Annotated in this window: 94 protein-coding genes and 1 tRNA gene (2 of these 95 only partly in view); 48 read left to right on the plus strand and 47 right to left on the minus strand. The window is 69.5% G+C overall.

Annotation, left to right across the window (positions count from 1 at the left end; genetic code table 11):
* Together ACVCMB_RS12910 and ACVCMB_RS12915 are read left to right on the plus strand one after the other, a co-directional pair.
* A protein-coding gene (locus ACVCMB_RS12910) for a beta-N-acetylhexosaminidase (protein WP_447105306.1) crosses the window boundary here: on the plus strand, positions 1–2,231 show its 3' portion. Its footprint begins 82 nt before the window's first position; only the last 2,231 of its 2,313 coding nucleotides appear in the window; the start codon falls outside the window, past its left edge; the stop codon is at positions 2,229–2,231.
* Between the two features lie 31 nt (positions 2,232–2,262).
* Positions 2,263–3,333: an acyltransferase family protein gene (locus ACVCMB_RS12915; RefSeq protein WP_447105307.1), complete on the plus strand. Its 1,071-nt coding sequence runs from the start codon at positions 2,263–2,265 to the stop codon at positions 3,331–3,333.
* A gap of 70 nt (positions 3,334–3,403) precedes the next feature.
* Here the strand turns inward: ACVCMB_RS12915 and ACVCMB_RS12920 are convergent, their stop codons facing one another.
* Both ACVCMB_RS12920 and ACVCMB_RS12925 read right to left on the minus strand, forming a co-directional pair.
* Positions 3,404–3,562 carry a hypothetical protein gene (locus tag ACVCMB_RS12920; RefSeq protein WP_447105308.1) on the minus strand — a complete coding sequence of 53 codons (159 nt, stop codon included), beginning with the start codon at positions 3,560–3,562 and terminating at the stop codon, positions 3,404–3,406.
* Positions 3,562–7,986, minus strand: coding sequence for a DEAD/DEAH box helicase (locus tag ACVCMB_RS12925; protein ID WP_447105309.1), 4,425 nt, complete (start codon positions 7,984–7,986; stop codon positions 3,562–3,564). The genes ACVCMB_RS12920 and ACVCMB_RS12925 overlap by 1 nt, the downstream gene beginning before the upstream one ends.
* A 238-nt stretch (positions 7,987–8,224) precedes the next feature.
* Between ACVCMB_RS12925 and ACVCMB_RS12930 the strand changes: the two genes are divergently transcribed.
* The 13 genes from ACVCMB_RS12930 to ACVCMB_RS12990 all read left to right on the plus strand — a co-directional run bounded on the left by ACVCMB_RS12930 (position 8,225) and on the right by ACVCMB_RS12990 (position 26,091).
* Positions 8,225–9,034, plus strand: coding sequence for an alpha/beta hydrolase (locus ACVCMB_RS12930; protein WP_395121310.1), 810 nt, complete (start codon positions 8,225–8,227; stop codon positions 9,032–9,034).
* 82 nt (positions 9,035–9,116) lie between these two features.
* Positions 9,117–14,102 (plus strand): alpha-2-macroglobulin family protein, encoded by a 4,986-nt coding sequence (locus ACVCMB_RS12935; protein WP_447105310.1) that lies wholly within the window; start codon positions 9,117–9,119, stop codon positions 14,100–14,102.
* 125 nt (positions 14,103–14,227) lie between these two features.
* Positions 14,228–16,588: a penicillin-binding protein 1C gene (pbpC, locus tag ACVCMB_RS12940; RefSeq protein ID WP_447105311.1), complete on the plus strand. Its 2,361-nt coding sequence runs from the start codon at positions 14,228–14,230 to the stop codon at positions 16,586–16,588.
* Positions 16,589–16,710: 122 nt separating this feature from the next.
* Positions 16,711–17,397, plus strand: coding sequence for a response regulator (locus ACVCMB_RS12945; protein WP_395120916.1), 687 nt, complete (start codon positions 16,711–16,713; stop codon positions 17,395–17,397).
* Complete coding sequence (locus ACVCMB_RS12950) at positions 17,394–18,800, plus strand: sensor histidine kinase N-terminal domain-containing protein (protein ID WP_447105312.1); 1,407 nt, start codon at positions 17,394–17,396, stop codon at positions 18,798–18,800. The genes ACVCMB_RS12945 and ACVCMB_RS12950 overlap by 4 nt, the downstream gene beginning before the upstream one ends.
* A gap of 119 nt (positions 18,801–18,919) precedes the next feature.
* Entirely contained in the window at positions 18,920–20,377 is a 1,458-nt protein-coding gene (locus ACVCMB_RS12955) for a TolC family protein (RefSeq protein WP_447105313.1), read from the plus strand.
* A complete protein-coding gene (locus tag ACVCMB_RS12960; RefSeq protein WP_136257706.1) occupies positions 20,377–21,507 on the plus strand; it encodes an ABC transporter permease in 1,131 nt (376 codons plus the stop codon). The genes ACVCMB_RS12955 and ACVCMB_RS12960 overlap by 1 nt, the downstream gene beginning before the upstream one ends.
* 5 nt (positions 21,508–21,512) lie before the next feature.
* Entirely contained in the window at positions 21,513–22,259 is a 747-nt protein-coding gene (locus tag ACVCMB_RS12965) for an ABC transporter ATP-binding protein (RefSeq protein WP_136257705.1), read from the plus strand.
* Positions 22,256–23,200, plus strand: coding sequence for an efflux RND transporter periplasmic adaptor subunit (locus ACVCMB_RS12970; RefSeq protein ID WP_447105314.1), 945 nt, complete (start codon positions 22,256–22,258; stop codon positions 23,198–23,200). Before ACVCMB_RS12965 ends, ACVCMB_RS12970 begins: the two co-directional genes overlap by 4 nt.
* Positions 23,201–23,265: 65 nt before the next feature.
* Complete coding sequence (locus tag ACVCMB_RS12975; RefSeq protein ID WP_136257703.1) at positions 23,266–24,090, plus strand: alpha/beta hydrolase; 825 nt, start codon at positions 23,266–23,268, stop codon at positions 24,088–24,090.
* A 2-nt stretch (positions 24,091–24,092) separates the two neighbouring features.
* Positions 24,093–24,470 (plus strand): EamA family transporter, encoded by a 378-nt coding sequence (locus tag ACVCMB_RS12980; RefSeq protein ID WP_136257702.1) that lies wholly within the window; start codon positions 24,093–24,095, stop codon positions 24,468–24,470.
* On the plus strand, positions 24,467–24,862 hold the full coding sequence (locus ACVCMB_RS12985) for a DMT family transporter (RefSeq protein WP_447105315.1): 396 nt from the start codon (positions 24,467–24,469) through the stop codon (positions 24,860–24,862). The genes ACVCMB_RS12980 and ACVCMB_RS12985 overlap by 4 nt, the downstream gene beginning before the upstream one ends.
* A gap of 20 nt (positions 24,863–24,882) precedes the next feature.
* The gene (locus ACVCMB_RS12990) at positions 24,883–26,091 is read left to right on the plus strand and encodes a DegT/DnrJ/EryC1/StrS family aminotransferase (RefSeq protein WP_447105316.1); all 1,209 of its coding nucleotides are present in this window, start codon (positions 24,883–24,885) and stop codon (positions 26,089–26,091) included.
* 25 nt (positions 26,092–26,116) lie between these two features.
* Here ACVCMB_RS12990 and ACVCMB_RS12995 read toward each other — a convergent pair whose 3' ends face one another.
* Complete coding sequence (locus ACVCMB_RS12995) at positions 26,117–27,022, minus strand: hypothetical protein (RefSeq protein WP_447105317.1); 906 nt, start codon at positions 27,020–27,022, stop codon at positions 26,117–26,119.
* Positions 27,015–28,079, minus strand: coding sequence for a GNAT family N-acetyltransferase (locus ACVCMB_RS13000; protein ID WP_447105318.1), 1,065 nt, complete (start codon positions 28,077–28,079; stop codon positions 27,015–27,017). The genes ACVCMB_RS12995 and ACVCMB_RS13000 overlap by 8 nt, the downstream gene beginning before the upstream one ends.
* Positions 28,080–28,170: 91 nt before the next feature.
* Here ACVCMB_RS13000 and ACVCMB_RS13005 point away from each other — a divergent pair, with 91 nt between their 5' ends.
* From ACVCMB_RS13005 to ACVCMB_RS13020, 4 genes are all read left to right on the plus strand, one after another.
* The gene (locus tag ACVCMB_RS13005; protein WP_136257697.1) at positions 28,171–28,443 is read left to right on the plus strand and encodes an acyl carrier protein; all 273 of its coding nucleotides are present in this window, start codon (positions 28,171–28,173) and stop codon (positions 28,441–28,443) included.
* Complete coding sequence (locus ACVCMB_RS13010; RefSeq protein ID WP_447105319.1) at positions 28,443–29,675, plus strand: beta-ketoacyl-[acyl-carrier-protein] synthase family protein; 1,233 nt, start codon at positions 28,443–28,445, stop codon at positions 29,673–29,675. The genes ACVCMB_RS13005 and ACVCMB_RS13010 overlap by 1 nt, the downstream gene beginning before the upstream one ends.
* Before the next feature lie 187 nt (positions 29,676–29,862).
* Positions 29,863–31,104: an AAA family ATPase gene (locus ACVCMB_RS13015; protein ID WP_447105320.1), complete on the plus strand. Its 1,242-nt coding sequence runs from the start codon at positions 29,863–29,865 to the stop codon at positions 31,102–31,104.
* Entirely contained in the window at positions 31,101–31,637 is a 537-nt protein-coding gene (locus ACVCMB_RS13020; protein WP_447105321.1) for an RloB domain-containing protein, read from the plus strand. The genes ACVCMB_RS13015 and ACVCMB_RS13020 overlap by 4 nt, the downstream gene beginning before the upstream one ends.
* A 195-nt stretch (positions 31,638–31,832) precedes the next feature.
* Here ACVCMB_RS13020 and vapC read toward each other — a convergent pair whose 3' ends face one another.
* From vapC to ACVCMB_RS13040, 4 genes are all read right to left on the minus strand, one after another.
* The gene (vapC, locus tag ACVCMB_RS13025; protein WP_447105322.1) at positions 31,833–32,225 is read right to left on the minus strand and encodes a type II toxin-antitoxin system VapC family toxin; all 393 of its coding nucleotides are present in this window, start codon (positions 32,223–32,225) and stop codon (positions 31,833–31,835) included.
* On the minus strand, positions 32,222–32,416 hold the full coding sequence (locus ACVCMB_RS13030; protein ID WP_447105323.1) for a type II toxin-antitoxin system VapB family antitoxin: 195 nt from the start codon (positions 32,414–32,416) through the stop codon (positions 32,222–32,224). The genes vapC and ACVCMB_RS13030 overlap by 4 nt, the downstream gene beginning before the upstream one ends.
* Positions 32,417–32,669: 253 nt before the next feature.
* A complete protein-coding gene (locus tag ACVCMB_RS13035; protein WP_447105324.1) occupies positions 32,670–34,073 on the minus strand; it encodes an aspartate aminotransferase family protein in 1,404 nt (467 codons plus the stop codon).
* 46 nt (positions 34,074–34,119) lie between these two features.
* Positions 34,120–34,821, minus strand: coding sequence for an MtnX-like HAD-IB family phosphatase (locus ACVCMB_RS13040; protein WP_447105325.1), 702 nt, complete (start codon positions 34,819–34,821; stop codon positions 34,120–34,122).
* A gap of 180 nt (positions 34,822–35,001) precedes the next feature.
* On the opposite strand from ACVCMB_RS13040, the gene ACVCMB_RS13045 reads away from it, so the two are divergent.
* The 5 genes from ACVCMB_RS13045 to ACVCMB_RS13065 are packed head-to-tail and all read left to right on the plus strand — an operon-like array spanning position 35,002 to position 42,255.
* Positions 35,002–35,625 (plus strand): phosphatase PAP2 family protein, encoded by a 624-nt coding sequence (locus ACVCMB_RS13045; RefSeq protein WP_447105326.1) that lies wholly within the window; start codon positions 35,002–35,004, stop codon positions 35,623–35,625.
* Positions 35,626–35,677: 52 nt separating this feature from the next.
* On the plus strand, positions 35,678–37,066 hold the full coding sequence (locus ACVCMB_RS13050; protein WP_447105327.1) for a TolC family protein: 1,389 nt from the start codon (positions 35,678–35,680) through the stop codon (positions 37,064–37,066).
* Positions 37,063–38,130: an efflux RND transporter periplasmic adaptor subunit gene (locus ACVCMB_RS13055; protein WP_447105328.1), complete on the plus strand. Its 1,068-nt coding sequence runs from the start codon at positions 37,063–37,065 to the stop codon at positions 38,128–38,130. The genes ACVCMB_RS13050 and ACVCMB_RS13055 overlap by 4 nt, the downstream gene beginning before the upstream one ends.
* A complete protein-coding gene (locus ACVCMB_RS13060; RefSeq protein WP_447105329.1) occupies positions 38,127–41,186 on the plus strand; it encodes an efflux RND transporter permease subunit in 3,060 nt (1,019 codons plus the stop codon). The genes ACVCMB_RS13055 and ACVCMB_RS13060 overlap by 4 nt, the downstream gene beginning before the upstream one ends.
* A 37-nt stretch (positions 41,187–41,223) precedes the next feature.
* Positions 41,224–42,255 (plus strand): YncE family protein, encoded by a 1,032-nt coding sequence (locus tag ACVCMB_RS13065; RefSeq protein WP_447107173.1) that lies wholly within the window; start codon positions 41,224–41,226, stop codon positions 42,253–42,255.
* Positions 42,256–42,331: 76 nt separating this feature from the next.
* Here the strand turns inward: ACVCMB_RS13065 and ACVCMB_RS13070 are convergent, their stop codons facing one another.
* The 6 genes from ACVCMB_RS13070 to ACVCMB_RS13095 all read right to left on the minus strand — a co-directional run bounded on the left by ACVCMB_RS13070 (position 42,332) and on the right by ACVCMB_RS13095 (position 49,046).
* Positions 42,332–43,471: a glycosyltransferase family 4 protein gene (locus tag ACVCMB_RS13070; protein ID WP_447105330.1), complete on the minus strand. Its 1,140-nt coding sequence runs from the start codon at positions 43,469–43,471 to the stop codon at positions 42,332–42,334.
* Positions 43,468–44,214 carry a polysaccharide deacetylase family protein gene (locus ACVCMB_RS13075; RefSeq protein ID WP_447105331.1) on the minus strand — a complete coding sequence of 249 codons (747 nt, stop codon included), beginning with the start codon at positions 44,212–44,214 and terminating at the stop codon, positions 43,468–43,470. The genes ACVCMB_RS13070 and ACVCMB_RS13075 overlap by 4 nt, the downstream gene beginning before the upstream one ends.
* A 140-nt stretch (positions 44,215–44,354) precedes the next feature.
* Positions 44,355–45,749, minus strand: coding sequence for an ATP-binding protein (locus ACVCMB_RS13080; protein WP_447105332.1), 1,395 nt, complete (start codon positions 45,747–45,749; stop codon positions 44,355–44,357).
* Positions 45,746–46,411, minus strand: a complete 666-nt coding sequence (locus ACVCMB_RS13085) for a response regulator (protein ID WP_447101189.1) — start codon at positions 46,409–46,411, stop codon at positions 45,746–45,748. The genes ACVCMB_RS13080 and ACVCMB_RS13085 overlap by 4 nt, the downstream gene beginning before the upstream one ends.
* Positions 46,412–46,548: 137 nt before the next feature.
* Positions 46,549–48,102 (minus strand): EAL domain-containing protein, encoded by a 1,554-nt coding sequence (locus ACVCMB_RS13090; protein ID WP_447105333.1) that lies wholly within the window; start codon positions 48,100–48,102, stop codon positions 46,549–46,551.
* Positions 48,103–48,203: 101 nt separating this feature from the next.
* A complete protein-coding gene (locus ACVCMB_RS13095; protein ID WP_447105334.1) occupies positions 48,204–49,046 on the minus strand; it encodes a hypothetical protein in 843 nt (280 codons plus the stop codon).
* A 332-nt stretch (positions 49,047–49,378) separates the two neighbouring features.
* Between ACVCMB_RS13095 and ACVCMB_RS13100 the strand changes: the two genes are divergently transcribed.
* From ACVCMB_RS13100 to mnhG, 6 genes are read left to right on the plus strand one after another with little or no spacing between them, the layout of a single operon-like run.
* Entirely contained in the window at positions 49,379–52,279 is a 2,901-nt protein-coding gene (locus ACVCMB_RS13100) for a monovalent cation/H+ antiporter subunit A (RefSeq protein ID WP_447105335.1), read from the plus strand.
* A complete protein-coding gene (locus ACVCMB_RS13105; RefSeq protein ID WP_395120953.1) occupies positions 52,279–52,620 on the plus strand; it encodes a Na+/H+ antiporter subunit C in 342 nt (113 codons plus the stop codon). The genes ACVCMB_RS13100 and ACVCMB_RS13105 overlap by 1 nt, the downstream gene beginning before the upstream one ends.
* On the plus strand, positions 52,617–54,212 hold the full coding sequence (locus ACVCMB_RS13110; RefSeq protein WP_447105336.1) for a monovalent cation/H+ antiporter subunit D: 1,596 nt from the start codon (positions 52,617–52,619) through the stop codon (positions 54,210–54,212). Before ACVCMB_RS13105 ends, ACVCMB_RS13110 begins: the two co-directional genes overlap by 4 nt.
* Positions 54,209–54,697, plus strand: coding sequence for a Na+/H+ antiporter subunit E (locus ACVCMB_RS13115; protein ID WP_447105337.1), 489 nt, complete (start codon positions 54,209–54,211; stop codon positions 54,695–54,697). Before ACVCMB_RS13110 ends, ACVCMB_RS13115 begins: the two co-directional genes overlap by 4 nt.
* Positions 54,694–54,975, plus strand: coding sequence for a K+/H+ antiporter subunit F (locus tag ACVCMB_RS13120; RefSeq protein WP_395120956.1), 282 nt, complete (start codon positions 54,694–54,696; stop codon positions 54,973–54,975). Before ACVCMB_RS13115 ends, ACVCMB_RS13120 begins: the two co-directional genes overlap by 4 nt.
* Entirely contained in the window at positions 54,972–55,325 is a 354-nt protein-coding gene (mnhG, locus tag ACVCMB_RS13125; protein WP_447105338.1) for a monovalent cation/H(+) antiporter subunit G, read from the plus strand. Before ACVCMB_RS13120 ends, mnhG begins: the two co-directional genes overlap by 4 nt.
* 48 nt (positions 55,326–55,373) lie before the next feature.
* Here mnhG and ACVCMB_RS13130 read toward each other — a convergent pair whose 3' ends face one another.
* The 10 genes from ACVCMB_RS13130 to ACVCMB_RS13175 all read right to left on the minus strand — a co-directional run bounded on the left by ACVCMB_RS13130 (position 55,374) and on the right by ACVCMB_RS13175 (position 63,323).
* The gene (locus tag ACVCMB_RS13130; protein ID WP_068094291.1) at positions 55,374–55,571 is read right to left on the minus strand and encodes a CsbD family protein; all 198 of its coding nucleotides are present in this window, start codon (positions 55,569–55,571) and stop codon (positions 55,374–55,376) included.
* Positions 55,572–55,754: 183 nt separating this feature from the next.
* Positions 55,755–55,830, minus strand: a tRNA-Ile gene (locus ACVCMB_RS13135).
* Between the two features lie 113 nt (positions 55,831–55,943).
* Complete coding sequence (locus ACVCMB_RS13140; RefSeq protein ID WP_395120968.1) at positions 55,944–56,480, minus strand: lipocalin family protein; 537 nt, start codon at positions 56,478–56,480, stop codon at positions 55,944–55,946.
* Positions 56,477–57,592: an SAM-dependent methyltransferase gene (locus ACVCMB_RS13145; RefSeq protein ID WP_447105339.1), complete on the minus strand. Its 1,116-nt coding sequence runs from the start codon at positions 57,590–57,592 to the stop codon at positions 56,477–56,479. The genes ACVCMB_RS13140 and ACVCMB_RS13145 overlap by 4 nt, the downstream gene beginning before the upstream one ends.
* Positions 57,589–58,371 (minus strand): DUF1295 domain-containing protein, encoded by a 783-nt coding sequence (locus ACVCMB_RS13150; protein WP_447105340.1) that lies wholly within the window; start codon positions 58,369–58,371, stop codon positions 57,589–57,591. The genes ACVCMB_RS13145 and ACVCMB_RS13150 overlap by 4 nt, the downstream gene beginning before the upstream one ends.
* The gene (locus ACVCMB_RS13155; protein WP_447105341.1) at positions 58,368–58,919 is read right to left on the minus strand and encodes a DUF2878 domain-containing protein; all 552 of its coding nucleotides are present in this window, start codon (positions 58,917–58,919) and stop codon (positions 58,368–58,370) included. The genes ACVCMB_RS13150 and ACVCMB_RS13155 overlap by 4 nt, the downstream gene beginning before the upstream one ends.
* Positions 58,916–60,193 carry a class I SAM-dependent methyltransferase gene (locus ACVCMB_RS13160; protein WP_447105342.1) on the minus strand — a complete coding sequence of 426 codons (1,278 nt, stop codon included), beginning with the start codon at positions 60,191–60,193 and terminating at the stop codon, positions 58,916–58,918. Before ACVCMB_RS13160 ends, ACVCMB_RS13155 begins: the two co-directional genes overlap by 4 nt.
* 23 nt (positions 60,194–60,216) lie before the next feature.
* The gene (locus ACVCMB_RS13165) at positions 60,217–61,017 is read right to left on the minus strand and encodes a DUF1365 domain-containing protein (protein WP_447101169.1); all 801 of its coding nucleotides are present in this window, start codon (positions 61,015–61,017) and stop codon (positions 60,217–60,219) included.
* Complete coding sequence (locus tag ACVCMB_RS13170) at positions 61,014–62,312, minus strand: NAD(P)/FAD-dependent oxidoreductase (RefSeq protein WP_447105343.1); 1,299 nt, start codon at positions 62,310–62,312, stop codon at positions 61,014–61,016. The genes ACVCMB_RS13165 and ACVCMB_RS13170 overlap by 4 nt, the downstream gene beginning before the upstream one ends.
* A gap of 3 nt (positions 62,313–62,315) precedes the next feature.
* Positions 62,316–63,323, minus strand: a complete 1,008-nt coding sequence (locus ACVCMB_RS13175) for an acyl-CoA desaturase (protein WP_447105344.1) — start codon at positions 63,321–63,323, stop codon at positions 62,316–62,318.
* Positions 63,324–63,489: 166 nt separating this feature from the next.
* On the opposite strand from ACVCMB_RS13175, the gene ACVCMB_RS13180 reads away from it, so the two are divergent.
* The 3 genes from ACVCMB_RS13180 to ACVCMB_RS13190 all read left to right on the plus strand — a co-directional run bounded on the left by ACVCMB_RS13180 (position 63,490) and on the right by ACVCMB_RS13190 (position 67,089).
* A complete protein-coding gene (locus tag ACVCMB_RS13180) occupies positions 63,490–63,978 on the plus strand; it encodes a TspO/MBR family protein (RefSeq protein WP_447105345.1) in 489 nt (162 codons plus the stop codon).
* 140 nt (positions 63,979–64,118) lie between these two features.
* Entirely contained in the window at positions 64,119–64,640 is a 522-nt protein-coding gene (locus tag ACVCMB_RS13185; RefSeq protein ID WP_447105346.1) for an N-acetyltransferase family protein, read from the plus strand.
* Between the two features lie 211 nt (positions 64,641–64,851).
* Positions 64,852–67,089, plus strand: coding sequence for a KAP family P-loop NTPase fold protein (locus ACVCMB_RS13190; protein ID WP_447105347.1), 2,238 nt, complete (start codon positions 64,852–64,854; stop codon positions 67,087–67,089).
* A gap of 1,069 nt (positions 67,090–68,158) precedes the next feature.
* Here the strand turns inward: ACVCMB_RS13190 and ACVCMB_RS13195 are convergent.
* The 5 genes from ACVCMB_RS13195 to dtd form a co-directional block, all read right to left on the minus strand.
* The gene (locus tag ACVCMB_RS13195) at positions 68,159–69,568 is read right to left on the minus strand and encodes a cryptochrome/photolyase family protein (RefSeq protein ID WP_447107174.1); all 1,410 of its coding nucleotides are present in this window, start codon (positions 69,566–69,568) and stop codon (positions 68,159–68,161) included.
* A gap of 22 nt (positions 69,569–69,590) precedes the next feature.
* Entirely contained in the window at positions 69,591–70,253 is a 663-nt protein-coding gene (locus ACVCMB_RS13200; RefSeq protein ID WP_447105348.1) for a ChrR family anti-sigma-E factor, read from the minus strand.
* The gene (locus ACVCMB_RS13205) at positions 70,250–70,804 is read right to left on the minus strand and encodes a sigma-70 family RNA polymerase sigma factor (RefSeq protein WP_395120978.1); all 555 of its coding nucleotides are present in this window, start codon (positions 70,802–70,804) and stop codon (positions 70,250–70,252) included. The genes ACVCMB_RS13200 and ACVCMB_RS13205 overlap by 4 nt, the downstream gene beginning before the upstream one ends.
* Before the next feature lie 260 nt (positions 70,805–71,064).
* Positions 71,065–72,951, minus strand: coding sequence for an RNA polymerase sigma factor RpoD (gene rpoD, locus ACVCMB_RS13210; RefSeq protein ID WP_447101165.1), 1,887 nt, complete (start codon positions 72,949–72,951; stop codon positions 71,065–71,067).
* A gap of 171 nt (positions 72,952–73,122) precedes the next feature.
* Positions 73,123–73,563, minus strand: coding sequence for a D-aminoacyl-tRNA deacylase (dtd, locus tag ACVCMB_RS13215; protein WP_447105349.1), 441 nt, complete (start codon positions 73,561–73,563; stop codon positions 73,123–73,125).
* A 144-nt stretch (positions 73,564–73,707) separates the two neighbouring features.
* Here dtd and ACVCMB_RS13220 point away from each other — a divergent pair, with 144 nt between their 5' ends.
* The gene (locus ACVCMB_RS13220; RefSeq protein ID WP_447105350.1) at positions 73,708–74,607 is read left to right on the plus strand and encodes an LpxL/LpxP family acyltransferase; all 900 of its coding nucleotides are present in this window, start codon (positions 73,708–73,710) and stop codon (positions 74,605–74,607) included.
* Here ACVCMB_RS13220 and ACVCMB_RS13225 read toward each other — a convergent pair.
* Genes ACVCMB_RS13225 through ACVCMB_RS13240 form a run of 4 tightly spaced genes read right to left on the minus strand, consistent with a single transcriptional unit; the run spans position 74,598 to position 78,567 of the window.
* Complete coding sequence (locus ACVCMB_RS13225; protein WP_395120982.1) at positions 74,598–74,942, minus strand: tetratricopeptide repeat protein; 345 nt, start codon at positions 74,940–74,942, stop codon at positions 74,598–74,600. The two genes, ACVCMB_RS13220 and ACVCMB_RS13225, sit on opposite strands and share 10 nt — an antisense overlap.
* Positions 74,939–76,663 (minus strand): ArnT family glycosyltransferase, encoded by a 1,725-nt coding sequence (locus tag ACVCMB_RS13230; protein ID WP_447105351.1) that lies wholly within the window; start codon positions 76,661–76,663, stop codon positions 74,939–74,941. The genes ACVCMB_RS13225 and ACVCMB_RS13230 overlap by 4 nt, the downstream gene beginning before the upstream one ends.
* A 57-nt stretch (positions 76,664–76,720) precedes the next feature.
* Positions 76,721–77,752, minus strand: a complete 1,032-nt coding sequence (locus ACVCMB_RS13235; RefSeq protein WP_447097538.1) for a CDP-glycerol glycerophosphotransferase family protein — start codon at positions 77,750–77,752, stop codon at positions 76,721–76,723.
* Entirely contained in the window at positions 77,749–78,567 is an 819-nt protein-coding gene (locus ACVCMB_RS13240) for a glycosyltransferase family 2 protein (protein ID WP_447097537.1), read from the minus strand. Before ACVCMB_RS13240 ends, ACVCMB_RS13235 begins: the two co-directional genes overlap by 4 nt.
* Before the next feature lie 297 nt (positions 78,568–78,864).
* Here ACVCMB_RS13240 and ACVCMB_RS13245 point away from each other — a divergent pair, with 297 nt between their 5' ends.
* On the plus strand, positions 78,865–79,761 hold the full coding sequence (locus ACVCMB_RS13245) for a glycosyltransferase family 2 protein (RefSeq protein ID WP_447105352.1): 897 nt from the start codon (positions 78,865–78,867) through the stop codon (positions 79,759–79,761).
* Between the two features lie 18 nt (positions 79,762–79,779).
* Here the strand turns inward: ACVCMB_RS13245 and ACVCMB_RS13250 are convergent, their stop codons facing one another.
* The 5 genes from ACVCMB_RS13250 to def form a co-directional block, all read right to left on the minus strand.
* Positions 79,780–81,057 (minus strand): O-antigen ligase family protein, encoded by a 1,278-nt coding sequence (locus ACVCMB_RS13250; protein WP_447105353.1) that lies wholly within the window; start codon positions 81,055–81,057, stop codon positions 79,780–79,782.
* 67 nt (positions 81,058–81,124) lie between these two features.
* On the minus strand, positions 81,125–82,834 hold the full coding sequence (locus tag ACVCMB_RS13255; protein ID WP_447105354.1) for an ArnT family glycosyltransferase: 1,710 nt from the start codon (positions 82,832–82,834) through the stop codon (positions 81,125–81,127).
* Positions 82,835–82,932: 98 nt separating this feature from the next.
* Positions 82,933–84,234 (minus strand): 16S rRNA (cytosine(967)-C(5))-methyltransferase RsmB, encoded by a 1,302-nt coding sequence (gene rsmB, locus ACVCMB_RS13260; RefSeq protein WP_447105355.1) that lies wholly within the window; start codon positions 84,232–84,234, stop codon positions 82,933–82,935.
* Positions 84,231–85,157: a methionyl-tRNA formyltransferase gene (fmt, locus tag ACVCMB_RS13265; RefSeq protein ID WP_447107175.1), complete on the minus strand. Its 927-nt coding sequence runs from the start codon at positions 85,155–85,157 to the stop codon at positions 84,231–84,233. Before fmt ends, rsmB begins: the two co-directional genes overlap by 4 nt.
* Before the next feature lie 11 nt (positions 85,158–85,168).
* The gene (gene def / locus ACVCMB_RS13270; RefSeq protein WP_447105356.1) at positions 85,169–85,678 is read right to left on the minus strand and encodes a peptide deformylase; all 510 of its coding nucleotides are present in this window, start codon (positions 85,676–85,678) and stop codon (positions 85,169–85,171) included.
* A 188-nt stretch (positions 85,679–85,866) separates the two neighbouring features.
* Between def and ACVCMB_RS13275 the strand changes: the two genes are divergently transcribed.
* From ACVCMB_RS13275 to ACVCMB_RS13305, 7 genes are all read left to right on the plus strand, one after another.
* Positions 85,867–86,988, plus strand: a complete 1,122-nt coding sequence (locus ACVCMB_RS13275; protein WP_447105357.1) for a LysM peptidoglycan-binding domain-containing protein — start codon at positions 85,867–85,869, stop codon at positions 86,986–86,988.
* Between the two features lie 86 nt (positions 86,989–87,074).
* The gene (dprA, locus tag ACVCMB_RS13280; RefSeq protein ID WP_447105358.1) at positions 87,075–88,220 is read left to right on the plus strand and encodes a DNA-processing protein DprA; all 1,146 of its coding nucleotides are present in this window, start codon (positions 87,075–87,077) and stop codon (positions 88,218–88,220) included.
* A gap of 82 nt (positions 88,221–88,302) precedes the next feature.
* A complete protein-coding gene (locus ACVCMB_RS13285) occupies positions 88,303–90,801 on the plus strand; it encodes a DNA topoisomerase I (RefSeq protein WP_447097529.1) in 2,499 nt (832 codons plus the stop codon).
* Positions 90,801–91,373: an L-threonylcarbamoyladenylate synthase gene (locus ACVCMB_RS13290; protein WP_447105359.1), complete on the plus strand. Its 573-nt coding sequence runs from the start codon at positions 90,801–90,803 to the stop codon at positions 91,371–91,373. Before ACVCMB_RS13285 ends, ACVCMB_RS13290 begins: the two co-directional genes overlap by 1 nt.
* Positions 91,374–91,470: 97 nt before the next feature.
* On the plus strand, positions 91,471–92,844 hold the full coding sequence (locus ACVCMB_RS13295) for an AMP-binding protein (protein WP_447105360.1): 1,374 nt from the start codon (positions 91,471–91,473) through the stop codon (positions 92,842–92,844).
* A gap of 67 nt (positions 92,845–92,911) precedes the next feature.
* Positions 92,912–94,195, plus strand: a complete 1,284-nt coding sequence (gene purD / locus ACVCMB_RS13300; protein ID WP_447097526.1) for a phosphoribosylamine--glycine ligase — start codon at positions 92,912–92,914, stop codon at positions 94,193–94,195.
* 172 nt (positions 94,196–94,367) lie between these two features.
* A complete protein-coding gene (locus ACVCMB_RS13305; protein WP_447097525.1) occupies positions 94,368–95,240 on the plus strand; it encodes a YbaY family lipoprotein in 873 nt (290 codons plus the stop codon).
* Between the two features lie 121 nt (positions 95,241–95,361).
* Here the strand turns inward: ACVCMB_RS13305 and ACVCMB_RS13310 are convergent, their stop codons facing one another.
* From ACVCMB_RS13310 to mnmG, 4 genes are all read right to left on the minus strand, one after another.
* On the minus strand, positions 95,362–97,209 hold the full coding sequence (locus ACVCMB_RS13310) for an autotransporter domain-containing protein (RefSeq protein WP_447105361.1): 1,848 nt from the start codon (positions 97,207–97,209) through the stop codon (positions 95,362–95,364).
* A 113-nt stretch (positions 97,210–97,322) separates the two neighbouring features.
* On the minus strand, positions 97,323–99,650 hold the full coding sequence (locus ACVCMB_RS13315) for a Tex family protein (protein WP_447105362.1): 2,328 nt from the start codon (positions 99,648–99,650) through the stop codon (positions 97,323–97,325).
* A gap of 144 nt (positions 99,651–99,794) precedes the next feature.
* The gene (locus ACVCMB_RS13320; RefSeq protein WP_447105363.1) at positions 99,795–100,577 is read right to left on the minus strand and encodes an RDD family protein; all 783 of its coding nucleotides are present in this window, start codon (positions 100,575–100,577) and stop codon (positions 99,795–99,797) included.
* An 83-nt stretch (positions 100,578–100,660) separates the two neighbouring features.
* Entirely contained in the window at positions 100,661–102,538 is a 1,878-nt protein-coding gene (gene mnmG, locus ACVCMB_RS13325; RefSeq protein ID WP_447105364.1) for a tRNA uridine-5-carboxymethylaminomethyl(34) synthesis enzyme MnmG, read from the minus strand.
* A gap of 592 nt (positions 102,539–103,130) precedes the next feature.
* Here mnmG and ACVCMB_RS13330 point away from each other — a divergent pair.
* Entirely contained in the window at positions 103,131–103,316 is a 186-nt protein-coding gene (locus tag ACVCMB_RS13330; protein WP_395121002.1) for a hypothetical protein, read from the plus strand.
* Positions 103,317–103,403: 87 nt separating this feature from the next.
* Here ACVCMB_RS13330 and pepN read toward each other — a convergent pair whose 3' ends face one another.
* Entirely contained in the window at positions 103,404–106,055 is a 2,652-nt protein-coding gene (gene pepN / locus ACVCMB_RS13335) for an aminopeptidase N (protein WP_447097520.1), read from the minus strand.
* Positions 106,056–106,122: 67 nt separating this feature from the next.
* Between pepN and ACVCMB_RS13340 the strand changes: the two genes are divergently transcribed.
* Together ACVCMB_RS13340 and ACVCMB_RS13345 are read left to right on the plus strand one after the other, a co-directional pair.
* Positions 106,123–107,139, plus strand: a complete 1,017-nt coding sequence (locus tag ACVCMB_RS13340; protein WP_447105365.1) for an aldose epimerase family protein — start codon at positions 106,123–106,125, stop codon at positions 107,137–107,139.
* Positions 107,136–108,104: a pyridoxal-phosphate dependent enzyme gene (locus ACVCMB_RS13345; protein WP_447105366.1), complete on the plus strand. Its 969-nt coding sequence runs from the start codon at positions 107,136–107,138 to the stop codon at positions 108,102–108,104. Before ACVCMB_RS13340 ends, ACVCMB_RS13345 begins: the two co-directional genes overlap by 4 nt.
* A gap of 78 nt (positions 108,105–108,182) precedes the next feature.
* Here the strand turns inward: ACVCMB_RS13345 and ACVCMB_RS13350 are convergent, their stop codons facing one another.
* Complete coding sequence (locus tag ACVCMB_RS13350; RefSeq protein WP_447105367.1) at positions 108,183–109,028, minus strand: DMT family transporter; 846 nt, start codon at positions 109,026–109,028, stop codon at positions 108,183–108,185.
* Between the two features lie 121 nt (positions 109,029–109,149).
* On the opposite strand from ACVCMB_RS13350, the gene ACVCMB_RS13355 reads away from it, so the two are divergent.
* Positions 109,150–109,731 carry a DNA-3-methyladenine glycosylase I gene (locus ACVCMB_RS13355; protein WP_447105368.1) on the plus strand — a complete coding sequence of 194 codons (582 nt, stop codon included), beginning with the start codon at positions 109,150–109,152 and terminating at the stop codon, positions 109,729–109,731.
* A 98-nt stretch (positions 109,732–109,829) separates the two neighbouring features.
* Here ACVCMB_RS13355 and ACVCMB_RS13360 read toward each other — a convergent pair whose 3' ends face one another.
* On the minus strand, positions 109,830–109,973 hold the full coding sequence (locus ACVCMB_RS13360) for a hypothetical protein (protein WP_395121008.1): 144 nt from the start codon (positions 109,971–109,973) through the stop codon (positions 109,830–109,832).
* A gap of 54 nt (positions 109,974–110,027) precedes the next feature.
* Here ACVCMB_RS13360 and ACVCMB_RS13365 point away from each other — a divergent pair, with 54 nt between their 5' ends.
* Positions 110,028–110,810, plus strand: a complete 783-nt coding sequence (locus ACVCMB_RS13365; RefSeq protein WP_447097516.1) for a hypothetical protein — start codon at positions 110,028–110,030, stop codon at positions 110,808–110,810.
* A gap of 85 nt (positions 110,811–110,895) precedes the next feature.
* Positions 110,896–111,744 (plus strand): transporter, encoded by an 849-nt coding sequence (locus ACVCMB_RS13370; RefSeq protein ID WP_447097515.1) that lies wholly within the window; start codon positions 110,896–110,898, stop codon positions 111,742–111,744.
* A gap of 48 nt (positions 111,745–111,792) precedes the next feature.
* Here ACVCMB_RS13370 and ACVCMB_RS13375 read toward each other — a convergent pair whose 3' ends face one another.
* Positions 111,793–112,806, minus strand: coding sequence for a hypothetical protein (locus tag ACVCMB_RS13375; RefSeq protein WP_447105369.1), 1,014 nt, complete (start codon positions 112,804–112,806; stop codon positions 111,793–111,795).
* Positions 112,807–112,937: 131 nt separating this feature from the next.
* Positions 112,938–113,792, minus strand: partial view of a malonyl-ACP O-methyltransferase BioC gene (gene bioC / locus ACVCMB_RS13380; RefSeq protein ID WP_447097513.1) — the 3' portion only. It continues 36 nt past the right edge of the window; 855 of the gene's 891 nt are visible here — the last part of the coding sequence; its start codon lies beyond the right edge, outside the window — the gene reads right to left on this strand; it ends in the stop codon at positions 112,938–112,940.

Raw genomic sequence — 113,792 nt, forward strand, 5'->3', positions numbered from 1 at the left:
CGGCCGCGGCGCCCTCGCTGATCCCGCTGCCTGCGCAACTCGTGCCGGGCGACGGCAGCTTCCGCGTCGACGCCGCCACCGCCATCGTGGTGGCCGACCATGACCCGGCCACCATGCAGGCCGCGCACTACCTGATCGACCTGCTCTCGCGCACGCGCGGCCTGACGCTGCAGCCTGGCGGCGGCGCGAAACGCGCCATCGTGCTGCGGCGCGACCCGCAGGCGCCGGTGGCGCAGGCCGGCGGCTATGCGCTCGATGTCGACACCCACGGCATCCGCGTCAGCGCGCGCGACGACGCCGGCCTGTTCCACGGCGTGGTCACGCTGTACCAGTTGCTCACGCCCGATGCCGCGCGCGGCGCGGTGGTCGTGCCGGCGCTGTCCATCCGCGATTGGCCGCGCTTCGCCTGGCGCGGCGTGATGCTCGATTCGGTGCGGCATTTCCAGAGCGTGGCCGAAGTAAAAACCCTGCTCGACCAGATGGCCCAGCACAAACTCGACGTGCTGCACTGGCATCTCACCGACGACCAGGGCTGGCGCATCCAGATCAGGCGCTATCCCGAGCTGACCAGGATCGGCGCGTGGCGCACGCCGCCGGACGCCGGCAGGGATGGCGAGCCGCAGCGCTACGGCGGTTTCTACACCCAGGACGAGATCCGCGACGTGGTGGCCTACGCCGCTGCCCGCCACATCACCATCGTGCCGGAGCTGGACATGCCCGGCCACGCGCAGGCCGCGGTGGCCTCGTATCCGCAGCTCGGCGTCACCGGCAAGCGTCCCGCGGTGTCCGTCGACTGGGGCGTGAACCCGTATCTGTACAACGTGGACGATGCCACCTTCGCCTTCATCGACAACGTGCTCGACGAGGTGATGGCGCTGTTCCCGTCGACCTACATCCACGTCGGCGGCGACGAGGCGATCAAGGACCAGTGGCAGGCGTCGCCCGCGGTGCAGGCGAAGATGCGCGCGCTCGGCATCCGCGACGAGAACACCCTGCAGGGCTGGTTCATCGGCCGCATCGGCCAGTACCTGCAGCAGCACGGTCGCAAGCTGATCGGCTGGGACGAGATCCTCGAAGGCGACAAGCTGCCGGCCGACGCCACCGTGATGTCCTGGCGCGGCATCGACGGCGCGATCAAGGCCGCGCTGCTGGGCCACGACGTGGTGATGTCGCCCGCGCCGGACCTCTATTTCGACCACGTGCAGAGCGCGCTGGCCGACGAGTACGCCGGCCGCCTCGGCGTGGAATCGCTGCAGGACGTGTACGGTTTCCAGGCCATTCCCGGCGTGCTCGACGCGCACCAGGCGAAACACGTGCTGGGCGTCCAGGCCAATTTCTGGACCGAGCACATGCCCGGTTTCGCCCACGTCGAGCACGCGGCGTTCCCGCGGCTGGATGCGCTGGCCGAAGTCGCCTGGTCGCCGGACGCCCGCCGCGACTGGAGCGACTTCCTGTCGCGCCTGCCCGGCCAGCTCGCGCGTTACCGCGCCCAGCAGATTTCCTACGCCGACGGCGCCTTCGCGGTGGAGATCGCCACCGATCGCAACGTGGCGCTGGCCACCGGCCGTGCCACGGTCACGCTGGCCAGCCAGACCGGGTTCGGGGCGATCCGCTACACGCTCGACGGCAGCGCGCCCACCCCGGTCTCGCCGCGCTACGAGGCGCCGTTCAACGTGACCCTGCCGGTGACCGTGCGCGCCGCCAGCTTCGCCGCCGACGGCAGCGCGCTGGCTGCGCCGCGCGAACGGGTGCTCAGCCGCGCGGGGTTGCTGAGCCTTGCGGGCAACACCTTGCCCAACTGCCCCGGCAGCGACTTCCGCCTGCGCGTGCAGCCGTCGCCCGATGCGCCCAGCACCCAGCCGGTCTATGCGGTGAACGTGTTCGACAGCTGCCAGCTGTTCCCCGCCACGCGCATGGATGGCGTCGCGGCGATCCACGTCGACGCCGTGCGCCTGCCGCGCAACTTCGCGCTGGCGCACGAGCAGAAGCTGGTGGTGTCGCGCCCGCACGCCACGCCGTTCGGCGAACTGGTGGTGCATGCCGATCACTGCGACGGACCGGTGCTGGCGTCGATGCCGTTGCCCGATCCCGCGCACAGCCCGCGGCGTTTCAGGCTCGACGCGAAGCTGCCTGCGCAAAGCGGCGAACACGGCCTGTGCCTGATCTACACCGCGCCGATCGACGGGGCGCTGTACGCGCTGGAGAAGGTGTCGCTGCAGGCCACGCCATGAGCGCGTCGCATGCACGGTGCGGCGGCGTGGCATGAGCGCGCGGTCCACACGCCTCGCCTCGCTCGACGCGCTGCGCGGCTGCACGGTGGCCGCGATGCTGCTGGTCAACGACCCGGGCGACTGGGGCCACGTGTACTGGCCGCTGGAGCATGCGCAGTGGAACGGCTGCACGCCGACCGACCTGGTCTTTCCGTTCTTCCTGTTCGTGGTCGGCGTGTCGGTGGCGCTGGCGATCCTGTCGCGGCTGGAGCGGGGTGCGTCCGCCGCCGAGCTGACCCGCGCGGCGATGTGGCGGGCCGCGCGCATCGTGCTGCTCGGCCTGGCCATCAACCTGCTGGCGACGTGGCTGCTGCCGGATCGCGGCATGCGCATCCCCGGCGTGCTGCAACGGATCGGCGTGTGCTTTGCCGCGGTGGCGCTGTTCGCCATCCACACGCGGCCGCGCACGCAATGGTGCGCGATCGCCCTGCTGCTGCTCGGCTACTGGGGGCTGCTCGAACTCGGCGGCACGCTGGCGCCGTGGGCCAATCTCGCCAGCCGCACCGACAGCGCGGTGTTCGGCCACTACGTCTGGTCGATCGATCCGCTCAGCGGTCGCGGGCACGATCCGGAAGGCCTGCTCAGCACCTTGCCGGCGCTGGCCACCACCTTGCTCGGCCTGCGCGCGGGCTGCTGGTTGCGGCGCGGGCGGCTCAAGGCGCTGGGGCTGGGCGGTCTGCTGTCGCTGGCTCTCGGTGCGGGGTGGTCGCTGGTGCTGCCGTTCAACAAGAACCTGTGGACGCCCTCGTTCGTGCTGTGGACGGCCGGCTGGGCCGCGCTGGCGCTGCTGGCCTTCCACTGGCTGGTCGAGCGCCGTGGCTGGCCGCCGCTGGGGCGGCGCTTCGGTGTCAACGCCATCGCCGCCTATGCCGGCTCGGAGGTCATGCAGATCGTGCTGCCCGCCCTGGGCCAGGCCGCGTGGTACCGCACGGTGTTTGCGGACTCGATGACGCCGCGCTTCGGGCCGTATGTGCCGTCGCTGGCATTCGCCGTGGTTTTCCTGGCGTTCTGGTGGCTGGTGGTGTGGGCGATGGATCGGCGGGGCATCTATCTCAAGCTGTGATTCGGCGAACGACGCAGGGCGGGCACCGCCCGCCGGCTTCTCCACCCAAAAGCGACGGGCGGTGTCGTGTCTACCGGCGTTGGTGCATGGCCCGGATCAGCAGACCCATCAACAGCAGGCCCAGCACCACGCCGAGGCCGGCGCCCCACAGCGCACCGACGTCGCCACCGACCAGGTAGCCCACGCCCGCGCCCAGCGGAAACAGCAGCAGCACCGGCAGGCAGCCCATCAGGATGCCTGCCGTACCGTGGCATCCGGTGCCGACGGGTGGCGCAGCAATACCGCACGCGCGCGTTGCCATTCGGCGGCGGACAGCTCGATCAGCGCCACCGGCTTGCCGCCGACCAGCGCGGCGATCGGCATGCCGTCGCGGTACAGCACGCGCGAGCCGGCCAGTGCCGGCACCTTGTCGCCGACCAGCACGGTGCCGACCAGGTTCAGCGGATCGCTGCCGCTGACGCTGACCAGCTCGCCGTCGTCCGCACGCTGGCGCACTGCGCGCAGCGGCGCGATCGCCTCGGGCAGGGCGAACTGTTCGCCCACCAGGCCCTCGACGAAACGGCCGCCGCGGATTTCGCCGCGAGCTTCAAGCCGGTGGTACACGCGCAGCAGCTCGCGCCACGACGGCAGCCACGGCGCCTCGCGTTCCAGCAGTTTCCAGAACACCACGCCGTAGCGGCGCAGCAGGGTACGCGCAATATGTTCAATCGCCTCGGGCCCGGCCTTGGCGTCCGTGGCCGGGCCGCGCGCCAGTGCCCAGCGCCCCGCATCCTCGATCCCGCCAAATGCGTGCCGGCGCATGCGCCGGTGCCGTGTGCCGTCGCGTTTCGCCGCCGGCAGCAGCAGGGCGCGCAGACCGGCGAAGCTGTCCGCGCTGATCCGGCCGGCGGCCACCAGCTCGCCCAGCGCGTCTTCCAGCTCCGGCCGCAACAGCCGGGTGTCCACCAGCAACTCGTCGAAGAACAGCGCACCATGCTCGCGCAACGCCTCGGCCACGGCCTGGGCGCGCGACGACAGCAGGATGTCCTGCGGCTCGCCCGCGGCGACGGCCGTCCAGACGGCCATCTCCCGGCGGGGCAGCAGCACGATCGGCGTACTGCGCACCGGCCCGCCACCACCGCCGCCGCCGCTGCGCAGCCGGCTCCAGGCGATGCGGCCGGAACGGCACAGCTCGTCCAGCCAGCTGATCGAGTAATCGCCCACGCGCGCTGGCAGGATCTCCGCTTCCCACGCGCCGGCCGCGGCCTCGTAACCTTCCAGCTGTGCCAGCGTGGCGACCAGCGCATCGGGGCCGTTCAAGCGGGTGCCCGCCGACACGTGCTGCCAGTCGAACAGGAAGCGCATCAGCGCGCGCCGGCTGACCGGCTCGATCTCGCGGCGCAGCCGGCCGATGGTGTAGCGGTGGATGCGCGCCAGCAGATGCCGCTCGCACCATTCGGTGTCGCTCGCATCGGCGGTGAAGCGGCCCTGCATCACGTAGCCTTCGGACTGCAGGCGCAGCAGCGCCTGCTCGACTTCGCCGGTCTCGACGTGGAGGGATTGCGCCAAGCCGTTCACGGTGACCGGGCCGAGTCCGCCGAGGCGGTGGCGCACGAGTTCCAGCAGCGCGTCCTCGCGCGTCCAGGGCTGCGCGGCGTATTCGGCGGGTGCGGCGATCGGCGGCTGCATCGGGGCGGCCGGATGCAGTACCTGCCACAGCGGCAGCTGCTCGGCAGACGTCCATGCGTCGCCGAGCCGGGTGGCGCGCTTCGCCTTCGCCAGCGCCTGCAGTCGCTCGTTCCAGTCGGGGTTGGCGGCGACTTCATCGGCGGTGACGAAACCCAGCAAGGTCAGCGCCTCGTGCATCTCGTCGGCGTCGCGCACCTGCGGCCAGGCTTCCTCGCGTACGGCGGCGATAGCGTCGGGATCGAGCCGGCCCAGGTCGTCGGCGCTGTCGGCGTTCCAGCGACGGTTCTGCACGGCCTGGGTGCGGCGCTCTTCCAGCGGCGCGTCGTCGAGGAACGCATACGGCGCGGCGTTCAATACTTCGGCGGCAAGCGGGCTTGGTGCGGTGAGATCGCGCGCCACGATGGCGATCTCGCCGGCTTCGAGCTGGCGCAGGATCGCCAGCAGGCCGTCCACGTCCATCGCCTCGCGCAGGCAGTCGTGCAGGGTCTGGTTGACCAGCGGGTGATCCGGCACCTCGCGCTCGCCCACGATGTTTTCCAGGCAGGCGACCTGATCGGGGAAGACCGCGGCGAGCAGGTCCTCGCTCTTCATCCGCTGCAGCGGCGGCGGCGTTTTCTTGCCACCGGTGAAGCGCGGCAGCGCCAGCGCGGTCACCGCATTCCAGCGCCAGCGCGCGGGGAACAGCGGCGCGTCGAGCAGGGCCTGCACCAGCACGTGCTCGGCGGTAGCCGAGTGCAGATAGTGCGCCACTTCCTCCAGCGGAAAGCTGTGGCTGGTCGACAGCGACAGCACGATTGCGTCCTCGGTCGCCGCCGCCTGCAGCTCGAAGTTGAACTGGCGGCAGAAGCGCTTGCGCAGCGCCAGCCCCCAGGCGCGGTTGATGCGGCTGCCCCACGGCGTGTGGATCACCAGCTGGGTGCCGCCGGATTCGTCGAAGAAGCGCTCCAGCACCAGCGTGTGCTGGCTGGGGAGGACGCCGAGCGCGGCCTTCGCGCGGGCGAGGTAGTCGACGAGTTGCTGCGCGGCGGCGTCGGGGAGGCCCAATTCCGCACGGAGCCATTCGAGCGCTCGGGTATTGCTCCCCTCTCCCGTCGGGAGAGGGGTTGGGGGAGAGGGTTCGGGCGAGCCGGAATGTTCGGCGACAACCGTACCCTCACCCCTGCCCCTCTCCCAAGGGGAGAGGGGTTCAAGCCGCGCGGAGATTTCCTCGCGCAGCCGCGACACGCCGAACGACAGTTCGTCGCTGCGCCCCGGTGCCTCGCCCAGCCAGAACGGAATGCTCGGCGGCGCGCCGTGCGCGTCCTCCACGCGCAGCCGGTCGCGCTCGACGCGCTGGATGCGGTAGCTGGCGTTGCCGAGCTGGAAGATGTCGCCGGCCATGCTCTCGACCGCGAAATCCTCGTTCACCGTGCCGACGATGATCGCCTGCGGTTCCAACACCACCTTGTAGTCGGCGGTGTCGGGAATGGTGCCGCCGGAGGTCAGCGCGGTCAGCCGCGCGCTGCGCCGCGGCCGCAACTGGCGGTTCACCGCGTCGCGATGGATGTACGCCGCGCGCGGGCCCTGGCGGGTGGTGAAGCCTTCGGCCAGCATGCGCACCACCGCGTCGAAATCGGCGCGGGCGAGATCGCGGTACGGGTACGCGCGACGCACCAGTGCGTACAGCGCGTCCTCGTCCCACTCGGCGCAGGCGACCTCGGCGACGATCTGCTGGGCCAGCACGTCCAGCGGCTGCGGCGGCATCACCAGCGCGTCGAGTTCGCCGCGGCGCACGCAGTCGAGCAGGGCGGTGCATTCGATCAGGTCGTCGCGGGTCGCCGGGAACAGCCGCGCCTTCGGCGTGCCGTCGATGCTGTGGCCGGAACGGCCGGCGCGCTGCAGGAACGCGGCGATCGAGCGCGGCGAGCCGAGCTGGCAGACCAGGTCGACTTCGCCGATGTCGATGCCCAGCTCCAGCGACGCGGTGGCCACCAGCACCTTCAGCTCGCCGCGCTTGAGCCGCTGCTCCGCATCCAGCCGCAGCTCCTTGGCCAGGCTGCCGTGATGCGCGGCGACGTGCTCCTTGCCGAGCCGTTCGGACAGGTGCCGCGCGGCGCGCTCGGCCATGCGCCGCGTGTTGACGAAGACCAGGGTGGTGCGGTGCGCCTGCACCAGCTGGGCGAGGCGGTCGTAGACCAGCTCCCAGCTGTCGTTCGACATCACCGCTTCCAGCGGCACCGGCGGGACTTCGATGGCGAGGTCGCGCGGGCGGGTGTGGCCCGTGTTGATGATGGTGCACGGATCTTCCTTCTCCCCCTCGGGGAGAAGGGAGTGTTGAGCGCCGACCAGAAAGTCGGCGACTTTTTCTATGGGCTTCTGCGTCGCCGACAAGCCGATCCGCAGCAGGCGCCGCTGGCACAGCGACTCCAGCCGCTCCAGCGACAAGGCCAGATGCGAACCGCGCTTGCTGCCGGCGATGGCGTGGATCTCGTCGACGATCACCGTGTGCACGCCCGCCAGCATGGAACGGCCCGAGGCCGAGCCGAGCAGCACGTACAGCGACTCCGGCGTGGTCACCAGGATGTGCGGCGGCTGCTTGCGCAGCAGGTTGCGTTCGACCTGCGGGGTGTCGCCGGTGCGCACGGCGGTGCGGATCGCCACGTCGGGCAGGCCGAGCTTTTCCAGCTCGGCGCGGATGCCTTCCAGCGGCGCTTCCAGATTGACATGGATGTCGTTCGACAATGCTTTCAGCGGCGACACGTAGAGCACCGTGGTGGCGTCGGCCAGTGTGCCGCCGTGCGCCACGCCCTCGCGCACCAGTTCGTCGATGGCGGCGAGGAAGGCGGTGAGCGTCTTGCCCGAGCCGGTCGGCGCGGCGACCAGGGTGTGCTGGCCGGCGCGGATCGACGGCCACGCCGCCGCCTGCGCCGCGGTGGGTGCGGTGAAGCTGCGGCGGAACCAGGCGGCGACCGCCGGGTGGAAGGCTTCGAGGATTCGGGAGTCCATGCGCGGCGGCACCGGTCGGGGCGGTGGCGGGGAGTGGGACACCCGATCATATATGGGGGCCGCGGCTGCCGTCGCAACCGGCGCGCAGCGGTGCGCGGTCGGCGCCGGCATGTCAGTATTCGCGCTCCATCGGCGCATCGCGTGGAGGCGCTGCAGGACGGTGATCGAACGGGAGGAAGCGGTGCAGGCGCCATCGGATTCGCGGAGCGAGGAAACCGGAGTCACCAGCTGGCAGACCATGGCCGATGGCCAGCGCCTGCTGTTGCGCGACTGGCCGCGACAGGGGGCGCGCGGGGCCGTGCTGTTCGTGCATGGCCTGGGCGAACACAGCGGCCGTTATGATCGCGTCGCCGCGTGGTTCAACCAGCGCGGCTATGCCGTGCGCGGCTACGACCAGCGTGGCCACGGGCAGTCGCCCGGGCGGCGCGGCGCGCTGCGCCATCGCGACGACCTGCTGGCGGACCTGGCGGCGGTCTATCAGGAGTACGCGCGCGCCACGCCGCACCAGCCGCTGCTGCTCGGCCACAGCATGGGCGGTCTGGTGGCCGCGCGAGCCGTGCTCGACGGCGCGCTGGCGCCGCCGGCGCTGGTGCTGTCCTCGCCGGCCCTGCGCACTCACGAATCGCCGCAGATGATCCGGCTGGCCGCGATACTCGGCCGCTGGCTGCCGAACCTGCCGCTGCGCAACGGGCTGGATGCCGGCAAGCTGTCGCACGATCCGCAGGTAGCCGCCGACTACCGCGCCGATCCGCTGCGCCACGGCTGGATCACCCCGCGGCTGGCCGATTTCATCTTCCGCGAAGGCGCCGCCTGCATCGCCGATGCCGCCGAGCTGGCCGTGCCCACCCTGCTGCTGGTGGCCGAGAGCGACGCACTGGTCGACCCCGCCGGCAGCCGTGCCTTCGCCAGGGCGGCGGCATCGAGCGGCCAACTGACCACGCGCTTCTTCGCCTCGCTGTACCACGAGCTGTTCAACGAAACCGAACCGGGCCGCGGCCAGGTGCTGATGCAACTGGGCGACTGGCTGGGTCGGCAGTTGCCTCGTTGAGAAAACGCGCGTGCCCGATCCGTGCCATCGGCCCGCCATGAATGGCGGCGATACTTCGATCCAATCTCAGGGAGAGACCACCATGTACGCACGATCGTTTGCGCGCTTTGCGCGGGTATGGCCAGTCCTGTTGTCGGGCCTGTTGCTGGTCGCCTGCGGGCGCGGCCATGACGGCCATCCGCCGACGCTGCAGGGTGCGCCGGGCACGGCCGCCTCGGCGGCGCCGGCGCCGGCCGCAACCAGCTTCGCCCTGCTTTCGGCCAGCTCCCGCAGCAGCGACTCGCGCACCGCGCTGACCCTGCGCTTCAACGCCGCGCTGGCCTCGGCGCAGGCGTTCGACACGCTGATCGCGGTGACCGGCCCGAACGGCGAGGTGGTCAGCGGCAGCTGGAGCCTCGACAACGACGGCAAGACGCTGAACTTCCCGTTCGTGCAGGCGAACACGCGCTACGCGGTGCAGCTGAAGGCCGGCCTGCTCGCCGCCGACGGCCGCACCCTCGGCCACGAGGTGAAGCACGACGTGTACTCCGGCAACCTGCCGGCGGCAGTCGGCTTCGCCTCGCACGGCAGCGTGCTGCCGGCGCGCGGCACCCGCGGCCTGCCGCTGGTGTCGATGAACGTGCACGACGCCGACGTGGAATTCTTCCGCGTGCGCGAGGACGCGCTGTCGGACTTGTTCTGCAGCTACCCGCGCAACGGCCATCGCGACAGCTACGAACTCGACCACGACGTGGCCTACTACAACAGCTGCGGCGAGGGCGACGAGCGGCGCAGCCGCATGCCGATCACCGGGATCGCCGATTCGGTCTACGCCAACCACTACACCCTGGGCGGCGAGCCGAACGAGCGCACCGTGACCTATCTGCCGGTGCAGAACATCAGGGAACTGGCGCAGCCGGGCGTATACATGGCGGTGGTCAAGGCCGGCGGCACGTTCAAGGACGGCTACGACACCGCCACCTTCTTCGTCAGCGACCTCGGCCTGCACCTGCGCGTGTACCGCGACAACGTGCTGCTGCACGTGGCCTCGCTGCGCGACGGCACGCCGGTGAATGCGGTGGACATCGAGATCCGCGACGCGGCCGGGCGCAGCAAGCTCAAGGCCACCACCGGCGCCGACGGCAATGCGCTGCTCGCGTACAAGGTCAGGGCCTCCGACGTGCTGGTGGCGCGCCACGGCAAGGACGTCTCGGTGCTGCCGTTCAACCGGCCCGCGCTGGACGTGTCCAATTTCGACATCAGCGGCCGCAAGCAGGCACCGTTCGAGGTGTACGCCTGGTCCGGCCGCGACCTGTACCGTCCCGGCGAGACGCTGCGCGCCTCGGCGCTGCTGCGCGACGACGACGGCAAGCCGATGAAGGCGCAGTCGCTGTTCGTGCGGGTGAAGCAGCCGGACGGCCGCACCCTGGTGGAACAGCGGCTGGAGCCGCAGCAGCTCAACTACTTCGAGCTGAGCCAGGCGATCCCGGCCGACGCGCCGACCGGGCTGTGGCAACTGGAGTTCCGCCTCGATCCTTCGGCCAAGGAGACCGTGCAGGCGTTCCCGTTCCACGTCGAGGAGTTCCTGCCCGAGCGGCTCAAGGTGGATCTGTCCAGCCCGCAGGCGCGACTGGCGCCGGGCGAGCCGCTGAAGCTGAAGGTCGCCTCCAGCTACCTGTACGGCGCGCCGGCCGACGGCAACCGCTTCACCGCGAAACTGCTGGTGGCGCCGGACGTGCATCCGCTGGAGAAGATGAAGGACACCTTCTTCGGCAACCCGCTGGTCGAGTTGCCGAAGAGCGCCGACGACGTGGTCGATGCGAAGCTCGACGCGCAAGGCGTGCTGGAGCAGGACGTGGCGCTGCCCGATGACGTGAAACCGGTCGCGCCGCTGGCGGTGACGCTGTCCGGCAGCGTGTACGAGAGCGGCGGCCGCGCGGTGACGCGGCTGCTCAAGCGCACCTACTGGCCGGCCGACGCGCTGGTCGGCGTGCGCCCGCTGTTCGATCCGAAGCAGGGCGCGGAGAGCGAAAGCCCGGTCGGTTTCGAGATCGTGCGCGCGAACGCGGACGGCGAGTTGGTCGCAGGCAGCCACCTGAAAGTGCGCCTGCAGCGTGAACTGCGCGATTTCTACTGGCTGTACGAGCGCGACGGCGGCTGGCAGTCGAATGCGAACCAGCGCCTGCAGCTGATCGAGGAAAAGGACGTCGACGTCGCCGCCGGCAAGTCGGCCCAGGTGGAATTCCCGGTGCAGTGGGGCAGCTACCGCGTCGAGGTGTACGACCCGGCCACCAAACTCACCACGGTGTTCCCGTTCTTCGCCGGCTACAGCTGGGACGACGAGAACCTGGGCAAGGAAGCGCGCCCGGACAAGGTCAAGCTGCAGCTGGACAAGGCGCGCTACCGCGCCGGCGACATCATGAAGGTCAGCGTGACGCCGCCGCACGACGGCCCCGGCGTGCTGCTGGTGGAATCGGACCACCTGCTCTACACGAAGAACATCGACGCGAAAGCCGGTGCCACCTTCGAGATCCCGGTGACCAAGGAGTGGGAGCGCCACGACGTCTACGTGACGGCGCTGGTGTTCCGCGGCGGCGAGGCCGCCGAGCACACCACGCCGGCGCGCGCGATGGGCGTGGAATACGTGGCGATGGACCGCAACGACCGGCGCATCCCGCTGAAGCTCGACGCGCCCGCGCTGATGCGTCCAGGCAATCCGCTAAAGGTCGGCGTGCAGGCCACCGGTCTGGCCGGGCAGAAGGCCTTCGTCACGCTGTCCGCGGTCGACCAGGGCGTGCTCAACATCACCGACTACCCGGTGCCCGACGCGTGGGCGTGGCTGTTCGCCAAACGTGCCTTGAGCGTGGATGCGTACGACCTGTACAGCCGCATCATCGAGGCGATGGACGGCGCCGAGGCGAAACTGCGCTACGGCGGCGACATGAGCGGTGCGGCGTTGCCGAAGGCCACCCGGCTCAACCCGAAGGTGCAGATCGTCGACCTGTTCACCGGCCCGGTGGCGTTCGACGCGCAGGGCAGGGCCACGCTGCACGTCGACGTACCCGACTTCAACGGCAGCCTGCGCCTGGCCGCGCTGGCGTACACCGACAGCCGCTACGGCAACGCCGACGGCGCGGTCACCGTGCGCGCGCCGCTGGTGGTCGAGCCGAGCACGCCGCGGGTGATGGCGGCCGGCGACCAGGCGATGATCAGCCTCGATCTGAAGAACCTGTCCGGCAAGGACGGCACCGCGAAAGTGAGCGTCAAGGGCGGCGGCCCGATCACGGTGGACAAGGCTGCGCAAAGCGTGTCGCTGAAGGACGGCGCCGGCACCACCCTGCACATGCCGGTCACCGCCGGCGCGGGCGCCGCGGTGGCGACGGTGGACATCCACGCCGAGCTCAACGATTACAGCGTGGACCGCCACTTCGAATTTGCGGTGCGCCCGGCCTGGCCGGAAACGGTAAGCACCACGCCCATGGCGCTGGAGGCGGGCAAGCCCGAGCACCTCGGCGCCGCCGCGATCGCCGGCCTGCTGCCGGCCACGGTGAACGCGCGGATCACCCTGAGCACCTTGCCGCCGCTGCCGTATGCGGCCGCGCTGCGCGACATGCTGCGCTACCCGTACGGCTGCATCGAGCAGACCACCAGCAAGGGCTACGCCGCGCTGATCCTGGACGGCCCCACGGCCAAGGCGCTGGGTGCGCAAGTGATGAGCGACGACGTGCGCAAGGCCGCGGTGGACGGCGCACTGTCGCGGATCGCCTCGTTCCAGGCCAGCAACGGCCACTTCAGCTTCTGGGGCGGCAGCAGTCCGATCGTCACCTTCACCACGCCGTACGTGGTCGACTTCATGCTGGACGCGCGCGACGCCGGCTTTGCGGTGCCGCAGGACGTGCTGCAGAAAGCGCTGCAGCGGCTCAACGACGACCTGCTCGCCGGCGGCCACCCGTACTACGAGTACGAGCAGCACGATCACCTGCGCCTCGCCGACGAGGCGTATTCCGGCTTCGTGCTGGCCCGCGTCAACCGCGCGCCGCTGGGCACGCTGCGCGCGATCTTCGACAACGAACGGCAGAAGCTGGTCGCGCCGCTGCCGCTGGTGCACCTGGGCATCGCGCTGAAGCTGATGGGCGACACCGAGCGCGCGCAGAAAGCCGTGGACGAGGCGTTCGCGTGGAGCAAGGAGCGCCCGTGGTACGTCGGCGACTACGGCTCTGACCTGCGCGACCTGGCGCTGATGGTCGCGCTCACCCACACCTACGGCATGAGCAAGCCCGCCTACGACGCCAGGCTGGTCGACTGGGCGCGCAACGCTAGCGCGAACGTGCGCCAGCGCCAGCAGCAGGACAAGGATTACCGCTGGTCGTGGTCGTACCTGAGCACGCAGGAGCAGGCGGCGATCGCCCGCGTGGCGGCGGCATTCGATGCGAAAAGCAATGCGCCGCTGGCCGCCACGCTCACGGTGAACGGCAAGACCGAATCTGCCCCGGACCAGCGCGTGTGGAGCCGCGCGCTCAGCGTGGCCGAGCTCAACGCCGGGGTCAGCGTGCAGCCGACCAGCGACGCGGCGATCTTCGCCACGCTCGACGTCGCCGGCATCCCACGGCAGGCACCGCCGGCCGACGACAGCCAGATCGACGTGCGGCGCAGCTACTTCACCACCGACGGCAAGCCGTGGAGCGGCAGCCAGCTGAAGGAGGGCGACACGCTGATCGTCGAACTGAGCATCGAGGCGCGCATGAACGTTCCCGACGCCCTGGTCACCGACCTGCTGCCGGGCGGCCTGGAAGTGGAGAACCTCAACCTCGGCGGCGCGCAGTCGTGGTCCGGCGTGGTGGTCGACGGCATCGAGCTGGACCAGCACGCCGCCGCCGCGCAGATCGTGCACGAGGAGTACCGCGACGACCGCTACGCCGCCGCGCTGAACCTCAGCCGCGGCGACAAGGCCCGCGTGTTCTACCTGGTGCGCGCGGTGACGCCGGGCACCTACACCGTGCCGCCGCCGCTGGTCGAGGACATGTATCGCCCGGCGGTGCGCGGCATCGGCAAGGTCGAGCCCGCGAAGATCACCGTGGTCGAACCGTAACGCCACCGCGCATGCATATGTGTGTGTAGGAGCCCGCTGGCGGGCGATGCCCTTGCTCTGATGTCCGGTTCGGAAATTCAAGACAAGAGCATCGCCCGCCAGCGGGCTCCTACAACAAAGGGCGCATGAACACTCCAGTTTCCACAACCGGTTCCCGCGCATGGCGCTGGCTGCACGCCAGCGGCATCGCCGTGGCCGTGCTGCTGCTCGTCGCCTTCGCCCTCGACCGTCTGTTCCCGTTGCGCCTGCCCGCCCCCGACACCGGCAGCACCGTGGTGCTGGCGCGCGACGGCACGCCGCTGCGCGCGTTTGCCGACAGCGACGGCGTGTGGCGTTACCCGACCACGGCGAAGCAGGTCTCGCCGCTTTATCTCAAGGCATTGCTCACCTACGAGGACCGCTGGTTCTACCGCCATCCCGGCGTCAATCCCTACGCCTTGCTGCGCGGTCTCGCCGGCGGCCTGCGCCATGGCCGCATCGTTTCGGGCGGTTCGACGCTGACCATGCAGGTGGCGCGGATCATCGAACCGATCCCGCACAGCTTCCGCGGCAAGCTGGTGCAGATCTTCCGCGCGCTGCAGCTGGAAGTGCACCTGAGCAAGTCGCAGATCCTCGACCTGTACCTCAACCACGCGCCGTTCGGCGGTCCGATCGAAGGTGTCGAGGCGGCCTCGTGGGCGTACCTGGGCAAGCCGGCCAGCCGGCTGTCGCACGCCGAGGCGGCGCTGCTCGCGGTACTGCCGCAATCGCCGAGCCGGCTGCGGCCGGACCGCCACCCCGAGGCGGCGCGCGCCGCGCGCGACAAGGTGCTGCGCCGCATGCGCGACCTCGGCGTGTGGAGCGCGGCGCAGGTGCGCGACGCGGCGATCGAACCGGTGGTGGCGCGTTCGCTGCGCGCGCCGTTGTCCGCGGCCTTGCTGGCCGAACGCCTGCACCGGCAGCAACCGCAGGCGCGGCGCATCGCCAGCACCATCGACGCGAACCTGCAGCGCGCGGCCGAGGACCGGGTCAGTGCGTATCTCGCACGCCTGCCGGCACACACGTCGGCGGCGCTGCTGGTGGTCGACAACGCGACGCTGGAGGCGCGCATCTACGTCGGCACCAGCGACTTCGCCGATCCGCAGCGGCATGGCTACATCGACATGGTGAACGCGCCGCGCTCGCCCGGCTCGACGCTGAAGCCGTTCCTGTACGGCCTGGCGCTGGACGACGGCCTGATCCACTCGCAGAGCCTGCTGGTCGACGCGCCGCAGGATTTCGGCGGCTACAAGCCGGGCAATTTCGACGAGGCGTTCTCCGGCCCGGTCAGCGCCGCCGAGGCGCTGCAGCGCTCGCTCAACGTGCCGGCGGTGGACGTGCTGGATCGGGTCGGGCCGAACCGCTTCGTGGCGCGGCTGGCCAATGGCGGGGTCGACCTCGGCCTGCCTGCGGGGGCGCAACCGAACCTGTCGATCATCCTCGGCGGCGCGTCCACGCGGCTGGAGAACCTGGTCGGCGCGTACACCGCGTTCGCCAACGGCGGCATCGCCGGCACGCCGCGCTACACCACGGAACAACCGGCGCGAGCGCGCCGGCTGCTGTCGCCCGGCGCGGCGTGGATCATCCGCGACATCCTCGCCAGCAACCCGGCCGACGTCGAGGGCGGCCCGCTCGCCGGCGCGATCAACCGGCACGCCACGGTGGCGTGGAAGACCGGCACCAGCTACGGCTACCGCGACGCCTGGTCGATCGGCGTCACCGACCGCTGGACCGTCGGCGTGTGGATCGGCCGCCCGGACGGCACGCCGTCGCCGGGCCAGTACGGCGCGGTGACCGCCTTGCCGCTGCTGTTCCAGATCGTCGACATGCTGCCCTCGCGCGGCGGCCACGCGCGTGCGCAGCCGGCCAGCGTCAGCCGGCGCGACATCTGCTGGCCGCTGGGCGGCGCGGCGGAGAACACCCCGCCCGACCTGTGCCGCCAGCGCCGCACCGCCTGGGTGCTCGACGCCGCCTTGCCGCCCACCTTCGCCGAACGCGATCTCGGCGCGTGGTCCGCCGGCCTGCTCCGCTTGCGCGTCAATGCGAAAGGCCAGCGCCTCAGCGGCGCCTGCCACGCCGCGCACGAACGCACGATCCAGCTCGCGCGCTGGCCCGCGCTGGCCACGCCGTGGCTCCGCGTCGACGACCGCGCCGCCGCGGCGCTGCCGCCGCTCGCCCCCGGCTGCGCACCCGATTCGCTGGACCGCGCCATGCCGATCCGCATCACCGGCCTGGCCAGCGGCGTCACCCTGCGCCGCGCGCCGAACAGCGACCAGCCGCTGCGCGTGACCCTGCGCGCGCTCGGTGCCGAAGGCGACGTGCAGTGGCTGCTCGATGGCCGCCTGCAAGGCAGCAGCGTGGGCGCCGCCGCCCAAACCCTGGTACTTCGCCGGCCCGGCCCGCACACCGTCACCGCCCTGACCCGCGACGGCGCCTTCAGCGCCGTGCGCTTCCACGTGGCGGACTGAAATCGCGCCGGCGTGAACCTCGCGCCGCCGGCGTGGTCAACGAGCCGCACGACCTGGCGAATTGCGCGCCAGAATGGCAACCGGGCGTCGTGTTGCCGCGTTCTCCCCGTACCGGAGTCTCCATGCGCATCCTGCTGGTGGAAGACGATCCCTCCATCGCCGAGGGCATCCGCGCCTCGCTGCGCCAGGGCGGCCACGCCGTCGACCACGTGGCGGACGGCAGCCAGGCCGACGCCGCGCTGCGCGATCACGGCTACGACCTGCTGGTGCTGGACCTGGGCCTGCCGGGGCTGGATGGCAGCGAGGTGCTGCAGCGCCTGCGCCGCCGCGGCAAGGGCCTGCCGGTGCTGGTGGTGACCGCGCGCGACGGCCTGGCCGAACGCATCCGCGTGCTCGACCTCGGCGCCGACGACTACCTGGTCAAGCCGTTCGCGCTGAGCGAGTTCGAGGCGCGCGTGCGCGCCTTGCTGCGCCGGGCCAGCAGCCAGGGCAAGCCGGAACTGCAACTGGGCCGGCTGCGGCTGGACCTGCCCGGCCACCGCGCCTGGGTCGATCGCCGGCCGCTGGAGTTGACCGCGCGCGAGTTCGGCCTGCTCGAAGCGCTGGCGCTGCGCGCCGATCGCGTCACCAGTCGCGCGCAACTGATCGAGGCGCTGTGCGACTGGGACCAGGAGCTGACCGACAACGGGCTGGACATCGCCATCCATCGCCTGCGCCGCAAGCTGGACGGCAGCGGCACCGGCGTGCGCACCATCCGCGGCCTCGGCTATCTGCTGGAGGAGCTGGCCGACGCCGGCGGCGCCGCATGAAACGCCCCGCGCCCGCGCGCCCCAGCCTGCGTCGGCGACTGCTGGTGTTCCTGCTGATCCCGATGGCGACGCTGCTGCTGCTTGATGCGCTGCTGAGCTACGGCGTGGCGCTGGGCTACGCCAACCGGGTGCACGACCGCGACCTCGCCGACGATGCGCGCACCCTCGCCAAGCTGCTGCAAAGCAACCCGCTGGGCGGCCGGCTGTCGCGGCAGGCGCGCTTCCTGCTCGAATACGATCCGGACGGGCGCAGCTACTTCAGCGTGCGCAGTTCCAGCCAGGGCCTGCTCGCCGGCGACGACCGGCTGGCCGCGCCACCGACGCCGCCCGCCGAAGGCGTTCCCGCGTTGTACGACACCCGCCTGGACGGCCACGCGCTGCGAGCGGCCACCGTGCGCGAAGACATGCCGGGCGATGCCGCCGGCCAGCTCACCGTGACCGTGGCCGAGACGCTGCACGATCGTCGCGAACAGGCCCGCGAGATCCTGTTGCTGGCGGTGGTGATGCAGACCCTGCTGATCGCCTGCGTGCTGTCGCTGGTCTGGTTCGGCGTGCGTCGCGGCCTGCGCGTGCTCGATCCGCTGACCGCGCGGCTGGCCGCCCGTTCCAGCGAGCTCACCCCGATCGACGGCCCGGACGTGCCGCAGGAGATCCAGCCGCTCACGCGCACCATCGACGCGCTGTTCGGCCGCCTGCGCGACATGCTGGCGCTGCACGACCGCTTCATCGCCGATGCCGCGCACCAGCTGCGCACGCCGCTGGCCGGCCTGAGCCTGCACGCCGACCGCGCGCTGGCCGATCCCAGCCCGGCGAACCAGGCCGACGCGCTCGCCCATATCCAGCGGTTGACCCGGCGCGCCGCGCGCACCGCCTCGCAATTGCTGGCGCTGACCCGCGCGCAGGCGGCGCCGCCGGAGGGTGGCGAGCAGCGCCTGATCGACCTGGCCCGGCGGGTGCCCGAGATGGTCGCCCAGCGCGTGCACGAGGCGATCCGCGCGGGCATCGACCTCGGCTACGAGGGCGGCACGGCGCCGTTGTGGGTGCTCGGCGAACCCGCCGGCGTGCAGGATCTGCTCGACAACCTGATCGACAACGCGGTGCGCTACGCCGGCCGCGGCAGCGAGATCACCGTGCGACTGCGCGCGCGCGACGACGGCGGCGCCAGCCTGCTGGTCGAGGACAACGGCCCGGGCGTGCCGCCGGACCTGCTGCCGCGCCTGAGCGAACGCTTCTTTCGCGTCGGCGCCAGCGCCGAGCCCGGCAGCGGGCTGGGCCTGGCCATCGTGCAGCACATCGCCGGCCGCCATGGTGCCGAGCTGCTCTTCCGCAACATCGAGCCGCACGGCCTGCAGGTGGCCGTGCACTTTCCGCCGCCGCCCGCCGCGGTGGGCGCGCCGCCATGAACACCGCCGTGGCCGGCGCCGCGGGCGATAAGGCCGGCGAAAGATTCGCACACCACAATGGGGCTCCGACTTCTGCCCCGGCGCCCGCGCACGTCCTGCGCGGCCCGCCGCCATGGAACATGCCCGCCGAGTTCGCCCGCCTGAACCCCGCTGCATCCGGCCCGTGCAGGCGCCTCCGCCCGCTGCTGTGCGCGCTGCTGCTGTGCGCATTGGCCGGCTGCGCCGAACCGCTGCCGAAGCTGGCACCGCCGCAGTCCGCCCAGTGGCGGCATGCGACCGCCTCCGCGCCGGCGGCGGCGACCGACCCGGCGCTCTGGTGGCATGCGTTCCACGATCCGGCGCTCGATGCGCTGGTCGAGCGCGCGCTGGCCGACAACCTCGACGTGGCGCAGGCGGTCGAGCGCCTGCGCGCGGTGCGCATCCTGCGCCGGCACGCGACCGATCGCTACCGGCCCGGCCTTTCCGCACGCACCGGCGACGCGGTCGACCCGGACGCCAGCGCCTCGTTCTTCGTCGCCGGCTTCGATGCCAGCTGGGAACTGGGCCTGTTCGGCCGCGCCGAGGGCAGTCGCCGCGTGGCGCAGGGCGAGCTGGACGCCGGTGTCGCCGACCTGCGCGCGGCGCGGGTCAGCCTGGTCGCCGAGGTGGTGCGCGAATGGATCGGCCTGCGCACCGCGCAACGACAGGAGCAAGGGCTGCAGCAGGTGGCCGCCGAGCGCGCGCGCGCCTGGCAGTTGCTGCAGGCACGCCAGCGCCTGCAACTGGCCGCACCCGCCGCGGTGGATCAGGCCGCGGCCGCCAGCGCGCAAGCCGAGGCCGCGCTGGCGGCGCCGCGTCAGGCGATCGACGCCAGCGCCCAGCGGCTGGCCGTGCTGCTCGGTCGCGAGCAACCCGATCCGGCCTGGCTGCAGCCCGCGCCGCCACCCGAACTGGGTGCGTGGCGGCTCGGCGCCACCCCGGCCGACCTGCTGCGCACGCGCCCGGAAATCGCCCGCGCCGAGGCCGACGTGCTGCGCGCCGCCGGCGAACTGGCGCTGGCCCACGCCGACATGTTCCCCAGCATCGGCATCGGCGGCTCGCTGGTGTGGGCCACCGACATCAACAACAACCACCGCTTCTCCACCACTCCCAACGCGATCGCCTCGCTCGGCCCGATCATCAGCATCCCGCTGTTCGACTGGGGCATGCGGGTGGCGGCGCACCACGCCAGCGCGCACCAGCTCAAGGCCAGCGTGCTGGCCTATCGGCAGGCGGTGCTGCAGGGCGTGGCCGAGGTGGAGACGGCGCTCGGCAGCCTGCACCAGCAGAGCGAGCGCGAGCGCCACGACCAGGCCGCGTGGCAGGCGTTGCAACACGCCGACCAGGTGCTGCGCCAGCGCGTCGCGCTGCACCTGGACAGCCCGCTGCAGCAGATCGACAGCCGCATCGCCGCGACCCAGGCGGCGCTGGAACTGGACGACGCGCGGGCCGCCCGCGCTCTGGCCTACGTGGCCTTGTTCAAGGCGCTCGGCGGCGCGCCGCCTCCGGCGGCAACGACGGCGCCGACCGCCGCGGCCAGTGCAGCGGCGCCGCGCTGATGGTCGCCCTCGCGCGCAAGACGCTGGTCTACGAATGGCGCCGGTTCCTGCCGGCGATGCTGGCGGTCGGCTTCGCCGGCCTGCTGCAACTGCTGCAGATCGCGCTGGTGCTGGGCATCTTCGGCAGCACCAGTGTGTACGTCACCGGTTCGGCGGCCGAGGTCTGGGTGGGTTATCCCGGCACGCAGAGCGTCGGGCTCGGCCGCGCGATCGACGCGGACGTGGCCTCGCACCTGCAGATGGACCCGCAGGTGCAGCGGGTCGAGCCGTACCTGTGGGTCGATGGCGACTGGCGCGGGCCGCGCGAGACCGGCGGCGTCTCGGTGTTCGTCTCCGGCATCGACCCGGCCGCCGACGGCCTGATGTTCGCGAAGGTGCTGCCGCCCGCGTTGCGCGCACGGCTGGCCGAACCCGATGCCATCGTCATCGACCGCTCCGCGCTGGACCAGCTCGGCGTGGACGTCGGCCAGAGCGCCACCATCAACGGCCACCGGGTGCGCGTGGTGGGCATCGGCAGCGGGCTGCGCGCGCTGGGCGGGGTCAACGTGCTGTGTTCGCTGGAAACCGCGCGCGAGCTCGACAACGATCCCACCGACACCGGCCCGACCTACCTGGTGGCGAAGCTGCGCGATCCGGCGCAGGCCGAGGCGGTGGCCGCGCGCCTGCGCGGCGCCACCGCGTTCGGCCCGTACACCGCCTGGAGCGCGCGCGATTTCGCCAAGCGCTCGGTGCGCTACTGGCTGTTCGACACCGGCGCCGGCGCCGGCGTGCTGTTCCTGGCCGGCATCGTGTTCCTGGTCGGCACCGTGATCACCAGCCAGACCCTGATCGCCGCGGTCAACGGCTCGGTGCGCGAGTACGCCACGCTCAACGCGCTCGGCGTGGGCGTCGGCGCGCTGCGCAAGGTGGTGCTGGAGCAGGCGTTCTGGGTCGGCGCGCTGGGCCTGCTCGGCGCCAGCGTGCTGGGCATCGTGCTGATGCTGCTGGCGCGCAGCCAGGACGTGCCGGTGGTGCTCAACGTGGCGGCGGCGCTGGGCTGCATCGTGCTGGTGATGGGGCTGGCCGCCGTGTCCGGGCTGGCCGCGATGCGCAGCCTGCGCCGCGCCGATCCGGCCAACCTGCTGCGATGAGCGCGATGCCCGCCACCACCGAAACCGCGCGCGTGCCGTCGCTGCAGGCCGACAACGTCAGCAAGGCGTTCGTCTCCGGCAACCAGCGCACGCAGGTGCTGGACGGCCTGTCGCTGAGCATCCATGCCGGCGAACTCACGTTGATCTCCGGCCCGTCCGGCTGCGGCAAGAGCACCTTGCTGGCGGTGCTCAGCGGCCTGCAGAAGGTGGACGGCGGCCGCGTGCGCGCGCTCGGCAGCGAGCTGGGCCAGCTCGACCTGCGCGCACTCGAGCGCTTCCGCCTGCAGCACACCGGCTTCGTGTTCCAGGGCTTCAACCTGTTCCCCGCGTTGAATGCGTTCGAGCAGGTCGAGCTGCCGCTGAACCACATGGGCCTGTCGCGCGACGAGGCGCGCCGGCGCGCGCGGCAATCGCTGGAGGAGGTCGGGCTGGCGCATCGCATGCGGCTGCGTCCGTCCGAACTGTCCGGCGGCGAGAAGCAGCGCGTGGCGATCGCCCGCGCATTGGCCAAGCAGCCGGAGCTGCTGTTCGCCGACGAGCCGACCAGCGCGCTGGATGCCGCCAACGGCCAGGTCATCATCGACATCCTGCATCGCATCGCGCACGCCCACGGCACCACCGTGCTGTGCGTCAGCCACGACCCGCGGCTGGTCGTCCACGCCGACCGCGTGCTGGCGATGGAGGACGGCCGCATCCTCAGCGACCGGCGCCCCGCGGCACCGGCCATCGATCCCCAGGAACCCGCCCCATGACCTCGCTCGCACCGCATTCCCCGCACCGCCGCGCGCTCCGGTTTGGCATCCTCGCGCTGGGCGTCGCCGGGCTGCTCGGCGGCTGCTCGCAGCCGGGCGACGCGCCGGCCGGCGCCGCCGCACCGGTCGCCCGTTACGCCGCGGTGGCGCGTGGCCGGATCGACATCCAGGGTGGCCTGCTGGAACTGTCGATGCCGCGCGAAGGCGTGCTCGCCACGGTGGCGGCGCACGAGGGCGACCGCGTGAAGCGGGGCCAGTTGCTGGCCGCACTGGATACGCACCCGGCGCAGCTGGCGGTGGACGCCGCACAGGCGCAACTGGAGCAGGCGCAGGCCCAGCTCAAGCTGCTCGGCGTCAAGCAGCAGGCGGCGCGGCAGCGCGCGCAGCGCCTGGCCGCCGCCGCGGCTGCCGGCGCCGGCGACGGCCAGAGCGCCGACGATGCGCGCGAGGCGGCGGCCCAGCTCGACGCCGAGCAACTGGCCGCGCGCGCCGCGCAGGACATGGCCACGCAGAAGCTGCAGGAGGCCCGCTATGAGTTGCAGCAGCGCAGCCTGCACGCCCCGTTCGACGCCCAGGTGGTGCACGTGGCGGCGCAGCCCGGGGCGAGCGTGTCGCCGGGCTCCGGCGCGCTGTTCACCCTGCTGCCGGACAAGCCGCGCATCGTGCGCGCCGAGCTCAACGACAGCTTCGTCGGCGCGGTCCACCCCGGCATGCCGGCCGAGGTCAGCGCCGACAGCGACCGCGACGGAAGCCACTGGGCCGCGCACGTGCTGCGCATCGGCCAGGTGTACGGCCCGGCCACGCTGGAGAACGACCCGCAGGTGCGCGCCAACGCACGCACCGTGGAGTGCGTGCTGACCTTCGACCAGCCGTCGTCGCTGCGCATCGGCCAGCGCGTGGTGGTGCGTTTCGACAAGCCCGCCGGTGCGGCGAAAGACTGAGGAAACCGCCCCCGGCGATCATGCTGGCGGCAAACCGCCACGATTCCGTCCCGCCAGGCCTGCGCGTGATCCAGCAAACCGACTTCTTCCTCGAGGGTGGCCGCCGCGGCGTGCTGCTGATCCACGGCCTCACCGGCACGCCGATGGAAATGAAGCTGCTCGGCAAGGGCCTGAACCGCGCCGGCTTCACCGTGCACGGCATGCAGCTGGCCGGGCATTGCGGCAGCGCCGACGACCTGCTCGCCACCGGCTGGCACGACTGGTACGCCAGCGTGCAGCAGGCCGCCGACGACCTGCTCGGCAAGGTCGATCAGCTGTTCGTCGGCGGCCTGTCGATGGGCGCGCTGCTGGCGTTGAAACTGGCCGCCGATCGTCCGGGGCAGGTCGCCGGCGTGGGCGTGTACGGCGCCACCTTCCGCTACGACGGCTGGAGCATTCCGCCGCTGGCTCGGCTGTCGTTCATGCTGCCGCTGCTGAAGAAACTGGGCATCGGCCGCGGCCGCAGCTTCATGGAGCAGCCGCCCTACGGCATTCGCGACGAGCGCCTGCGCGCCCAGGTCAGCGCGGCGATGCTCGGCGGCGACAGCGCCGCCGCGGGCCTGCCCGGCAACCCGTGGTACTCGCTGGCGGAGATGTACGGCCTGGCCGCCAGCGTGCGCCGCCAGCTGCCGCAGGTGACCGCGCCGTGCCTGGTCGCCCACGCCAGCGACGACGACGTGGCCAGCCCGAAGAACGCCGAGCTGGTGGTGCGCGCGGTCAGCGCGCCGACCGAGCTGCTGCTGCTCGACGACAGCTACCACATGATCACCATCGACAAGCAGCGGCGCACCCTGATCGAGCGTTCGGCGGCGTTCTTCGACGGCATCGCCGCATCGCGCGCGGCCGCCTGACCATGCCGGCGGCGGGCGCCATCTCTCCCCTCGTCGCCAGTCTCTGGCTGCTCAACATCGTGCTCGACACCGGCGGCCAGCTGGCGTTCAAGGCGGCGGCGGGCGACCCGACGGCCGGCGACGGCCTGGCGCGCTGGAAGTACATGGCGTCGCGGCCGTGGCTGTGGCTCGGCATCGGCAGCTACGTGGCCGAGTTCCTGGTGTGGATCGCCTTCCTGTCGCTGATCCCGCTGTCCGAGGGCGTGCTGCTCGGCTCGATCAACATCGTGGCGATCATGCTGGCCGGGCGCTTCCTGTTCGGCGAGAGACTCACCCGGCTGCGCGTGGCCGGCATCGCGCTGGTCACGCTGGGCGTGGCGATCGTGGGACTGGGCGCATGAAGCGCTTCTACCTGTTCGGCTTCCTGCTGCTGATGGGCTTCGACACCCTCGCGCAGATCAGCTTCAAGTATGCCGGCACCCAGGCGCTGCCGGTGGAGGCGAGCCTGGCGTGGCTGCTGCGCGTGTTCGGCCAGCCGTGGGTGTACGGCGCGGTGGTCGGCTACGTCGGTGCGTTCTTCACCTGGATGGCGCTGCTGAAACACGCGCCGATCGGCCCGGCCTTCGCCGCCTCGCACCTGGAAGTGGTCTCGGTGATGCTGCTGTCGGTGTGGCTGTTCGACGAACACCTCACCGCCGCCCGCGTGCTTGGCGCGATCGCGGTCCTCGCCGGCATCGTCTGCCTCGGGCTGGCCGAGAGCCGCGAGCACGCGCCGGAAGCGGCCGTCATCTGAACGCAGGCCACGCGCTGCCCATGCTGCCCCGCCGCCGCCACGAATTGCCGCCCACCGCCGGCCTGCCGCTGCAGCTGGCCGACCTGCGCCCCGGTGCGCCGACGCTGGCCGCCGACGTCGCCGCGCTGCTGGGCTTGCCGCCGCTGTCACTGACCTGCTCCGGCACCGCCGCACTTCTGCTTGCGCTTGCCACGCTGCGTGAACTGCAGCCGCAACGCCGTCGCGTGGTGGTGCCGGCCTTCACTTGCCCGCTGGTGGCGATCGCCGTGCGGCAGGCGGGACTGGAACTGCAATTGTGCGATCTCGCGCCCGGCCACCATGACCTGGACCCGGCCGCGCTGCGTGCCGCCTGCGACGAACGCACGCTGGCGATCGTGCCGACCCATCTCGGCGGCCGCGTCGCCGACGTCGACGCCGCGCTCGCCGTCGCGCACGAGGTCGGCGCCTACGTGATCGAGGACGCCGCGCAGGCGCTGGGTGCCCGCCGCGACGGCGCCAGCGTGGGCCTGGCCGGTGACGTGGGCTTCTTCAGCCTGGCCGCCGGCAAGGGTCTGTCGATCTACGAAGGCGGCCTGCTCACCGCGCGCGATCCCGCGCTGCGCGAGCGGCTGGCCGATGCGGCGGCGTGCGTGCCGCGGCAGTCCGGCTGGGAATGGCGCCGGTGTTTCGAACTGTTCGGCTACGCCGCGCTGTACCGGCCATGGGGGTTGCGGCTGGCCTATGGCAATCCCTTGCGCCGCGCGCTGCGCCGCGGTGACGAGATCGCCGCGGTGGGCGACGATTTCCCGCCGACGATCCCGCTGCATCGCGTCGGCCGCTGGCGGCAGGCGGTGGGCGCGCATGCCGCTGCGCGCCTGCCGGCGTTCCTGGCGCACACCGCCGCGCAGGCGCAACGCCGGCTGTCGCGACTGCGCGACATCCCCGGCGTGCAGGTGCTGGATGACCCGCCGCACGCCCGCGGCACCTGGCCGTTCTTCCTGCTGCTGCTGCCCGACCAGCGCCGCCGCGATGCCGCGCTGGCGCAACTGTGGCAAAGCGGCCTCGGCGTCAGCCGCCTGTTCATCCACGCCCTGCCCGACTACCCCTACCTCGCCGGCGTGGTTCCTGCCGCGGATGTGCCGCGCGCGCGCGACTTCGCCGCGCGCAGCCTCACGGTCGGCAACAGCCCGTGGATGGACGCGGCGGATTTCGAGGCGATCTGCGGCGTGCTGGAGGCGGTGCTGCGCTGAGACGCTGACGATGGCGCTCCCGTCGTCATTCCCGCTTTCGCGGGAATGACGCCATCGGCAGGTTCGCGATCGCCGCCAGCAACTGCACGTTCAGCGCATGCTGCTGCGCCTGCCAGCCGGCGAGCTGCGCGGGGTCGACCGCCGGCTGCGCGTCCATCGCGGAGAGCTTGCGCTTCCACCAGCTGCGATAGTGGTAGTGCGAGATCTCGCCGTTGATGTCGCTGCCGACCAGGCCGCGACGCAGGCTGCCGACCAGCGCCAGCGCGTGGTCGAGTTGCAGCCGGCCCTGGTCCCAGTTCGTGCGCGCCACCTCGGGTGCGAACACGTCCTTGTCGATCGACAGGTAGCTCGGCAGCGTGTGGGCACGCTGGCTTTCGACGAAGGCATCGAGCATGGCCTCCGCCGTGTCGAAGCCATGGAACGCCGGCGCCAGCCCGAGTCGCCGCGACCAGCCGGTATCCACGCCGATGCTCCAGTAGCTCAGCCTGCCGCGCCGCAATGGCGTCAGGTAGTTCTCCCACGCATGCCCGGCGCCGATGTCGGCGGAGGTGATGCCGAGCACGTGCACGTGGCTCACCTGCGGCAGCAGCGCCACGCGGCGCACCCACGAACCGCAATGGACGCCGAACGGGAAGCGCATGTTGTCCGGGTGGTTGTCCAGCACCACCACCTGGAACGGCGCGTTGCCGCGCAGGCGCGCGATCAGCGGCCAGCTCAGGTGGTGGAAGTCGCCGCTGCCGGTGAACACGGTGCCGTGGCTCGTCGGCAACAGCTCGTCGAGCACGCGCGCGAAGCGCCGCATCGTCGCCAGCGAACAGCCGAAGCGGATCGACTCCTGCCAGCGTTCCAGCGGCAGCACCAGCCGGTCGCGCAGGGGGCCGACGGAGTGGTCGATGTCCAGCACGATCGGCTGGTTCGAAAGCTCACTCATCGGCACTCGCCTCCCGCCACTGGCGGTCGCTTTCGAAATGACCGCCGAGGCGGCGCAGCAAGGCGCGCAGCAGCGGGTTGCGCGCGTACACCGCGTGGCGGGTGAAGCTCATCCGCGCGCCGAGAAAGGCTTTCACTTCCGGATCGGTCCAGCCGGCCACGTAATGCGTCAGCCCGCGCTGGCGCGCGTGCTCGAGGTTGTGCATCCAGCTGACGAAGTACAGGTTGTGCTCGCGCGCCTGCGGATAGGCAAAACCGACGTACTTGTCGATCAGCTTGCCGGCGTGTTCGTAGCAGAGGTTCCAGCCGATCATCGCGCCTCCGTGGCGGTAGACGAACACCACGCCGCCGCTGGCGGCATCCTGCAGCAGGGTGCGGAAGAAGGCCGCGGTGGGTCGGTCGAAGTGGATCGTGCTTTGCGCGTAGACGTTGTCGAACAGCGCGTGGAACGCCGCCAGCGTCGCCTCGTCGCGAAAGCGCGCGTCGCCGGTCGGCACCGCCTCGACCTCCAGCGCGGCCCGCGCACGCAGTTTGCGCCGGATGTTCTTCCGCCGGCCGTGCGACAGGCGCGCCAGGTACTCGTCCTCCGAGTCGAAGTCGATCGGCACCCAGGCCAGCGCCTGGCCCTCCAGCAGCACGAAACCCGCGGCCGCGCAGGCGCCGGCGAAGGCGTGCGCATACGCGTTGTCGGCGTCGCCGAGCAAGGGCGAGTCGTGCGCGATGTCCTTCACGATCAGCAGCCGGCACTGGCGCCCGAAGGCGGCCTTCAGGCCCTGCGCCAGCGCCGCGGGCGCCACCCCCGGCGGCAACGGCGCGTACTCGGTCACGGTGCTGCCGGCGAAGCGTGTGCGCCAGCGCAGCAGCGCCCGCCAGTGGCGGTACAGCGGCAGCGCGGCCACGCGGCGGCGCAGCGCGTCGTCGGCGGTGGTCAGCAGGTCGAACGGCGCCACGAAGGCCGGCATGCCCTGCGGCGAGCGGTCCACCGCGAAACCGGCCGGCGGTTCGGCCGTGAACGCCGCCAGCAGCGCCTCCGGCTCCAGTTGCGCAATGAAAGGCATGAGTAAGCGAGCGTGCCTAGACTGGGGCCGTCAGCTTGCGTCAGCCACCTTGCGCCAGCCTTCCATTGCCGCCTGCCACCCGGGACATGCCATGAATGCCACCACCCAGCAGCAAGTGTTCGAGATCATCGCCAAACAGGCCAAGACCGACGTCGCCAACGTGAAACCCGACTCCACCCTGAAGGACCTGGGCATCGCCTCGCTGGAGGCGATCGAGTTGATCTTCGACATCGAGGAGCACTTCAACATCAACTTCCCCGACCAGCAGGGCGCCAACTTCGACCGCGACACCGCGCAGAGCCTGGTCGACGCGGTGGACAAGGCGCTGGCCGACAGGGCCGGCGCCGGTGAAGGAGCCGCCTGATGCAAGCTCTGCCGCTGCGCCGCGTGGTGATCACCGGCATGGGCGCGATCAGCCCGCTCGGCGTCGGCGCCGCGGCGCTGTGGCAAGGCCTGCGCGAAGGGCGCAGCGCGATCGGTCCGCTGCGCCACCCCGACGCCGAACGGCTGCGCGTGAAGGTCGCCGCGCAGGTACCCGCCAGCTTCGATCCGGCGGCCAATCTCGACGAGCGCATCCTGCCCACGCTCGACCGCACCTCGGAATTCGCGCTGCACGCCGCGCGCGAGGCGGTGGCGCAATCCGGGCTGGAGTTCGCCAATCGCGGGCTCGGCCTGCGCACCGCGGTGGTCGTCGGCACCGGCGTCGGCGGCGAGACCACCCAGGACGAGCAGAGCCGGCGCCTGTACGGCGAGAACGCCCAGCGCGCGCACCCGCTCACCATCGTGCGGCTGATGACCAACGCCTCGGCCAGCCAGATCAGCATCGCCTGGGGTTTGCGCGGCCCCACCTTCGCCGTGGCCAGCGCCTGCGCCTCGGCCAACCACGCGATCATCCAGGCCGCGCAGATGATCCGCTGTGGCATGGCCGACGCCGCCGTCACCGGCGGCACCGAGGCCTGCCTCACCTACGGCGCGCTGCGCGCGTGGGAAGCCATGCGCGTGCTGGCCGACGACACCTGCCGCCCGTTCAGCGCCAACCGGCGCGGCCTGGTGCTGGGCGAGGGCGCCGCCATCTTCGTGCTGGAATCGCTGGAACATGCGCGCTCGCGCGGCGCCACCATCCTCGCGGAACTGGCCGGCAGCGGCATGACCGCCGACGCCAGCGACATCGTGATGCCCAGCGCCGAAGGCGCCGCGAACGCGATGCGCCAGGCACTGGACGACGCCGGCCTCGCGCCGCAGGACGTCGACTACATCAACGCCCACGGCACCGGCACCCAGGCCAACGACGTCACCGAGACCAAGGCGATCCGCCTCGCCTTCGGCGAACACGCCGACCGCCTCGCGGTGTCCTCCACCAAGTCCATGCACGGCCACGCCCTCGGCGCCTCCGGCGCACTGGAACTGATCGCCGCCATCGGCGCACTGCGCGATGGCGTGGTGCCGCCCACCGCCAACCTCGACCAGGTCGACTCCGCCTGCGATCTCGACTATGTGCCGAACGTGGCGCGCGAGATGCCGGTGCGGGCGGTGCTCAGCAACTCGTTCGCATTCGGCGGGTTGAACGCGGTGCTGGCGTTGAAGCGGGTGCCGTAGCCGCCTCCTCGTTCGCGCTGGGCGCAGCTTGCGATAGCAAGCGTAAGCGAGGCTCTATGGATGGCACTCGTTTGATGGGAGGAGGTCGAGCACTGGGGGCAGTAACGGCCTATTTCAGTCCCAGATCTTGAAGAGAAACTTGAAAATAGACAGCATTTTGTCTTAAAGTGAGTTTCGCGGCCAATTGATGGCCATTTCGGCGGGCCTGCCCATGCTTCACTCCTTTGCGTTCAAGAACTTCCTCTCGTTCAGGGAGCGAACCGAGGTGTCCTTCGCCCTGACTCAAAAGGCCAGTTCGCACGGCTGGGACGTACCTTCGCCGACCGGCCAGCGTCTCGCCACGGCCTTGGCTGTCATTGGTGCCAATGGCGCGGGCAAGACTTCGCTGATCAAGCCTGTGGCGTTTCTGAGCTGGTTCATCAAGCACTCGTTCCTGCAAAGCACGCCTGGCGCGCAAATACCGATCAAGCCGCATTTCTCCACCACGAACGAGCCGGTTGAGTTCGAGGTTGAGGCTGATGACCTGGACGGCACGCTTTGGCGCTATGTGTTGAAGGCGACGCAGGAACGCGTGTTGCACGAGGCCGTTTACAAGCGCGCAAACAAGAAGCGCGCGAAGTTTTCTTATGTGTTCGAGCGGGATTGGGACGAGGCTGCGAAGGAATACGTCATTGCGCAGAATGGTTTCGACCTCAACCCTGCCGAGGCGAAAAAGGTTCGCCCGAACGCCTCGCTGATTTCAACGGCGGCGCAGTATGGTGTGGAGGTCGCGCAGCACCTGATCGGCGCGAATGTCGCCAGCAACATCATGCAGATTGGTCGCGTAGACCCTCATCTAGGTTTCATCAATGCATCCATCTTCTTCCATGGAAATGTCGCGTTGAAGAAGCAGATGGAAACCCTGCTGCACAATCTGGATCTCGGCCTGTCCGGCGTGGAGATCAGGAAACTGGATATGACCGCGCCACCGGACATGAAGCTTCCGGACGGCACGAAGTTGCCGTCGCAGTATCAGGTTCTTGGCGTCCATACCTTGAAAGACGGTTCCAAGCATGAACTGCAAATGATAGAAGAATCCAGCGGCACGCGGACGGCATTCACGCAGCTCTGGTATTTGTTGAGCGTGCTGGACGGTGGTGGCATCGCCGTGATCGACGAGCTGGAGAGCGACATGCACCCGCACATGATTGAGCCTTTGCTTGCTCTCTTTGCCAGCCCGCATACCAATCCACACAACGCGCAAATCATCTTCACCAGCCATTCTATTGAGGTGATGGGCCTGCTTGGCAAATCGCAGGTCGTTCTTGTCGAGAAGAAGGATTGCGAAAGTGAAGCCTGGCGATTGGACACGATGACTGGCGTGCGAAGTCAGGACAATCTGTATGCGAAATACATGAGCGGCGCCTATGGAGCGGTGCCGCAACTATGACGCCAGCGCTGGCCAAGATGCGCGCAGTCAGGGAAACCCTGCTCATTGTCTGCGAAGGCGATGCCGAGATCGCGTTCGTCCGCTTTGTGAAGCGCACTTATGCCGACGCACTGGGGCGTGCCGTGCAGGAACACAATGCTCAAGGCAAGGGTGGCAAGCATGTATTGGAAACTGGATTGCGCCGCGCGAGGAACAACCGTACCTACGACAAGATGGTTCTGTTGCTGGATGCAGATCAAGACTGGGACGACCAGCTACGTGCACGAGCGCAAAAAACCCGCGTCGGCAAACATCCGATAAGCGTGATCGAAGCAAGCCCCTGCCTGGAAGCATGGCTGTTACAAATCCTCGGTGCCGAAGCCGAAGGCGATACCCGATACATGAAGCAGAAGTTCCAGGCGCGCACTGGAGTCCAGGCGCATGAGCCTGAATGGATGGAGCGGCTACTCAGCCGCGGCGCGCTGGACGAAGCTAGGGAGCGAGTGCCGCAACTTGCCGACTTGATGAATCACATGGGCGTAGCAAAGCGGTAAATGCCCATGGCAACGGCGTCGGAGGCAAGGGAAAGGCGCCACGAGAAAGATGCCAGAAGCAATTAGCTGCACGGCGAGGCCAGGCTCATCCCGGCACTCTCTCCAGGGAGGCGAGAAGGAGAACGGGGTCAGCTTTAGTTGGTTTGAGGACGCTACCCCGATCCGCTGCATGCAGTGCGTCAGCCAGCCGCGTCGCTAGAAAACCGACTGCAACCCCAGGTGCACGACGAATGGCTCGAAGTCCCGATCGCTGTGCAGCAGCGTCAGTCCGTCGACGATGCAGCGGGTGGCGATGACGCAGTCGATGGTCTTGCGGACGGTGACGCCTTTCTCGCGCAAGGTCCGGAAGTTCCGGGCTGCCTGCACGGCCACGGCCTGGCCGCCTAGCGGCACGACGTCCAGGCTGCCGAGCAGGCGCAGGACGTCGCGGAACTCCTTGTCGGTGGTGGTTCCCTGCAGCACCTCGGTCAGGATCAGGTCGCCGATGGCCAGGGGTTCGGTTCCCAGCAGGCCATCCAGGCAATTGGTTTGCCGGGTTTCGGTGCCGCGCAGGTAGTCGATCCATACGCTGGAGTCGACCAGGATCACGCATCCATCCTCAGTCTTTCGAGGTTGCCCTGCCACTGAACCTTGCCGCGCAGGGTCTTGATCTGCTGTTGCCGTTTGAGCCTCACCAGCGTCTGCAAGCCGAGTTCCACGGCCTCGCGCTTGGTCTTGAGGCCCGAAGCCTTCATGGCATCTCGCATGAGTGCGTCGTCGATCACGATGTTGGTACGCATGTGTATGTTCCTCCTAGATCATACACACACTAGCGCAGGTTGCGACGGGCGTTCAAGTGGCAAGCGCCGCGCCGCAACGGCGGGGTTCACCATCAAGGGGCTCGCTAACGCCGGAGGCAGGCCCTTCGACTTCCTCGCTCCTCAAAGCCGTGACCATCCATGGTCACTCCCCGCGTGCGGCCCTGCGGGCCTACGCTCAGGGTGAACGGCGGGGAGGGGCGGGCGCCCCTCCGCATGGCGAGTCCGGGGAACTTCAGCCCTTCTTCGCCTTCGTCAGCAACTGATCCAGCAGCGCGATCGCCAGATCAATCTCCTCGTGCGTGATGTCCAGCGACGGCGCAAACGTGATCACGTTCTTGTACCAGCCACCCACGTCGAGCACCAGGCCGATCTTCTTGCCGTTGTGCGTGAGGTCGCCGGCCAGGCCGATGTCGACCATCCTGTCGAGCAGCGCCTTGTTCGGGGTGAAGCCGTCGTCGGTGCAGATCTCGGCGCGCAGGGCGAGGCCGAGACCGTCGACGTCGCCGATTTCCTTGTGCTTCTTCTGCAGCTCGCGCAGGCCGTCGAGGAAGTGCGCGCCTTTCTTCGGCACGCTGGTCTCGTAGTCCAGCTCGTAGCCCATCTTGATCACTTCCAGGCCCAGCGAGGTGCCCAGCGGATTGGAATTGAACGTGCTGTGGGTGGAGCCGGGCGGGAAGATGGTGGGGTTGATCAGCTCCTCGCGCGCCCACAAACCGGACAGCGGGTTGAGGCCGTTGGTGAGCGCCTTGCCGAACACCACGATGTCGGGCGTCACGCCGAAGTGCTCGATCGACCACAGCTTGCCGGTGCGCCAGAAGCCCATCTGGATTTCGTCGGACACCAGCAGGATGCCGTACTGGTCGAGCACCTTCTTCAGGCCCTTGAAGAAACCCATCGGCGGGACGACGTAGCCGCCGGTGCCCTGGATCGGCTCGACGTAGAACGCGGCGTATTCGCACTGGTTGGTTTTCGGATCCCACACGCCGTTGTATTCGGTTTCGAACAGGCGCGCGAACTGGTTCACGCAGCTGTCCGAGTATTCCTCCGCGGTCATGCCCTTGGGGCGGCGGAACGGGTACGGGAACGGCAGGAACATCGCGCGCTCGCCGAAGTGGCCGAAGCGGCGGCGGTAGCGGTAGCTGGAGGTGATCGACGAGGCGCCCAGGGTGCGACCGTGGTAGCCGCCCTCGAAGGCGAACATCAGGCTCTTGCCGTTGCGCGCGTTGCGCACGATCTTCAGCGAATCCTCGATCGCCTGCGCGCCGCCGACGTTGAAGTGCACGCGCCCGTCCAGGCCGAACTTCTTCTTCGCGTCCAGCGCCACCGCCTTGGCCAGCTCGATGCGGCTCTGGTGCAGGTACTGGCTGGCCACCTGCGGCAGCAGGTCGATCTGCTGCTTCAGCACGTTGTTGAGGCGCTTGTTGCCGTAGCCGAAGTTGACCGCCGAGTACCACATCTGCAGGTCGAGGAATGGCACGCCGGCGCTGTCGAACATGTAGCTGCCTTCGCAGCTGCGGAAGATCTTCGGCGGGTCGACGTAGTGCACGGTGTCGCCGAAGGAGCTGTACTTCGCCTCGTCGGCGAGCAGCTGGGCGTCGTCGATCACGACGGCAGCGTTCTTGTCGAAAACATTCATCGGAAGTCCGGGGTCGGTAAAAGAGTGGATCGCGTGGGCTGGCCGGTCAGGCCGTGGTCGCCGGCGCAGGGGTGGCGGGCTGGCCGGACAGGCTGCCATCGAGCAGTTGCGGCAGCAGGTCGAGCGCATCCTCGAAGCCGGTGATCGGCACGTAGGGGATGCCGGCGGCGCGGCAGTGCTCGATCAGGCGGTGCTTGGCGAACACGAAGTCGACGCGGTCGGCGGCGCAGAAGTCCGAGGCGCCGTCGCCGATCAGCAGCGTCTTCGCGCCGCCCGCGCGGGCCTGCGCCACGCAGGCGCACTTGCAGGTGCCGCTGCGGCAGCCGTCGGCCTGGAACGGCGAAGTGAGCTGCCACTGTTGCGGCGGCTCGGCCGGCGCCAGGTGGTTGGCCGCCAGCGGCAGGTCGTCCAGGCCGTAGCGGGCGAGAATCTGCCGGATCGCGACATCGAGGCCGTCGCTGACCACGCGGATCGGCGCGCCCAGTTCGTACGCCTTCGCCACGAAGCCGGGGAACGCGTGGTCGATCCACATCCCGGCCAGGTGCGTGTCCAGTTCGGCGCGGCTCATCTGCAGCAGCGCGACCTGGCCGGCCATGCATTCGCGCGAACCGATCCGGCCGGCGCGCCAGTCCTGCTCCAGCACTTCCCAGCCGGGGCGGCCGAAGCGATCGAGCAGCGAGTCGATCACGTCCTCGACGGAAATGGTGCCGTCGAAATCGCACAGGATGGTCCAGCCGGAAACGGGCATCACGAACTCACGTCGGCAACGATGGGGGGCAGCTTAGGCAGCCTGCCTTTCCATCGCCTTTCCGTTGCCTGGCGCGGCCGGCGCCCGCGCAAATCGGCGCATCCGTAAGCAAAAGGAAAGCTGGCCCGCGTAGCGTGGCCAGGCACGGACCAGCCGACTTGCCTGGTCGGGGAGAGGATCATGCGTGCGCCATCGTTCCTGCTGCTGTGCCTTGCCTTGCTCGCCTCGACCGGTGCGATGGCCGCGAGTGGCCCGCTGGGCATCGACCATCGCCTCCACTACGACAACCGCGGCATCTGGAACCGCACGGACCAGAACGTGCTGGTCTACGGCACGGTCGCCACGGTGGTCGGCGGCGCACTGGCCTTCGGCGACAACGACAAGCTGGGCGACACCTTCTGGCGCTCGGTGGACGCGCTCGCGGTGACCGCGGTGGCCACCGAAGGGTTGAAGCTCACCTTCCAGCGCGAACGCCCCTCGCAGACCAGCGACCCGAACCGCTGGTTCGCCGGCAGCCACGCGCAGAGTTTTCCCAGCGGCGAGGTGGCGGCGATCTCGGCGGCGGTCACGCCGTTCATGGTGAACTACGGGCCCGATCATCCTGCGGTCTACGCGCTGGCCGTGCTGCCGGTCTACGACGGGGTGGCGCGAATGAAGACGCACGGCCACTGGCAGAGCGACGTGCTGGTCGGCGCGGCGCTCGGCACCGGCGTGGGCCTGTGGGCGGCGCACCGGAATTCGCCGCTGATCATCGGCTGGCTGCCGGGCGGCTTCCAGGTCGGCTTCGTCCATCGTTTCAAGTGATGCGCCCCGGCTTCACATCAACGCACCGACTGTGCGCGCCATGGTGTTGCCCGTGATCGGGCGCGCCGGCGGCAGAGGGATCGGCCTGCTGCTGGCCACCCTGCTGGGCGTGGCCGGCTGCGCCACGTATGCGGATCGGCCGCTGGACGAAGGTCGCGGCGCGGCCAGCGTGGCGGAACTCGTCGCGCCGATTGCGTCGATGCCGTCGCCGCTGCCGGCGACGCATCGGTTCGATCCCTCGGATGGCCTGGACGTCACCGAGGTGGCGATGCTGGCGGTGGCCAACAGTCCGCAGCTGCGCGTCAGGCGCGACGAACTGGGCATCGCCCGCGCGCAGGCGTTTGCCGCCGGCCTGCTGCCCGACCCGCAGCTGGCGTTGTCGGCCGATTTTCCGCACCCGCGCGCCAGTGGCCTGACCACGGGCTACAGCCTGGGCCTCGGCGAGGACATCGGCGCGCTGCTGACGCGCTCCTCGCGCAAGGCCGCGGCACGCGAGCAGGTCCGCCAGGTGAACCTCGACCTGTTGTGGGCCGAATGGCAGACGGTGGCGCAGGCGCGACTGCTGTTCGACCAGCTGCACGACCTGCGCGCCCAGCGCGCGCTGCTCGAACGCGAACAGCCGGCGCTGGCCGAGGTGGCCGGCGACATCCGCGCCGCGCTGCGCGCCGGCGACCTCAGCTACGACAGCGCCAGTGCCGGCTTGAACGCGCAGGCCGAGCTGCGCAAGCGGCTGGCCGACAACGCGGTCGCGCTGCACCAGGCCGACGCCGACCTGCACCTGCTGCTCGGGCTGGCGCCGGACGCGCCGCTGCCGCTGGTCGGCGCGCCCTACCGCGCCGCGCCGACGGCGGCCGAACGGGATGCCGCGCTCGACGCGCTGCCGCGGCGGCGCCCCGACCTGCTGGCGCTGCAGGCCGGCTACGCCTCGCAGCAGGAAAAACTGCGCGCGGCGATCCTGGCCCAGTTCCCCGCGCTGAACATCGGCTTCAACACCGCGCGCGATACCAGCAACGTGCACACGCGCGGCTTCAGCATCGGCATCACGCTGCCGCTGTTCGACCGCAACCGCGGCAACATCGCGATCGAGCGCGCCACGCGCGCACAACTGCACGACGACTACACCGCGCGCGTGCTGACCACGCGCAGCGACATCCGGCGCATCGACGCCGACCTCGCCACGCTGGACACCCGGGTCGACCAGCTGCAGGCGCACGCGCACGAACTGGACCAGGCGCGCGACGCCGCCGACCGGGCGTGGCGCGCCGGCGCGCTGGACTGGCCGACCTGGCTCGCGATCCGCAGCAACGCGCTGGCCGCCGAGCTCGACCTGCTGGCGACGCGACAGGAACGCGCGCGGCAGTCGATCGCGCTGGAAACCCTGCTCGGCCGCAGCGACCTGGCCGCGCCCGACCCCTCCACTGCCAAGGCCGCCAACCGATGACGCGCTCCCTGCTCCTGCCCGCTGCCTGTGCGCTGCTGCTCGGCACGCTGCTGGCGGCCTGCGGCCATGCCGCACCGGACGACGACGAGGCCGCCGCGCCACCCGGCCAGGTCGCGGTGACCACCGCCACGCCGACGCGGCAGACCTTCCACGACACGGTGGAGGCGTGGGGCAGCGTCGCCGGCGATCCGCAGCGCGCGCGCGCGATCAGCCTCGGCCACGGCGGCCAGGTCAGTGCGCTGCAGGTGGCCGCGGGGCAAACCGTGAAGCGCGGGCAGGCACTGCTGACGATCACCCCCGACCCCGCCGCGCACAGCACCTGGCTGCAGGCGCAGACCGCGCTGACCCTGGCCCGCGGCGAGCTGCAGCGCAGCGAACGGCTGGCCGCGCAGCGGCTGGCCACGCAGTCGCAGCTGGCCGCCGCGCGCAAGGCGCTGGCCGATGCGCAGGCAGCATTCGACGCGCAGCGGGCGCTCGGCGGCGGCGCGGCAAGCGAGACCGTCGCCGCGCCGGCCGACGGCGTGGTCACCGCGCTGCAGGTTGGCCTGGGCGAGCGCGTGGCGGCGAACGCGCCGCTGCTCAGCTTCGCGCCCAGCCGCGCGCTGCTCGGCGTGTTCGGCGTGCAGCCGCAGGATGGCGCCCGGCTGCACCCCGGCATGGCGGTGCAGGTGCGCCCGGTGTACGGCGCGGCGGATGCCTTCGTCGGCACGTTGCGCATGGTCGGCCAGTCGGTCGACGCGCAGACCCACCTGCTCGGCGCGCAGGTCGAGCTGCCGGCCGGCGCCAGCGCCAGCCTCGTCATCGGCGCCGCGCTGGAGGCGCAGATCCGCACCGACGATTTCCGGGCCTGGGCGGTGCCGCGCGACGCCGTGCTGCACGACGCGCAAGGCGATTACCTGTTCCAGGTCGAACGCGGCCACGCCAGGCGCATCGCGGTGAAACTGCGCAGTCCCGACGGCGATACCGTCGGCGTCGAGGGGCCGCTGGACGCACACGCGCCGGTGGTGGTGCTGGGCGTCTACGAGCTGCATGACGGCGACGCGGTGCGGGAGTCGGCACGGTGAGCATGAGCGCATGGATGCAGCGGCATCGTCGTTCGCTGCTGTTCCTGGCGCTGATGCTGGCGCTCGGCGGCGTCGCCAGCGCGTTCCTGATGCCGGTGGCGCTGTTCCCCAACGTGGCCTTTCCGCGGGTGCAGCTGACCCTGGACGCGGGCGATCGCCCGGCCGACCAGATGGCGATCGAGGTGACCACGCCGGTCGAGGAGGCCGTGCGGCGCGTGCGCGGCGTGCGCGAGGTGCGCTCCACCACCAGCCGCGGCAGCGCGGACATCGCGATCAGTTTCGACTGGGGCGCGGACATGGCCGCCGCGCTGCAGGAGGTCAACGGCGCCGCCGGGCAGGTGTTGGCGCAGCTGCCGCCCGGCACGCGGCTGTCGAGCCGGCGGATGGACCCGACCACCTTCCCGGTGCTGGCCTACAGCCTGCGCTCGCATACCGTGTCGCCCGCCGCGCTGCACGACCTGGCCGAATACCAGTTGCGCCCGCTGCTCAGCGGCATCGACGGCGTCGCCCACGTCGACGTGCAGGGCGGCGAGGTGGCCGAGTTCCACGTCGACGTCGACCCGGGCAAGTTGCGCGCGCTGGACCTGAGCATGGCCGAAGTCGCCACGGCGGTGGCCGACGCCGCCACCATCCAGGCGATGGGCCGCGTCGCCGACCACTACAAGCTCTACCTGCTGCTGGCCGACAACCAGCCGCGCAGCGTGGCAGCGCTGGCCGGTATCGTGCTGCGCGCTGGCCCGCGCGGCGTGGTGCGGCTGGGCGACGTGGCACGCGTCGGCATCGGCCACGTGCCGCAATGGATCAAGGTCAATGCCGACGGCCAGGACGCGGTGCTGCTGCAGGTCTTCCAGCAACCGGCCGGCAACAGCGTGCAGATCGCCGCGGCGGTGAAGCAGCGCCTGGCCGACTTCGCGCCGCAGATGCCGGCCGGCGTCAAGGTGGCCAACTGGTACGACCAGACCCAGCTGGTCACCGGCGCGGCCGGCAGCGTGCGCGACGCGATCCTGGTCGGCATCGTGCTGGCCGGGCTGGTGCTGTTCGGCTTCCTGCGCAACACGCGGGTGATCCTGATCGCGCTGATCGTGGTGCCCGCGGTGCTGGCGATCACCGTGCTGCTGCTGCGCGTGCTCGGCATGAGCTTCAACATGATGACGCTCGGCGGCATGGCCGCGGCGGTCGGGCTGATCATCGACGACGTGGTCGTGATGCTCGAACACATCATGCGCCGGCTCCATCAGGGCGACGGCGAGCTGCATCGGCGCATCGCCGGCGCGGCGGCGGAGTTCACCCGTCCGCTCGCCGGCTCCAGCGCCGCGACGGTGGTCATCTTCCTGCCGCTGGCGTTCCTCTCCGGCGTCACCGGTGCGTTCTTCAAGGCGCTGTCGCTGACCATGGCCAGCGCACTGGTGATCTCCTGGCTGTTGACCTGGGTCGCGGTGCCGCTGCTGGCCGAACGCCTGCTCGATCGCCGCCACCTCGTCGAACCTGCGCCGTCGCGTTTCACCACGCGGATGATGGACGGCTATCACCGCGTGCTGGCGCGCTGGCTCGCGCGACCCGTGCTGGTGCTGTGGCTGGTCGTGCCGCTGCTGCTGGCCGGCGGCTTCGCCTATGCCCGCGTCGGCACCGGCTTCATGCCGAGGATGGACGAGGGCGGCTTCATCCTCGATTACCTGTCCCGGCCCGGCACCTCGCTGCAGGAAACCAACCGCCTGCTCAACCAGGTCGAGGCGATCATCCGCGCCAACCCCTACGTGGACACCTATTCGCGACGCACCGGCCTGCAGCTGGGCGGCGGCCTCACCGAGGCGAACCAGGGTGACTTCTTCGTGCGCCTGAAGAACGGTTCGCGACCTTCGACCGAAGAGGTGATGGCGCAGGTGCGCACGGCGGTCGAGGCGCGGGTGCCGGGGCTGGACATCGACCTGGCGCAATTGATGGAGGATCTGATCGGCGACCTGGTGGCGGTGCCGCAGCCGATCGAGGTGCAGCTCTACGGCGACGACGAGAAGCAACTGGACGCCACCGCCGCGAAAGTCGCCGCGGCGATCGGCAAGATCCCCGGTGTGGTCGGCGTGCTCGACGGCATCAACCCCGCCGGCGATGCACTGACGGTGCAGGTCGATCCGGCCAGGGCCGCGCTGCAGGGGCTGGACCCGGTCGCGGTCACCGACCAGGTGGCGGCGGCCATCGACGGCACGGTCGCCGCGCAGTTTCCGCTGGACGGCAAGGTGGTCGGCGTGCGCGTGCGCCTGCCCGAAGGCGCGCACCAGCGGCTCGACCAGGTGGCGGCGCTGCCGATCCGCGCCGCGGACGGCCATCTGTTTCCGCTGTCGCAGGTGGCCACGCTGCGCCAGGTGCAGGGCCAGCCCGAGATCACCCGCAACAACCTCAAGCGCATGGTGGCGGTGACCGGCCGCATCAGCGGCCGCAGTCTCGGCGCCGCCATCGCCGACGTGAAGCAGGTGCTGGCCCGCCCGGGGCTGTTGCCCAAGGGCATGTTCCACCAGCTCGGCGGCGTCTACCAGCAGCAGCAGGCGGCATTCCGCGGGCTCACCATCGTGCTGCTGGCGGCGATCGCGCTGGTGTTCACCCTGCTGCTGTTCCTGTACGAGAGTTTCCGCGTGGCGCTGGCGATCCTGGCGATGCCGCTGCTGGCGCTGCCCGGCGTGTTCATCGGGCTGTGGCTGACCGGCATCGAACTGAACATCTCCTCGATGATGGGCATGACGATGATCGTGGGCATCGTCACCGAGGTGGCGATCTTCTACTTCTCCGAGTTCGATGACGCGCAGCGTCGCCTCGCGCTGCACGACGCCCTGCACGACGCCGGCACGCACCGCACCCGGCCGATCCTGATGTCGACCCTCGCCGCGATCCTGACCCTGTTGCCGCTGGCGCTGGCGCTCGGCCAGGGCTCGCAGATGCAGCAGCCGCTGGCGGTGGCGATCATCGCCGGCATGCTGCTGCAGCTGCCGCTGGTGCTGCTGGTGATGCCGGTGCTGTACGCGCTGCTGCGCCGTCGCGACACGCCGCGTGCCGCGCCCGCCGAATGATGTTCTCCGCCCCCACGCCAAGGTGACCGCCATGCAAATACCCAGGCTGCTCCGCTCCCTCGCGCCGGCCGCGCTGGCCTTGCTGCTCGTGCCCGCGGCGAGCCATGCCGCAGCGCCCGCCCCGGCGCCGCGATTGCTGTCGAGCCTGCGGCTGGGCGGCACGGGCGGCTGGGATTACCTCAGCTTCGACGCCGCGCGGCGGCACCTGTTCGTCAGTCGCGGCGACCGCGTGCTGGTGATCGACGTCGACCGCGGCAAGCAGATCGGCACGCTTGCCGACACACCCGGCGTGCACGGCATCGCGATTGCCGCGGATCTGCAGCGCGGCTTCACCAGCAACGGCCGCGGCGCCTCGGTGACCGCGTTCGACCTGCGCACGTTCGAGCCGGTGGCCACCATCACCGGCACCGGCGAGAACCCCGACGCCATCGTCTACGACGCCCCCTCGCAGCACGTGCTGACCTTCAATGGCAGGAGCCATTCGGCCAGCGTGATCGACCCGGCCAGGGACGCGGTGATCGCCACCATCGCGCTGCCCGGCAAGCCGGAGTTCGCGGTGTCCGATGGCGCCGGCCACATCTACGACAACATCGAGGACAAGTCCGAGCTGGTGGAGATCGACACCGCCGCCAATACGGTGCTGCACGTCTGGCCGCTGGCGCCGTGCGAGTCGCCCAGCGGGCTGGCCATCGACGTCGCGCACCATCGGCTGTTCTCGGTCTGCGACAACCGCCTGATGGTCGTCACCGATGCGCGCGACGGCCACCAGGTCGCCCGCGTGCCGATCGGCGACGGCCCGGATGGAGTGGTGTTCGACGCTGCGCAGTCGATGATCTACAGCGCCAACGGCGGCAGCGGCACGATCACCGCGATCCATCAGGACGACGCCGACCACTATCGCGTCCGTGCCACCCTTGCGACCCAGGTCAGCGCGCGCACGCTGACGCTGGACCCGAAGCTGCACCGGCTCTATCTCTCCGCCGCGCGTTTCGGCAGCGCGCGGCAGCCGGATGGCCGGCACACGATCGTGCCGGGAAGCTTCGCCATCCTGACGGTGGGGCAGCCCTGAGGCGCGACTGGATTGCCCGCGTCGCCAGGCGAGCGGCCGCGGCACGCGCAGTCGCCGGAGCCGCGGCGAAACCCGCTCAGCCCGGCAGCTGCCGCTTGCGGCGGTGCCGGAAGAAGCCTCCCGCGCGGGTGGCCGGGACGGCGCTGGTGGTCAGCAGGTGCACGAAGCGGGCCGCGATCACGCCGGTGCTGAAGCGCTCGCGCACGAAGGCCTCGGCCGCCACGCCCATCGGCTGCCGGCGCGACGGGTCGCACATCGCCACGATGGCGGCGCGCCAAGCTTCGACGTCGCCGGGCGGCAGCAGCACGCCGGTGACGCCGGGCTGCAACGTTTCCGGAATGCCGCCGATGTCGCTGGCCAGCACCGGCAGGCCGGCGGCCTGCGCCTCCACCGAGACGCGCCCGAAGGTTTCCGGGGCGATGGACGGAAAGGCCAGCATCGACATGGCGCTGTAGTACGGGTGGATGTCGTTGACCCAGCCAGGGAAATGGTGGCGGTTGCCCAGCGGATGCGCGGCGGCGCGCTCGCGCAGCGCCTGCGCATCCGGGCCGTCGCCCAGCCACAGGCAATGCAGTCGCGGCTGCTGCGCCATCGCCGCGGTGGCGGCGTCGAACAGGGTGAAGATGCCCTTGCCCCGCTGCATCCGGCCGCAATAGCCGAGCACGACCGGGGCGCCGAAGATATCCAGGCTGCGCAGGATCGCACTGCGCTGCACCTGGTCGTGCCGGCACAGCGCCATGTTCACCGGGTTGTACAGCACCTGCACCAGGCCGGGCGGCACGCCGCGTTGGAGATAGGCGCGGCGCGCGTGGCGCGACACGGCGAAGAAGCGGTGCGCCAGCCGCGGCAGCAGCCAGGCCGAGACGCGCTTCATCGGTGGCACCCGGTGGCGGAACAGCACGACCGGGATGCGCAGCAGCCGGCCGATCACGATCAGCGGCCAGTATTCCTTGCCGAAGTTGCCGACCAGCCAGTGCGGCCGCAGCTGCCGCGCCGCGCCCAGCACCGCGGCGAAGCCGCGCAGGTCCAGCGCATTGCGGAACGTGGCGCGGTGCAGTTGCACGGCGGTGTCGGCAAGCTGCTGTTCGATCAGTCCGTCGGCGGCCGTGACCACGCCGACCTCGTGGCCGGCCTCGGCCAGCGCCTGCGCCAGCGCGACGAAATGGGTGGCCGCGCCGGTGTGCTCCGGGTTGGTGCCGACCAGCAGGAATTTCATGGGCGGCGATCCTCGTAGCGGGTCAGCACGCGCGCCGCGAACTGCGGCAGCAGGTGGTGCCGCGCCACCTGTATCCGCGGCAGTCGCCACAGGTCGGCGCCGGCCACGGCGCGCCCGCGGCGCGTGGTGGTGGCCGCCGCGTAGCCGGCTTCGCGGGCCACCGCGACCACGCGCTCGTCGAGGTCGCCGTAGGGGTAGCAGAACTGGGTCACCGCGCAGCCGAGGCGATCCTCCAGGTCGGCCTTGCAGCCGTGGATCTCGCCGTGCAGGACGGCGTCCGTACATTGGCTGAGCCGCGGATGGCTGCGCGTGTGCGCGCCGATCTCCATGCCGGCGTCGTTCCAGCGGCGCATGTCCGCGGCGGACATCAGCGGCTTGCGGATGCCGAGCCGTTCGGCGTCCCACGTGTTGAAGCGGCCGATGCTGCCGCTGACCATGTAGATCGTGGCGCTGAAGCCGAACGACTGCAGCACCGGCAGCGCCGCGTCGAGGTTGTCGACGTAGCCGTCGTCCAGCGTGATGGCGACGACCCGTCCGCGGCGTTCGCCGCGCAGGTACGGCAATGCCGCCGACATCGACAGGCCGGCGTATCCCAGCTGCTGAAGCAGCCACATCTGCCGCGCGAATCTGGCCGGGCTGACATACAGGCTGCGGTAGCTGCGCAAGCCTGCGGGGGTTGCCGCGATGTTGTGATACATGAGCACGGGCACGATCTGGCCGCCCGCCTTTCCCGCCTTGTCCATGCCTGTTCCGCCGCACCCGGGTTTGCCCGCCACCGGCACGCATCGGCCGGGGTCATCGGCCGGCATTCTCCGGGCGGCCGGCTTTCAGCCGGCTTACGGAGGCGCAGGCTGGCGTTTCAGTGTCGTGACGGGCGCTTCGCTCAGTCGTTGCGCGGGATGCTCACGTGCACGCGCAGGCCGTGGCCGAACGGTGAATCGAGCAGCTCGATGCTGGCGCCGTGCAGCTCGGCGGCGCGCTGCACGATCGACAGGCCGAGGCCGTAGCCTTCGCCGCGGCTGCTCGATTCGCGGTGGAAGCGGGCGAACACGGCGGCGCGCCGTTCGGGCGGGATGCCGGGGCCGTCGTCGGCCACGTCGATGGTGGTGGTGACCACGCCCTGCGCAATCGACAACTGCACCTGGCCGCCGGCCGGCACGTGGCGCATGGCGTTCTCGATCAGGTTGCGCAGCAGCGCGGCCAGCGCGGCCTCGTGGCCTTGCACCTGCAGCGGGTGGTCGTCGTGGCTGAAGCCCAGCTCGGCGCCGCTTTCGGCGATCACCGGAGCCAGCTCCTCGATCACGTCGCTGGCCACGCGCACCAGGTCGACCGGCTGGCGCTGCTCCAGCGCGGTGCCGGATTCCAGCCGCGCCAGCGCCAGCAACTGCTCGACGCGCCGCGCCAGCGCGGCCACGTTGTGGCGCGCGCCGGCCAGGCTGGCCTCCGCTTCGGCGGGATCGCGGGTGGCCATCGCGCTCTCGATGTTGAGCATGATCGAGGCCAGCGGCGTGCGCAGCTCGTGCGCCACGTCGGCGCTGAAGCGATGCTCGCGCTCCAGTGCATCGGCGAGGCGCTGCAGTTGCCCGTTCAACGCGTCGAGCACGGGCTGCAGTTCCAGCGGCGCCCGCTCCAGCACGATCGCCTCGCGGCTGCCCAGCTTGCGCGAGGCCAGTGCGCCGGTCAGCGACTGCAGCGGGCGCAGGCCGCGCCGTACCGCCCAGCCGACCAGCAGGCCGAGCAGCGGCAGGCCGATCAGCAGCGGCAGGGCATGGTCGAACCACAGCGCGCGCAGGATGTCGTGGCGGCTGTCATAGCGCTCGCCGGTGCGGATCACCAGGCCATCGCGCGGGTCGGACAGGGTGAACAGGCGCCAGCGGTAGCCGTCGGCGCGGATGTCGCGGTATTCGCCGTCGCCGGCTTGCGGCGCGGGCAGCGCGGCGAGGTTGGTGGTGGCCATCACCAGGCGGCCGGCGCGGTCGAATACCTGGAAGCCGACCTCGGACTCGAACGTGTGGCCGCGCCGGCGCATGGCCTGCACCGCGGGCGCCTCGATCGGCACCAACTGGCCATGCCGGCCGTGGCCGCGCAACACCTCGGGGCCTTCCTGGCCGAGGATCACTTGCAGCGTGCGGGCCGACTGCGCCAGCCGGCCGTCGGACAACTCGTTCACCTCCTGCATGGTGCGCCGGAAGCTGAGCACCGCCAGCGGCAGCAGCACCGCCAGCATCACGCCGATGATCAGCCAGCGCAGCCGGCCGCGCAGGCTGGGCTGGCTCATTCGGGCTCCCGCGGGATCATGTAGCCGAAGCCGCGCACGGTGCGCACGGTGTCGTAGCCGAGTTTCTTGCGCAGCGTATGCACCAGCACCTCCAGCGCGTTGTCGCCGACCACGGTGTCCAGACCATACAGCGAGTTCACCAGGCTTTCGCGGCGCACCAGCTTGCCGGCGCGTTCCAGCAGGATCTGCAGCAGGGCGAACTCGCGCCGGGTCAGTTCGATCGCCTCGCCGCGGCAGGTCACCTGCGAGGTGCCCAGGTCCAGCGCCAGCGCGCCGACCTCGATGCGGTTGACCGCCAGGCCCTGCGCGCGCCGGCTCAGCGAGCGGATGCGCGCGCACAGCTCGTCGAGGTGGAACGGCTTGATCAGGTAATCGTCGGCGCCGGCATCGAGTCCGTGCACGCGCGCCTGCAGGCCATCGCGCGCGGTCATCACGATCACCGGCGTGGTGACGTGGCTGCGGCGCGCCTCGACCAGCACGTCGAGGCCGTCCTTGCCGGGCAGGCCGAGGTCGAGCAGCACCAGGTCGGCGGTTTCGTCGCGCAGCGCGATGAGCGCCTCGCGGCCGTCGCGCAGCCAGCTCACCGTATAGGCGAGGCGTTCCAGCGCGCGCTGGATCGCGGCGCCGAGCTGGGCGTCGTCCTCGACCAGGATGATGTGCACGAACAGGCTCCGGTGTGGCGGCGGCCCGGCGGATTATCCGTGTGCCGGCTTAAGAAGTGCTTATGGCGCAGTCGACACGTCAAGAGCCGGTGGCTGCGCGGTCCGCGCGGAGGCGCTCGACCGGGTGCCGCCGGCAATCAGTCGGGCCCGGCCGGGCGCAACAGCTCGTCCAGCGGCTGCGCCTTGCCGAACAGCCAGCCCTGGGCAAACGCCACGCCGTGCTGACGCAGGAACTCGGCCTGGGCGTGGGTCTCCACCCCTTCGCTGATCAGCGTGAGCTTGAGCGAGCGCGCCATCGCGATGATGTGCAGCACCACTTCGCTGGTGACCGACCCGGTGCCGATGGCGTCGACGAAGATCTTGTCGATCTTCAGGCAATCGGCGCGCAGCTGGGTCAATTGCGACAGGCCGGAAAAGCCGGTGCCGAAGTCGTCGATCGCCACCCGGATGCCCAGCGCATGGATGCGCGCGATCGTGCGGTTGGCGCTGGCCGGGTCGACGAAGGAGCTCTCGGTCACCTCCACCACGATGTTGTGCACGCCGATGCCGGGCGTGGTCAGCAGGCGCTGCAGGTGCTCGACGACTGCGCCGGACAGCAGGTCGCTCGGCGCCAGGTTGACGCTGATGTAGCAGCCCGGATATCGGCTGAAGAAGCGTGGCCCGTCGATGGCGACGCGGGCGAGCACGTATTCGGTGAAGCGGGCGGTCAGTCCGCAGTCGGCCGCGGCCTGCACGAACAGCGCCGGGCGCATGCCGATCTGCTTGTTGGCTGGCCAGCGCAAGAGTGCCTCGGCCCCGGCTATCGTGTTGGAGGCCAGCTCGACGATCGGCTGGTAGTACAGCACGAACTCCTGCCGGTTCAGCGCCGCCCGCAGCAACGCGGGCAGCGACGCACGCTGGCGCGCGAACATGACGATCGCGCCGACCAACGCCGCGCCCAGTGCCAGCCCGACGGGAAGCAGCAACAGGGCGAGCTCGCGCAGGCGGGAGCTCAGGTAGGCACGCGGAATTGCCGCGTAGGCGCCCACGTCGAAGCGCTCCGATCCCTGGATCGCCACCAGGTAGCCGCCGTCGTAGAAGATCGCGCGGGCAGCCTTGCCGTGCTGCTCCAGCCATGCCGGGTCGAAGTGGCCGTCACGGGCCCAGACCTTGCCGGCGCTGCGCCCGAACACGCCCTGCGCAAGGCCCGGCACGGAAGGCGTTTCGACCAGCAGGTTGTCCGGGTGAACCGCCGTGGCGTAATGGTCGCCGCTGAGCACCACGAACGGACGGCTGCCGTCGATGGAGACCCCGAAGTGCACCCGCGTGCCCTTCGGGCTCACGTACGCCGGTGGCCCCATCTGCAGGCCGTCGGCCTGCGGGCCGATGGCCGAGCAGGTGATGCGATCGCCGGAGACGTAGCCGGCCGCCTGCACATAGTCGTAATCCAGCAGAATCCGGCGCAGCTGCGCGCGTTTGGCCTCGGAGCACGTGCCGGAGGGATTCAACTCGGTCAACCGCTGATAGGCGGCCGCGGACTGTTCGCCCACCGCTTCCGTGCGATGGATGATGGCGCTGGCGATGTTCGATGCCTGGGCGCCGGCTTCCTCCATCGACTGGTGGCGGGCGATCAGCAGTGCCGCCACCAGCGGCAGGACGATGGCCACGGTGCACAGCGTCAGCGCGATGGTGGTGGCAAACCGCCTTGGCATCGTTTCCCCTTGCCGCGCCCGTGTCCGGACGGCTCGTCGGAGCCTCGATGATGCACCAACGCTGCCGGCGTGCCTATCCGCTCATGCGCCGGCGGCACGCCTCAGAAGCGCAGGTGGACGAACAGCGAGGGGCCGTCCAGTTTCATGTCGAGGTTGGCGTGGTAGGCGTGCTTGCGCTGGTGCAGCACCACGCGGCTGTAGCCGTATTCGGCGCCGAAGCCAAGGTGTGGCCACGGCAGCCATTCCACGCCCAGCGCGGCGTTCACGATGTGGCCGCTGAGCCGGCCGCCGTTCTTCTTCACCCCGGCGGCGTCGGCATACATGCGCCACTGGTCGTTGAACGCATGGCGCCAGCCGAGCTGCAGCATCGGTGCCCAGGCGCCGTCGCTGGTGCCGGAGGAGACCTGCCCGACCGGCTCGCCGTTGACGCTGGCCTCGCCGCTGATGGCGGCATGCACGCGGTAGTAGGCGCCGCCCAGGCCCAGCCCGAACACGTCGTTGCCGTGGCCGAACCACCAGCGCCAGGAGGCGCTGCCGAAATCGAAGTTCAACTTGCCGCGCACCGTGGCGGCGGCCTCGTAATCGTTGCCGGCGTAGCTGATCGAGCGCGCCAGGCTCTGGCTGCGCGAGCGGTTGACGCTGTAGTAGTCGAGCGAGAAACCCTGGCTGTCGCCGACCAGGAAATCCAGTCGCGCGCGCGGCACGCGCTTGCGGTCGTTGAAGCCGAGATCGTTCTCCAGGCTGAAGTTGCCGCCGTACCGGCCGCCCGGATCGCTGGCGCCGATCGTGGTGTCGACGTGCGCGTCGTAGCCGCCCAGCCACAGGCTGACGCGATCGAGTGCAGGCGACTGCTGCGCGCAGGCGAGGCCGCTGCCCAGCGCCAGCGGCAGGAGAGCGGCGAGGCGCAGCGCGCGGCGGGGCCGACGAAGAGGTGGACAGGTCATCGATCATGTCTCCGGATGGGTGCGAGGCAACGCATGCGCGCGGCCATCCCGGGATTCCACGGGTGATGGTACGAACAGGTGGTGTGCAAGCGCCGTGCAGGGCCGTTGCCGCTTGCGCGCGGCGAACGATAGAATCGGGCGAGGAGTCCGGACGGTTCTGGCCGCCACGCTCCCAGCCCAGAGGTGAGTGCATGCGGGTGATCGCGACGATGGCCTGCCATGCCGCGCGCCTGCATGACAGCTGGTTCGAGGCGGTAGCCGTGCGTGATGCACCCGGGCGCCGGTCCGGTGACGGGCGACACCGACGATCTTTCCATCGAACGCAGTGAGCGATGCCCGACAACCTCATCCCAGGCGCCATCCTCTGCCTGCCTTTCGCGGCGGCGGCGGCGACGTGGCTGATGCGCGAGCGCGGGCACAACCGCGCCGCCTGGCTGATGACCGGCGCCGCGCTGCTCGGCCTGGCACTTTCGTTGTGGCTGGCCCCGGCGATCTTCGCCGGCGAGGTACTGCGCCAGACCATCCCGTGGGCACCGTCGCTGGGTCTGGACCTGGTGCTGCGAGTGGACGGCTTCAGCTGGCTGATGCTGCTGCTGATCTGCGGTATCGGCGCGCTGGTGGGCGTGTACGCGCGCTACTACATGTCGCCGGACGATCCGCTGGCGCGCTTCTTCGCGCTGCTGCTGGCGTTCATGGGTTCGATGCTGGGCATCGTGATGTCCGGCAACGTGATCCAGCTGGTGTTCTTCTGGGAGCTGACCAGCCTGTTCTCGTTCCTGCTGATCGGCTACTGGCACCACGGCGCGTCCGCGCGCGACGGCGCGCGGATGGCGCTGATCGTCACCTCCGGCGGCGGCTTCTGCCTGCTCGCCGGCATGCTGCTGCTGGGGCACATCGCGGGCAGCTATGAACTGGACGCGATCCTCGCCGCGGGCGAGGCGGTGCGCGCGCACCCGTGGTACACGCCGACCCTGCTGCTGATCCTGCTCGGCGCGTTCACCAAGAGTGCGCAATTCCCGTTCCACTTCTGGCTGCCGCAGGCGATGTCTGCGCCCACGCCGGCGTCGGCCTACCTGCATTCGGCCACCATGGTGAAGGCTGGCGTGTTCCTGCTGGTGCGCTTCTGGCCGGTGCTGGGCGGCACCGACCAGTGGTACTGGATCGTCGGGGGCGTGGGCCTGGTCACGTTGATCCTGGGCGCCTACGCGGCGATGTTCGAGCAGGACCTGAAAGGCGTGCTGGCCTATTCGACGATCAGCCACCTGGGCCTGATCACCATGTTGGTGGGGCTGGGCAGCACGCTGGGCGTGGTGGCGGCGATCTTCCACATCGTCAACCACGCCACCTTCAAGTCCTCGCTGTTCATGGCCGCTGGCGCGGTCGACCACGAGGCCGGCACGCGCGACCTGCGCAGGCTCGGCGGCCTGTACCGGGTGATGCCGGTCACCGCCACGCTGGCGCTGGTGGCCGGCGCGGCGATGGCCGGGGTGCCGTTGTTGAACGGTTTCCTCTCCAAGGAGATGTTTTTCGCCGAGACGCTGGCAGTGCGCCAGGGGCCGCTGCTGGACGCGATCTCGGTGGTGATCGCGGTGGCGGCCAGCGCCTTCGGCGTGACCTATTCGATCCGCTTCGTGCGCGGCGTGTTCTTCGGCCGCATGCCCGCCGACCTGCCGCGCGAGCCGCACGAGCCGCCGCTGTGGATGCGCTTCCCGATCGGCTTCCTCGCGCTGGCCTGCCTGCTGGTGGGCGTGCTGCCGGGGCGGGTGATCGGACCCACCTTGCACGCGGCGGCCGGCGCGGTGCTCGGCGCGGAGATGCCGGCGTACAGCCTGGCGGTGTGGCACGGCCTGACCACGCCGCTGCTGATGAGCGTATTCGCCTTCGCCGCCGGCTGCCTGCTGTTCGCCAGCCTGCGCCGTCGCTTCGATACCATCGAGACGGCGCCGCTGACCAGCCGCTTCAGCGGCAAGCGGCTGTTCGAGCGAGCGCTGGCGCTGTTCGCGGCGGACTGGCCGCAGCGCATCGAGCGGCTCTATCCGAGCCGGCGGCTGCAGTCGCAGTTGCTGTGGATCGTGCTCCTCGCCCTGCTGGCCGCCGCGCTGGCGGCAACCACGGCACCGCTGGATTTTCGCCCGCACTGGTCCAGCATCGATCCGGCGTTCGCGCTGCTGTGGCTGCTCGGCGCGGCCTGCGCGATCGGCGCGGCAACCCAGGCCAAGTTCCATCGCCTCGCCGCGCTGGTGCTCACCGGCGGCGCGGGGCTGGTGTCGTGCGTGAGCTTCGTGTGGCTGTCCGCGCCTGACCTGGCGGCGACCCAGCTGCTGGTGGAGGTGGTCACCACGATCCTGATCCTGCTCGGCCTGCGCTGGCTGCCCAAGCGCATTGCCGGGTTCGCGCCCGAGGGGCGGCGCCAGCGCTTCCGTCGCCGCCGCGACATCGTGATCGCGCTGGCGGTGGGCATCGGCGTGGCCAGCCTGGCCTACGCCGCGATGATGCATCCGGTGGCCGATTCGATCTCGCGCTTCTTCCTCGAACAGGCGTACACCGAGGGCGGCGGCCACAACGTGGTCAACGTGATCCTGGTCGACTTCCGCGGCTTCGACACGCTGGGCGAGATCAGCGTGCTGGCGATCGTGGCGCTGACCGTGTTCGCCTTGCTGCGCCGTTTCCGCCCGGCCGCCGAAAGCATCCACGTACCGGAGCAACAGCGCCAGCAGACCGCGCTGGAGGCGGATGAACCCGGGCGCGCGGCGGACCATTCGCTGACCGACTACCTGATGATCCCCGGCCTGATCATCCAGTTGATGGCGCCGGTGATCCTGCTGTTCGGGCTGCACCTGTTCCTGCGCGGGCACGACCTGCCGGGCGGCGGCTTCGTCGCCGGGATCACCGTGGCGGTGGCGCTGATCCTGCTGTACATGGCGCGCGGCGCGCGCTGGGTGGAGTCGCGCCTGCGCGTGCTGCCGCTGCGCTGGATTGGCGCCGGGCTGCTGCTGGCCTTGTTCACGGGGCTGGGCTCGCTGGTATTTGGACGTCTATTCCTGACCAGCCATTTTCAGTACCTGGCGCTGCCGCTGTTCGGCCGCGTGCCGCTGGCGACGGCGCTGCTGTTCGACCTTGGCGTGTTCGCCACGGTGGTGGGCGCGACCATCCTGATGCTGATCGCGCTGGCGCACCAGTCGCTGCGGCGGCCGCGCCAGGTGTCGGCCGCCGCCGCGGAAGGGGAGGGCTGATGGAACTGGTGCTGGCCGCCGCGATCGGGATTCTCGCTGCCTCCGGCGTGTGGCTGCTGCTGCGTCCGCGCAGCTTCCAGGTGATCATCGGGCTGACCCTGATTTCCTATGCGGTGAACCTCTTCATCTTCTCCATCGGCGGCCTGCGCACCGGCGCCGATCCGGTGCTGCACGAGGTGGCCGGCAACGTCGCGCAGTACACCGACCCGCTGCCGCAGGCGCTGGTGCTCACCGCGATCGTGATCGGTTTCGCCACCACCGCGCTGTTCCTGGTGGTGCTGCTGACCTCGCGCGGGCTGACCGGCAACGATCACGTCGACGGCGAGGACGGCACGCCGTGAGCCAGCACCTGGTCGTCGCGCCGATCCTGCTGCCGCTGCTCATTGCCGCGCTGCAGCTGCTGGTGGGCGAGAAGCGCCGGCGCACGGCGCTGACGCTGAGTATCGCCTCGTGCGTGGCGCTGGTGCTGCTGGCCGCCGCGCTGCTGCTGGAGGTGTCCGCCGATGGCGCGCTGGCGGCGGTCTACCGCATCGGCGACTGGCCGGCGCGCTTCGGCATCGTGCTGGTGGCGGACCGGCTTTCCGCGCTGATGGTGCTGCTCACCAGTGTGCTGGCGCTGGCGTTGCTGCCGTATGCGCTGGGTCGCTGGCAGCATCGCGGCGGCCATTTCCAGCCGCTGCTGCAGTTCCTGCTGATGGGCTTGAACGGCGCCTTCCTCACCGGTGACCTGTTCAATCTTTTCGTGTTCTTCGAAGTGCTGCTGGCGGCGTCCTACGGCCTGGCGCTGCACGGCTCCGGTGCGCGGCGGGTCAGCGCGGGGCTGCATTACATCGCGGTCAACCTGACCGCCTCGATGCTGTTCCTGCTCGGCGTCAGCCTGATCTTCGGCGTCACCGGCACGCTCAACATGGCGGCGCTGGCCGAGCTGATCCCGCACGTGCCGGAGCGCACCCGCGCGCTGCTGCATGCGGGCGCGGCGCTGCTCGGCGTGGCGTTCCTGATCAAGACCGCGATGTGGCCGCTCGGCTTCTGGCTGCCGCGCACCTACGCGGCCGCGGCGCCGGCGGTGGCCGCGATGTTCGCGCTGATGACCAAGCTCGGCATCTACGTGCTGCTGCGCCTCGGCCTGCTGCTGTTCGGCGCTGGCGCCGGGCCCGCCTCGGCGCATTTCGGCAGCGCGTGGATGCTGTGGGGCGGCATGGCCACGCTGGTGGCCGGCACCATCGGCATGCTGGGCGCGCGCGACCTCGGCAAGCTGGCCGGCTACAACGTGGTGGTCTCCGCCGGCACCCTGCTCGGCGCGATCGGCCTGCAGCAGAGCGCGGTGACCGCCGGCGCGCTGGCCTACCTGGTGATCTCCACCCTGGCGATCGCCGCGTTCTTCCTGATTGCCGGCCTGCTCGCCTCCGACGGCGACGACGATACCGACGACACGCTGAGCCTGGAACCGTACGAGCAGCCCGGCGAGACCCCCGCGAACGAAAGCCTGTACGCGCAGGAGGACGAGAGCCGCGTGGTGATCCCGGCGCCGATCGCGATGCTGGGCCTGAGCTTCTCGGCCTGCGCGGTGCTGCTGGCGGGGCTGCCGCCGCTGTCCGGTTTCCTGGCCAAGTTCGCCCTGCTGGCGCCGATGCTCGATGACGCCGGGCGCGGCGCGCAGCTGCTGTTCGCGCTGGTCGTGGCGGCCGGTTTCTGCACCGTGACCGCGCTGTGCCGCGCCGGCATCCAGATCTTCTGGGTCGAGCCGGAGCGGATCTTTCCGAAGGTGCGCCTCACCGAGAGCGTCTCCGTCGCGCTGCTGCTGGGGCTGTGCCTGCTGCTGACGGTCTGGCCCGAGCGGCCGCTGCACTACTTGCGCGACACCGCCGCGCAGCTGCATGCGCCGGGCAACTACATCCACGCCGTGCTGCCGGGCGCCGAGGTCGCACCATGATCCGCCGCTGGCTGCCGCATCCGCTGCTGTCCGCGCTGCTGGCGCTGATCTGGCTGATCTTCAACCAGAGCGTGTCGCCCGGCACCGTGCTGCTCGGCATCGTGCTCGGCATCGTGCTGGGCCGGATGCTCGACCTGCTGGACCCGCCGAAGGCGCGGCTGCGCCACTATCCGTTGCTGCTGCGCCTGTTCGTGCGCGTGGTGCTGGACATCGTGCGCTCCAACCTCGCGGTGGCGCGCATCGTGCTGTTCAACAAGAGCCCGTTGCACTCGGGTTTCGTGGCGATCCCGCTGGAGTTGACCGACCATTACGGCCTGGCCGTGCTGTCGTGCATCATCACCTCCACCCCCGGCACGATCTGGGTCAGCTACGACTCCGACGCCAACATCCTGCTGATCCACGTGCTGGACCTGGTCGACGAGGCCGGCTGGATCGACTCGATCAAGCAGCGCTACGAACGCCCTCTGCTGGAGGTTTTCCAATGAGCCACGAACTGCTCGACGTGTCGATCCGCGCGGCGCAGATCCTGCTGCTGCTGGCGATGGCCTTCTCGCTGATCCGCATGGTGCGCGGCCCGCGCGCGCAGGACCGCGTGGTGGCGCTGGACGCCCTGTACGTCAACGCGATGATCCTGCTGCTGACCATCGGCATCCGCAGCGGCAGCATGCTCTACGTCGAGGCCGGCCTGATCATCGCCCTGCTCGGCTTCGCCAGCACGGTGGCGCTGTCGAAATTCCTGATGCGCGGGCAGGTGATCGAATGAGCCACCTCGACGCCCTGCCGCCATGGGCAGCCATCGCCGTCGCTGTGCTGATGCTGCTCGGCGCGCTGTTCGCCTTCGTCGGCTCGCTCGGGTTGCTGCGCCTGAAGAACTTCTACCAGCGCGTGCACGCACCCACGCTGGGCACCACACTGGGCACGTTCTTCATGCTGGCCGCCTCGATCACCTGCTTCTCGGTGCTGCACGGCCGGCCGATCTTCAACGAGGTGCTGATCGGCGTGTTCCTCACCCTGACCACCCCGATCACCCTGATGCTGCTGGTGCGCGCCGCGCTGTACCGCGACCGCGAGGAAGGCTCGCTGGACGTGCCGCAGCTGACGCTGAAGGACTGACGCGCGGAGCCGCTGCAACCGCAGCGACCCCGCGCGATGCCGGTGGGATTACAGCGTCCGCTCGAAATCCCGCACTTGGCGCTTGGCCTCGTCGCGCGCGATGCCGTAACGTTCCTGCACCTTGCCGACCAGATACTCGGTATTGCCCTCGGCCCGGGTCAGGTCGTCGTCGGTCAGGTCGCCCCACTTGGCCTTGATCTTGCCGGTGAGCTGTTTCCAGTTGCCTTGGATGCGGTCGTCGTTCATGTCGTGTCACTCCGTTGCGATAGGGATGACAGGCGTGCCGTTGCAACCCGTCGCGACCCACTATCCCCGCGGCGGCGTTAGGGCCAGGTGGTGGCGACGTGCATGGGGGGAGCGGGCGTTCAGGCGGCGGCGCATTGCGGGCGCCACGCATCATGCACAGGGGTAGCCGCGAGGTACGCAGGATGGTGGGCCCACCAGGACTCGAACCTGGAACCAAGGGATTATGAGTCCCCTGCTCTAACCATTGAGCTATAGGCCCGCGAGCGTGGGAGTTTACCGTAGGGCGCGGCGCGCCCACGAGACCGGACCTTCGCCGGAACGAAGAAGCCCCGCGTCGGCGGGGCCTCCTGGCAGGCGCGGCGGGTTGTCCGGTCATTGTCTGGCTTGCTGGGGCACCTTGCGCACCTTGTCCATCGGGTAGCCCAGCGCCTGCACCCGCGCCAGCAGTGCGTCGTAGTCGGCCTGCGCGATGGTCGGCGTGCGCGCCATCACCCACATGTAGTCGCGCGCATCGCGGGCCACGATGACCTGGCTGTAGTCGTCCTTCAGCCAGGCCACGATGTACTGCGCCTTCAGCGGCCAGAACACCTGCACGCCCCACACCGCGTTGCCGGTGCCGGGCTTGACGAAGCCGGTGGAGTGGATCTCCTTGCGTTCGCCGTCGAAGCTGCCGTTGCGGAAGTGGAACGAGGTGGCGACGTTGCCATCGGGCCTCAGCGTGTAGACCTCGACCGCGTTGTACGCGTTCTTCTCGAAGCGGGTGGGGATGGTGGCGATCACGTACCAGTCGCCCATGAAGCGGGGCAGGTCGACGTGGGCCACCGGCGTGATCGGCGGCAGCTCCCTGGCGAAAGTGTTGACGTTGAACAGCATGAGGCAGGCCAGCAAAAAGGTCGTCAGGATTCTCATGGCGTCTCCGCGGCGATCGAGGGGCGGGTGTCGACCGCGGGGCGCACGAAGCGGTAGTGCGCGACCAGCCACTGCTGGCCGTCGGCGTAGCCGAACAGCTCGGCGCAGGACATCCAGAACATGCGCCAGCGCTGGAACCACAGCGGTGCGGCCTTGCTGCCGTAGGCTTGCGCCAGTACCTTCATCACCTCGTCGTGGTGCGCATCCTGGTTGGCCAGCCAGTGGTTGGCGGTGCGCTGGTAGTGCGTGCCGTCGACATGCCAGCGCTGCTCGATGTGCAGCGCGCACTGGAACCACAGCAAGGTGTCCGACGCCGGCATCAGCCCGCCGGTGAAGAAGTGCCGGCCCATCCAGTTGTCGTCGCCCTCGGTCTCGAACGGATACATCGCCGTGCGGTGCGCGAAGATGTGCACGAACAGCTTGCCGCCGGGTTTCAGCCAGCCGGCGATGCGGTTCAGCAGCGTCTCGTAGTTGCGCATGTGCTCGAACATCTCGATCGACACGCAGCGGTCGAACTGCGTCGGATCGAGTTGCAGCGCGTTGACGTCGCAGGTGATCACCTGCACGTTGAACAGGCCACGTCGGCGGCACTGCGCCTCGATGTGCTGGCGCTGCGGGGTGGAGTTGGATACCGCGGTGATCCGCGCGCTCGGAAAATGCTCGGCCATCCACAGGGTCAGCGAGCCCCAGCCGCAGCCGAGTTCGAGTATCGACTGGCCATCGGCGAGCTGGGCGCGTTCGCCGTACAGCTTGAGCATCGCCTCCTCGGCCTGGTCCAGCGACTCGTCGCCGCGCGGGTAGTAGCAGGACGAATACTTCAGGCGCTTGCCCAGGCAGAGTTCGAAGAACGCCGGCGGCAGCTCGTAGTGCTGCGCGTTGGCCGCGTCGGTGTGGATCGCCACCGAGCTGTGGCGCAGCATCTCGATGCGCTGCGCATATCGCTCGGCCTGCGCGTCCAGGCCGCCGGCCTGTTCCTCGCGCAGGCGTTGCGCACACAGTCGGCGGATGCCCTGGCGCAACAGCGCGTCGGGGATGCGGCCGCGTTCGGCCATGCCCAGCAGGCCTGGCGCCGGCCGCTCGCTGGCCAGTTCGGTGGAAGCGGGGGTGGTCATCGCGGGGTCCTCCTGGGGAACCATGGAATAAGCATCGCCGTGGTGCGCTGGTAGTCGCGGTAATCCTCGCCGCGCGTGCGCAGCGCCTGTGCCTCGGTGTATGGCACGCCGCTGATCCAGCGCAGGAACACGTACATGACTACCGGCCCGGACCACGCCAGCCAGCCGATCGGCGAACCGACCGCCAGGCAGACGTAGGCGAACCAGTGCAGCCATTCGAAGAAGTAGTTCGGGTGGCGCGAATGCCGCCACAGGCCATCGCGGCAGGTCTTGCCACGGTTGGCCGGGTCGTTGCGGAAGCGCGCCAGTTGCGCATCGGCGAGCGATTCGCCCAGCACGCCCAGCAGCCAGATGGCAACGGCCGCGGCCAGCCACGGCGCGGACGCCTGCGGGTTGCGCGCGACCGCCGCGAACGGCAGCGCGAACAACACGATCAGGAAGGCCTGGAACTGGAAGAAGGCGAAGAACTTCCACTGCGCGCCCTGCCAGTGCGCGCGCAGGTTGCGATAGCGACCGTCCTCCGCTTCGCCACGCACGCGCCGCCAGAGGTGCAGGGACAAGCGCAGGCCCCACGCGCCGCCGAGGCATGCCAGCATCGCGCGTGTCCACGGCGCACCGCTGCCGGTGAGCGCCAGCAGGACGGCGCTGCCGCCCACGCCCGCCGCCCACAGCACGTCGACGATGCCCGCATTGCTGCGCCTGCGCTGCCATTGCCAGCCCAGCGTCATCATCAGCGCGGCCAGCAGCCACACGATCAGAAGTTGCCACCCGGGATTCATGCGCGGGCTCCTCGCGTTGCCGGCCGCGGCTGCGTCGAGGCGCGGCCGAGGCGCGCCAGCCACGCCAGCGCCGGTGTCGCCAGCGCCCAGCCGAGCGCCAGCGCCAGCAGCGCGCGCCACGTCGGTTCGGCAAACGTCACCACCTGCCAGCCGCGCGCCGCACCCAGATAGGCCAGCGGACCGCCGACCAGCCCCAGCAGCGCCGCCAGCCACAGCCGCGTCTGCAGGTAGCGCAGGGACTGGCTGAAGGTCAGCGCGAAGGTCACCCACAGCGCGAGAATCCAGCCCGGTGCCAGCGCCGGGTTCGGCCAGCCCGCCGCGTAATCGGCCAGCCCGCTGCGACTGAGCGTGCCGTCCAGCAGGAAACCCATCACCAGCCCGGCGGCCATCAGGGCGAGATCGACGCGGAGGTTGCGGGCGCAGGCCAGCTGCACCAGCGCGTAGACCAGCATGCCGAGCACGCCCGGCCACGCCAGCCCGTGACCTGCGCCGATCACCGCGACAAACCACACGGCCTGGTAGCCGATCAGGCTGAGCCAGAAACTCATGCCGGCCGGCCCGGCGACGATGCGGCAGGGCGATGACCCGGCTTGGCCATCAACAGGTGCGCCACGCCGATCGAGCGTTCGCGGAAGCCGCCTTCGCAATACGCCAGGTAGAACTCCCACAGGCGCACGAAACGTTCGTCGAAGCCCTGCGCGCGCACTTGCGGCAGGCGGGCCATGAAGCGCTCGCGCCATGCCTTGAGCGTCTGCGCGTACGAACTGCCGAAGTCCTCCAGTCGGATCAGGCCCAGGTCGCTGGCGCGGGTCTTGGCCGCGAGCAGTGCGCTGATCGAGGGGATGAAGCTGCCGGGAAACACGTGGCGCTTGATGAAGTCGACCGACCTCAACGCGTGCGCGTAGCGGTGGTCCTCGATGGTGATCGCCTGCACCAGCGCCAGGCCCTCCGGCTTCAGCAGGCTGCCGAGCTTGCCGAAATAGACGTCCAGATACGGGGCGCCGATCGCCTCGACCATCTCGATCGAGACCAGCTTGTCGTACTGGCCTTCGAGGTCGCGGTAATCCTCCAGCAGCAAGGTGACGTGCCCCTCCATGCCGGCTTCGGCGACGCGCTGGCTGGCCAGCGCATACTGCTCGCGCGAGATCGTGGTGGTGGTGACATGGCAGCCGTAGTGCTGCGCCGCGTACAGCGCGAAGCCGCCCCAGCCGGTGCCGATCTCGATCACCCGGTCGGCGGGCTGGAGGTCGAGCTGGCGGCAGATCCGCTCCAGCTTCCGTGCGGAAGCGGTTTCCAGCGTGTCGGCCGGGTCGCTCCAGATCGCCGAGGAGTACATCAGGTCCGCCGAGAGGAACAGGCTGAAGAAATCGTTGCCCAGGTCATAGTGCGCGGCGATGTTGCGGCGGCTGCCGTCGCGGGTGTTTCGACGCAGCGCGTGCCACAGCCGCATCGCCATGCCGCCGAGTCGGGCCAGTCCGCTTTCCATGCCGTCGAGCAGGTCGCGGTTGCGCACCAGCAGCTGGATCAGGCCGACCAGGTTGTCGCAGCGCCACTGGCCATCCATGTACGACTCGCCGGCGCCGACGCTGCCATGGCGCGCCACTGCGCGGTAGAAGCCCGGGTCCAGCACCTGCAGGTGGATCTGCAGCGTGGGCTGCGCACTGGCGGGTTCACCCAGCTCGGCCGTGCCGCAGGCGTCGCTCAGCACCAACCGGCCGTGGCGCAGGCCGCGCATCCGCTCGAGCAGTTGCCGGCGCAGGAAGCGATCGAGCCCGCCGAATGCGGCGTCGTCGCGGGTACGGGTGCTGGCGATATCGTTCATGGCAAACCTCGGGGGTGTTCGTTTCAGTCGGCAGGACGCGCGGGCGGCGCCGGATGGTCGTGCACCGGATTGCGCTTCAGCCACAGCCGCAGTGCATGCCAGTGGATCGCGCCGACCACCTGGGCGGTCATCAGCGGATAGCGCCAGAGCACGCGCGCCAGCGACGCGCCGGTCAGCGGCAGGCGCTGCAGGTTCAGCGTGGCGTCGAACGTGCGCCGGCCTTCGCGCATCACGTTCATGTGCACGCGCAGGTCCTCGGCCGGCACGGTGAAGCGCCAGTCGTAGGTGCAGTCCATCGGCATGAAGGGCGACACGTGGAAGGTCTTGGCAAAGTTCCAGTGCAGTGCGCGGCCATGCACCTGTGCGTCCTCGACCGGCAGCACATAGGCGTGGCGCTGCTTCCACGGCGTGTTGGTGATTTCGGCCAGCACCGCCAGCAGGGTTTCGCCATCCTCGGCGAAGCAGTAGTAGAAGCTGACCGGGTTGAACACCATGCCGGCGTAACGCAGGTGGGTGAGCAGGCGGATCGGACCGCTCGGCCGCGTTCCGGTGGCTTGCTCCACCCGCTGGCGCACCGCATCGGTCAGCGACAGGGTCGCCGGTCCCAGGTAGTCGCTGCGGCGGAACTGCGCCAGGTTGCGATGCGTGGTCGACCACAGCCAGCGCTCGGCGAATATCCGCTCGACCTCGTCCAGGTCCAGGTACAGCTGGGCCATGCGATAGCTGAACGCGTGTGCGTGCGGTTCATGCCGACGGTGGCGCACCACGCCTTCGTACACGGCGCTGGCCAATCGCAGCTTCGAGCTGGCCGGTTTCGTCGTCACGCCATCAACTCCGCCTGGTGCGGAGTGGGCGTCGCCACCGGCGCATGGTCCGGTGGCCAATGCACGCCGAGCGACGCAGCCACCTCGACCGCGCTGCGCATGCCGTCCTCGTGGAAACCCCAGCCCCAATACGCGCCGGCAAACCAGGTGCGGCGCCAGCCCTGGATTTCGGCCTTGCGCGCCTGCGCCTGCACCGAGGCGCGGGTGTAGACCGGATGGTGGTAGCGCATGCGCGCCAGGACCTTGGCCGGGTCGATTGCCTCGCTGCGATTCAGGGTGACCACGAAGGGCTCAGGCGAGGCGATGCCCTGCAGCAGGTTCATGCAGTAGCTGACCGTGCACGGCGCGGCGGGATCGCGCGGCAGCCACGCATTCCAGGCCGCCCACGCCTTGCGCCGGCGCGGCAGCACGCTGGCGTCGGTATGCAGCACGGTGTCGTTGGCCTGGTAGGTCATCGCGCCCAGGATCGAATGCTCGCGCTCGTTCGCGTCGCCCAGCAGGCGCAGCGCCTGGTCGCTGTGGCAGGCCAGCACCAGCTGATCGAAATGCTCCACGCCCGCCGCGCTGCACACCTCGACGCCGCCGGCGTGGCGCAGGATCGAATGCACCGGGCAGTGCAGCCGCTCGCGCACCGGCCAGTGCGCGCGCAACGCCGCCACGTAGGTCGACGAGCCGCCCTTCACCACGCGCCACTGCGGACGTCCGGCCAGTTGCAGCATCTGGTGGTTGGCCATGAACTGCACCAGGTAACGCGCGGGAAACTGCAGGATCTGCGTGGGCGGCGACGACCACAGTGCCGAGGCCATCGGAATCAGATGTTCGTCGCGGAACGCAGCGCCGTAACCATGCTGCAGCAGGTAATCGCCGAGGCTGGTCGTGTCCTCGGGCGTGAGCAACAGCGCGGGTGCCTCGCGGTAAAAGCGGGCGAGGTCGCGCACCATGCCGAGGAAGCGCGGCGACAGCAGGTTGCGGCGCTGGCAGAACAGCGTGTCCAGCGTGGTGGCGTTGTACTCCAGCCCGCTGGCCTCGCTGTGCACCGAAAAGCTCATCGTGGTCGGCTGCGAGGCCACGCCCAGCTGCGCGAACATCCGCGTCAGCAGCGGATAGTGCGCCGGGTTGTGCACGATGAAGCCGCTGTCGATGCGGTAGCTTTTTCCGGCCTGCTCCACCTCGTGCGTATGGGTGTGCCCGCCGAAATAGTCATTGGCCTCGAACAGCGTCACCTCATGCTTGCGCGACAGCAGCCACGCCGACGCCAGCCCCGCGATGCCCGACCCGACCACGGCGATGCGCATCGCTCAGCTCCCCGCCCTGGCCAGCACCCACGCCGGCACCGGTTTCAACCCGCGCACCAGGCCCAGCATCGCCATCAGCTTCAGTCCGTACCAGGTCACGTCGACTTCCCACCAGCGGAAGCCCTGGCGACTGGAGCCGGGGAAGAAGTGGTGGTTGTTGTGCCAGCCTTCGCCGAACGTCAGCAGCGCCAGCCACAGGTTGTTGCGGCTGTCGTCCTTCGTCGCGTAACGACGACGGCCGAAGCGATGCGCCAGCGAGTTGATCGTCACCGTGGCGTGGAACAACACGATGGTGGATACGAAGAAACCCCACACCAGCATCTGCCCGCCACTGGTGCCCAGCTGCGGCGCCACGTGTTGCAGCAACGCGCCCAGCCCGTACATCGCCATGGCCAGCAGCAGCGGCACCGCGATGTCGAACCGGTCCAGCCAGCGCAGCTCGGGATACTTCGCCAGATCCGGCACCCGCGTGAGATCCGTGCGGAAATTGCGCGGGGTCAGGAACCAGCCGACATGGCTCCACAGGAAGCCGTGCACGCGCGGCGAATGCGGATCGGCCGGCGTGTCCGCAACCCGGTGGTGCTGCCGGTGATGCGCCGCCCACCACAGCGGCCCGCGTTGCACGCAGGACGCACCGATCAGCGCAAACATGAACTGCACTGCGCGCGAGGTCTGGAACGTGCGATGCGAGAAATAGCGGTGATAGAACCCGGTCAGCGCGAACATGCGCAGCGCATACAGCGCGGCCGCAACGATCAGCGCGACCGGCGACACGCCCACCCAGATCACGCCCAGGCAGGCCAGGTGCATCGCCACGAACGGCGCCGCGCGCAGCCAGTCGATGCGATCCTCGCGCGCCTCGTCCACCTCCACCGCGGCACTGGTGTCGAACCAGCGCCGCACGCTGCGCATCAGCCACGAACGCCGCGGGCCGGCACGATCGGCCAAGCCGATGGTCGAGGTGTCGACCCGCTCAGGCGGTGCAGTCACGGGTGGAGCGGGGAGGGCCATGGCAACCTGCCTGTCAACGGTTCAGTGACAGATACGCAGGAAGCGCCCCGCTGGATGCATGCGCCGGCAGCGTGCCGGTTTCACGTCGAGTCACCGTCGCCCATGCGATGAAGCGGATCCGGAACGCCGCCGTCCACGTATCCGGTCACACCAGCAGGAGATACGCATGTCAGGCACGAAACAGATCATCGGACTGCTCGGCTGGCTGCTGCTCAGCTTCGCCGCCGCCGCGATCGGCGCGGCCGCCTCGATACAGGCCGCCGCCTTCTACCGGCAGCTGGCACAACCCACCTGGGCGCCACCCTCGGCGGTGTTCGGCCCGGTGTGGTCGCTGCTGTACGCGCTGATGGCCATCGCCGCATGGCTGGTCTGGCGCGAAGGCGGCGGGCGCCGCCAGCGCGGCGTGCTCGCACTGTTCGTGCTCCAGCTGGCGGTCAATGCACTATGGAGCTGGCTGTTCTTCGGCTGGCACCGCGGCGCGCTGGCGTTCGCCGACATCGTGCTGCTGTGGCTGTTGATCGCCGCCACCGTGATCGGCTTCTGGCGCGAGCGGCCGCTGGCCGGCGCGCTACTGTTGCCGTACCTGTGCTGGGTCAGCTTCGCTGCGGCGCTGAACTTCGCCGTGTGGCAGCTGAATCCGGGGATTCTTGGCTGAGTTCCAGCGAGAACGCGGCGGGCTCCGGTCGCGGCCGCGTTCCGAACGGAACAGACGCCCCCGACTGGCTCTATGCCAGGCAGCCCGCAGGCTTCAAGATCAGCAGCCTCACCCAACGAGGCGTTGCCCTGGAGCCAGCCTTGCCCGTCATTCGCCAAGCCGAACCCTCCGACGCGCTGCCTCTCGCCGAACTGGCGGAGCTGACCTTCCGGCATACCTTCGAGGTGGCCAACACGCCCGAAGACATGCGCCTCCATTGCGCGGCCCATTACAGCGAGGCCATCCAGGCGCGGGAAATCTCCGATCCGCAAATCACGACGCTGGTCAGTGAGCACGATGGCCAGCTCGTCGGATTCGCCCAGCTTCGCTGGGGCCGTCCGCCCGACTGCATCAAGGCCGAACGACCCGCCGAGATCCAGCGCCTGTATGTCCGCGAAGCGTGGCACGGTAAGGGCGTGGCGCCGGATCTCATGTCCGCAGCCATCGCCCTGGCAAAGGCCTCCCACGCCGATCAGGTCTGGCTCGGCGTGTGGGAACACAATCCCCGCGCCATCGCCTTCTACAGGAAGTGGGGCTTCGCCGAAGCGGGCGAGCATGTGTTCCCCGTGGGAACCGACCCGCAGCGCGATGTCATCATGACCCGGGTGGTTGGCACCAGGTGATGGAAGGCCCGAAGCCGGGGTCAGCGTCCGATTTTCAAGAAGCGCACCGCGTCCGAGGGTCATGATGGCCCTTGCAGGCGCTACGACGACCGCGCAAGGTGCGACAGGCAGAAACCGACCCGAAGCAGACATAATCAACTATCGCCACGAAACTGAGAACTAGCCGCGTTAACGAGGTAGAAGCCGGGAAGGCTAAAGGGAGACAGATTGGATGAAGTTTTTTTCTTGGATCAAAGGGAATGCGACCAACGCAGTGACGCCAGAGGCTGTTGCTGCCCTGCTAATCGATGCTCCCGTAGAAAGTTCCTATTCCACTGACCAGCCGATTCGCTCGGCGGCCAATGACCGATTTGCGCGCGCAGCGTTCGCAGTACGCATTGCCGAGACCATCGCTACTCGACAGGAGCCCTCCAGCCTCGTGCTTGGTCTTTCTGGCCCATGGGGAGACGGTAAGACGTCCGTTCTCTACATGATTGAGGAACGCCTCAGGGCAGAGGCGAACATCGTAGTGGTCCGATTCAATCCGTGGCATTTCGCGTCAGAAGAACAGTTGGTCCGAGGATTCTTCGCAACGCTGGCTTCTGCATTGGGTAAGAGCTTAGAGACCGCTGGGGAGAAGGTCGGCGAGGCAGTCAAGAAGTATGGAAGCCTTCTCTCGATTGCATCAACGTCGTTCGCGGGAGGTCTCATTACTCTGGCCCCTGGCAAGGCAGCGCAGGGCATTGGCGAGGCGCTCTCGACGACGACGCTCGACGAACTCAAGGGTCGAATTGAAAAGGGGCTATCCGACTCGGGAAAGAAGGTTGTCGTACTCATCGACGATATCGACCGTCTGGACCGGGCCGAGACCCACGCCATCTTCAAGTTGGTCAAACTTTCGGCTGGCTTTGAATATACGACGTACCTGTTGGCATTCGACGAGGAGGTAGTGGCAGCTGCCTTGGGCGAGCGCTATGGCGACGGTGGTTATGCAGCAGGCAGAGCTTTCCTCGAAAAGATCATTCAGGTTCCCCTGCATTTGCCGCCAGCAGACACCATGGCATTGCGGCAGATGGCCTATGAGGGTGTCGACAAGGCGCTAAGTCATGCGGCGTTCGAGCTGGGACAAGAGGATGTTGATCTTTTTACTATCCAATTCATGAGTGGGTTGGAGCCGAAGCTGGAAACACCGAGGCAAGCGCGTCTCTACTCGAATGCATTGATGTTCTCGCTCCCCCTTGTCAAGGGCGAAGTTAATATCGTGGATTTCATGCTTGTTGAAGGCCTGCGCGTCTTCTACCCAAAACTGCATGGTGCGATTCGCGCCACTCCGTCGCTCTGGCTGGATCAGCAGGAAGGACCCCAACAAGATCGGCTGGAGCGGATCCGGCAGATTGTTGAGGTGTCGACGCCTGGCAGGACGAAAGAAGAGCGGGAAGATCTCACGCGTGGACTGCTAAGGCATCTGTTTCCCAGAACGGCCAATATGCAGTACGGGGGTCAGTGGGAGCCCGAATGGGCTCGCGACAAGCGTATTTGTTCACAGGCATACTTCCGGCGCTACTTCACCTATGGGGTACCGCCAAACGACATATCCGATCGAGCGATTGACGAATTCATTGCGTCCGCACCAAATTTGGATACGAGTTCGCGAGAGGAAGCACTTCTGCGACTCATGCGAGCGGCTCCGGCGGTTTTCGTCAAGAAGATGCGACAGCGAGAGGAAAAGGTCACGGAATCGCAGGCACAAGCTCTGATACCGGTGCTTGCGCGGAATGGTAGTAGTGCACCGGTAGAGCGTGGACAATTTGCCATCGGCGGCACGCGCATGCAGATGGCAATCTTGATCGCGCATCTCCTTCGGAATGTCCCCGCCGGGGAGGCCCGTAACCGTTTCGCTGAGGAGATTGTTGAAATAGCGATGCCACTCCCGTTTGCAGTGGAATGCACGCGTTGGATGATGCCGGGAAGGGATGATCCTGAAGATCGACACCTACTCACAAGAGATGTTCTGCTCAGTCTGGACGGAGCACTGGTCGAGCGGGTGATTAAAGCGGATCACGAATTACCACTGTATCGTCAGTTTGGTACTGACGCGAGGCAGCTCTATTGGCTTTGGCAGAAGGCTGAGATGAATGGAGCTTCCACTCGGCTACGGGAGAATCTCGGACGTACAGGCGAAGAGGTAGATGCTTTCCTCGATATTTATGTTGGAGAAGCATGGGGAATGGAGGATGGACTCCCTAGGCGAGCCGATTTCCGTAGGGAGTCCTATGACGATATTGCGCGATTGATCGATCCAGCGGAAATCGCACGTTTGTTGCGCGATCGCTATGGGGCCGAGCTAGATCATCCCAATTTCCATCACGGCGCAGAAGTTGCGATATCTCGGCGGATAGCGCATCAATTCATGGTTGTCTACAACGAGACTCTGGACGAAGCTGAACGGGTTCAAGGTGGCGATCCGTAGCAGTCGTAAGTCTGGAGCGGCCAAGTTTTAGTAGACGCTCAATGTTCGTTTCTGGCCGGAAGTCGACGATCGATAGCCATGGGTTCGTGGGTAAGGTCAGCAGTGCCGCCCTCAACCCGCGTGCCGCACCGGCGGAGCCCGCAGCGGGCGCGGCAAATCGATCCGACAGCACAGAGGGCCGCGCTCGAAGTAGCGAGCCTGTGATGCAAGTGTGTCAACTGCACCCGCGCACCCGCCGAGGCCACACGCGCGAGATCCACCCCCACTCTCGGGGCAAGAAGCGCACGCGCGCGAGGGCAGAAGCCTCGTGCGCAACCGGAAAGCCCTCGCCGGCAACCGAAAACATCCGTGCGTAACAGTAAAACCCTCGCACCGCGAACCTGCCGACCTCCGTGCGCAACCGTAAAAGCGTTGCGTGCCACGGTAAAACGGTTGCGCGCAACCCGGAGACCTTCGTGCGTGGTGCCGCGGACTTCGCCAGGCCGAGGTTCCGACCCTTGCGCGCAAGGGTTTTACGGTTGCACACGGAGCTCGGGAGCCTTGCCCCCGGAAGTTTTTCGGTTGCGCGCAAGGGTCGGGACCTCCGCGCTTCGGAGTTTTCCGGTTGCGCGCAAGGTCGCAACCTTTGCGAACGGAGCTCTTGCGGCGGTGCATGGAAGTCAGATGGCCGCACTGGCACATTCCGGAATTGAAATGTCCTACCCGTTCGGAGCTTTCATGCTCCTGGCTCTTCAGCTCTTGCCACCGCGACGCGGTGGCGCACCGAGTGCGAGCCAGGATGGCGCGCTGCTCTACCCGGGGCCCCTGTGCGGCGGTGAGTCGGGGTCGACAGGCCGCGCAGCGGGAGTCGACAGGGATGTCGACTCCTTTTCGTCCGGACAGGAGTCCGGTCGAAAAGCCCGGCCCCGGCTCACGGACTTGCCGGGCAGGGATGCCCGGCAAGCGCCAAGCGGGGTGGCCTTCTCTGTTGGTTACTTATCTCTTGGCCACGCAAGAGATAAGTAACTCGGGCCACGAAGGGGCACGAAACGCTCTTGATCTTGGTGACCACGCCATCGCCTAAACGGGTTTAGCGTGCCAGTGCCCCATAGGCATCCAACGCAAGCTGCCGCGACTCCCCGAGATCCACCATCGCCACCGGATACCCACTGCGCCTGAGCAGACCAGCATCCCTCCACGGCTCATGCAGCAACCCCAACGGCGCCTCCGCCAGCTCCGGCAACCAGCGCCGCAGATAGACGCCATCTGGATCGAACTTCTTCGCCTGCGTCACCGGGTTGAACACGCGGAAATAGGGCGCCGCGTCGGCGCCGCAGCCGGCCACCCACTGCCAGCCCAGCGTGTTGTTGGCGAGGTCCGCGTCGACCAGGGTGTCCCGGAACCAGCGCGCGCCGTGCTGCCAGTGCTGGCGCAGGTTCTTGGTCAGGAAGCTGGCCACGACCATGCGCACGCGGTTGTGCATCCAGCCGGTGTGCCACAGCTCGCGCATGCCGGCGTCGACCAGCGGGATGCCGGTGCGGCCGCGTTGCCAGCGTTCCAGCAAGGCCTGATCCGCGGACGCCCACGGGAAATCGTCGAAGCGCGGATTGAAGTTGTCGGTGGGCGTGTGGGGAAAGTGGTACAGCAGGTGATGGGCGAATTCGCGCCAGCCGAGCTCGCGCAGATACGGCTCGATGTCGGGGCGGCGTGTGGCGTCGGCGGCACGGGCGCGAAGATCGAGTTCGAAGTGGATTTGCCGCGGCGAAATCTCGCCGAAGTGCAGGTGCGGCGACAGCCGCGAGGTGCCATGGCGCGCGGGCAGGTCGCGTGCGTGCGCGTAGTCGCCGATGGCGTCGTCGGCGAATATCTCCAGCAACTCCTGCGCGCCGGCTTCGCCCGGTTGCCAGCTGGTGGCCAGGCCATCGGCCCAGGCGATGCGCGGCAGCAGCTCGAGTGCCGCCAGCGGCAGGCTGCCGGACAAGTCGCGCCAGCCCGGCACGCGTGGCGCGGGCAGCGGTCCGGTCGCCTGCAGTTGCGCGCGCAGGTTGCGCCAGTACGGCGTGAACACCTTGTACGGCTGGCCTTGCTGGGTGGCGATCTGCCATGGCTCGCACCACAACGCGGCGTTGTGGCTGTGCACCGCGATGCCGTCGGCCTGCAGGGCGCTCTTGACGCGGGTGTCACGCTCGATCGTGGCCGGCTCGTACAAGCGGTTCCAGTACACCGTGCGTGCACCGCTGCGGTCGATCAGCTCGCGCAGGGTGCCCAGCGGCTCGCCACGACGCAGGTGCAGGGCGGCGCCGGCATCGCGCAAGTCGTGGTCCAGCGCCAACAGCGAATGGTGCAGCCACCAGCGGCTGGCGGCGCCGGTGGAGCCGGCGTCGTCATCGGCATGGATGAAGACCGGCAGCACCCGTGCGTGTTGCGTACAGGCCGCGCTCCACGCCGGGTTGTCGGTGAGGCGCAGGTCGCGCCGGAACAGCACCAGCGCCGTGTCCATCGCGTCGCGCGTGGACACGGTTCTAGAAGCCGAACAGCGGTTGCAGCGTGCGCGCGAGCCAGCCGGAGAACTTCAGCGGCGCATCGGTGGCGGCCACGCAGATGCACGGCACGCCGGGCGAGGTCACCGGCTGGTGCAGGGTTTCGCCGTCCAGGTCGGCCACGTCGCCGGGGCCGAAGTGACCGAGCAGGTCGTCGTAGGCGCCGTCCAGGATCATCGTCAGCTCGCTGCCGCCGTGGCTGTGCAGAGGCAGTTTGCTGCCTGGCGCGATGCGCAGCAGCATCAGGTCGCCGCCAGCGATGCCGCCGGCGCGAATGCGCTGCACGCCCGGCGCCACGCGCTTCCAGCGCAACGCGCGCAGGGACTGGCCGAACCACGGGTGCAGGGCGCGCGGCAGGCGATCGGGATCGCGGGCATCGACGGCCTCGGGCGGCAACGCCGCCTGCCCGGTCTCCGGCTCGGCATCGAGCCGGGCCAGGATCGCGATGCGCGCATCCTCCGCCGGGCCTTCTGCGCGTTGCTGTTGCAGCAGGGCACCGCCGATCTGGTCGGCGTCCCGCAGATGCGCGCGGCACTCCGCGCAGCGTTCCAGATGAGCCGCCGCAACCACCGCCAGCGCGGCGGACAGGGCGCCGGCGGAATAGCCGATCAGGGTGGCGTCGTCGAGGTGACGATTCGGCTTCATCGCGCGCCCCTCATGCTGCCCTGCAGTTTGGCGAACGAGCGCCGCAGCGAGGATTTGACCGAGCCAAGCGGCATGTCCAGCTCCCGCGCGATCTCGCTGTGGCTTTTGCTTTCGAGGTAACACATGCGAACCAGCTTGGCCTGCACCGGGGGAAGTTGATCGATGGCCTGCTTCAACAGGTCCTGGTCGAAGGAGGATTCGGGTTGCGAGTCGAGCCGGCCGGATTCGAGCTGGTCGAGCTGGTCCAGGCCTTCCTGGATCGGCGACCAGTGCGGTTCCCTGCGCACGTGGTCGATGTAGAGGTTGCGCGCCACGCGATACAGCCAGGTGGCGAGGCTGGCGCGCGCCGGATCGAACATCGCGGCCTTGCGCCACAGCGTCAGCAAGGCCTCCTGCACCAGCTCGTCGGCGATCGATTCGGGCACGCCGAGGTTGCGCAGGTAGCGCTGCAGGCGTGGCGCGAAGTGATCGAAGATGCGCATGAAACTCGCGCGGTCACGCTGCGCGGACACGGCGGCCATCTGCGTCGACCAGTAACGTGCGTCAGGCATGGCGTGGTTCACGGCGGCAGGCACGGGTCGTATCGCCCGAAAGGGCGTCACCTCGGTGGCAGAGCGATCCGGACCCATCATACGCAACTTTCCGCTGGCGACCGGGGCCACATGCCCGACGATCGGACATGCCCCCTGTCACAGGCATACGGCGGGCGTGGCCATTCGGATTCAACCGCATCGAAAATCGCCCGCGAGCGGCCGGGCAAAAGAAAGCCCCGCACGTGGCGGGGCTGTTCCGGTGGTGCGTTGGCGTGCGCCTACTCGACGTCGAGGAACGAGCGCAGCTGTTCGGAGCGGCTCGGGTGGCGCAGCTTGCGCAGCGCCTTGGCCTCGATCTGGCGGATCCGCTCGCGGGTGACGTCGAACTGCTTGCCGACCTCTTCCAGGGTGTGGTCGGTGTTCATGTCGATGCCGAAGCGCATGCGCAGCACCTTGGCCTCCCGCGGGGTGAGCCCGGCGAGCACGTCGCGCACGGTTTCCATCAGGCCGGTTTCCGTCGCCGAGTCAATCGGCGAGCTGGCGTTGCCGTCCTCGATGAAGTCGCCCAGGTGGGAATCCTCGTCGTCGCCGATCGGGGTTTCCATCGAGATCGGTTCCTTCGCGATCTTCAGCACCTTGCGGATCTTGTCCTCGGGCATCTCCATTTCCTTGGCCAGTTCCTCCGGCGTGGCCTCGCGGCCGAACTGCTGCAGCATCTGGCGGGAAATGCGGTTCAACTTGTTGATCGTCTCGATCATGTGCACCGGGATGCGGATGGTGCGCGCCTGGTCGGCGATCGAGCGGGTGATCGCCTGGCGGATCCACCAGGTGGCGTAGGTCGAGAACTTGTAGCCGCGGCGGTATTCGAACTTGTCCACCGCCTTCATCAGGCCGATGTTGCCTTCCTGGATCAGGTCGAGGAACTGCAGGCCGCGGTTGGTGTACTTCTTGGCGATCGAGATCACCAGGCGCAGGTTCGCCTCGACCATTTCCTTCTTGGCGCGACGGGCCTTGGCCTCGCCACTGGCCATGGCGCGGTTGATGTCCTTGATGTCGATCAGCGGCAGGAACAGCTTGCGCTCGATCGCGGCCAGCTTCTCCTGCTCGGCGTCGATCGCCTCGCGGTAGGTCTTGATGTTCGGCGACCACTTCTGCCGCTTGCGGCTGAGCTCGGCGACCCACTCGAGGTTGCCCTCGTTGCTGGGAAACGCCTTGATGAACTCGGCCTTGGGCATCTTCACCTGCTTGACGAAGATGTCCAGCAGCACGCGCTCGTGGTGGCGGATGTCGCCCACCACCTCGCGCAGCTTGCGCACGAAGCCGTCGATCAGGGCGCTGGGCAGCTTGAGCTTGAGGAACTCCTCGGCCATCTGGTCGCGCAGCTTGACGATCTTCTTGTCGGTGATGCTGGCGGCTTTCGGCGCGGCCTTCTGGAACTTGGCGTAGTACTCGCGCAGCAGTTCCATGCGGCGCTTGACCTCCTCCGGGTCCGGACCGGTGGGGCCGGCTTCTTCCTCTTCGCTGGAGTCGTCGGAATCCTCGTCGTCGCCATCGGATTCCTCGTCCAGGCCAAGCTCGGCGGCCTCGGCGGCGGCGGCTTCCTTCTCCTTGCGGGCGAGGTCGGCGGCTTCCTCCAGGTCGAGGAAGCCGGCCAGGATCTCGCTGAGGCGGCGCTTGCCGTCCAGGTGCTGGTCGTATTCCTCCAGCAGCAGCTCGATGGTCAGCGGGAAACTGGCCAGTGCGGTCTGCACCTGGCCCAGGCCTTCCTCGATGCGCTTGGCGATGGCGATCTCGCCCTCGCGGGTGAGCAGCTCGACGGTGCCCATCTCGCGCATGTACATGCGCACCGGGTCGGTGGTGCGGCCCACTTCGGCGTCCACGGCGGAGAGCAGCGCCACGGCCTCTTCGGCGGCGGAGTCGTCATCGCCCGGGCCGCCGCCGGGGGCGGCGCTGTCGGAGATGGTGTCGGTATCCGGCGCGGCGTCATGGACTTCGATGCCGACGCCCTTGAGCACCGCCATGATGTCTTCGATCTGCTCCGGGTCGACGATGTCGTCGGGGAGGTGATCGTTGATCTCGGCGTAGGTCAGATAGCCCTGCTCCAGGCCCTTCGAGATGAGTGCCTTGATTTCCGACTGTTGCTCATGGGGAGCTTTGCTGTTCATGGATTGACCGACCGCCAAAGGGGTGCAAGAACCGGACATTATAGCGATGTGCTGCTTTTCTGACCAGTTTTCAAGTGAAAAATTCTGTCGTCTGCCGCGTCGGACGACACGCAAAATTCGAGCCAGACCGCGGTGTTGGCGCTGTCTGCGGGGTGCCGCGCGGCACCTCGGTCAGGCGGTGTCCAGCCAGAAGGTGACCGGGCCGTCGTTGACCAGCTGGACCACCATATGGGCACCGAAGCGTCCGGTTTCCACCCTCGGATGGGCAACCCGCGCCAGTCCCAGCAGGTAGTCGAACCAGTGGCGCGCATGCTCGGGCGCGGCGGCGCGGGTGAAGCTGGGGCGCATCCCCGAGTGGGTGTCGGCGGCCAGGGTGAACTGGCTGACCAGCAGCAGGCCGCCGCCGGTGTCGCGCAGCGAGCGGTTCATGCGGCCGGCATCGTCGGCGAACACGCGGTAGCCGAGCAACCGTTCCAGCATGCGCCGGGCCTGCGCCTCGCCATCCTCCGGCTGCACCGCGACCAGCGCGAGCAGGCCGGCGTCGATCGCGCCGACGGTCTCGTCCTCGACCTGCACGCTGGCGGAGGTCACGCGCTGGATGAGGGAGATCATGGGGTGGCCGGGATTGGGGAATCGGGAATGGGAAAAGCATAGCGCCCGGCGGCTGATGCCACGCAGTCGGGCGAGCCCATCCGGTGCGCGCCTGACTATTCCCATTCCCGATTCCCCATTTCCGGCCCAGCTACACTTTCGCTCATGCGTTTCGACATCTACGTGATCTATCTGCTGTTGCGCCTGCTGGCACTGTTGCCGTTGCGGGCGCTGCATGGCATCGGGGCGGGGCTGGGGCGGCTGGTGCTGTGGCGCGGGGGGCGCACGGCCCATCACACCGCGGTGAACCTGCGGATCGCGCGGCCGTTGCCGGACGCGGTGCGCCAGCGCGAGCTGCTGCGCGAGGTGATGGGCGAGAGCGGCAAGTCGATCACCGAGATCGTCAAGGTGTGGGGCGGTGGCGCCGAACGCGCGCTGGATCTGGTGCGCGAGGTGCGCGGTGAGGCGCTGCTCGATGCCGCGCTGGCGGCGGGCAGGGGCGTGATCATTGCCGCGCCGCACCTGGGCTGCTGGGAGTTGCTGAACTACTGGCTGTGCCGCAAGACGCCGATGGCGATCCTGTACCGGCCGCCGCGCATCGCCGCCATCGAGGGCCTGCTGCGCAAGGTGCGCGGGGCGCTGGCACCCGAGCAGATCCGCGCCGACGGCGCCGGCGTGCGCGCCTTGTACAAGCGGGTGGCTGCCGGCGGCGCGGTGGGCATCCTGCCTGACCAGAAGCCGCGCGCGGGCGAGGGGCGGCTGGCCCCGTTCTTCGGCCGCGATGCCCTGACCATGGTGCTGCTGCCGCGGCTGGCCGCACGCACCGGCGCCACGGTGCTGTTCGCCTTCGCCGAACGCTTGCCCGCCGGCGCGGGCTACCGGATCCACCTGCGCGAGGCGCCGCCCGGCATCGCCGATGCCGACCCGCAGGTCGCCTGCACGGCGCTCAATCGCGGCGTGCAGGATTGCGTCGAACAAGCGTTCGCGCAGTACCAGTGGCAGTACAAGCGCTGGTCGGCGGTGGGCCTGGTCAGTCCGTACGACGACGAGAGGCGTCAGGACTGAGCCGCGTCGCCCGGCGCGGGCGATTTCTCCAGCCGGCGCAGGAACACGGTCATCTCCTTTTCGGCCTGCTTGTCGCCGCGTGCGCCGGCGGCGGCGATGCCGCGACGCCAGGCGTCGGCCGCCGAGGCGGGCTCGCCGCTGGCGAGCCGGGCCTTGCCCAACAGCTTCCACGCGGCCGAATAGGTCGGGTCGAACTCCAGCGCACGTTCGAGTGCTGCCACCGCACCGGCGGCGTCGCCCGCATCAAGCAGGGCGCTGCCCAGCGAGTAGCGCAGCAGCGCGCCATCGCGCGGGCCGTCGCATTGGCGGCGCAGGTTGTCGAGCAGGGCGTTCAAGGCAGGCGGTAGCGGCGCTCGTCGGCCGGATAGAGCTGGGTCGGCTGTGCCGGTTCCGGCGGCGTGTGGCCGGCGCGCAGATCGGCCAGCGAACTGGCCGTCCAGATCACCACCCACGACGAGCGGAACGGCTGCGCCAGCAAGGCGTAGCGCAGGTCGGCCGGGGTCAGGTGGTCCGGCCGGTCGACCACCAGCGCATCGGGATGCGCGCGTGCGTAATCGGCCAGCGCCTGGTCGCCGTACAGCTCGGTGATCGGCCGGGTCAGCCGGCCGGCGAAGTGGAACTCGCCGGCGTAGCTGCCCATGAAGGCCAGCGGGTGGCCGGCCTGCTCGGCGCGGCCCAGCAGTTCGGCCGACGGGCGCAGGTCCCAGCGCGGCCACAGGGTCAGCGTGAACAGCGCATTCAGCGCGAACACGCCGATCAGCCCGGCCACCGCCAGCCGGCGCAGCTCGCCGCGGCCGCGCATCAGCAGCAGGCTGCCGAGCAGCAGGAAGATCACGCTGAAGTAGCGGCTGTACGGCGCGACCGTGTGCGCCCAGTCGCCCTGCACGACGGCGTGCTCCACCAGCATGGGCAGCGCGAACAGCAGCAGCGCGAAGACGATCCCCCCCACGCCCAGCGGCCAGGTGCCGAGCGCGTAATGGTTGGCCAGCGCGGCGCGGCGCTCGCGCAGCACGGCGATCGCACCGGCCATCAGCAGAGCCACGCCGGCCAGCTCCGGCAGCGGGTAATACAGCTGCTTGCCGCTGATCAGCGAGAACACCACGAATGCGGGAACCAGCCAGCACAGCACGAAGCGCAGGCCCGATTCCAGCGGCCGGCGCAGCCCGGCCACGGCCACCCACGCGCGCGGCCAGCCGCTGAACGGGAACAGCAACACCGGCAACCACAGCAAGTAGAACCAGAACGGTTCGGCGTGGTTCTGCAGATCCTTGCCTTCGGACAGCTTGTCGACCACGCGCCCGGCGGTCTGGGTGAAGAACAGCCGTTCGCGATAGGCGTCCCCCCCGACCAGGCCGGCCGGCAACGCCCATGCCAGCAGCATCGCGCCGCCGAGCAACAGCGACAGCACGCCGGAGCCGTACCAGCGCGCGCGATGCTCGCGCGCCCATTCGTTCCACAGCGGCCCGAGCAGCCACGGGAAGGCGACGTGCAGCAGCATCACCGGGCCCTTGGTCAGCAACCCCAGCCCCACGCAGACGCCGAACAGCAGCCAGCGCGGTTCGACCCGCCGCGGCTTCGGCGTCAGGCACAGCAGCGCGGCCAGCACCCAGACCGCCAGCAGCACGTCGTACATGATCTGCAAGGCGAACAGGAACGCGTAGCCGAACGCCAGCAACATCCACGGCGCGGCCTTGGCCATCCACGGCCGGTGCGGGAACAGCCGCCGCGCCAGCAGCGACACCAGCACCAGCTGCGCGCCGCCGAACAGCACCTCCAGCACGCGCGGCCACACGTCGCTGACGCCGAACACGAACCAGCCGGCCTCGATCAGCCAGAACAGCAGCGGCGCCTTCTCGCTGTACGGCGCGCCGTTGATGTGCGGCACCAGCCACTGGCCATGGCTGAACATGTCCCAGGCCACCGCCAGCGTGCGGGTGGAATACAGCGGCATCGGGCCGTGCGCGAAGATCGCCAGCAGCGCCACCAGCATCCACAGCGGCAGCCACGGCCAGACCGCGCGCAGGTGTTCGGAACGGCTGAAGGAGCTGGGCGGCACGGGGTGCACTCGCGGTGGGAGAGAAGGATTCTAGCCTGCGACCGGATCAGGGCATCGCTAGGCCGGACCCCAGTAGCCGATGCGGCGACGCAGTTTCAGCTTGCGCCACAGGTTGAGCGGCTTGCGCCGGCGGTTGCGACCGCCGCGGGCGAGGAAGGCATCGATCGCGTCGAGCACGCGCTCGCTGGAGCGGCCGTCGCGGCGCGGATGGATGGCGTTGCCGTAGTCGGCGATCGCCTGCATCAGTTCCGGCGGCCGCGCCAGCGCGCGTTCGATCGCCGGCTCGAAGTCCTTCGCGTCGTCGATGTCGAGCAACTGCGGCCCGGGGCGCCGGTTCTTGAATGTCACCACCGGCTTGCCGGTGAGCAGGAACTCGTTGAGCGCCGAGGAGGTATCCGAGCACATCATGTCGACTTGCGGGAACAGCTCCAGGATGTTGTCGTTCTCGGCGAAGGTGAGGTACTCGTTCTGCAGCGCCTTGAACTTCGCCGTGGTCTCCGGGTTCATCTTCGGATGGAAGGTGACGATCCAGTGCCAGCGACCGTCGCGCGACAACCGCTTCACTTCCTCGTACAGCGTCTCGGCGGCACTCCACGACGGCGAAAAGGTGGAGTGGTAGAGGATCACCGGCGGCCGGCGCACCGGCGGCAACGGGCCGGCGATCTCGCGCATGAACGGGTCGAGCTTGGGCCAGCCGGTCTCGGTCACCGTGAAGTGGCCGAGCCGGTCCGCCAGCGCCTGGAACTGTGCGGTATCGCGTGGACCGGTGGTGCAGTAGAGATCGAAGAAACCGCGGATGTAGATGTGGCGCGGCTTGCCCGCATCGAAACCGTGGAACACCTCGACCTTCACGCCGGTGAAGAAATGCGGCAGGTGATTGCCCGGGGTCAGCACGGCGTCGGGCTTCCATGCGCGCACGCCGGCCACGTCGAGCAGGCGCTCGCCCTCGACCAGATCCTCGGCGCCGGGGCCGTCGAAAAACCACGCCGCCTCGCCGCCGCGGGCGCGCACCGCCTCCTGCAGCGGGCGCAGGATGGCCAGCGCGTAGCGCTCGGAGCCGTACATCAGATAGCGTCTGGGACTGTTCATTCGATGCTCGCGCCCTGCGCGCGCAGCGCGCTGGCGGCCTGTTCGACGGATGCCGGGTTGCGCGTCATCTCGTAGTAGCGCATGCGCTTGTACAGTGCGTAGCTGGCGGCGGTCTGCGCGATCACGAAGCCGCGCCAGCCATCCAGGCAGGCCAGCCGGAACAGGTAATCCTTGAGGAAAGCCAGCGCGTAGACGAACGGCGCCTGCCACATCCGCGCCGGCTTGCCCTTGTCCAGCCAGTCGCGGCATTTCAGTTCGGCGTACTGCAGCACCTTGAGCTGCTTGTGCACCAGGGTCGGGTTGTTGGTGTGCAGGAAGCTGCCGCGCAGGGTGGGCGCGGGGCCGTCGAACTGCAGCGATTCGTGCACGCGCGCATCGCTCCAGCGCGCACGGCCGCGGTGGTACAGGCGGGCCATGCGCTCGCCCGTCGCTGGCCGGTACCAGCGCATCGGCGCGCCCATGTAGACCGTGCTGCGGCGCAGGTACGCGGCGGCAGCGTGGCCGGCCATCAGTGCGGGCAGGCGCCGCTGCAGTTCGTCGGCGAGGTCGCCGCCGAGGTATTCGTCGGCGTCCAGCACCAGGATCCAGTCGTGCGCGCACTGACCGGCGGCGAAATTGCGCTGCGGCCCGAAACCCAGCCAGTCCTGGTGGACGACGCGCGCGCCATGCGCCTGCGCGATCGCCACGGTGTCGTCGTCGCTGCCGCAATCGACGACCAGTTTCTCGGCGGCAAACGGCACGCTGTCCAGGCAGCGGGCGATGTGGGCCGCCTCGTTGCGGGTGATCACGGCGAGGGTCAGGGGAAACGCAGGCATGGCGGCGATTCTAGCCGAATCATGCGAGTGGTCCGCCGCTGCGTTATGCTGTGAATGCGGAGTGAATTCCGTGGCTGGCGTGCGATTGGAGGGATTCCGGACGCCGCAGCCTCCTGGAGCGGTTGCCGTGGGACGGCGTAAGGGGCGCAGGGCGCCCACAGTCAGCGTCAGGTTCGCCGCAAGCCGGATATCGGCGCGGATCGTCCGACGCGAGACATGGAAGCGGAACATCGCTTCCGCCAGCGGCCGGAGGCCGCATCCAATGCAGTCTTCATGTACCGCTGTGGGGGGCATGCCATGCGCATCAGTGTTGCCGTGATCACCTATAACTGGCCCGAGGCGCTGGAACTGGTGCTGCGCGCGCTGGCCAGCCAGACCGAACTGCCGCACGAGGTGATCGTCACCGACGACGGCTCGCGCCCGGCCACCAGCGAACTGCTGCGGCGCCTGGCGCGTGACTATCCGGTGCGGCTGGTGCATCTGTGGCAGCCCGACGACGGCGCGCGCATGAGCCGCGCGCGCAACCGCGCGATCGCCGCCGCGCAGGGCGACTACGTCATCCTGCTCGACGGCGACATGGTGGTCGAGCGGCACTTCATCGCCGACCATCGCCGCTTCGCCCGGCGCGGCTGCTTCACCCAGGGTTCGCGCGTGCTCACCGATGCCCGTTCGGTGAAGGAGATGCTGGGCCGCGGGCCCACCTTTCCGGATTTCTTCCGTCGCGGCATCGACCGCCGCCGCCACACCGTGCGCCTCCCGCTGCTGGCCCACCTGTTCGCCCGTCCGAGCATGCGCCAGCGCGGCATCAAGAGTTGCAACATGGGTTTCTGGCGCGACGACCTGCTGCGCCTCAACGGTTTCAACGAGGCGATGATCGGCTGGGGCCGCGAGGATACCGAGCTGGCCGTGCGCGCCTTCCACGCCGGCCTGCTGCGCCGCGACCTGCGCCTGGGCGCGCTGGCGGTGCATCTCTACCACCCCACCCGCAAGCACCTGGTGGACAACCCCAACGACCGCATCCTGGCCGACACCCGGCAGCGCAACCTCGTTCGCTGCGAACGCGGCGTCGAGCAATACCGCGACGAGTTCGTCGTCGCGCCGGTCGACCTGCGCGCGGTCGCTGCACCGACGCCATTGCGACCGCCGGTGGGGGTGGGTCGCGTGGCCGCGCCACCGGCTGCCGCCACCGCGTGAGAAGGTCGTCCGCGCCGATCAGGCCGCGGACACCGGCGGCGGTTCGGAGCGGCGCAGCCGGGCGAGCCGCAGCGCCAGCCCCAGTACCGTGAAGAAATAGAACGATTGCGTCATCACCCGGTAGAACACCGCGTCGGTGAGCGCGCACAGCATGTACAAGGCGATCACGCCGACGCCGACGGCAGCCGGCAGCGCCACCTCGTCGTCCGCATCCAGCATGCGCCGGCTGAAGTGGCAAAGCGGGACCAGGAACACCGCCAGCAGCACCAGCAGACCCGGCACGCCGCCGGTGGCGGCCGCTTCCAGATACTCGTTGTGCGGCTGGTTGTAGCGTTCGATCGCGGCATGGCTGCGGCCGGCCGCGATCTCCTTGCGCGCATACGCGTCGAACTGGCCCACGCCGATGCCCACCAGCGGGTGTTCGGCGAAGGCGCGCGCCGCGGTGCGCCACATCTCCAGCCGCTCGATCACCGCGCCGCGGGTGGCCAGGCTCTGGTCGAAGCGGGTGACCTCCGGCGCGATCGCCTGGAACCGCTCCACCATCTCGCCGCGCATGCCGAAGGTGACGGTCCCGGCCACCACAGACACGGCACCGATCAGCAGCAGGCTGGAGCGCCAGTGTCCGCAGCGCCGCGCGTGCAGCAGCACCAGCAGCAGGAACACCGGCGCAAATGCCAGCAGCGGGCCGCGGCTCTGGGTCAGCAGCGCGCCGTACATGGCGCAGCCCATCGCCACCAGATGCAGCCAGCGTTCCCGGCGCCCCGTGCCGCGCGCCAGGAATTGCACCAGCGCCATCGTCGACAGGCCCAGCAACACCGTGGCCAGTTCGATCGAGGCCGACGGGCCGCCATTGAGGCCGTGCGGACGGTCGATGCCGAGCGCGTAGGCCTGCACCACGGCGGCCGCGCCCAGCACGATGGCGCCGAGGCTGAAACCGGCCCACACCACGCGCATCCGCAACGGCAGGCTGAAGCACGCCGCCACCACCAGGAACAGCAGAATGTGCGCCGGCCGATCCAGCGGTCGCCAGCCCAGGTCGTGCAGCAGCACGTTGAAGATCACGAATCCGATCATCGCCAGCGCCACCGCCACCGGCGGCCACGCCGCGCGATAGCTGCGCCGGATCGAGGCGGTGCTCGCCATCAGCGCCAGTCCAAGCAGGAACAGCAGCGCCGGCGGCAGCGCCTTGATCCCCCAGTCGATCGAGAACGACAGCGGCATCAGGGCCAGCAGGATCGACACTGTCCACGCCGGCCCGGGGCGCGCGAACACCTGCGCGAGGTGGGTATCGGTCATGCGCGCGTCACGCTCGCGAAGACCGCCGCGAGACAGGCTGGGCGGCGTGGAGAGGAAGTGGTGCGGTTCATTCGTCGTCGTCGCCTGCGGTACGCGGGATGCACCCGGGTATTACCGCGTCGTGCCTGAACATCCACCACTCGCGGCGGTTGGCGTGGCCGACATGGATCGCGCGCGCGCGATCCACGCAAGCGCCCATCGCCTCGTCCAGGCTGAAGATCCAGCGTTGCGCGGGATCGCCCTCGAGCCAGGCGATCGCCTCGGCGTACTGCTGCGGCCACGGTTTGCGGAAGCCGAACTCGGTCACCGGGCCCTGCGCCATCAGCAGGTTCTGCTCCTTCCATGCGAGCAGGCCGATCGTGGCCTGCGGGCCGGCGATGGCGCGCGCCTCGACCATCACGTCGCGCGCCGAGCGGTCGCCGTTGAGTAGCGGATAGCCCCACACCCCATACACGCTCCACAGCACGCCGGCGAACAGCAGCCATCCCAGCGGCGCGCGGCGCACCCGCGTCAGCGCGGCGATGGCGAGGCCGGCCACGCCGATGGCCAGCAGCATCCACCAGATCCGCGGGTCCAGGCTCTGTTCGATCTTCAGCGCCCAGGCCGGGTGGCGATGGATCGCCAGCGCCGAGGCGGCGGCCAGCGTGCCGGCCAGCAGCACGGTCAGCGCGAATACCGCGATGCGCACGCCGCGCCGGCGCAGCAGGCCGGGCAGCAGCGGCGCCAGCGCCAGCGCCACCATCGGCAGCGCCGGCAGGATGTAGACGTCGCGCTTGCCGGGGCTGAGCGAGAAAAACAGCAGCACCAGCACGGCCCAGCCCAGCGGCAGCAGGAAACGCGCATCGCGTCGTTTCAGCCGGTGCCACCACGCCGGCAGCGCCCACGGCAGCAGCAGCGACAGCGGCAGCCAGTCGACCACGATGATGCCGAGGAAGTAGAACGGCGAATGGATATGGCCGGTGGGCGTGGCGTAGCGGTGCACGGTCTGCCCGAACAGGATGTTCTGCACGTACTCGGCGTGCTGCGGGTCGCCGTCGGCACGGGCGATCAGCAGCATCGGCAGCAGCCAGCCGAGGATCGCCACGAAGAACAGCGCCAGCCCGCCGGCCCAGCGCCAGCCGCCGGCGGGCAGGGCGAGGCGCCGCCAGTGGCCGCGGCGCGCGACCAGGTACGGCACCAGCATCAGCAGGGCCAGCACGCCCACGCCCTTGGTCGCCACGCCCACGCCGGCGAAGAAACAGCCCACGGCGAACCAGCGCCAGCACGGCCCCAGCAGCAGATGGCGCAGCAGGCCGTAGTTGGCCAGCGTCATCCAGCCCAGCAGCAGCGGGTCGATCTGCGCGTTGCGCATCTGGTAGGTGAAGTGGATCGTGACCAGCAGCGTGGCCGCGGCCAGCAGCGCGCTGCGGTGACCCCACAGCCGCCGAGCCAGGTCGTAGACCAGTGCCAGCGCGCCCAGCGCGGCGAGCAGCGAGGGCAGCAGGAAGGCGATGCGCCAGTGGCCGGTGAGGTAGTAACTGAGCGCCTGCAGCCACATGAACACCGGCGGCTTGTCCGGGTACAGCTCGTGGCCGCGGTGCGGGAACAGCCACTGGCCGTGCTCGACCATCCATTGCGCGACCAGCGCGAAGCGCGGTTCGTCCGAAGGCCACGGATCGCGCAACCCCAGCCCGGCACCGAGCACCAGCAAGGCGAACGCGCCGAACACGACCAGCTCCCAACGGGCATCGCGCAACCACAACGGACGGGCGCGGGACAAGGGCACCGGGGGATTCACGATGAAGGGAGTTCCGCTGCGGGGACAGGGAGGGCAAGCATAAACGGCCGGCGCGATCCCGCACAGCCCCGCCCTGTGGCGGCGCGGCCGCGAGGTGCTCAGCCGCGCTTGTGCACTACCGCGTAATACATGCCGTCGAGATCGCCGTCGCCGGGCAGGATCTGCCAGCCCACCGCGGCGGCCTGGCCGATCGGCAGGCTGAGCGGCACGGCCTGGGCATCCGCTTGCTGCGCCAGCCACGTGCCGACCACGGCCTCGTTCTCCGCGCGCAGCACCGAGCAGGTGATGTAGACCAGCCGCCCGCCCGGCGCCAGCAATGGCCACAGCGCGGCGAGGATGCGCCGTTGCTGCGCGCCCATCGCGGCGATATCGCTTTCGCGTCGGTGCAGGCGCACGTCCGGTCGCCGGCGCAGCACGCCGGTTGCCGAGCATGGGGCATCGACCAGGATGCGGTCGAACAGCTGGCCCTTCCACCAGCGCGCGGGCACGCCGGCGTCGCCGACCACGATCTTCGCGTCCAGCCGCAGCCGCATCAGGTTCTGCCGGATGCGTTCGGCGCGCGCGGGTTCGAACTCCAGCGCGGTGAGGTCGATCTCGGCGCGCTCCAGCAGATGGCAGGCCTTGCCGCCGGGCGCGGCGCACGCATCCAGCACGCGCAGGCCGTCGCGCAGCTCGGCGAGGTCGGCGGCGACCTGGGCGGCGCCGTCCTGCACTGCGAAGTGGCCGGCGTCGAAGCCCGGCAGCCGGGTGACGTCGGTGCTGTGCGGCAGCACCAGCGCGTCGGCCAGCCACGGGTGGGCGCTGGCCGCGTGACCGGCAGCCTGCAGTTGGCCGATCAGCGTGTCGCGCTGGCAGCGCCGGCGATTGACCCGCAGCATCAGTGGCGGCTCGCCGTTGTCGGCCGCCATCACCGCGGCGGCCTGTTGCGGCCAGTCGCGTTCGAGCGCCGCGGCCAGCCAGGCGGGGTGGGCGTGGCGGGTGGCGGGGTTGGCGTCGAGCGCGGCCAGCCGCGCGGTCCGTTCGCGCTGCCAGCGGCGCAGCACGGCATTGACCAGGCCGGCGAGCTGCGGGCGCTTCAGCGCACGCACCGCCTCCACGGTGGCCGCCACGGCGGCGTAATCCTGCAGTTCGAGGATTTCCAGTTGCACCAGCCCCAGCACCAGCAGCGCATGCACCGCCGGGTCTTTGGGGCGCAGGGATTCCTCCAGCAGGCCGTCGATGGCCGGGTCGAAGCGCAGCCACCAGCGCGCGCCTTCGCTGAGCAGGGCCATCAGCAGCGCGCGGTCGCGCGGATCGGCCAACCTCGGCGCGTTGCGCTCCATCACTTCGCGCAGCGAGGCGCCGCGCAGGGCGATCTCGGCCAGACCCCTGGCGGCGAGGGCGCGGGTATCGGTTTTCACGGGCGCGGGCGCAGGTCGGGGCGGGCGTTGAGGTAGTCCGTCGCGCCGATGCGCTTGCCGCCGGCGCGCTGCACCGCGGTGATGCGCAGGGCGCCGCTGCCGCAGGCGACGTCGATGCCTTCGCGCCCGGCCGCCAGCACGCTGGCCGGGGCGGCATGGTGGTCCACTTCGATGGCGCGCGCGGCCCAGATCCGCAGCGATTCGCCGGCGATCTCCGCCTCGGCTACCGGCCACGGGTCGAATGCGCGCACCTGGCGTTCCAGCTCGATGGCCGGACGGCGGAAGTCGAGCTTCGCCTCGGCCTTGTCCAGCTTGTGCGCGTAGGTCACGCCGTCGGTCGGCTGCGGCGTGGCGACCAGCGTCTCGCCCGCCAGGGTACGGCGCAGGCCCTCGGCCAGCAGCTCGGCGCCCAGCGCGGCGAGGCGATCGTGCAGCGAGCCGCCGGTGTCGTCGCGGCGGATCGGGGTGCGCCGCCGCAACAGCACCGGACCGGTATCGAGGCCGGCCTCCATCTGCATCAGGTCGACCCCGCTCTCGGCGTCGCCGGCGAGGATTGCGCGCTGGATCGGCGCGGCACCGCGCCAGCGCGGCAGCACGCTTGCGTGCACGTTCCAGCAACCCAGGCGGGGGATCGAGAGCACTTTGCGCGGCAGGATCAGGCCATAGGCGACCACCACCAAAAGGTCGGGGCGGTAATCGGCGAGCCGCTGCTGCACGTCGGCGGATTTCAGCGACTCGGGCTGTTCCACGGTCACCCCGGCGGCCAGTGCGGCCTGCTTGACCGGGCTGGGCGCCAGCTTGCGGCCGCGGCCGGCCGGGCGGTCGGGCTGGGTATAGACGGCCACCAGCTCCGCGCCGCTGTTGCGGCACGCCTCGAAGCAGGGCACGGAGAATTCGGGGGTGCCGGCAAAGGCCAGCCGCAGGCCGGCGCTACTCAAGCACCCGCCGCCTGCTTGCGCTGCTTGTCGAGCCGCTTCAGCAGCAGGCTGCGCTTGAGCGGCGAGAGGTAATCGACGAAGACCTTGCCGTCGAGATGGTCCATCTCGTGCTGGATGCACACCGCCAGCGGCCCTTCGGCATCCACCACGATCTCCTTGCCGTCCACGTCCTGCGCCTTGACCTTCACCTTCAGCGCGCGGGTGACGTCGGCGTACAAGCCGGGAAACGACAGGCAGCCCTCCTGGTAGACCTGCGAGCCATCCTTTTCCAGCAGCTGGGCATTGATCAGCGCCAGCGGCTGGTTGCGCCCCTCGCTCATGTCGGTCACCAGCACCCGCTGGTGCACGTTGACCTGGGTGGCGGCCAGGCCGACACCGTTGGCCGCGTACATGGTTTCGAACATGTCGGCCACGAACTGCTTCAGCTTCGCGTCGAACGCGGTGACCGGCGCGGCGCGGGTGCGCAGGCGCGGGTCGGGGAACTCCAGGATGGAAAGTACGGACATGGCATCACCTCGGCGTCGAAAGTGCGGGCGACTTGGTAAAAATCCCACCCCGACGCGATCTAGAATGTGCATCATTGTACGTCGGCAAGCACGCGAGCGCAGACGATTTTCGCCAACCCGCGCCGGTTGCGCGGGTTAACCATTCGGTTACACTCGACCGAGCATCTGGGGAAGGGGGATTCCCGCCAATGATCAGAAAGACAATCGTGTTGCTGGCCGGCATGCTGGTCACCCTGACCGTCTATGCCGCGGGCGCGCAATTGCGTGCCAATCACCCCGACAGCTACACCGTTCGCCGTGGCGACACGTTGTGGGACATCTCCGCCAAATTCCTGGCCAAGCCGTGGTTGTGGCCGGAGATCTGGCAGGCCAACCCGCAGGTGCGCAATCCCCACCTGATCTATCCCGGCGACGTGCTCAACCTGTCCTTCATCAACGGCCCGAGCCTGCGGCTGGAGCCCAGCGCGCATCGCGAAGGCGAGGCAGTGCCGGCGATTCCGCTCAGCCAGCTGAAGATGTTCCTGAAGGACATGCGCGTGCTGGATTCCAACGCAGTCAGTTCCGCGCCCTACGTGGTCGGCTTGGAAGAGAACCGCCTGCGCGGCGCCGTCGGCCAGAACCTTTACGTGCGCGGCTTGCAGGGCGAGCCGGGCCAGCGCTGGGCGATCGTGCGGCCCAGCCACGTGTTCCGCGGCTTCGACCAGAACGATCCGGCCGATGCCGACCTGGTGGCGCACGGCCTGGACAGCAACGCGGCAATGGTCAATGCGCCGTGGCGCGAGGATTCGCGCAACGACGGCCACTATGGCAAGGGCGACGACCTCGGCGTCGAGGTGACGGTGATCGGCACCGCCGAGACCCTGCGCACCGGTGATCCGGCCACCCTGCTGCTGCTCGACTCCACCCGCGAGATCCGCAGCGGCGACCGCATCATGCCGATCGACGAGCATCCGTACGACGCGTACTACTACCCGCATGCGCCGAAGTCGCTGCCGGCCGACGCCAAGGTGATCGGTTTCGCCGACGCCCTGCGCGCGGCGGGTTCGCGCCAGGTGGTGCTGCTCTCGGTGGGTGCCCGCGACGGCGTCGACAACGGCACCACGTTCTCGATCTTCGAGCCCGGCGAGACCATCCACGACGATGTGGCCAGCAACAGCTGGAACCGCGGCGTAGGCGAAAAGGTCAAGCTGCCGGACGAGTACGTCGGCCACGTCATGGTGTTCCGCACCTTCGACCGGGTCAGCTACGGCCTGGTGATGGACAGCCTGCGCCCGGTACACGCCGGCGGCCGGCTGACCATGCCCGAATAGCGGCCATCGCAACGGCATCCTCCTACACGACGGCGCGGCCACCACCGCGCCGTCTTCGTCTGCGGTCGCTGCGTACACTCCCGGGCATGCATGATCCGCACCCTGATGACGACCACCGCGCCTGGCTGACCGCGCTGCGCACGCCCGGGCTCGGTCCCGGCGGCCTGCGCCAGTGGCTGGATCGCGGCGACGGCGACATCCATGCCGCGCTGGCGCAGTTGCGCCGTGACGGTGCCGGGCTCGATCCCGCCGCGCTGGCCTGGCTGGAGCACCCGGACGAGGCGCGCCTGGCGCAGGACCTGGCCTGGCTGGCCGAGCCCGGGCACCGGCTGCTGCGTTGCACGGATGCGGATTTCCCGCCGCAGCTGGAGCACATCCCGCAGCCGCCGGCGGTGCTGTTCGTGGCGGGCGATGCGAGCCTGCTGCTGCATCCGCAGGTGGCCATCGTCGGCGCGCGCGCCGCCAGCGCCAGCGGCATGGCGCACGCGCGGGCGTTCGCCCGTACGCTGGCCGAGGCGGGTTTCACGATTACCAGCGGCATGGCCGACGGCATCGACGGCGCGGCACACGCCGCCGCACTGGATGCCGGCGCGAAGACGCTGGCGGTGATCGGTACCGGGCCCGATCGGGTGTATCCGCGCAAACACCACGCGTTGGCCCGGCGCCTGGTCGAACACGGCGCGCTGGTCAGCGAATTTCCGCCCGGCACGGCGGCGCGGGCCGACCATTTCCCCCGCCGCAACCGGATCATCTCCGGGCTGGCGCTGGGGGTGCTGGTGGTCGAGGCGGGGCTGCGTTCGGGTTCGCTGATCACCGCGCGACTGGCCGCCGAGCAGGGCCGCGAGGTGTTCGCGCTGCCAGGATCGATCCACAATCCGCTGGCCAGCGGCTGCCACCGGCTGATCCGCGATGGCGCGCGACTGGTGGAATGCGCGGCGGAAATCGTCGAATTGCTGGCCCCCGCGGCGCGTTCACTGGGCCTCGAACTGGCCGCTCGGTTGGGTGGCGAGGAGGTCGGAACCGTCACGACGGCGACCGCGGCGGACGCCGATTATCGACGATTGTTGTCCGCACTTGGCCACGAACCGGCGACAATGGATGAACTTGTGCAGCGCACCGAGCTGTCGGCCGCGGCACTGTCCTCGATGCTGCTGATGCTGGAACTGGACGGGCGCATCGAACGCCGGTCGGGCAACGCCTACCAGGTCATGCCCACGTCCCTGCGGGCTTGACAGCCGAAGCCATGGCGTGGTTTCAACTATATATATGTCCGGCACGGAAGCGCCGGTGGTTCACTTTTGGATATCCCGCTTCATGGCAAAAAACCTGCTCATCGTCGAATCACCGGCCAAGGCCAAGACGATCAACAAATACCTCGGCAAGGACTTCCAGGTCCTCGCATCCTACGGTCACGTGCGCGACCTGAAGCCGAAGGAGGGCGCGGTCGACACCGAGCACGGTTTCGCGATGGCCTACGAGGTGATCGAGCGCAACCAGAAACACGTCGACGCGATCGCCAAGGCGGCTCGGGAGGCTGACGACATCTATCTGGCGACCGACTTGGATCGCGAAGGCGAGGCGATCAGCTGGCACATCAGCGAGATCCTGAAGGAGCGCGGCCTGACCAAGGGCAAGCAGCTGCACCGGGTGGTGTTCTCCGAGATCACGCCGAAGGCGATCAAGGCCGCGGTGGCCGCGCCGCGCCAGCTCTCGCACGACCTGGTCGACGCGCAGCAGGCGCGCCGCGCGCTGGACTACCTGGTCGGCTTCAACCTGTCGCCGGTGCTGTGGCGCAAGGTGCAGCGCGGGCTTTCCGCCGGCCGCGTGCAGTCGCCGGCGCTGCGCATGATCGTCGAGCGCGAGGAAGAGATCGAGGCGTTCAAGGCGCGCGAGTACTGGACCGTGGAAGCGCAGCTCAAGCACGTCGAAGGCGACTTCAGTGCGCGGCTGTCGCGTCTCAACGGCAAGAAGTTCGAGCAGTTCGACCTCACCAACGAAGCCGATGCCCAAGCCGCGCGTGCGGCGCTGAAGCAGGCCGCACGCGGCCAGCTCACGGTCAGCGACGTCACCTCGAAGGAGCGCAAGCGCCGCCCGGCCGCGCCGTTCACCACCTCCACCCTGCAGCAGGAGGCCGCGCGCAAGCTCGGCTTCACCACCAGCCGCACGATGAAGGTGGCGCAGGGCCTGTACGAAGGCGTGGCGCTGGGCGACGAGGGCAACGTCGGCCTGATCACCTACATGCGTACCGACTCGACCATGCTCGGCGACGACGCGATGGCCGAGCTGCGCCAGCTGATTGCCCGCGACTTCGGCGCGAAGGCGCTGCCGGACGCGGCGCAGGTATACAAGACCAAGTCGAAGAATGCGCAGGAAGCGCATGAGGCGATCCGCCCCACCTCGGCGATGCACACGCCGAAATCGGTGGCCGCCTTCCTCAACGACGACCAGCGCAAGCTGTACGAGCTGATCTGGAAGCGCACCGTCGCCTGCCAGATGATCCATGCCACGTTGAACACCGTCACGGTGGAGTTCGCGTTGCCGGACGCCCCCGGTGGCGACGCCTCGTTCCGCGCCAGCGGCACCACCGTGGTCGATCCCGGCTTCCTCGCCGTATACGAGGAAGGCCGCGACCAGAAGACCGCCGAGGACGACGACGAAGGCCGCCGCCTGCCGCGGCTGGCGAAAGGCGAGGCGGTGCCGCTGCACGAGATCGTCGCCGACCAGCACTTCACCGAGCCGCCACCGCGCTACTCCGAGGCAAGCCTGGTCAAGGCGCTGGAAGAACATGGCATCGGCCGCCCGTCGACCTACGCCAGCATCATCCAGGTACTGCAGAACCGCGAATACGTGTTCCTCGACAGCCGCCGCTTCAAGCCCAGCGACGTGGGTCGCGCGGTGAGCAAGTTCCTCACCCAGCACTTCACCCAATACGTCGATTACGACTTCACCGCCAAGCTGGAGGACGAGCTCGACGCGGTCAGTCGCGGCGAGGAAGCCTGGGTGCCATTGATGCAGCGCTTCTGGCTGCCGTTCAAGCAGCAGGTGGACGAGAAGGCCGAGTCGGTCGACCGCAGCGAGGCCACCGGTGCACGCGAACTGGGCAGCGATCCGAAGACTGGCAAGCCGGTGTTCGTGCGGCTGGGCCGCTTCGGGCCGTATGCCGCGATCGGCGACAAGGACAGCGACGAGAAACTGCAGTTCGCCTCGCTGCGCCCGGGCCAGAGCATGCACACGATCAGCCTGGCCGAGGCGCTGGAGCTCTTCAAGCTGCCGCGCCAGCTCGGCCAGGCGGACAACGGCGACGAGGTCAGCGTCGGCATCGGCCGTTTCGGCCCGTTCGTGAAGCAGGGCAGCACCTACGCTTCGCTCAAGCCCGAGGATGATCCGTACACGATCGAACTGCCGCGTGCGCTGCAACTGGTGGCCGACAAGCTGGAGATGCTGGCCAACCGGATGATTCTCGATTTCGGCAACGGCGTGCAGGTGCTCAACGGCCGCTACGGCGCCTACATCACCGATGGCGAGAAGAACGCACGCATCCCGAAGGAGCAGGAACCGAAGCTGCTGACCGAGGCACAGTGCCTCGAACTGCTTGCCGCCGCGCCGGTGAAGAAGGGCCGCTTCGGCAAGAAGACGGCGACCAGGAAAGCCGCCGCGAAGAAGGCCGCGCCGGCGAAGAAGGCCGCAGTGAAGAAGGCCGCGACGAAGAAGGCGCCGGCGAAAAAGACGGCCGCGAAAAAAGCCGCGGCGAAGAAAACCGCCACGAAGAAGACCGCGGCGAAGAAGTCTCTTGCCGGCAAGGCCGGCGCCTGATGCTGCAGCGTTTCACGCTCGACGAAGTCGATGCCGCTGCTGCACTGCTGCATGGCGGCGGCGTGCTCGCCTATCCGACCGAGGCGGTGTTCGGCCTCGGCTGCGATCCGTTCGACCGCGGCGCGTTCGAGCGGGTGTTCGCGCTGAAGCAGCGCCCATCGACGCAGGGCGTGCTGCTGATCGCGGCGGACTTCAGCCAGGTCGAACCCTGCATCGACTTCGCGGCGGTGCCCGATGCGGTGCTGCGGCAGGTGCGCGCCAGCTGGCCGGGGCCGTACACGTGGATTTTCCCGCGCTCGGCATGGGTGCCCGACTGGGTGGCCGGCGCGCATGCCGGCGTCGCGCTGCGGGTCAGCGCGCACGAACCGACGGCGTTACTGTGCCGTGCCTTCGGCGGCGCGCTGGTGTCGACCAGCGCCAACCCGCACGGGCAGCCGCCGGCCCGCGCCGCGCAGACCGTGGCCGAGTATTTCGGCGATGCCCTGGACGGCCTGCTGGATGCCCCGCTGGGTGGCCAATCCAGCCCCACGGTGATTCGCGACGCCCTTTCGGGCGCTATCATCCGCGCCTGAACGTGCGGGGGGAGCGCACGTCGGGGCATTCACGCCACCGTCCGCGTGGCGGCGCGATGCTGCCGCACGCCATTTGAGCATCCACGGAGACAGCCGTTTGGTTACCGTCCACGACCCGCGCCAGCGCGAGCTTCCACCGCTGCTGCCCTTGCTGGCGGCTGCGGACCCGGCGCGGGTGGTGGCCTGGCGGGAGGGCGAGGCAATCAGCGCCGGACACTTCCTCGCCGAGGTCCGCGCGGTGGCGGCGTCGCTGCCGCACGCACCGGCGGTGGTGAACCTGTGCGAGGACCGCTACGCCTTCCTGGTCGCGTTCTGCGCGGTGGCGTTGCGCGGCCAGGCCAACCTGCTGCCGTCCTCGCGTGCGCCGCAGGCGGTGGACGAGGTGATGAAGGCTCACCCCGGGTGCCACGCGCTGGGAGATCAGCGGCTCGACCCGGCGCCGCCCGGTTATCAGCAACTGCCGTCGTTCGACGCGCCGCGACCGGCGTACGTCGAGGCGCCCTGGCCGACCTTGCCGGCCGACCGGGTGGTGGCGATCGGCTACACCTCCGGCTCCACCGGCACGCCGATGCCGAACCCGAAGACCTGGGGCAGTTTCCACGCCAGCAACGCGGGCAACCTGGCGCGGCTGCATGCCATTGTCGGCGAGCGCTTCGAGCTGGTCGCCACGGTGCCGCCGCAGCACATGTACGGCATGGAGATGTCGGTGCTGTTGCCGCTGCTGGGCGATGTCGGCGTGCACACCGGCCGCCCGTTCTTTCCCGCCGACGTGGCCGCCGCGTTGGCCGCGGTGCCGGCACCGCGGGTGCTGGTGACCACGCCGGTGCATCTGCGCGCGCTGATCGATTCGGGCATCGAGCTGCCGGCGGTCGCGGCGATGGTATCGGCCACCGCGCCGTTGCCGGTCGGGCTGGCGCGCGCCGCCGAGCAGCGCTTCGCCGCGCCGCTGCTGGAAGTGTTCGGCTCCACCGAAACCTGCGTGTTCGCCAGCCGCCGCCCCACCGTGGACGAAGACTGGCTGCTGTACGACGACGTGACCCTGCACCCGCAACCCGATGGCACCGCGGTCGAGGCGCCGCAGCTCGGCGCGCCGGTCAGCCTGGCCGACCTGGTCAGCCTGTCGCGCGACGGCCGCCGTTTCCGCCTGTGCGGACGGCATGCGGACATGCTGGAGATCGCCGGCAAGCGCGCCTCGCTGGCCGACCTCACCCGCCGCCTGCTGGCGATTCCCGGCGTGCGCGACGGCGTGGTGTTCCAGCACGGTGACGGCGACGCGCTCGGCGTGCACCGCATCGCCGCGCTGGTGGTGGCGCCGGAGCTGGACGAGCACGCCATCCTCGACGCGCTGCGTCGCGCGATCGATCCGCTGTTCCTGCCACGCCCGCTGAAGCGGGTGGCCGCCTTGCCGCGCAACGAAACCGGCAAGCTGCCGCGCGCGGCGCTGCTGGCGCTGCTGCAACCGCCAGGCTGACGCCCGGGCGGCGGATCGCTGCCGCTACAATGGGCGACTGCGCCGGGTGGCGAGCGGGAGTGCGGCAATGAAGGTTCTGGTCATCGGCAGCGGCGGACGCGAGCACGCGCTGGCGTGGAAGCTCGGGCAGTCCGTGCAGGTCGACGAGGTGATCGTGGCTCCCGGCAACGCCGGTACCGCGCGCGAACCGGGCGTGCGCAACGCCGAGGTCGCGATGAACGACCTCGACGGCCTGCTGCAATTGGCGAAACGCGAGAAGGTCGGGCTGACCGTGGTCGGTCCCGAGGTGCCGCTGGTGGCCGGCGTGGTCGACAAGTTCCGCGCCGCCGGCCTGCGCATCTTCGGGCCGCGCGCGATCGCCGCGCAGCTGGAAGGTTCCAAGGCGTTCGCCAAGGATTTCCTGCAGCGGCACAACATCCCCACCGCGCACTACGCGGTGTTCACCGAACTCAATCCCGCGCTGGCCTACGTACGCCGGCAGGGCGCGCCGATCGTGATCAAGGCCGACGGCCTCGCTGCCGGCAAGGGCGTGGTGGTGGCGCTGACCCTGGCCGATGCGGAACTGGCGCTGCACGACATGCTCGGCGCGCACGCGTTCGGCGACGCCTCGGCGCGGGTGGTGATCGAGGAATTCCTCGACGGCGAGGAGGCCAGCTACATCGTGATGAGCGACGGCAGCCACGCGTTGCCGATGGCTTCCAGCCAGGACCACAAGCGCCGCGACGAGGGCGACCTCGGTCCGAACACCGGCGGCATGGGCGCGTACTCGCCGGCGCCGGTGGTCACGCCGGAAGTCGAGCAGCGCATCCTGAAGGAAGTGATCGAGCCGACCCTGCGCGGCATGGCGGCCGAGGGCGCGCCTTTCATCGGCTTCCTCTACGCCGGCCTGATGATCGACAAGTCCGGCGCGCCGAAGGTGATCGAGTTCAACGTGCGCTTCGGCGACCCGGAAACCCAACCGATCTTGTTGCGGCTGAAGTCCGATCTGGTCGAGCTGATCGACGCCGCGCTGGACGGCCATCTGGCGCAGACCCGCGCGCGCTGGGACAGCCGCCCCTCCATTGGCGTGGTGATGGCCGCCGCCGGTTACCCCGGACGCGTGCGCACGGGCGATTCGATCGCGGGCCTGGACGACATCGACGATGGCGACGTGAAGGTGTTCCACGGCGGCACCGCCCGCGACGCGCAGGGTCGCGTGGTGACGTCGGGCGGGCGCGTGCTCTGCGTGTGTGCGCTGGGCAGCGATCTTGCCGCGGCGCGCGAGCGCGCCTATGCGGCGGTCGGCAGGCTGCGCTGGGAGGGTGCGTTTCACCGCCGCGACATCGCCCATCGCGCCTTGCATCGACGCTGAAAGCGCTGCAGCGCCGGCATGCAGCGTACGCGCGCGCACGGCGGGCAGGCGGGGATTGACTTTTCCGCGCCCGCTTTTTTGCGATATGCTTGCAGGCTCCCCCGCGTAGAGTCGTGGCGCCACCAGGCCCGCGCGACCACGTGTCGATTTCACGCATAAAGAGGTTTCTGGCATGCGCAAGACGGTTTTGTCGCTGGTATCGGTTGCTGCGCTGGCCCTCGCCGGCTGCCAAGGTTCGTCGTCGGATCAGGCCGCAAACGGCGGTCCCGCCAACGCCGAAAGTGCGGCCAAGGTATCGATCCCCAGCGAAGTCAGCGGCACGATCTCCCTGCGCGCAGGTACGCCGCAGCCTTCGGACAAGGCAACGCTGGTGCTGAACCTGGTCGATGTCTCCTCCACCGCGGTCGGCTCCGCACCGCTGGCCACCAAGACCTCGCCGGCCGGCAGCTTTCCGCAGCCGTTCAAGCTCACCTTCAACCCCGCCGACGTCAAGCCGAACGACCTGTACGTGGTGCAGGCGATCCTGACCGACGGCGAGCGCCAGTACGTGATGCCGATCCAGGCGCCGGTGCTGGCCAAGGGCAGCCAGAACGACGCGGTGTCGATCCAGCTGGTCGCCGAGCAGACCCCCGGGGAAAAATTGCTGGCCGCATTCGACGACGTGCAGAAGCAGCTCGGTGCGATGAAGGTCAACCACGGCACCAAGCTGGAGAAGGATGCCTCGCGCGGCTGGCAGCTGTTCCGCCAGGACGGCCAGATCCAGTTCATCCGCGAGCTGGTCGAGTACACCAAGGACGGCTTCACCAGCACCGACTACGCCTACAAGGACGGCAAGCCGTGGGCGATCGTGCAGCAGCACATGGCCAGCCGCGACGGCAAGCCCTCCTCGATCGACCGTGCCGGCTGGAGCGATGACGGCACGCTGGTGCTGAAGCAGCACCAGGTCGGCAGCGACGTGCAGCCGCTGGACCCGGCCGAGGCGGCGAAGCTCAAGCAGGAGGCGATGACCATCCTCGGCCTCGCCACCAACGGCAAGAACAAGTAAGTCGCTGCAGACTCTCCCGCGTCGAGCGGGAAGCTCGCAAAGAAAAAGCCGCCCGCATCAGCGGGCGGCTTTTTCATGGATGTGACCCGGCCCGGGCCGGCCGAGTCGCGGCCTGGCCGGATCAGAGGTCGATCCGCACGCCCATGTTGACGCTGTTGTACTTCTGGCTGTTGTCGCCGAAGCGGCCGCTGTAGCCGATCCAGCTTTGCACGCTGGGGGTCAGCCGGGCGGACAGCCCCAGCGTGGCGGCGCCCCAGCTCTGGTCGGGGCTGAAGCCGGTCAGCGCGAAGCTGCCGTTCATGCTGTTGAGGCCGGCGCGGACCTCACGTGCATCGGCCTTGCTGTCGTGGTTCCAGCCCAGTTCGGCATACGGCGACATCACCAGGTTGTTGACCTGCCACTGGCCGCGCAGGCGCCAGCCGAGGGTGGATATCAGCGAGTCGCGCTGCTGGCGGCCGAACCACATCGCGCTGCTGTCGTTGCCGCTCTCGCTGTAGCCGCTGATCTTCACGGTCTCCCAGTCGACGGTGGCGAACGGGCCTGTCTGCAAGTCGTTGCCCAGCTCGAACCACCAGCCGCCGGTGACGCCGCCGCCAAGGTGCGAGCCGTCGGTCTTGCCGGTCTCGGTGCGCTGCATCGCGCCGATGTTCATGCGGCGCTCGATGTCCTTGAAGTTGGACTGGCCGAAGTTGACGTAGCCGCCCACGTAGCCGCCACCGTTGTGGTAGCCGACGTAGCCCAGGCCGCTGACGTCCTGCAGCTTGTAGCCGCCGCCGCCGGAGAAGTCGGCGTTGTGCTGGCCGACGCCGAGCGCCACGCCGGCAGTGACGTGCTCGCCGGCGAAATAGTTCGCGCCCAGGGTGAAGTTGAGGTTGTCGCTGTTGGTGCGCGGCGAGTTGTTGCTGGCGTCGAAGCGTTGCCGGGCGTAGTCGATGTTGACGAAAGTGCGCACGTCGCCGTCCTTGCCGGTGGTCAGCATCTGGTCGCGCATCACGCGGTTCTGCACGGCGCTCGCCGCCAGCGGCGCTTCGCCGAGCAGCGAGATCTGCTCCGGCGCGTGGATCACCGACAGCACGTACTGGCCCAGCATGGCGTGGGCGGCGGTGGTCGGGTGCACGCCGTCGGCGAACAGGTAGGTCTGGTCGGCGCCGGCCGCGTAGCTGTACGGCAGGCCCGAGCCCTGCGGGCCGCACTGCACCGAACTGGAACCGGCGCCGCAGGCCGGCGCGGTGACGTTGCTGAAACCGTAGGCGCCCGGGTTGGCGATCACTTCGTTGAGCAGCGCGTAGGTGTTCGCCGGGATGATGTTCAGGCCGTTGTTGCTCAGTTGCGCCAGGCCGCTGTTGAGCACGCCGTTGTAGAGCACGGCGAGCTGGCTGGCGCCGGCCTGTGCGGTGGCGCCGCCGAGCGCGGCCTGCGGGGTCTTGCCGAGATCGGGCAGGTTGTAGACCAGCACGTATTTCGCGCCGGCCGCCTGCAGGCCGGCGAGCACGCCAAGCTCGGTCTGCGCCGCATTGACCGCGCCGGCGGAGATCGCGTTCGGATCGCTCAGCGTGCCGCTCAGGTAGAAGATGTCGTTGGCGCCGCCCCAGACCTGGTACAGCGCACGCGAGTCGGCCTTGCCGCCGTTCGCGCCGAGGTACATCTGCAGCTGCTGGGCGATGGTCGGTACCGCGGCGACGTTGTTGACGAAGCCCGCGCCGCCCCAGGCGTAGTCGGTGCCGCCGGCCGCCGACGGCGCCAGCGTGAAGCCCAGGCCCGTCGCCACGTTCTCCGCCGCGGTGGTGCCCGGGTTGGTGGTGAAGCGCAGCGGCGGCTGGATCGTCGGTGCGCTGGCCAGCGAGATGTTGCCGTTGTCGCTCAGGCTGTCGCCGAAGACGATGACGTTGCTGAAATCGGCGGCTGCGGCGGCCGTGCTGAACAGCATGGCGGTTGCGATGGCGCCGGCCAGATGGCGGGTGCGAAGCATGGAAGTACTCCTCGGCCGGGATGGCCTTGTTCGTTGCGGGTTACGGTACGGTATTCCATACGGAACCGCATGCTGCAGCGCATCGCCGCCGCAGGCGGATGGTGGTCGGCGCTTCAGCGCTTGCCGGCGCGCGCGAACGCGTCGGCGAAGGCGTTGCTGGCGGGCGCGGCCGCGGGCTTGGGTGCGCCGCCCCCCGGACGCGGGCCGCGGCCGTCGCGCGAGCCGCCACGGGCATCGCTGCCGGCGCCCGGACGGCTGCCGCGCGCCTGCCCCGGTTCGTCGTCCAGGCGCATGCTGAGGCCGATGCGCTGGCGCGGAAGGTCCACCTCCATCACCTTGACCTTGACGATGTCGCCGGCCTTCACCGCGTCGCGCGGGTCCTTCACGAAGCTGTGCGACAGCGCCGAGACATGCACCAGGCCGTCCTGGTGCACGCCGATGTCGACGAAGGCACCGAATGCGGCGACGTTGGTGACGCGGCCTTCCAGGATCATCCCGGGCTTCAGATCCTTCACGTCCTCGACGCCTTCGGCAAAGCGCGGCGCCACGAACTCCGGGCGCGGGTCGCGGCCGGGCTTTTCCAGCTCTTTCAGGATGTCGCGCACGGTCGGCACGCCGAACTTTTCATCGGTGAATTGCTCGGGTTTGAGCCCGCGCAGGAAGCCGGCGTCGCCGATGATGTTGCGCACCTCGCGGCCGCACTGGGCGATGATCCGCTCGACCACCGGGTAGGCTTCCGGATGCACCGCGCTGGCGTCCAGCGGGTTGTCGCCGCCGGGCACGCGCAGGAAACCGGCGCACTGCTCGAAGGCCTTGTCGCCGAGCCGCGGCACCTTCAGCAGCGCCTTGCGGTTCGGGAACGGGCCGTTCGCATCGCGGTGCTTCACCACATTCTCGGCCACCGAAGCGGACAGCCCGGCCACGCGCGCGAGCAGCGCGGCCGAGGCGGTGTTCACGTCCACGCCGACGGCGTTGACGCAGTCCTCCACCTTGGCGTCCAGCGCGCGCGCCAGCTTGATCTGGTTCACGTCGTGCTGGTACTGGCCCACGCCGATCGCCTTCGGTTCGATCTTGACCAGCTCGGCCAGCGGGTCCTGCAGGCGGCGCGCGATCGAGACGGCGCCGCGCAGGCTCACGTCCAGTCCGGGGAACTCCTTCGCGGCGAGTTCGGAGGCCGAATACACCGAGGCGCCGGCCTCGCTCACCACGATCTTCGACAGCTTCGCGTCGGCCAGCTTCCTGATCAGCTCGCCGGCCAGCTTGTCGGTCTCGCGCGAGCCGGTGCCGTTGCCGATCGCGATCAGGTCGACGTTGTGCTGCTTGCACAGCTTCGCCAGCGAAACCAGCGATTCGTTCCACTGCCGCCGCGGCTCCAGCGGGTAGATCGTGTCGGTGGCCAGCAGCTTGCCGGTGGCGTCGACCACCGCCACCTTGCAGCCGGTGCGGATGCCGGGATCGAGCCCCATCACGGTCTTGGCGCCGGCCGGCGCGGCCAGCATCAGGTCCTTCAGGTTGTCGCCGAACACGCGGATCGCCTCGTCCTCGGCGCCTTCGCGCACGCGGCCGAACAGGTCCAGCGTGAGGTGCAGGTGCAGCTTTACGCGCCAGGTCAGGCGCACCGTCTCGCGCAGCCAGGCGTCGGCGGCACGACCGCGGTCGTGGATGTTCGCGTGCGCCGCGACGCGGCCCTCGCCCTCGGCGTGGCCCTGTTCGCTGTCGGCGGCGGGCGCCAGTTCCAGTTCGATCACGCCCTCGTTGCGCGCACGCATCAGCGCCAGCAGGCGGTGCGAGGGAATCTTGCCGATCGGCTCGACGTGGTCGAAGTAGTCGCGGAACTTGGCGCCTTCGTTCTCCTTGCCCGCGACCACCTTGGCGCGAATCTGCCCTTGCGACCACAGCCAGTCGCGCAGCTCGCCGACCAGGTGCGCGTCCTCGGCGATCGCTTCCATCAGGATTGCGCGCGCGCCGTCGAGTGCGGCGCGCACGTCGGCCACGCCCTTGTCCGCATCCACGAACGCTTCGGCGAAGGCCTCCGGCGATCGCGTGGGGTCCTCGCGCAGGCCAGTCGCCAACGGTTCCAGCCCGGCCTCGCGGGCGATCTGCGCCTTGGTGCGGCGCTTGGGCTTGTACGGCAGGTACAGATCCTCCAGCCGCGCCTTGGTGTCGGCGGCGAGGATGTCCGCCTTCAAGGCGTCGTCGAGCTTGCCCTGTTCCTCGACGCTGGCGAGGATCGCCGCGCGGCGCTCTTCCAGTTCCCGCAGGTAGCGCAGGCGTTCTTCCAGCAGGCGCAGCTGGGTGTCGTCTAGGCCGCCGGTGACTTCCTTGCGGTAGCGCGCGATGAACGGCACGGTGGCGCCGCCGTCGAGCAGGTCCACCGCCGCGCGCACCTGTTCGGTCTTCGCGGCGATGTCGTGGGCAATGCGTTGTTCGATGCTGGGCATGGGTGGAGCGTTCCTGGCGGCGGCGCGATGCCGCCGAATGAAAAGTTCAAGCCGTTGATGATAACAAGCGCCCGGGAATCGTCGGCGCGCCAATGAAAACGGCGCCGCGGACGAACCGCGGCGCCGTGCGTGGAGCAAGGCCGATCAGGCGCTGAAGGAGTTGCTCTTGCCGGTCGCAGTGGCATCCGGCTTGAACTCGCTGGCGCGGCCGTTGAGCACCAGAGTGCTGCAGAGCATGTCGTGCAGGGCCTGCTTGCGGCGCGTCCAGCCGGCCATCATGAAGCCGATGAAGAGGATGATCGTGCTGAGGAACTTGGCCAGGTAGCGGCCCAGTGCCCGCCAGAAGCTGATCCGCCGGCCTTCGAGGTCGGTGACGCGGATGCCCAGCGCCAGCTTGCCCAGCGTGGCCTGCCACGGCGAGCTTTCGCACACGGCGAAATACAGCCAGGTCAGCACGGCGGTGAGCAGGATCGCCGTGCCCATCGTCGCGTAGTACTGGCCGTAGGCGGCGAGCATCACGTGCGGATCGCCGGGCGCCGCCATCATCGCCTGCTTCATCGTCTCCTGCGCGGCACCGTCGCCCATCGAGCGCATGATCACCAGGTTGTTGGGGATGTACAGCACGATCGCGTCGAGGATGTACGCCGCCAACCGCTTCCAGAAGCCGGCGTAATCCTCCAGCACCGCGGCGGTGGTCTGCGGCAGCGCCTGCAGCGGGGTGGCCGGTGCCGCGTAGGGGTTGTCGGCAGGCGGAGTGGCGGCCGGTACCGCGTCGCGGAACAGTACCGACAGCGGCTGCCAGTCGGCCAGGCCTTCGTACCAGGCGAGATCGTCGGAGCTGACCTTGCCGCTGCGCAACCACTCGCGCACGTCACTTTCCTTGTATGGCCCATGCCGTTCGCCGTCGCGGCCGATCCAGATTTCCATTGCGCACTCCCCGGGGCTGTGTGGAGTGCGCATGATGCCATGAGTGTGCGCGCCGGCGCTGTGCCGGGAGCAGGGGGCGATTCTCAGGCTGCGTCGCGGCGCTTCAGGTGGACCAGCAGCAGCGAGATCGCCGCGGGAGTGACGCCGCTGACGCGCGCGGCCTGGCCCAGCGTCGCCGGCAGCGAGCGCTTGAGCTTGAGCAGCACTTCCGCCGACAGCCCGCGCACCTTGTCATAGTCGAAGTCGGCCGGGATCGCGGTGTGTTCGTGCCGGCGCTGGCGCTCGATCTCTTCGCGCTGGCGTTCGAGATAGCCGGCGTACTTCACTTGCACCTCGACCTGCGCCGCCACGTCCTGGCGCGCCACCGGCGGGCCGAACCCGGGCACGCCGGCGAGGCTGGCGTAGTCGAGTTCGGGCCGGCGCAGCAGGTCGACCGCGCTGGTTTCGCGGCTGAGCGCGATGCCGAGCTGGCGCTCGAGCGCCGCACCCAGTGCATTGGCCGGCGCGGCGCACAGGCCGCCGAGGCGCTGCAGTTCCCGCTCGACCGCCTCGCGCCTGGCGCGCAGCGCCTCGACGCGTGCCGGCGGCACCACGCCCAGCGCGAACCCCTGCTCGGTCAGGCGCAGGTCGGCGTTGTCCTCGCGCAGGTGCAAGCGGTATTCGGCGCGCGAGGTGAACATGCGGTACGGCTCGATGGTGCCGTTGCTGGTGAGGTCGTCGATCAGCACGCCGATGTATGCCTCGTCGCGGCGCGGATACCACGGTGCCTTGCCCTGCACGGCCAGCGCGGCGTTGAGCCCGGCGAGCAGGCCTTGCGCGGCGGCTTCCTCGTAGCCGGTGGTGCCGTTGATCTGGCCGGCGAAGTACAGGCCGGGGATCGCCTTCGTTTCGAGCCAGGGGTGAAGTCCGCGCGGATCGAAGTAGTCGTACTCGATGGCGTAGCCGGGGCGGGTGATGTGGGCGTGCTCGAAGCCGGGGATCGAGTGCACCAGCGCCAGTTGCACGTCGTAGGGCAGCGAGGTGGAGATGCCGTTCGGATAGATCTCGAACGTGTCCAGTCCTTCCGGCTCGATGAAGATCTGGTGCGACGACTTCTCGGCGAAGCGCACCACTTTGTCCTCGATCGACGGACAGTAGCGCGGGCCGACGCCCTCGATCTGGCCGGTGTAAAGCGGCGAGCGGTCCAGCGCGCCGCGGATGATCTCGTGGGTGCGCTCGCTGGTGTGGGTGATCCAGCAGCTGACCTGGTGCGGATGCTCGGCGCGGTTGCCGAGATAGGAGAACACCGGCGCGGGATCGTCGCCGTGCTGTTCTTCCAGCCCGCTGAAGTCGATGCTGCGGCTGTCGATGCGGGGCGGCGTGCCGGTCTTCAGCCGGTCGGCGGCGACCGGCAGCTCGCGCAGCCTTTGCGCCAGCGTGCTGGCCGGCGGATCGCCGGCGCGCCCGCCGGCGTACTGCGCCTGGCCGATGTGGATCTTGCCGGCGAGGAACGTGCCGGCGGTAAGCACCACCGTGCGCGCGTCGAAGGCGAGTCCCATCTGGGTGACCACGCCGCAGACGCGGCCGTTCTCGATGATCAGGTCGTCCACCGCCTGCTGGAACAGTTCGAGGTTCGGCTGGGTTTCCACCATGCGCCGGATCGCCGCCTTGTACAGCGCACGGTCGGCCTGGCAGCGGGTGGCGCGCACGGCCGGGCCCTTCGAGGCGTTCAGCGTGCGCCACTGGATGCCGGCAAGGTCGGCGGCGTGGGCCATGGCACCGCCCAGCGCGTCGATCTCCTTCACCAGGTGGCCCTTGCCGATGCCGCCGATGGCCGGATTGCAGCTCATCTGGCCGATCGTCTCGATGCTGTGGCTGAGCAGCAGGGTGCGCGCGCCGGTGCGCGCGGCGGCCAGCGCGGCCTCGGTGCCGGCGTGGCCGCCGCCGATCACGATGACGTCGTAGCAGGTGGGGTGACGCATGCTGTTGCCCGGAGCGCGCAAAAGTGACAAAAGTGGGCGTCATGGTAACGCGATACGTCTGCCGTCGAAGATTGCCTGAAAGTGGCATGGATCGTGCTTCATCCGGCTTGCACTTTCATGGGCAGACGCTGCGCGAGGATCGCGCGCCGAGGTCGAGCGGACAGGGGTTCGATCGCGTACCGTGAGAGGAAGCAAGACGGCACCTTCGGGTGCCGTCGTCTTTTGTGGCGCCGGTGGATGCGCGATGCGACGCCAGGCCCGGAAACACGAAGCCCCGCGGCATGCGCGGGGCTTCGTGTCATGTAGATCTGGCGCCAGGCGGTCTCAGGAACAGGGGGAATCCAGGATGACCGTATTGCCGGGCGCCAGAAAGCGATGGGAATTCGAAGGTGAAACGTGAGGTTGATCTTCGCCGGAAACGCGTGAACGAAGGGTGACTGAAAGGGGACTTTATGCCGGCTCGCGGCAACAGCTGACGCGGGACGTCAGTGTCGCGGCAGACGCGGCAGGTTGGCTGTGACGGGAATCACACATTGGCACGGGTGATGCTTGTTCATCACTACCCACCCATTGAGCCATTCAGGAATTCGCCATGGACATGAACTTCGATTTCCAGCCCGTCTATCCGCATCACGACCTGCTGGTCGAGATCGGCGAGGTGGAGATGGCGATGGACCACCTGAGCGAGTTCGACAACGACGTGCGCGACGACATGCAGCCGGACCTGGAATCGCGCATGCAGAGCCTGCTCGAGGCGCTGGACCACCTGGCCGTCTGAAATGCCGGCTGCCGCCGCGCGGCGTCGATGCCGTGCGCGCCAGGCAGCCGAAGCGATCGGCCGCTGCCCGCATGCGTCGCGCGGATTTCAGTGGTTCAGCACGTTGCCGATGATTTCGCCCAGGTTGCGTGACAGGCCGGCGCTGCCGGCCAGCTCCGCAATCGCCGTCCGCGCCAGCGCACGGCGCCCCGGTTCCAGCCGCTGCCATCCGTTGAACGCCGTGGCCAGGCGCGCTGCCACCTGCGGGTTGAGCGCGTCCAGCGTACCCAGCCGCTCGGTCAGGAACCGATAGCCGGCGCCGTCGGCGCGATGGAATCCGCTGGGGTTGCCGCGCACGAACGAGCCCAGCAGCGACTGCACCCGGTTCGGGTTGTGCAGGGTGAACGCCGGGTCCTTTTCCAGTCGCATCACGCGCGGCAGCGCCGCGTTGCCGGGCAACTGCGCCTGCACCGCAAACCACTTGTCCAGCGCCAGTGCATTGCCGGCGTGGCGCTCGCGATAGTCCGCCAGCGCCTGTTCGCCCGCAGCGGACTGGCCGCGCACCAGCACCGCGAGCGCGGCGAGGCGGTCGGTCATGCCCGGCGCGTCGTGGTACTGCGCCGCGGCCAATGGCTGCGCGCGTTCGCTGGCGCAGGCCTCCAGCAACTCCAGCAGGCGGCGGCTGAGTCGACGGCTGGCCTGGCTGGCGGCATCCAGCGCGGTCGAGCGGCGTGCGGCCAGCGTGCGATAGCGCTGCTCCAGCGCGTCGGCGCCGAGCCGTTCGGCCAGCCTGCGTTGCAAGGCCTGGCGCAGCTGGTGGATGCGCTCGGGATCGACCGCGCCTTCGCGTTCGGCCAGTTCGATCTCGCCCGGCGGGGTGAGCAGGTCGGCCAGCAGGGCATCGTCCATGTTGCCGTCGGCGAACAGGCGGGCCAGCGCATCGCCCCAGGCCTGCAACGAGGTGTCGGTGCCGCCGTCGCGCAGGTTCTCGTAGGCGCGTGCGGCCAGCAGCTGGCCTGCTTCCCAGCGGTTGAAACCATCCGGGTCGTGCGCCAGCAGCAGCGCCAGTTCGGCCGGGGTGTAGTCGCATTCCAGGATCACCGGGGCCGAAAAGCCGCGCAGCAGGGATGGCACCGGCGGCGCGTCCACGCCGGTGAACACCAGTGCCTGCTCGGCCTGTTCCAGCACCACCACGCGTTCATTGCCGGCGTCGTTCGCCTCGCCGGCCAGTTGCAGCGGCAGCATGCGGCCGTCGCTCGCGAACAGGGCCAGCTTCACCGGAATCGGCAGCGGCGCGCGGGCCGACTGGCCGGCGACGGCCGCCGCGTGCTGGCCGAGAGTCAACGTGTACTCGCGGCGTGCGGCGTCGTGCTGGCCGTGCGCGCGCAGCCGCGGCGTGCCGCTCTGGCCGTACCAGGCCAGGTACGCCATCAGATCGACGCCGTTGGCTTCGCCCAGCGCGCCGAGGAAATCCTCCAGCGTGGCGGCGCGACCGTCGTTGCGTTCGAAATACAGGTCCATGCCGCGGCGGAAACCATCCGCGCCGAGCCGCCCGGCCAGCATGCGCACCAGCTCGGCGCCTTTCTCGTACACCGTGGCGGTATAGAAGTTGTTGATCTCGCTGTACTGCGCCGGGCGCACCGGATGGGCCAGCGGGCCGGCGTCCTCGGGGAACTGCGCGCGGCGCAGCAGGGCGACGTCCTCGATGCGCTTGAGCGGCGCGGAATTCATGTCGGCCGAAAAGCTCTGCTCGCGGAACACCGTGAGGCCTTCCTTCAGGCTGAGCTGGAACCAGTCGCGGCAGGTGACGCGGTTGCCGCTCCAGTTGTGGAAGTACTCGTGTGCGACGACCGCCTCGACGTGGCGGTACTCGTCGTCGGTGGTGGAGTCCGGATCGGCCAGCAGGTATTTCGCATTGAAGATGTTGAGGCCCTTGTTCTCCATCGCGCCCATGTTGAAATCGTGGGTGGCGACGACGTGGAACACGTCGAGGTCGTAGTTGCGCCCGTAGCGCTGCTCGTCCCAGCGCATGGCGCGTTCCAGCGCGTCCAGCGCATAGCCGCAACGGCCGATCGCGTCGGCCTCGGCCCAGATCTTCAGCTGCACGGCGCGGCCGTCGGCGGTGCGATAGTCGCGCCCGATGCTTTCCAGGTGGCCGGCGACCAACGCGAACAGGTAGCTCGGTTTCGGGTGCGGATCGACGAATCGCGCCCAGTGCCGGCCGTCCTCCAGCTCGCCGGCGCCGGCCGGATTGCCGCCGGCCAGCAGCACCGGGAAACGGGTGCGGTCGGCACGCAGGGTCACCGTGTAGGTCGACAGCACGTCGGGGCGGTCGGGGAAGAAGGTGATGTGGCGAAAGCCCTCGGCCTCGCACTGCGTGAGCAGGAAGCCGCTCTCGCGCGGGCCGGACAGGTACAGGCCCTCCAGTGCGGTGTTGGCGGCCGGGTGCACGCGGACGCGGGTTTCCAGCACGCTGCCGTCGTGCGCGCCGTCGATCTCCAGCACGCTGCCGTCGTAGCGGTACGCCTCGGTATCCAGCTGGCGACCATCGAGCGCGATCGACACCAGTTGCAGGTTCTCGCCATCCAGCCGCAGCGGCAGGGGTTGCGCCGGATCGCGGCGCAGATGCAGGCGTGCGGCGATTTCGCTGGCGTCGATGCCGAGCTCGACCTCCAGTTCGATCGACTCGACGCGCCAGGCGGGCGGCTGGTAATCGCGCAGCCGGATCACCGGACCGGCTTGCTGGGGAAGTGCGTGCATGAGCGGAACAACGTGGGAAGGGGATGGATCAGGCTAACATGGGCAGGTTCAACCGCAGGAGAATCCGGTGACTGCTTCCGGCTCGACCCGCTACGGCGTGGAGCGTTCCTGGCTGGGCACGCAGCCCGTCGTGGCGTTGCACGATCACGCGGGAAACCGCCACGTGCGCGTGGCCTTGCATGGCGCCGCCCTGCTCGGTTTCGAGGTGCCTTTCGGCGACGGCCTGCACGACCTGGCCGACGGCTACCACGATGCCGACGAGGTGCAGCGCCGCCCGGGCTCGCGCTTCGCGATCATGGTGCCCTTCGCCGGTCGCGTCGCCGATGCGCGCTACCGCTTCGACGGCGTGGCGCAGGATCTCGATCCCGGCGTGACCGGCAGCGAACGGGCCAGCCGTCACGGCTTCGTGCGCGATGCGTTGTTCGAGATCGAGCAACTGGCCGCCACCGATACCGCCGCCAGCGTGCGGTTGACCACCGCGGCGATTCGTCCGCGCCCGGGCTACCCGCACGCGATCGACCTGGCGGTCGAGTTCACCCTGGATGATGCCGGGCTCGGCCTGGACGCGTGCATGAAGAACGTCGGCGACACTCTCGCCCCGTGCTTCTTCGGCTGGCATCCGTACTTCCGGCTGCCTGGCGGTGGCCTGGTCGACGACTGGCCGCTGCAGATTCCCGCGCAGACGCTGATCCGCACCGGCGCCGACCTGATCGCACTGCCCGGCGCCGCCGCCTACGTCGCGCTCGACGATGCGCCGGCGCTGGATTTCCGCGAGCCACGGCAGATCGGCGACAGCATCCTCGACCAGGGCTACACCGATCTCGAAGCCGATGCCGACGGCCGCATCCGCACCCGCCTGGGCGATCCGTCGCACGGCTTCGCGCTCGCGCTGTGGCAGGAGCGCGGCGTGATGCACGCGTTCACCGCCGACACGGTGGCGCGCGACGTGCGCCGCGCGGTCGCGCTGGAGCCGATGGAGTGCATGGCCGATGCGTTCAACCGGCCCGAGTGCGCCGACGCGATCGCGCTGGCACCCGGCGCCACGCGCCATTTCCGTTGCGGCATCGAGGTCGTCGGCGCATGAGCCATTCCATCGAAGAGCTTCCCGAGCTGGCGCAGGTTCGCGCCGCGGCCACGCGCATCGCGCCGCATGCGCGGGTGACGCCGGTGATGTGCAGCCCGGCGCTGGATGCGCTGAGCGGCGCCAGACTCTATTTCAAGTGCGAGCACCTGCAGCGCGGCGGCGCGTTCAAGTTCCGCGGTGCCTGCAACGCGGTGTGGTCGCTGGATGAGGAGCAGGCCGCGCGCGGCGTGGTCACCCATTCCTCCGGCAACCACGGCAACGCGCTGGCGCTGGCCGCGGCCACCCGCGGCATCGCCGCCCACGTGGTGGTACCCGAGGGCGCGGTGCGCGCCAAGCTCGCGGCGATCGAACGCGCCGGTGCCACCCTGCACCGCTGCGCGCCGACCCAGGCGGCGCGCGAGGCGATGTGCGAGGAGGTGCGCCGCGCCACGGGTGCGGAGCTGGTGCATCCCTATGCCGACAGCCGGGTCATCGCCGGACAGGGGACGGTCGCGCTGGAGCTGTTGCAGCAGATTCCCGAGCTGGATGCGTTGATCACCCCGGTCGGCGGCGGCGGGCTGGCCAGCGGCGTGGCGATCGCCGCGCACGGCATCGACCCGGCACTGGCGCTGTTCGGCGCCGAGCCGCTCGGCGCCGACGACGCGGCGCAGTCGATGGCGCACGGCGAGCGCGTCACCACGGTGGTGCCGGACACGGTCTGCGACGGCCTGCGCGCGCTGGTCGGCGAACGCAACCTCGACGCGTTGCGCGCACACCATGTCGAGATCATCACCGTCAGCGACGCCGAGACGATCGCGGCGATGCAACTGCTGTGGTCGGAACTGAAGCAGGTGGTGGAAGTCTCCAGTGCCACCGTGCTGGCGGCGATCCTGCGGCAACCGGCGCGCTTCGCCGGCCGCCGCGTCGGCGTGGTCATCACCGGCGGCAACGTCGACCTGCAGGCCTTGCCGTGGAGCTGGAAGTGAGTGGAGAGGAGCGAGAAGTGAGAGAGAGCGGCAGGATCGCCGCGCCCTGCTGTTCTCTCACTTCTCACTCCTCTTCACTCACTCCTGAGCCTTGCGCCCCAGCCCGCTGACCGCGAGCAGGCCCAGCAGCACGAACGCGATGCCGATGGCTTCCAGTGACGACGGCTGCTCATGCAACAGCCACCAGGCCAGCAGCACGCTGAGCACGGGCACGCCGAGGCTGGACACGCTGGCCACCGTAGTCGGCAGCCGCTGCAACACGATCGACCACAGCCACCAGGCCGCCGCCGACGCCAGTACCGCGCTGTAGGCGAGACCGCCGATGAAGGCCCAGTTCCACACCAGCGGTCGCTGCGGCATCACCAGCGCAAGCAACCCCAGCACCACGCCGCCAGCCAGCATCTGCCAGGCAGTGAGGCTGAGCACGTCCGGCGCGTGGCGCTGGAACAGGCGCTTGCTGAGCACGGTGCCGGTGGCCCAGGCGAGTCCACCGAGAATGGCCAGCACGGTGCTCGCGGCGCTGCCCATCGGCCGCCAGGGTTCGATGATGCACAGCAGGCCGATGGCCGCCAGCGCCAGGCCGAGCCAGTGCCGCGGCGTTGGCCGGTCGCCCAGCAGCAGCCACGCCAGCAGCACTGCCCAGAACGGCATGGTGTAGGCGAGCAGGGCCACGTGGCCGGCACCGCCGTCGAGCAGCGCCCACTGCTCCAGGCCCTGGAAAGCGGCGGTCTGGCACAGTCCGATCAGGATCGTCGGGCCCAGCGGCGGCGGCCGCAGCGAGCGTCCCGACAGCAGCAAGGCCGCGAACAGCACCCCCGCGCCAAGCAGGTAGCGCAGCGCGGCGAAATCGAACGGGCCGGCCCAGGCCAGCACCTGTTTCATCACGATCCAGCTGTAGGCCCACAGCACGATGGTGACGAGCATGGCCAGCACGGCGCCGCGCTGGGGTGACGGGGAAGGCGGCATCGACATGGGGCCAAAAGAGGGGCGACAAGTGTAATGGCCTCCGTTACGGTTGGCGGATCGACAGCCACATGAAGTCGCCATGAGCAAACGCGCCGAACCCACCCGCTGCCACTGGGCCGCCGCCGACGACGCGCTGATGTGCGCCTACCACGACACCGAATGGGGCGTGCCGCTGCATGACGACCGCGGCCTGTTCGAGTTTCTCTGCCTGGAAGGAGCCCAGGCCGGCCTGTCCTGGCGCACCGTGCTGGCCAAGCGCGCGCATTACCGCAAGCTGTTCCACGATTTCGAGATTCCCCGCGTCGCCGCGATGAGCGACCGCGAACTGGAGAAGGTGCTGCTCGACCCGGGCATCATCCGCAACCGGCTGAAGGTGTACTCGACCCGCGACAACGCGCGCGCCGCGCAGCAGGCGATCGCCGAGTTTGGCAGTCTGGACGGCTATCTGTGGTCCTTCGTCGATGGCCGCACCATCGTCAACCGCTGGCGCGAACCTGCCGAGGTGCCGGCCAGCACCGCATTGTCCGACCGCATGAGCAAGACGCTGAAGCAGCGCGGCTTCCGCTTCGTCGGCAGCACCATCTGCTATTCGCTGATGCAGGCCACCGGGATGATCGACGACCACCTGGCGGGCTGTTTCCGTCGCCGCGGGGCGCGCTAGCCGCCGCAGAAACTTTCGTTCGGCGCCGAATGCGGGCGCGCACGATGGCGAAATGCGCAGTCGCTCACACAATCGCGTGAAAGAGGGGCCGGCAGCGTTCAGCACGCGAAATGCATGCTGAACAAGTCAGCGGTGCGCGCTTGTGCGTCGCGCGCACACGAACTGAAGATGCGCGAGCAGGTGTCGGCGGCATGCGGATCGACCTTGGCCAGGGGGCGGGGTTCGGGCAGGGAGTGCAGCATGTCGTCTCCTCCCGCAGGCATTCCGCCATCGCAGCATTGCCCAGGAGCCACTTCATGAAATCCCGCCATCTCAAATCCACGCTGCTTTGCGCCGCGGTGCTGGGCGCGTTGTCGCTCGCGCCGGCCATGGCGCAGACCGCTCCGCCGCCTGACGCCCCCGTGTCGGCCAGCGCCAACGGCCAGGAGTCGACTCGGCTAAGCACCGAGTTCGCTGCATTCGCCGGTTCGGATGCCAATGCGCAGGCACTGGTCGCCGGGTTGCGCGACGGCAGCGCCATCGCGCTCGACGACGTGATCACGAACGCCGATGGCACCACCACCACGACCACCACCACGTTCACGCCGGCCACCGGCCAGATGGGCTACGGCAACGTGAAGATCGCGCTGTCGCTGGCCGAAGCCAGCCTGGCGCAGGCGGGCATCACCGAGCCGACCGCCGCCGAGATCGAGGCCGCGCTGAACGGCGGCACCATGGTGCTGGCCGACGGCACCAGCATCGATCTCGACGGCGTGCTGGCGGCACGCGCCGCCGGCGAAGGCTGGGGCCAGATCGCCAACAGCATGGGCTTCAAGCTGGGTGACGTGATGCGTTCGCCGAAGGCAACCGGCAGCGCTTCGGCCAGCGCGCATGGGCATGTCGACGTTTCGGTGGCCAAGGTCGAGTTCGGCAAGAGCCACATGGGCGACCATCCGACGGCGGCCGATCACCCGGGCAAGCCCGATACCGCCGGCAAGCCGGACATCGCGAACAGGCCCGCGCTGCCGGAACGCCCGCAGCGCCCCGAGCGCCCGCAGATTCCGGATCATCCCACCCACGTCGGCCGCCCGGGCGGCTGAGTCCGCGGTTCGCCTTACGTGCTTCTCCGCGCAGGCCCGGCAGACGCCTGGCCTGCGCAGTTCCCTGTCAGCAAGGATACTTTTCATGCGCAACGCACAACACTGGATGGTCGCCGGCGGACTGCTGCTGATCGGCGCGCCGGCAGCGCACGCCGCCACCGCGGACGGCGGCCAGTTCAGCCTCTCTGCCGGTGCCGACTACAGCAGCGGCAAATACGGCACCGACACCACCACCGACATCTGGTCGGTGCCGCTGACCGCGGCGTACCAAAGCGACCGCTGGACGTTGAAGCTCACCGTGCCGTATATCCACGTCAGTGGTGCGGGCAACGTGATCCCCGGCGTGGGCAAGGTCAACAACGGCAACCCCATTGGCCGCGGCCTCGGCCACATCATCGGCGGTGGCGGCTCCGGCGGTTCCGGTGGCAGTGCGGCGACGTCCAGCGGCTCCGCCTCGGGCCTGGGTGACGTCACCGCGTCGGCCGGCTACCAGCTGTTCACCAGCACCGACCGCACGGCCGGCCTGGATCTCACCGGCAAGGTGAAGTTCGGCACCGCCGACGAGAACAAGGGGCTGGGCACCGGCAAGAATGACTACGGCCTGTCGCTGGACGCCTACAAGGTCAGCGGCGCGTGGACCGCGTTCGGCGGCGTGGGCTGGACCAAATACGGCAGCTCGCAGTACATCCAGCTGCAGAACGGCTTCAACGCGAACATCGGTGCCGACTACAAGGTCGGTGCCAGCGACAACGTCGGCGCCTACTACTACTACCGCGAGCGGATCGCCGACACCGGCGCCGCGCAGAGCGAGCTCGCCGGCTACTGGAACCACAAGTTCAATCCGAACCTGCGCCTGCAGGCCTATGCGCTGGCCGGCTTCACCGACGGCAGCCCGGATTACGGCGTGGGCGCATCGGTCAAGTACAGCTTCTGATCGAAGCGGCGCCGCGCGCGAGCGTGCGCGGCGCCGGCTGCGCGAGGTTCAGTCCGACAGCGCCAGCACGCAGTCGTCCGCGCCGTAGCTGCGGCAGCACACGGCGAAGATCGACAGCTCGCGACGGTCCAGCACCGGCGCCAGCAGGCCCTCCAGGAAACCGCTGAAGAAGATGCAGCCGGAGTGGCCGGGTTCGCCGCACAGCGGGCTGTGGCGAATGTGCAGCTGGCTGCCGTCCTGTTCCACCTCTACCAGCGCGCGCAGTGCCGGCACGCCCCGTTGCGCGATCGCCTGCTCCAGGTCGAGCCGCCCGCCCGCCGTCGGTTCGCGCTGGGCGAGCCATGCACCGGTGCGCCGGCCCGCCAGCGCCAGCGTGGGTTCGCGCGCCGCCTCGGCGACCGCGCGATGCAGCTGCTGCAGCCGCGGCATGATTTGCGGGTACTCGGTGGCCAGTTTCGCCAGCAGCTTGTCGATGGCCGCCTGGTCGGGTTCGAGCGGGACCAGCTCCACGAACGGCGCCTCCGCCACCACGGCGGGCGCAGGCGCCACCGGAGCCGGCGCCGGGGGCGGCAGGATGAATTCGAGATCCGGCTCCGGCGTCGGCCGCGCGGCGACCGCAGGCGGGGGCGCGGGTGCCGCCGTCGGCGTGACCAGCCTGACCGGCGCGACCTCGTCGAAAGCGGGGACGGCCGGCGCCGTCGCAGCCGCGGGCCCGGTCGGCGCCGTCGGCGGGGCCGCCTCCGGCGCCGGTGCCGCCACTGGAAGGACGGGCGGCACGTAGGCCGACGGCGCGCGCGAGGCGGCGAAGTGCGCGCGTTCCTCGCCCTCGGTGACCGGTTCCAGTTCGAAACTGATGATGCGCTCGTGGGCATCCAGCGCCGCCGCCAGCGCGCGCTTTTTTCGCGGCGGCCCGCGCACCACCATGGTCAGCAGGATGCCGTGCGGGTCCTGGACCAGTCGCTGCCGCTGCAGGCTGAAACCGCTGGCCAGCACCAGCCGGCCCACTTCCATCAACAGGCCCTCGCGTCGTTCCGACAAGGCCTGGATTTCCAGCTCGATCATCAGGCCCCCCTGTATGCGTTGCTGGTCCACCGAGTTGTGGCCGATACCATGATCGCATCCGGCGCGAAAAAGCGTGCGCTGGTTGTTGAATCCGCGAAGTCAGCGCTGCATCGGCGCCCTCGGGGCATGTTTCATGCTTCGTCTTTCTGACGCCGCGAGCCGCGCAGCTTGTCGATCGAGAAGCTGGCGATCTCCATGCCGCCCACGCGTCGCGGCTGCCCCACCGGCGGGCCCCATGCATGCGCGCTGACCACCTCCCAGGTGGCCGGGATGCGGCCGTCCACGCGCATCGTTTCGTAGGCGGCCAGCATGCGCCGGTAGCGCGACTTGCCGGTCAGTCCGCGCTCGCGCTGGCGGTCGGCATTGGTGGCGCCCAGGCCTTGCAGCTCTTCCAGCAACTTGCGCGGCTCGCTGTAGGTCAGGGTGTAGCGGAACACGTCCAGCACCGGGTCGCGCAGGCCGGCGGCGAGCATCGCGTCGCCCACGTCGTGCATGTCCAGGAAGCGGCTCACGTGGGCGCGCTCATCCGCCGCGGCCCACGCGGCGCGCAGCTCCATCAGGGTGTCGGGGCCGAAGCTGGAGAACGCCATCAGCCCGCCGGGCTTGAGCACGCGCATGCATTCGCCGAACAGCGCGGGCAGGTCGTCGATCCACTGGAAGCAGAGGTTCGAATGCAGCACGTCCACGCTGTGGTCGGCCAGCGGCAGCGCGCATGCCTCGGCGCAGACGCGGTCGAACGGCCGGCGCCAGCTGCTGTGCTGTTTCGCCACGCGCAGCATCGGCAGCGCCAGGTCGAACGCGATCACCTCGGCCTTGGGATAGCGCCGCTTGAGCGCGGCGGTGCCGCGGCCGGTGCCGGCGCCGATGTCGACCACCCGCTGCGGCGTGTCGAGGTAGAACGAGAGCCGCTCCAGCAGGTGCGTCTGCACTTCGCGTTGCAGCGCATCGTGCTTCTCGTAGGTGGTCGCCGCACCGGCGAAATTGCG

It is taken from the genome of Rhodanobacter sp. UC4443_H10 (genome assembly GCF_052978325.1).

What these genes read in the sequence shown, in the direction of transcription:
- ACVCMB_RS12915 (WP_447105307.1), top strand. Translation starts at nt 2,263, where the DNA reads ATGAGCGCGCGGTCCACACGCCTCGCCTCGCTCGACGCGCTGCGCGGC.
- ACVCMB_RS12920 (WP_447105308.1), bottom strand. Translation starts at nt 3,562, where the DNA reads ATGGGCTGCCTGCCGGTGCTGCTGCTGTTTCCGCTGGGCGCGGGCGTG.
- ACVCMB_RS12925 (WP_447105309.1), bottom strand. Translation starts at nt 7,986, where the DNA reads ATGGACTCCCGAATCCTCGAAGCCTTCCACCCGGCGGTCGCCGCCTGG.
- ACVCMB_RS12930 (WP_395121310.1), top strand. Translation starts at nt 8,225, where the DNA reads ATGGCCGATGGCCAGCGCCTGCTGTTGCGCGACTGGCCGCGACAGGGG.
- ACVCMB_RS12935 (WP_447105310.1), top strand. Translation starts at nt 9,117, where the DNA reads ATGTACGCACGATCGTTTGCGCGCTTTGCGCGGGTATGGCCAGTCCTG.
- pbpC (WP_447105311.1), top strand. Translation starts at nt 14,228, where the DNA reads ATGAACACTCCAGTTTCCACAACCGGTTCCCGCGCATGGCGCTGGCTG.
- ACVCMB_RS12945 (WP_395120916.1), top strand. Translation starts at nt 16,711, where the DNA reads ATGCGCATCCTGCTGGTGGAAGACGATCCCTCCATCGCCGAGGGCATC.
- ACVCMB_RS12950 (WP_447105312.1), top strand. Translation starts at nt 17,394, where the DNA reads ATGAAACGCCCCGCGCCCGCGCGCCCCAGCCTGCGTCGGCGACTGCTG.
- ACVCMB_RS12955 (WP_447105313.1), top strand. Translation starts at nt 18,920, where the DNA reads ATGCCCGCCGAGTTCGCCCGCCTGAACCCCGCTGCATCCGGCCCGTGC.
- ACVCMB_RS12960 (WP_136257706.1), top strand. Translation starts at nt 20,377, where the DNA reads ATGGTCGCCCTCGCGCGCAAGACGCTGGTCTACGAATGGCGCCGGTTC.
- ACVCMB_RS12965 (WP_136257705.1), top strand. Translation starts at nt 21,513, where the DNA reads ATGCCCGCCACCACCGAAACCGCGCGCGTGCCGTCGCTGCAGGCCGAC.
- ACVCMB_RS12970 (WP_447105314.1), top strand. Translation starts at nt 22,256, where the DNA reads ATGACCTCGCTCGCACCGCATTCCCCGCACCGCCGCGCGCTCCGGTTT.
- ACVCMB_RS12980 (WP_136257702.1), top strand. Translation starts at nt 24,093, where the DNA reads ATGCCGGCGGCGGGCGCCATCTCTCCCCTCGTCGCCAGTCTCTGGCTG.
- ACVCMB_RS12985 (WP_447105315.1), top strand. Translation starts at nt 24,467, where the DNA reads ATGAAGCGCTTCTACCTGTTCGGCTTCCTGCTGCTGATGGGCTTCGAC.
- ACVCMB_RS12990 (WP_447105316.1), top strand. Translation starts at nt 24,883, where the DNA reads ATGCTGCCCCGCCGCCGCCACGAATTGCCGCCCACCGCCGGCCTGCCG.
- ACVCMB_RS12995 (WP_447105317.1), bottom strand. Translation starts at nt 27,022, where the DNA reads ATGAGTGAGCTTTCGAACCAGCCGATCGTGCTGGACATCGACCACTCC.
- ACVCMB_RS13000 (WP_447105318.1), bottom strand. Translation starts at nt 28,079, where the DNA reads ATGCCTTTCATTGCGCAACTGGAGCCGGAGGCGCTGCTGGCGGCGTTC.
- ACVCMB_RS13005 (WP_136257697.1), top strand. Translation starts at nt 28,171, where the DNA reads ATGAATGCCACCACCCAGCAGCAAGTGTTCGAGATCATCGCCAAACAG.
- ACVCMB_RS13010 (WP_447105319.1), top strand. Translation starts at nt 28,443, where the DNA reads ATGCAAGCTCTGCCGCTGCGCCGCGTGGTGATCACCGGCATGGGCGCG.
- ACVCMB_RS13015 (WP_447105320.1), top strand. Translation starts at nt 29,863, where the DNA reads ATGGCCATTTCGGCGGGCCTGCCCATGCTTCACTCCTTTGCGTTCAAG.
- ACVCMB_RS13020 (WP_447105321.1), top strand. Translation starts at nt 31,101, where the DNA reads ATGACGCCAGCGCTGGCCAAGATGCGCGCAGTCAGGGAAACCCTGCTC.
- ACVCMB_RS13030 (WP_447105323.1), bottom strand. Translation starts at nt 32,416, where the DNA reads ATGCGTACCAACATCGTGATCGACGACGCACTCATGCGAGATGCCATG.
- ACVCMB_RS13035 (WP_447105324.1), bottom strand. Translation starts at nt 34,073, where the DNA reads ATGAATGTTTTCGACAAGAACGCTGCCGTCGTGATCGACGACGCCCAG.
- ACVCMB_RS13040 (WP_447105325.1), bottom strand. Translation starts at nt 34,821, where the DNA reads ATGCCCGTTTCCGGCTGGACCATCCTGTGCGATTTCGACGGCACCATT.
- ACVCMB_RS13045 (WP_447105326.1), top strand. Translation starts at nt 35,002, where the DNA reads ATGCGTGCGCCATCGTTCCTGCTGCTGTGCCTTGCCTTGCTCGCCTCG.
- ACVCMB_RS13055 (WP_447105328.1), top strand. Translation starts at nt 37,063, where the DNA reads ATGACGCGCTCCCTGCTCCTGCCCGCTGCCTGTGCGCTGCTGCTCGGC.
- ACVCMB_RS13070 (WP_447105330.1), bottom strand. Translation starts at nt 43,471, where the DNA reads ATGAAATTCCTGCTGGTCGGCACCAACCCGGAGCACACCGGCGCGGCC.
- ACVCMB_RS13075 (WP_447105331.1), bottom strand. Translation starts at nt 44,214, where the DNA reads ATGGACAAGGCGGGAAAGGCGGGCGGCCAGATCGTGCCCGTGCTCATG.
- ACVCMB_RS13080 (WP_447105332.1), bottom strand. Translation starts at nt 45,749, where the DNA reads ATGAGCCAGCCCAGCCTGCGCGGCCGGCTGCGCTGGCTGATCATCGGC.
- ACVCMB_RS13090 (WP_447105333.1), bottom strand. Translation starts at nt 48,102, where the DNA reads ATGCCAAGGCGGTTTGCCACCACCATCGCGCTGACGCTGTGCACCGTG.
- ACVCMB_RS13095 (WP_447105334.1), bottom strand. Translation starts at nt 49,046, where the DNA reads ATGACCTGTCCACCTCTTCGTCGGCCCCGCCGCGCGCTGCGCCTCGCC.
- ACVCMB_RS13100 (WP_447105335.1), top strand. Translation starts at nt 49,379, where the DNA reads ATGCCCGACAACCTCATCCCAGGCGCCATCCTCTGCCTGCCTTTCGCG.
- ACVCMB_RS13105 (WP_395120953.1), top strand. Translation starts at nt 52,279, where the DNA reads ATGGAACTGGTGCTGGCCGCCGCGATCGGGATTCTCGCTGCCTCCGGC.
- ACVCMB_RS13115 (WP_447105337.1), top strand. Translation starts at nt 54,209, where the DNA reads ATGATCCGCCGCTGGCTGCCGCATCCGCTGCTGTCCGCGCTGCTGGCG.
- ACVCMB_RS13120 (WP_395120956.1), top strand. Translation starts at nt 54,694, where the DNA reads ATGAGCCACGAACTGCTCGACGTGTCGATCCGCGCGGCGCAGATCCTG.
- mnhG (WP_447105338.1), top strand. Translation starts at nt 54,972, where the DNA reads ATGAGCCACCTCGACGCCCTGCCGCCATGGGCAGCCATCGCCGTCGCT.
- ACVCMB_RS13130 (WP_068094291.1), bottom strand. Translation starts at nt 55,571, where the DNA reads ATGAACGACGACCGCATCCAAGGCAACTGGAAACAGCTCACCGGCAAG.
- ACVCMB_RS13140 (WP_395120968.1), bottom strand. Translation starts at nt 56,480, where the DNA reads ATGAGAATCCTGACGACCTTTTTGCTGGCCTGCCTCATGCTGTTCAAC.
- ACVCMB_RS13145 (WP_447105339.1), bottom strand. Translation starts at nt 57,592, where the DNA reads ATGACCACCCCCGCTTCCACCGAACTGGCCAGCGAGCGGCCGGCGCCA.
- ACVCMB_RS13150 (WP_447105340.1), bottom strand. Translation starts at nt 58,371, where the DNA reads ATGAATCCCGGGTGGCAACTTCTGATCGTGTGGCTGCTGGCCGCGCTG.
- ACVCMB_RS13155 (WP_447105341.1), bottom strand. Translation starts at nt 58,919, where the DNA reads ATGAGTTTCTGGCTCAGCCTGATCGGCTACCAGGCCGTGTGGTTTGTC.
- ACVCMB_RS13160 (WP_447105342.1), bottom strand. Translation starts at nt 60,193, where the DNA reads ATGAACGATATCGCCAGCACCCGTACCCGCGACGACGCCGCATTCGGC.
- ACVCMB_RS13170 (WP_447105343.1), bottom strand. Translation starts at nt 62,312, where the DNA reads ATGCGCATCGCCGTGGTCGGGTCGGGCATCGCGGGGCTGGCGTCGGCG.
- ACVCMB_RS13175 (WP_447105344.1), bottom strand. Translation starts at nt 63,323, where the DNA reads ATGGCCCTCCCCGCTCCACCCGTGACTGCACCGCCTGAGCGGGTCGAC.
- ACVCMB_RS13180 (WP_447105345.1), top strand. Translation starts at nt 63,490, where the DNA reads ATGTCAGGCACGAAACAGATCATCGGACTGCTCGGCTGGCTGCTGCTC.
- ACVCMB_RS13190 (WP_447105347.1), top strand. Translation starts at nt 64,852, where the DNA reads ATGAAGTTTTTTTCTTGGATCAAAGGGAATGCGACCAACGCAGTGACG.
- ACVCMB_RS13195 (WP_447107174.1), bottom strand. Translation starts at nt 69,568, where the DNA reads ATGGACACGGCGCTGGTGCTGTTCCGGCGCGACCTGCGCCTCACCGAC.
- ACVCMB_RS13200 (WP_447105348.1), bottom strand. Translation starts at nt 70,253, where the DNA reads ATGAAGCCGAATCGTCACCTCGACGACGCCACCCTGATCGGCTATTCC.
- ACVCMB_RS13205 (WP_395120978.1), bottom strand. Translation starts at nt 70,804, where the DNA reads ATGCCTGACGCACGTTACTGGTCGACGCAGATGGCCGCCGTGTCCGCG.
- rpoD (WP_447101165.1), bottom strand. Translation starts at nt 72,951, where the DNA reads ATGAACAGCAAAGCTCCCCATGAGCAACAGTCGGAAATCAAGGCACTC.
- dtd (WP_447105349.1), bottom strand. Translation starts at nt 73,563, where the DNA reads ATGATCTCCCTCATCCAGCGCGTGACCTCCGCCAGCGTGCAGGTCGAG.
- ACVCMB_RS13220 (WP_447105350.1), top strand. Translation starts at nt 73,708, where the DNA reads ATGCGTTTCGACATCTACGTGATCTATCTGCTGTTGCGCCTGCTGGCA.
- ACVCMB_RS13235 (WP_447097538.1), bottom strand. Translation starts at nt 77,752, where the DNA reads ATGAACAGTCCCAGACGCTATCTGATGTACGGCTCCGAGCGCTACGCG.
- ACVCMB_RS13240 (WP_447097537.1), bottom strand. Translation starts at nt 78,567, where the DNA reads ATGCCTGCGTTTCCCCTGACCCTCGCCGTGATCACCCGCAACGAGGCG.
- ACVCMB_RS13245 (WP_447105352.1), top strand. Translation starts at nt 78,865, where the DNA reads ATGCGCATCAGTGTTGCCGTGATCACCTATAACTGGCCCGAGGCGCTG.
- ACVCMB_RS13250 (WP_447105353.1), bottom strand. Translation starts at nt 81,057, where the DNA reads ATGACCGATACCCACCTCGCGCAGGTGTTCGCGCGCCCCGGGCCGGCG.
- def (WP_447105356.1), bottom strand. Translation starts at nt 85,678, where the DNA reads ATGTCCGTACTTTCCATCCTGGAGTTCCCCGACCCGCGCCTGCGCACC.
- ACVCMB_RS13275 (WP_447105357.1), top strand. Translation starts at nt 85,867, where the DNA reads ATGATCAGAAAGACAATCGTGTTGCTGGCCGGCATGCTGGTCACCCTG.
- dprA (WP_447105358.1), top strand. Translation starts at nt 87,075, where the DNA reads ATGCATGATCCGCACCCTGATGACGACCACCGCGCCTGGCTGACCGCG.
- ACVCMB_RS13285 (WP_447097529.1), top strand. Translation starts at nt 88,303, where the DNA reads ATGGCAAAAAACCTGCTCATCGTCGAATCACCGGCCAAGGCCAAGACG.
- ACVCMB_RS13290 (WP_447105359.1), top strand. Translation starts at nt 90,801, where the DNA reads ATGCTGCAGCGTTTCACGCTCGACGAAGTCGATGCCGCTGCTGCACTG.
- purD (WP_447097526.1), top strand. Translation starts at nt 92,912, where the DNA reads ATGAAGGTTCTGGTCATCGGCAGCGGCGGACGCGAGCACGCGCTGGCG.
- ACVCMB_RS13305 (WP_447097525.1), top strand. Translation starts at nt 94,368, where the DNA reads ATGCGCAAGACGGTTTTGTCGCTGGTATCGGTTGCTGCGCTGGCCCTC.
- ACVCMB_RS13310 (WP_447105361.1), bottom strand. Translation starts at nt 97,209, where the DNA reads ATGCTTCGCACCCGCCATCTGGCCGGCGCCATCGCAACCGCCATGCTG.
- ACVCMB_RS13315 (WP_447105362.1), bottom strand. Translation starts at nt 99,650, where the DNA reads ATGCCCAGCATCGAACAACGCATTGCCCACGACATCGCCGCGAAGACC.
- ACVCMB_RS13320 (WP_447105363.1), bottom strand. Translation starts at nt 100,577, where the DNA reads ATGGAAATCTGGATCGGCCGCGACGGCGAACGGCATGGGCCATACAAG.
- mnmG (WP_447105364.1), bottom strand. Translation starts at nt 102,538, where the DNA reads ATGCGTCACCCCACCTGCTACGACGTCATCGTGATCGGCGGCGGCCAC.
- ACVCMB_RS13330 (WP_395121002.1), top strand. Translation starts at nt 103,131, where the DNA reads ATGGACATGAACTTCGATTTCCAGCCCGTCTATCCGCATCACGACCTG.
- pepN (WP_447097520.1), bottom strand. Translation starts at nt 106,055, where the DNA reads ATGCACGCACTTCCCCAGCAAGCCGGTCCGGTGATCCGGCTGCGCGAT.
- ACVCMB_RS13345 (WP_447105366.1), top strand. Translation starts at nt 107,136, where the DNA reads ATGAGCCATTCCATCGAAGAGCTTCCCGAGCTGGCGCAGGTTCGCGCC.
- ACVCMB_RS13350 (WP_447105367.1), bottom strand. Translation starts at nt 109,028, where the DNA reads ATGCTCGTCACCATCGTGCTGTGGGCCTACAGCTGGATCGTGATGAAA.
- ACVCMB_RS13355 (WP_447105368.1), top strand. Translation starts at nt 109,150, where the DNA reads ATGAGCAAACGCGCCGAACCCACCCGCTGCCACTGGGCCGCCGCCGAC.
- ACVCMB_RS13360 (WP_395121008.1), bottom strand. Translation starts at nt 109,973, where the DNA reads ATGCTGCACTCCCTGCCCGAACCCCGCCCCCTGGCCAAGGTCGATCCG.
- ACVCMB_RS13365 (WP_447097516.1), top strand. Translation starts at nt 110,028, where the DNA reads ATGAAATCCCGCCATCTCAAATCCACGCTGCTTTGCGCCGCGGTGCTG.
- ACVCMB_RS13370 (WP_447097515.1), top strand. Translation starts at nt 110,896, where the DNA reads ATGCGCAACGCACAACACTGGATGGTCGCCGGCGGACTGCTGCTGATC.
- ACVCMB_RS13375 (WP_447105369.1), bottom strand. Translation starts at nt 112,806, where the DNA reads ATGATCGAGCTGGAAATCCAGGCCTTGTCGGAACGACGCGAGGGCCTG.